This window comes from Synechococcus sp. MIT S9507, assembly GCF_047304715.1.
Classification (GTDB): domain Bacteria; phylum Cyanobacteriota; class Cyanobacteriia; order PCC-6307; family Cyanobiaceae; genus Synechococcus_C.
This window is the reverse complement of sequence record NZ_CP138970.1, coordinates 1694122-1808026: the sequence shown is the minus strand read 5'-3', so window position 1 is coordinate 1808026 and position 113905 is coordinate 1694122. Positions and strand designations below refer to the sequence as shown.

Annotated in this window: 109 protein-coding genes, 3 tRNA genes and 3 rRNA genes (1 of these 115 cut by a window edge); 59 read left to right on the top strand and 56 right to left on the bottom strand. The window is 57.1% G+C overall.

The features are described from left to right. Positions 1–1104: 1104 nt before the first annotated feature. The 3 genes from SIB83_RS09435 to SIB83_RS09425 all read right to left on the bottom strand — a co-directional run bounded on the left by SIB83_RS09435 (position 1105) and on the right by SIB83_RS09425 (position 5985). Positions 1105–1356, bottom strand: coding sequence for a hypothetical protein (locus SIB83_RS09435; RefSeq protein ID WP_413745657.1), 252 nt, complete (start codon positions 1354–1356; stop codon positions 1105–1107). Between the two features lie 220 nt (positions 1357–1576). Beyond that, positions 1577–4783: an efflux RND transporter permease subunit gene (locus SIB83_RS09430; protein ID WP_413745299.1), complete on the bottom strand. Its 3207-nt coding sequence runs from the start codon at positions 4781–4783 to the stop codon at positions 1577–1579. Between the two features lie 68 nt (positions 4784–4851). Next, positions 4852–5985 carry an efflux RND transporter periplasmic adaptor subunit gene (locus SIB83_RS09425; RefSeq protein WP_413745656.1) on the bottom strand — a complete coding sequence of 378 codons (1134 nt, stop codon included), beginning with the start codon at positions 5983–5985 and terminating at the stop codon, positions 4852–4854. A gap of 461 nt (positions 5986–6446) precedes the next feature. Here SIB83_RS09425 and sufB point away from each other — a divergent pair, with 461 nt between their 5' ends. The 5 genes from sufB to SIB83_RS09400 all read left to right on the top strand — a co-directional run bounded on the left by sufB (position 6447) and on the right by SIB83_RS09400 (position 12373). Further along, on the top strand, positions 6447–7898 hold the full coding sequence (gene sufB, locus SIB83_RS09420; RefSeq protein ID WP_413405322.1) for a Fe-S cluster assembly protein SufB: 1452 nt from the start codon (positions 6447–6449) through the stop codon (positions 7896–7898). Between the two features lie 51 nt (positions 7899–7949). Next, positions 7950–8738 (top strand): Fe-S cluster assembly ATPase SufC, encoded by a 789-nt coding sequence (gene sufC, locus SIB83_RS09415; protein ID WP_413745655.1) that lies wholly within the window; start codon positions 7950–7952, stop codon positions 8736–8738. Positions 8739–8740: 2 nt separating this feature from the next. Beyond that, a complete protein-coding gene (locus tag SIB83_RS09410; RefSeq protein ID WP_413745654.1) occupies positions 8741–9931 on the top strand; it encodes a SufB/SufD family protein in 1191 nt (396 codons plus the stop codon). 47 nt (positions 9932–9978) lie between these two features. Beyond that, the gene (locus SIB83_RS09405) at positions 9979–10353 is read left to right on the top strand and encodes a hypothetical protein (RefSeq protein WP_413745653.1); all 375 of its coding nucleotides are present in this window, start codon (positions 9979–9981) and stop codon (positions 10351–10353) included. A 361-nt stretch (positions 10354–10714) separates the two neighbouring features. Next, on the top strand, positions 10715–12373 hold the full coding sequence (locus SIB83_RS09400) for an alpha-D-glucose phosphate-specific phosphoglucomutase (protein WP_413745652.1): 1659 nt from the start codon (positions 10715–10717) through the stop codon (positions 12371–12373). A 3-nt stretch (positions 12374–12376) separates the two neighbouring features. Here SIB83_RS09400 and SIB83_RS09395 read toward each other — a convergent pair whose 3' ends face one another. The 3 genes from SIB83_RS09395 to SIB83_RS09385 are packed head-to-tail and all read right to left on the bottom strand — an operon-like array spanning position 12377 to position 17216. Then, a complete protein-coding gene (locus SIB83_RS09395; protein WP_413745651.1) occupies positions 12377–12658 on the bottom strand; it encodes a hypothetical protein in 282 nt (93 codons plus the stop codon). Next, a complete protein-coding gene (locus SIB83_RS09390) occupies positions 12655–16092 on the bottom strand; it encodes an efflux RND transporter permease subunit (RefSeq protein ID WP_413745650.1) in 3438 nt (1145 codons plus the stop codon). Before SIB83_RS09390 ends, SIB83_RS09395 begins: the two co-directional genes overlap by 4 nt. A gap of 11 nt (positions 16093–16103) precedes the next feature. Next, entirely contained in the window at positions 16104–17216 is a 1113-nt protein-coding gene (locus SIB83_RS09385; protein ID WP_413745649.1) for an efflux RND transporter periplasmic adaptor subunit, read from the bottom strand. A gap of 95 nt (positions 17217–17311) precedes the next feature. Here SIB83_RS09385 and SIB83_RS09380 point away from each other — a divergent pair, with 95 nt between their 5' ends. Continuing rightward, a complete protein-coding gene (locus SIB83_RS09380) occupies positions 17312–19516 on the top strand; it encodes an AAA family ATPase (protein WP_413747346.1) in 2205 nt (734 codons plus the stop codon). A 75-nt stretch (positions 19517–19591) separates the two neighbouring features. Here SIB83_RS09380 and SIB83_RS09375 read toward each other — a convergent pair whose 3' ends face one another. Both SIB83_RS09375 and SIB83_RS09370 read right to left on the bottom strand, forming a co-directional pair. Next, complete coding sequence (locus tag SIB83_RS09375; protein WP_413745648.1) at positions 19592–20218, bottom strand: alpha/beta hydrolase; 627 nt, start codon at positions 20216–20218, stop codon at positions 19592–19594. 434 nt (positions 20219–20652) lie between these two features. Continuing rightward, positions 20653–21321 carry a 4'-phosphopantetheinyl transferase family protein gene (locus SIB83_RS09370; protein ID WP_413745647.1) on the bottom strand — a complete coding sequence of 223 codons (669 nt, stop codon included), beginning with the start codon at positions 21319–21321 and terminating at the stop codon, positions 20653–20655. Here SIB83_RS09370 and bcp point away from each other — a divergent pair. Continuing rightward, entirely contained in the window at positions 21320–21787 is a 468-nt protein-coding gene (gene bcp / locus SIB83_RS09365; protein WP_413405302.1) for a thioredoxin-dependent thiol peroxidase, read from the top strand. The genes SIB83_RS09370 and bcp overlap by 2 nt on opposite strands. On the opposite strand, the gene SIB83_RS09360 is transcribed toward bcp, so the two are convergent. Together SIB83_RS09360 and SIB83_RS09355 are read right to left on the bottom strand one after the other, a co-directional pair. Next, a complete protein-coding gene (locus SIB83_RS09360) occupies positions 21735–22463 on the bottom strand; it encodes a type III pantothenate kinase (RefSeq protein ID WP_413745646.1) in 729 nt (242 codons plus the stop codon). The two genes, bcp and SIB83_RS09360, sit on opposite strands and share 53 nt — an antisense overlap. Positions 22464–22465: 2 nt before the next feature. Then, entirely contained in the window at positions 22466–23239 is a 774-nt protein-coding gene (locus SIB83_RS09355) for a phosphoadenylyl-sulfate reductase (protein WP_413745645.1), read from the bottom strand. A gap of 68 nt (positions 23240–23307) precedes the next feature. Between SIB83_RS09355 and SIB83_RS09350 the strand changes: the two genes are divergently transcribed. The 6 genes from SIB83_RS09350 to SIB83_RS09325 are packed head-to-tail and all read left to right on the top strand — an operon-like array spanning position 23308 to position 31323. Then, a complete protein-coding gene (locus SIB83_RS09350; RefSeq protein WP_413745644.1) occupies positions 23308–24480 on the top strand; it encodes an NAD(P)/FAD-dependent oxidoreductase in 1173 nt (390 codons plus the stop codon). Continuing rightward, the gene (gene hflX, locus SIB83_RS09345) at positions 24477–26189 is read left to right on the top strand and encodes a GTPase HflX (RefSeq protein WP_413745643.1); all 1713 of its coding nucleotides are present in this window, start codon (positions 24477–24479) and stop codon (positions 26187–26189) included. Before SIB83_RS09350 ends, hflX begins: the two co-directional genes overlap by 4 nt. Further along, positions 26182–28023, top strand: a complete 1842-nt coding sequence (locus tag SIB83_RS09340; RefSeq protein WP_413745642.1) for an SLC13 family permease — start codon at positions 26182–26184, stop codon at positions 28021–28023. Before hflX ends, SIB83_RS09340 begins: the two co-directional genes overlap by 8 nt. 4 nt (positions 28024–28027) lie before the next feature. Then, a complete protein-coding gene (locus SIB83_RS09335; RefSeq protein WP_413405290.1) occupies positions 28028–29431 on the top strand; it encodes a TrkH family potassium uptake protein in 1404 nt (467 codons plus the stop codon). Positions 29432–29455: 24 nt separating this feature from the next. After that, a complete protein-coding gene (locus SIB83_RS09330; protein WP_413745641.1) occupies positions 29456–30160 on the top strand; it encodes a potassium channel family protein in 705 nt (234 codons plus the stop codon). A gap of 8 nt (positions 30161–30168) precedes the next feature. Further along, positions 30169–31323, top strand: coding sequence for an anhydro-N-acetylmuramic acid kinase (locus tag SIB83_RS09325; protein ID WP_413405286.1), 1155 nt, complete (start codon positions 30169–30171; stop codon positions 31321–31323). 30 nt (positions 31324–31353) lie between these two features. Here SIB83_RS09325 and SIB83_RS09320 read toward each other — a convergent pair whose 3' ends face one another. Further along, positions 31354–31647, bottom strand: coding sequence for a ribbon-helix-helix domain-containing protein (locus SIB83_RS09320; RefSeq protein WP_413745640.1), 294 nt, complete (start codon positions 31645–31647; stop codon positions 31354–31356). A 141-nt stretch (positions 31648–31788) separates the two neighbouring features. On the opposite strand from SIB83_RS09320, the gene SIB83_RS09315 reads away from it, so the two are divergent. Both SIB83_RS09315 and SIB83_RS09310 read left to right on the top strand, forming a co-directional pair. Beyond that, positions 31789–32103: a hypothetical protein gene (locus SIB83_RS09315; protein WP_413405282.1), complete on the top strand. Its 315-nt coding sequence runs from the start codon at positions 31789–31791 to the stop codon at positions 32101–32103. 71 nt (positions 32104–32174) lie between these two features. Beyond that, the gene (locus SIB83_RS09310; RefSeq protein ID WP_413745639.1) at positions 32175–32402 is read left to right on the top strand and encodes a hypothetical protein; all 228 of its coding nucleotides are present in this window, start codon (positions 32175–32177) and stop codon (positions 32400–32402) included. Here SIB83_RS09310 and SIB83_RS09305 read toward each other — a convergent pair. Further along, positions 32380–32553, bottom strand: coding sequence for a hypothetical protein (locus SIB83_RS09305; RefSeq protein WP_413747406.1), 174 nt, complete (start codon positions 32551–32553; stop codon positions 32380–32382). The two genes, SIB83_RS09310 and SIB83_RS09305, sit on opposite strands and share 23 nt — an antisense overlap. Positions 32554–32627: 74 nt before the next feature. On the opposite strand from SIB83_RS09305, the gene SIB83_RS09300 reads away from it, so the two are divergent. After that, positions 32628–34352 (top strand): ABC-F family ATP-binding cassette domain-containing protein, encoded by a 1725-nt coding sequence (locus SIB83_RS09300; protein ID WP_413745638.1) that lies wholly within the window; start codon positions 32628–32630, stop codon positions 34350–34352. A 115-nt stretch (positions 34353–34467) separates the two neighbouring features. Next, complete coding sequence (locus SIB83_RS09295) at positions 34468–34659, top strand: hypothetical protein (protein ID WP_413745637.1); 192 nt, start codon at positions 34468–34470, stop codon at positions 34657–34659. Positions 34660–34666: 7 nt separating this feature from the next. On the opposite strand, the gene SIB83_RS09290 is transcribed toward SIB83_RS09295, so the two are convergent. Beyond that, a complete protein-coding gene (locus SIB83_RS09290; RefSeq protein WP_413745636.1) occupies positions 34667–35848 on the bottom strand; it encodes a trypsin-like peptidase domain-containing protein in 1182 nt (393 codons plus the stop codon). Positions 35849–36038: 190 nt separating this feature from the next. Between SIB83_RS09290 and SIB83_RS09285 the strand changes: the two genes are divergently transcribed. The 8 genes from SIB83_RS09285 (at position 36039) to SIB83_RS09250 (ending at position 41866) form a co-directional block, all read left to right on the top strand. Then, positions 36039–36302, top strand: coding sequence for a DUF2973 domain-containing protein (locus tag SIB83_RS09285; protein WP_413406266.1), 264 nt, complete (start codon positions 36039–36041; stop codon positions 36300–36302). Between the two features lie 56 nt (positions 36303–36358). Next, on the top strand, positions 36359–36742 hold the full coding sequence (locus tag SIB83_RS09280) for a hypothetical protein (RefSeq protein WP_066911878.1): 384 nt from the start codon (positions 36359–36361) through the stop codon (positions 36740–36742). Between the two features lie 243 nt (positions 36743–36985). Further along, positions 36986–39523, top strand: coding sequence for an ATP-dependent helicase HrpB (gene hrpB, locus SIB83_RS09275; protein ID WP_413745635.1), 2538 nt, complete (start codon positions 36986–36988; stop codon positions 39521–39523). 69 nt (positions 39524–39592) lie between these two features. After that, on the top strand, positions 39593–39736 hold the full coding sequence (locus SIB83_RS09270) for a chlorophyll a/b-binding protein (protein WP_066911871.1): 144 nt from the start codon (positions 39593–39595) through the stop codon (positions 39734–39736). A gap of 114 nt (positions 39737–39850) precedes the next feature. After that, on the top strand, positions 39851–40027 hold the full coding sequence (locus tag SIB83_RS09265; protein WP_170953712.1) for a hypothetical protein: 177 nt from the start codon (positions 39851–39853) through the stop codon (positions 40025–40027). Then, positions 40017–41174, top strand: coding sequence for an exodeoxyribonuclease VII large subunit (gene xseA / locus SIB83_RS09260; protein WP_413405271.1), 1158 nt, complete (start codon positions 40017–40019; stop codon positions 41172–41174). The genes SIB83_RS09265 and xseA overlap by 11 nt, the downstream gene beginning before the upstream one ends. 46 nt (positions 41175–41220) lie before the next feature. Then, a complete protein-coding gene (gene xseB / locus SIB83_RS09255) occupies positions 41221–41502 on the top strand; it encodes an exodeoxyribonuclease VII small subunit (RefSeq protein WP_413405269.1) in 282 nt (93 codons plus the stop codon). Beyond that, a complete protein-coding gene (locus SIB83_RS09250; RefSeq protein ID WP_413406265.1) occupies positions 41495–41866 on the top strand; it encodes a DUF2834 domain-containing protein in 372 nt (123 codons plus the stop codon). Before xseB ends, SIB83_RS09250 begins: the two co-directional genes overlap by 8 nt. Before the next feature lie 20 nt (positions 41867–41886). Here SIB83_RS09250 and SIB83_RS09245 read toward each other — a convergent pair whose 3' ends face one another. The 11 genes from SIB83_RS09245 to SIB83_RS09195 form a co-directional block, all read right to left on the bottom strand. Beyond that, positions 41887–42237 (bottom strand): hypothetical protein, encoded by a 351-nt coding sequence (locus SIB83_RS09245; RefSeq protein ID WP_413745634.1) that lies wholly within the window; start codon positions 42235–42237, stop codon positions 41887–41889. 49 nt (positions 42238–42286) lie between these two features. Next, positions 42287–43222 (bottom strand): YihY/virulence factor BrkB family protein, encoded by a 936-nt coding sequence (locus SIB83_RS09240; protein WP_413745633.1) that lies wholly within the window; start codon positions 43220–43222, stop codon positions 42287–42289. 105 nt (positions 43223–43327) lie between these two features. Further along, a 5S ribosomal RNA gene (gene rrf / locus SIB83_RS09235) occupies positions 43328–43444 on the bottom strand. 116 nt (positions 43445–43560) lie between these two features. Beyond that, a 23S ribosomal RNA gene (locus SIB83_RS09230) occupies positions 43561–46426 on the bottom strand. Positions 46427–46818: 392 nt separating this feature from the next. After that, a tRNA-Ala gene (locus tag SIB83_RS09225) sits at positions 46819–46891 on the bottom strand. A 9-nt stretch (positions 46892–46900) separates the two neighbouring features. Beyond that, a tRNA-Ile gene (locus SIB83_RS09220) sits at positions 46901–46974 on the bottom strand. 183 nt (positions 46975–47157) lie between these two features. Then, positions 47158–48642, bottom strand: a 16S ribosomal RNA gene (locus SIB83_RS09215). Together the 16S, 23S and 5S rRNA genes with 2 tRNA genes alongside form the textbook arrangement of a ribosomal RNA operon. A gap of 600 nt (positions 48643–49242) precedes the next feature. Further along, complete coding sequence (locus SIB83_RS09210; protein WP_413745632.1) at positions 49243–50046, bottom strand: inositol monophosphatase family protein; 804 nt, start codon at positions 50044–50046, stop codon at positions 49243–49245. Positions 50047–50062: 16 nt separating this feature from the next. After that, positions 50063–51793 carry a TolC family protein gene (locus tag SIB83_RS09205; RefSeq protein ID WP_413745631.1) on the bottom strand — a complete coding sequence of 577 codons (1731 nt, stop codon included), beginning with the start codon at positions 51791–51793 and terminating at the stop codon, positions 50063–50065. A 63-nt stretch (positions 51794–51856) separates the two neighbouring features. Further along, the gene (locus tag SIB83_RS09200; RefSeq protein ID WP_413747345.1) at positions 51857–53254 is read right to left on the bottom strand and encodes a TIGR03279 family radical SAM protein; all 1398 of its coding nucleotides are present in this window, start codon (positions 53252–53254) and stop codon (positions 51857–51859) included. Between the two features lie 19 nt (positions 53255–53273). After that, positions 53274–54182: an undecaprenyl-diphosphate phosphatase gene (locus SIB83_RS09195; RefSeq protein ID WP_413745630.1), complete on the bottom strand. Its 909-nt coding sequence runs from the start codon at positions 54180–54182 to the stop codon at positions 53274–53276. An 83-nt stretch (positions 54183–54265) separates the two neighbouring features. Here SIB83_RS09195 and SIB83_RS09190 point away from each other — a divergent pair, with 83 nt between their 5' ends. The 3 genes from SIB83_RS09190 (at position 54266) to nadB (ending at position 57266) form a co-directional block, all read left to right on the top strand. Beyond that, positions 54266–54997 (top strand): DUF3120 domain-containing protein, encoded by a 732-nt coding sequence (locus SIB83_RS09190; protein ID WP_413745629.1) that lies wholly within the window; start codon positions 54266–54268, stop codon positions 54995–54997. A gap of 117 nt (positions 54998–55114) precedes the next feature. Further along, the gene (gene psbU, locus SIB83_RS09185; protein WP_413405255.1) at positions 55115–55492 is read left to right on the top strand and encodes a photosystem II complex extrinsic protein PsbU; all 378 of its coding nucleotides are present in this window, start codon (positions 55115–55117) and stop codon (positions 55490–55492) included. A 91-nt stretch (positions 55493–55583) separates the two neighbouring features. Beyond that, the gene (nadB, locus tag SIB83_RS09180) at positions 55584–57266 is read left to right on the top strand and encodes an L-aspartate oxidase (protein ID WP_413745628.1); all 1683 of its coding nucleotides are present in this window, start codon (positions 55584–55586) and stop codon (positions 57264–57266) included. Positions 57267–57318: 52 nt separating this feature from the next. Here the strand turns inward: nadB and SIB83_RS09175 are convergent, their stop codons facing one another. Continuing rightward, on the bottom strand, positions 57319–58260 hold the full coding sequence (locus SIB83_RS09175; RefSeq protein WP_413745627.1) for a vitamin K epoxide reductase family protein: 942 nt from the start codon (positions 58258–58260) through the stop codon (positions 57319–57321). 75 nt (positions 58261–58335) lie between these two features. Here SIB83_RS09175 and rimO point away from each other — a divergent pair, with 75 nt between their 5' ends. Beyond that, positions 58336–59736, top strand: coding sequence for a 30S ribosomal protein S12 methylthiotransferase RimO (gene rimO / locus SIB83_RS09170; protein WP_413745626.1), 1401 nt, complete (start codon positions 58336–58338; stop codon positions 59734–59736). Next, positions 59733–60959, top strand: a complete 1227-nt coding sequence (locus tag SIB83_RS09165) for an MFS transporter (protein WP_413745625.1) — start codon at positions 59733–59735, stop codon at positions 60957–60959. The genes rimO and SIB83_RS09165 overlap by 4 nt, the downstream gene beginning before the upstream one ends. On the opposite strand, the gene SIB83_RS09160 is transcribed toward SIB83_RS09165, so the two are convergent. Then, entirely contained in the window at positions 60946–61038 is a 93-nt protein-coding gene (locus SIB83_RS09160; RefSeq protein WP_413745624.1) for a cytochrome B6, read from the bottom strand. The two genes, SIB83_RS09165 and SIB83_RS09160, sit on opposite strands and share 14 nt — an antisense overlap. A gap of 157 nt (positions 61039–61195) precedes the next feature. Between SIB83_RS09160 and SIB83_RS09155 the strand changes: the two genes are divergently transcribed. Then, positions 61196–62770, top strand: a complete 1575-nt coding sequence (locus SIB83_RS09155; protein ID WP_413405243.1) for a B12-binding domain-containing radical SAM protein — start codon at positions 61196–61198, stop codon at positions 62768–62770. Between the two features lie 6 nt (positions 62771–62776). Here the strand turns inward: SIB83_RS09155 and SIB83_RS09150 are convergent, their stop codons facing one another. Next, entirely contained in the window at positions 62777–63151 is a 375-nt protein-coding gene (locus SIB83_RS09150; protein WP_413745623.1) for a DUF4346 domain-containing protein, read from the bottom strand. Positions 63152–63175: 24 nt separating this feature from the next. Beyond that, positions 63176–64357, bottom strand: a complete 1182-nt coding sequence (locus tag SIB83_RS09145; RefSeq protein ID WP_413745622.1) for a GNAT family N-acetyltransferase — start codon at positions 64355–64357, stop codon at positions 63176–63178. A gap of 85 nt (positions 64358–64442) precedes the next feature. Between SIB83_RS09145 and SIB83_RS09140 the strand changes: the two genes are divergently transcribed. Then, positions 64443–64907, top strand: a complete 465-nt coding sequence (locus SIB83_RS09140; protein WP_413745621.1) for a hypothetical protein — start codon at positions 64443–64445, stop codon at positions 64905–64907. Here the strand turns inward: SIB83_RS09140 and SIB83_RS09135 are convergent. Further along, positions 64877–65557 carry a RibD family protein gene (locus SIB83_RS09135; RefSeq protein ID WP_413405235.1) on the bottom strand — a complete coding sequence of 227 codons (681 nt, stop codon included), beginning with the start codon at positions 65555–65557 and terminating at the stop codon, positions 64877–64879. The genes SIB83_RS09140 and SIB83_RS09135 overlap by 31 nt on opposite strands. A 1-nt stretch (position 65558) precedes the next feature. Beyond that, positions 65559–66479, bottom strand: coding sequence for a 6-pyruvoyl trahydropterin synthase family protein (locus SIB83_RS09130; protein ID WP_413745620.1), 921 nt, complete (start codon positions 66477–66479; stop codon positions 65559–65561). A 27-nt stretch (positions 66480–66506) separates the two neighbouring features. Between SIB83_RS09130 and SIB83_RS09125 the strand changes: the two genes are divergently transcribed. Next, entirely contained in the window at positions 66507–67106 is a 600-nt protein-coding gene (locus SIB83_RS09125; RefSeq protein ID WP_413745619.1) for a shikimate kinase, read from the top strand. A 3-nt stretch (positions 67107–67109) separates the two neighbouring features. Here the strand turns inward: SIB83_RS09125 and SIB83_RS09120 are convergent, their stop codons facing one another. After that, positions 67110–67373: a chlororespiratory reduction protein 7 gene (locus SIB83_RS09120; RefSeq protein WP_413745618.1), complete on the bottom strand. Its 264-nt coding sequence runs from the start codon at positions 67371–67373 to the stop codon at positions 67110–67112. Here SIB83_RS09120 and SIB83_RS09115 point away from each other — a divergent pair. Then, on the top strand, positions 67372–68082 hold the full coding sequence (locus SIB83_RS09115) for a DUF6816 family protein (RefSeq protein WP_413405227.1): 711 nt from the start codon (positions 67372–67374) through the stop codon (positions 68080–68082). The genes SIB83_RS09120 and SIB83_RS09115 overlap by 2 nt on opposite strands. Here the strand turns inward: SIB83_RS09115 and SIB83_RS09110 are convergent. From SIB83_RS09110 to SIB83_RS09100, 3 genes are all read right to left on the bottom strand, one after another. After that, entirely contained in the window at positions 68054–68782 is a 729-nt protein-coding gene (locus SIB83_RS09110) for a glutathione S-transferase family protein (protein WP_413745617.1), read from the bottom strand. The two genes, SIB83_RS09115 and SIB83_RS09110, sit on opposite strands and share 29 nt — an antisense overlap. Before the next feature lie 94 nt (positions 68783–68876). Further along, positions 68877–69629 (bottom strand): putative 2OG-Fe(II) oxygenase, encoded by a 753-nt coding sequence (locus SIB83_RS09105; protein WP_413747344.1) that lies wholly within the window; start codon positions 69627–69629, stop codon positions 68877–68879. Between the two features lie 150 nt (positions 69630–69779). Next, a complete protein-coding gene (locus tag SIB83_RS09100) occupies positions 69780–69995 on the bottom strand; it encodes a hypothetical protein (protein WP_413745616.1) in 216 nt (71 codons plus the stop codon). A 455-nt stretch (positions 69996–70450) separates the two neighbouring features. Here SIB83_RS09100 and SIB83_RS09095 point away from each other — a divergent pair, with 455 nt between their 5' ends. From SIB83_RS09095 to SIB83_RS09075, 5 genes are all read left to right on the top strand, one after another. Then, positions 70451–70657 carry a DUF751 family protein gene (locus SIB83_RS09095; RefSeq protein WP_066911775.1) on the top strand — a complete coding sequence of 69 codons (207 nt, stop codon included), beginning with the start codon at positions 70451–70453 and terminating at the stop codon, positions 70655–70657. Between the two features lies 1 nt (position 70658). Continuing rightward, on the top strand, positions 70659–71075 hold the full coding sequence (gene rbfA, locus SIB83_RS09090) for a 30S ribosome-binding factor RbfA (protein WP_413405220.1): 417 nt from the start codon (positions 70659–70661) through the stop codon (positions 71073–71075). Further along, a complete protein-coding gene (locus SIB83_RS09085) occupies positions 71068–72684 on the top strand; it encodes a glycoside hydrolase family 3 N-terminal domain-containing protein (protein WP_413745615.1) in 1617 nt (538 codons plus the stop codon). Before rbfA ends, SIB83_RS09085 begins: the two co-directional genes overlap by 8 nt. A 69-nt stretch (positions 72685–72753) precedes the next feature. Beyond that, positions 72754–73965 (top strand): glycosyltransferase, encoded by a 1212-nt coding sequence (locus SIB83_RS09080; protein ID WP_413747343.1) that lies wholly within the window; start codon positions 72754–72756, stop codon positions 73963–73965. Continuing rightward, positions 73962–74774 (top strand): uroporphyrinogen-III synthase, encoded by an 813-nt coding sequence (locus tag SIB83_RS09075; protein WP_413745614.1) that lies wholly within the window; start codon positions 73962–73964, stop codon positions 74772–74774. Before SIB83_RS09080 ends, SIB83_RS09075 begins: the two co-directional genes overlap by 4 nt. Here SIB83_RS09075 and SIB83_RS09070 read toward each other — a convergent pair. From SIB83_RS09070 to zds, 3 genes are read right to left on the bottom strand one after another with little or no spacing between them, the layout of a single operon-like run. After that, complete coding sequence (locus SIB83_RS09070; RefSeq protein WP_413745613.1) at positions 74750–75337, bottom strand: hypothetical protein; 588 nt, start codon at positions 75335–75337, stop codon at positions 74750–74752. The genes SIB83_RS09075 and SIB83_RS09070 overlap by 25 nt on opposite strands. Further along, positions 75288–75737 (bottom strand): SRPBCC family protein, encoded by a 450-nt coding sequence (locus tag SIB83_RS09065; protein ID WP_413405211.1) that lies wholly within the window; start codon positions 75735–75737, stop codon positions 75288–75290. Before SIB83_RS09065 ends, SIB83_RS09070 begins: the two co-directional genes overlap by 50 nt. A 4-nt stretch (positions 75738–75741) precedes the next feature. Continuing rightward, positions 75742–77208 (bottom strand): 9,9'-di-cis-zeta-carotene desaturase, encoded by a 1467-nt coding sequence (gene zds / locus SIB83_RS09060; protein WP_413405209.1) that lies wholly within the window; start codon positions 77206–77208, stop codon positions 75742–75744. Positions 77209–77319: 111 nt separating this feature from the next. Here zds and SIB83_RS09055 point away from each other — a divergent pair, with 111 nt between their 5' ends. The 4 genes from SIB83_RS09055 (at position 77320) to SIB83_RS09040 (ending at position 79692) form a co-directional block, all read left to right on the top strand. Further along, positions 77320–77730, top strand: a complete 411-nt coding sequence (locus SIB83_RS09055) for a HesB/IscA family protein (RefSeq protein WP_413405207.1) — start codon at positions 77320–77322, stop codon at positions 77728–77730. 63 nt (positions 77731–77793) lie between these two features. Continuing rightward, entirely contained in the window at positions 77794–78213 is a 420-nt protein-coding gene (locus SIB83_RS09050) for a tetratricopeptide repeat protein (protein ID WP_413405205.1), read from the top strand. A 1-nt stretch (position 78214) separates the two neighbouring features. After that, complete coding sequence (locus SIB83_RS09045) at positions 78215–79420, top strand: lipid-A-disaccharide synthase-related protein (protein ID WP_413745612.1); 1206 nt, start codon at positions 78215–78217, stop codon at positions 79418–79420. Beyond that, positions 79417–79692, top strand: coding sequence for a hypothetical protein (locus SIB83_RS09040; protein ID WP_413405203.1), 276 nt, complete (start codon positions 79417–79419; stop codon positions 79690–79692). The genes SIB83_RS09045 and SIB83_RS09040 overlap by 4 nt, the downstream gene beginning before the upstream one ends. Here SIB83_RS09040 and SIB83_RS09035 read toward each other — a convergent pair. Continuing rightward, the gene (locus tag SIB83_RS09035; protein ID WP_413405201.1) at positions 79628–80572 is read right to left on the bottom strand and encodes a TIGR01777 family oxidoreductase; all 945 of its coding nucleotides are present in this window, start codon (positions 80570–80572) and stop codon (positions 79628–79630) included. The genes SIB83_RS09040 and SIB83_RS09035 overlap by 65 nt on opposite strands. A 27-nt stretch (positions 80573–80599) precedes the next feature. Continuing rightward, positions 80600–81856, bottom strand: a complete 1257-nt coding sequence (locus tag SIB83_RS09030; protein WP_413745611.1) for a cation:proton antiporter — start codon at positions 81854–81856, stop codon at positions 80600–80602. 58 nt (positions 81857–81914) lie between these two features. Here SIB83_RS09030 and ndhO point away from each other — a divergent pair, with 58 nt between their 5' ends. Further along, positions 81915–82172 carry an NAD(P)H-quinone oxidoreductase subunit O gene (gene ndhO, locus SIB83_RS09025; protein ID WP_413405197.1) on the top strand — a complete coding sequence of 86 codons (258 nt, stop codon included), beginning with the start codon at positions 81915–81917 and terminating at the stop codon, positions 82170–82172. Here ndhO and SIB83_RS09020 read toward each other — a convergent pair. From SIB83_RS09020 to SIB83_RS09000, 5 genes are all read right to left on the bottom strand, one after another. After that, a complete protein-coding gene (locus SIB83_RS09020) occupies positions 82151–84247 on the bottom strand; it encodes a 4-amino-4-deoxy-L-arabinose transferase (protein ID WP_413745610.1) in 2097 nt (698 codons plus the stop codon). The genes ndhO and SIB83_RS09020 overlap by 22 nt on opposite strands. After that, the gene (locus tag SIB83_RS09015; RefSeq protein WP_413405193.1) at positions 84247–84975 is read right to left on the bottom strand and encodes a J domain-containing protein; all 729 of its coding nucleotides are present in this window, start codon (positions 84973–84975) and stop codon (positions 84247–84249) included. The genes SIB83_RS09020 and SIB83_RS09015 overlap by 1 nt, the downstream gene beginning before the upstream one ends. Then, positions 84972–85940: a cysteine synthase A gene (gene cysK / locus SIB83_RS09010; RefSeq protein WP_413745609.1), complete on the bottom strand. Its 969-nt coding sequence runs from the start codon at positions 85938–85940 to the stop codon at positions 84972–84974. The genes SIB83_RS09015 and cysK overlap by 4 nt, the downstream gene beginning before the upstream one ends. Before the next feature lie 164 nt (positions 85941–86104). Beyond that, positions 86105–87790, bottom strand: coding sequence for an iron uptake porin (locus SIB83_RS09005; protein ID WP_413745608.1), 1686 nt, complete (start codon positions 87788–87790; stop codon positions 86105–86107). Between the two features lie 295 nt (positions 87791–88085). Next, entirely contained in the window at positions 88086–88220 is a 135-nt protein-coding gene (locus SIB83_RS09000) for a hypothetical protein (RefSeq protein WP_413405188.1), read from the bottom strand. A gap of 58 nt (positions 88221–88278) precedes the next feature. On the opposite strand from SIB83_RS09000, the gene SIB83_RS08995 reads away from it, so the two are divergent. The 3 genes from SIB83_RS08995 (at position 88279) to SIB83_RS08985 (ending at position 92551) form a co-directional block, all read left to right on the top strand. Next, on the top strand, positions 88279–89868 hold the full coding sequence (locus SIB83_RS08995; RefSeq protein ID WP_413745607.1) for a 4-amino-4-deoxy-L-arabinose transferase: 1590 nt from the start codon (positions 88279–88281) through the stop codon (positions 89866–89868). Between the two features lie 4 nt (positions 89869–89872). After that, positions 89873–90994 carry a glycosyltransferase gene (locus tag SIB83_RS08990; protein WP_413745606.1) on the top strand — a complete coding sequence of 374 codons (1122 nt, stop codon included), beginning with the start codon at positions 89873–89875 and terminating at the stop codon, positions 90992–90994. A gap of 114 nt (positions 90995–91108) precedes the next feature. Continuing rightward, positions 91109–92551: an ArnT family glycosyltransferase gene (locus SIB83_RS08985; RefSeq protein WP_413745605.1), complete on the top strand. Its 1443-nt coding sequence runs from the start codon at positions 91109–91111 to the stop codon at positions 92549–92551. A 19-nt stretch (positions 92552–92570) separates the two neighbouring features. Here the strand turns inward: SIB83_RS08985 and SIB83_RS08980 are convergent, their stop codons facing one another. From SIB83_RS08980 to psbD, 3 genes are all read right to left on the bottom strand, one after another. Continuing rightward, complete coding sequence (locus SIB83_RS08980) at positions 92571–94199, bottom strand: DUF2079 domain-containing protein (protein ID WP_413745604.1); 1629 nt, start codon at positions 94197–94199, stop codon at positions 92571–92573. Between the two features lie 44 nt (positions 94200–94243). After that, positions 94244–95200, bottom strand: coding sequence for a pectate lyase (locus SIB83_RS08975; protein WP_413405178.1), 957 nt, complete (start codon positions 95198–95200; stop codon positions 94244–94246). An 86-nt stretch (positions 95201–95286) separates the two neighbouring features. Further along, positions 95287–96342, bottom strand: coding sequence for a photosystem II D2 protein (photosystem q(a) protein) (gene psbD / locus SIB83_RS08970; RefSeq protein ID WP_006041823.1), 1056 nt, complete (start codon positions 96340–96342; stop codon positions 95287–95289). A 156-nt stretch (positions 96343–96498) separates the two neighbouring features. On the opposite strand from psbD, the gene SIB83_RS08965 reads away from it, so the two are divergent. The 4 genes from SIB83_RS08965 to SIB83_RS08950 all read left to right on the top strand — a co-directional run bounded on the left by SIB83_RS08965 (position 96499) and on the right by SIB83_RS08950 (position 98724). After that, positions 96499–96762, top strand: a complete 264-nt coding sequence (locus tag SIB83_RS08965; RefSeq protein ID WP_413405176.1) for a hypothetical protein — start codon at positions 96499–96501, stop codon at positions 96760–96762. 6 nt (positions 96763–96768) lie between these two features. Continuing rightward, positions 96769–97467 (top strand): ABC transporter ATP-binding protein, encoded by a 699-nt coding sequence (locus SIB83_RS08960; protein ID WP_413405174.1) that lies wholly within the window; start codon positions 96769–96771, stop codon positions 97465–97467. A 23-nt stretch (positions 97468–97490) separates the two neighbouring features. Further along, positions 97491–97562, top strand: a tRNA-Asn gene (locus SIB83_RS08955). Positions 97563–97926: 364 nt separating this feature from the next. Next, complete coding sequence (locus SIB83_RS08950) at positions 97927–98724, top strand: response regulator transcription factor (RefSeq protein ID WP_413405173.1); 798 nt, start codon at positions 97927–97929, stop codon at positions 98722–98724. An 11-nt stretch (positions 98725–98735) separates the two neighbouring features. Here SIB83_RS08950 and SIB83_RS08945 read toward each other — a convergent pair whose 3' ends face one another. The 3 genes from SIB83_RS08945 to SIB83_RS08935 are packed head-to-tail and all read right to left on the bottom strand — an operon-like array spanning position 98736 to position 102666. Continuing rightward, entirely contained in the window at positions 98736–99734 is a 999-nt protein-coding gene (locus SIB83_RS08945; protein WP_413745603.1) for a DNA polymerase III subunit delta', read from the bottom strand. Further along, positions 99698–100339 carry a dTMP kinase gene (tmk, locus tag SIB83_RS08940; RefSeq protein WP_413405169.1) on the bottom strand — a complete coding sequence of 214 codons (642 nt, stop codon included), beginning with the start codon at positions 100337–100339 and terminating at the stop codon, positions 99698–99700. Before tmk ends, SIB83_RS08945 begins: the two co-directional genes overlap by 37 nt. 2 nt (positions 100340–100341) lie before the next feature. After that, positions 100342–102666 carry a heavy metal translocating P-type ATPase gene (locus SIB83_RS08935; protein ID WP_413405167.1) on the bottom strand — a complete coding sequence of 775 codons (2325 nt, stop codon included), beginning with the start codon at positions 102664–102666 and terminating at the stop codon, positions 100342–100344. Positions 102667–102820: 154 nt separating this feature from the next. On the opposite strand from SIB83_RS08935, the gene SIB83_RS08930 reads away from it, so the two are divergent. Next, the gene (locus tag SIB83_RS08930; protein WP_413747342.1) at positions 102821–103291 is read left to right on the top strand and encodes a photosystem I assembly protein Ycf3; all 471 of its coding nucleotides are present in this window, start codon (positions 102821–102823) and stop codon (positions 103289–103291) included. Positions 103292–103303: 12 nt separating this feature from the next. Here the strand turns inward: SIB83_RS08930 and radA are convergent, their stop codons facing one another. Next, the gene (gene radA / locus SIB83_RS08925) at positions 103304–104701 is read right to left on the bottom strand and encodes a DNA repair protein RadA (protein WP_413405163.1); all 1398 of its coding nucleotides are present in this window, start codon (positions 104699–104701) and stop codon (positions 103304–103306) included. A 90-nt stretch (positions 104702–104791) separates the two neighbouring features. Here radA and rpaB point away from each other — a divergent pair, with 90 nt between their 5' ends. The 5 genes from rpaB (at position 104792) to SIB83_RS08900 (ending at position 109592) form a co-directional block, all read left to right on the top strand. Continuing rightward, positions 104792–105538: a response regulator transcription factor gene (gene rpaB / locus SIB83_RS08920; RefSeq protein WP_413405161.1), complete on the top strand. Its 747-nt coding sequence runs from the start codon at positions 104792–104794 to the stop codon at positions 105536–105538. After that, positions 105519–106859: a phosphate acyltransferase PlsX gene (gene plsX / locus SIB83_RS08915; protein WP_413745602.1), complete on the top strand. Its 1341-nt coding sequence runs from the start codon at positions 105519–105521 to the stop codon at positions 106857–106859. Before rpaB ends, plsX begins: the two co-directional genes overlap by 20 nt. A 115-nt stretch (positions 106860–106974) precedes the next feature. Further along, on the top strand, positions 106975–107988 hold the full coding sequence (locus SIB83_RS08910; RefSeq protein ID WP_413747341.1) for a beta-ketoacyl-ACP synthase III: 1014 nt from the start codon (positions 106975–106977) through the stop codon (positions 107986–107988). Between the two features lie 27 nt (positions 107989–108015). After that, positions 108016–108912: an ACP S-malonyltransferase gene (gene fabD / locus SIB83_RS08905; RefSeq protein ID WP_413745601.1), complete on the top strand. Its 897-nt coding sequence runs from the start codon at positions 108016–108018 to the stop codon at positions 108910–108912. 2 nt (positions 108913–108914) lie between these two features. Continuing rightward, positions 108915–109592: a lysophospholipid acyltransferase family protein gene (locus SIB83_RS08900; protein ID WP_413405155.1), complete on the top strand. Its 678-nt coding sequence runs from the start codon at positions 108915–108917 to the stop codon at positions 109590–109592. Here the strand turns inward: SIB83_RS08900 and SIB83_RS08895 are convergent. From SIB83_RS08895 to SIB83_RS08885, 3 genes are read right to left on the bottom strand one after another with little or no spacing between them, the layout of a single operon-like run. After that, positions 109571–110158, bottom strand: coding sequence for a YdcF family protein (locus SIB83_RS08895; protein ID WP_413745600.1), 588 nt, complete (start codon positions 110156–110158; stop codon positions 109571–109573). The two genes, SIB83_RS08900 and SIB83_RS08895, sit on opposite strands and share 22 nt — an antisense overlap. After that, positions 110158–110775: a tRNA (adenosine(37)-N6)-threonylcarbamoyltransferase complex dimerization subunit type 1 TsaB gene (gene tsaB, locus SIB83_RS08890; protein ID WP_413405153.1), complete on the bottom strand. Its 618-nt coding sequence runs from the start codon at positions 110773–110775 to the stop codon at positions 110158–110160. Before tsaB ends, SIB83_RS08895 begins: the two co-directional genes overlap by 1 nt. Then, positions 110772–111023 carry a Ycf34 family protein gene (locus SIB83_RS08885; RefSeq protein WP_413405151.1) on the bottom strand — a complete coding sequence of 84 codons (252 nt, stop codon included), beginning with the start codon at positions 111021–111023 and terminating at the stop codon, positions 110772–110774. The genes tsaB and SIB83_RS08885 overlap by 4 nt, the downstream gene beginning before the upstream one ends. Here SIB83_RS08885 and SIB83_RS08880 point away from each other — a divergent pair. Together SIB83_RS08880 and SIB83_RS08875 are read left to right on the top strand one after the other, a co-directional pair. Continuing rightward, complete coding sequence (locus SIB83_RS08880) at positions 111022–112299, top strand: CCA tRNA nucleotidyltransferase (RefSeq protein ID WP_413745599.1); 1278 nt, start codon at positions 111022–111024, stop codon at positions 112297–112299. The genes SIB83_RS08885 and SIB83_RS08880 overlap by 2 nt on opposite strands. 64 nt (positions 112300–112363) lie before the next feature. Further along, positions 112364–112798 (top strand): RNA recognition motif domain-containing protein, encoded by a 435-nt coding sequence (locus SIB83_RS08875; RefSeq protein WP_413405148.1) that lies wholly within the window; start codon positions 112364–112366, stop codon positions 112796–112798. Positions 112799–112863: 65 nt separating this feature from the next. Here the strand turns inward: SIB83_RS08875 and SIB83_RS08870 are convergent, their stop codons facing one another. Next, entirely contained in the window at positions 112864–113772 is a 909-nt protein-coding gene (locus SIB83_RS08870; protein ID WP_413405146.1) for a phytoene synthase, read from the bottom strand. Between the two features lie 3 nt (positions 113773–113775). Further along, positions 113776–113905: the 3' portion of a 15-cis-phytoene desaturase gene (gene pds, locus SIB83_RS08865; protein WP_413745598.1), read on the bottom strand. 1289 nt of this gene lie beyond the right edge of the window; 130 of the gene's 1419 nt are visible here — the last part of the coding sequence; the start codon falls outside the window, past its right edge; the stop codon is at positions 113776–113778.

Below are 113905 nucleotides of genomic sequence, written 5' to 3'. Positions count from 1 at the left end.
ATCCTATCAATAAACAATTCCAATGCAAAAGGAGGGAGTCAAACCAATAATCCCATGAATAATTCTTCGACCTTTTACCCTAGATCACTTTATGCCGCCGAGCTAAATATAGAGGACTCACAGCTGAATGGTTAAGGACATTCGATACATAAGTATCTTCATTCCACGCCGTTCTCAATACCAACGATGCCTAACAGATACTCATGAGCAACTCCGAGTATTCACCTAAACCTTTTCCTATTCTCCGAAACAAAAAAACATTGGCATTGCCTCATTGGCAATTAAATCTGCTGATCCATAGCGAGAGTTCTTTCTCAGCATCTGCTTGAAAAGAGCCTCACTCTTCTTGTCTAACTTGATATTCATTGTCTTGGGAAATGATTGAAGTACAAATCTTCCATTGCCACTTTGTAACAACCAGACCTTGTCAATCTGTTCTTATGCATCAAGGCTCTTTCTTCATCTGACGAAAAGCATTTACTTCTCGTCGATTAAAGGAGACATTCGCAGAAGTGGTCTTAGTGATATACATAGTTTTTGGATAGAAAAGATAGCGATGTCAATTGATCAAGAATCAAACTAAACTCAAGAGGATGAGGCCTCAGGCAACAAGCTCACTTGACTTCTAGACAGCAATTGAATCTATTTATTCGATTTCAACCTTAAAACCAATCACTTTTAAATAAAGAAGTACTCCAAAGAGGGCTCAAGCGCACTTAAAGCGGAAGCAGTACGGGATCAAAGCTCAATAGCCATGATCCGATCGATTCATACTCAAAGGAGTCTTGAATCTGAATTTCCTATACCTTCATCACTACGTATAAGAGTTTCCAGCCAGAAACAGTTATGCATAGCCTGCAGTCATATTCAACTGAGGTTTATTTCAAGGGAATAAGGACTAATGATGCTCATCACTAAGGATCCTTCAATTACCCCTATTGAGATGTCTCGGGAGATGACGTGACCTCCAGAGGGCATCAGAGATGCCCTTCTGAGTTGGAAGACGAGTAAAACTCTTCTCATCACCACAACCATCAACAGCCTCTCGTGAGGGCACCTCAAAGTCCTTTGGTGAAGGCAGCAGCAGGTGGGCTGCATGCTCCCTCACGAAATCCAGCGAGGTCGTTGCCATGCCCCAGCGATGGCACTTAAACCTCCATCAATCTGTAGATCCTTTCTCGGGATGGAGATAACCCCTATGGACGTACCTAGGGGCATGACTGTCACGTTGGCAGTAGGGGCATCGAGCAAATCCTGATCTCGACCCTCCACCAATGGGCGGTATCGATTCAGGGAGAGGTCCGAATCCCCCTGCTGGGCATCCCGCCAGATCTCCACGCAGATGGCTTGTGCCATGGCTTGGGCGAACGGATACAACACAAGCTGAATCGGCAGCCATCCAGATGCGGGAGCGGGGTCAGCTGAGATTATTTTTGGAAAATAATATTAGCGGTATTGCATTAACCCTTCATGGCAATACTCTGATCAAACTATCCACAGAGGCTTGCTTAAGAGCCAGAAAACTGCTGGAAGATTCACAATTTCAAGCAATCAACCGAGAGCAGCAAATCAACTATCAAGAAAGACTGGCCTTTGAACTTCGCGAAAAAATTCTATTTTCCAGATTTTTAATCAACACATAAACAGAAGGTACAACCAGCAACGACAATGTGGTTCCCATCAAAAGGCCTCCAAAAACAACCGTACCAATTGACTGCTGAGTATTTGCGCCAGCATTTTGCGCAATCACAAGTGGGAAAAAGCCAGCAAGAGACGCAACGGATGTCATCAAGATAGGCTGAAGCCTTTCCTTTCCAGCTTCTGCGGCAGCTACAACAATATCGACTCCTTTAGAAACTCGTTGATCTGCCGCTTCGACAACCAGAATTGAGTTTTTAGCGGCAAGTCCTATTAACATAAGAAATCCTATTTGAGCAAAAATATTAATCTCCATTGATCGCAATTTAAGGAATACAAGACTGCCCAGTATGGCTATTGGGACTGTAATCATGATGACAGTTGAAGTAATGTAGCTTTCATACAACGCAGAAAGAACCAAGAAAACAGCCAATGCTGCCATCAAGAACAAGAAAACAATTGCAGAGCCTGAATTATTTTGGACTCTAGAAAGACCTGTAAACTCATAACCTATATCATTAAAATCAAGGGTTTCAAAAACATTTTTAATGTCATTGATAACCTGGCCTGTAGTATATCCAGGGGCAGGAACGACTTTATACTCAATTGAGCGTTGAAAATTAAAATGATTTATCTGTACTGGACTTGTTAGCAATTTATATGAAGCCACTTCTTTTAATTTTACAAAATCTCCTTTAGAGGTTTGTAGTGGGAAATTCATTATGTCATCTATAGTACTTCTATCCTGAGGTTGACTGATGATGTTGACATCTTTTGGACCTCCCTCTAATGATGTTTGAGTAACACGTGTACTGGTTGCGAAAGTACTAATCGTGTTTACAACTTCATCGTAGGTAAGATTAAGGGACCCGAGCAATGACCGGTCTATTTTCAGCTCATAGGTTGGGTTATCAGGAGAAAACTGGGTTGAGATGTTCTGGATTGACGATTGCTGAGATGATTTGTCTGAAAATTTCTGGGCTAAATCAAAGAACTCATTAATTGAATAACGGCCACTACTTTTGTCGATCAAAGATACAGTTGTAGAGTTATCCTCACCAAATCCTTGAATCATCGGATCTTCCAATACCGGTGGGAAAACCCTTGTTGGTAAAGGTGCTAGCTTTGTTGCAATGTTAGCTTTAATACTCTCAATACTCTGATCTTTTTTGCGACGCTGATCTAGCGGAGTTAAACTCATATATAGAAATATTAGGGCGTCATTCCTACTGTCGACAGCAACAAAATCAAGAAGGCCAGACTCTTTGTCTTCTTTTATACCATTTAATATTTTTCTTGCCTGGTTGCTAACAGGTTGAGCTGCTGTTAGCGATATTCCAGGATTGAGCAATAACAAACTACTTAAATTACCCATGTCTTCATTCGGGATTAAACCAGTAGGAATAATCCTAAATAAATACAGAGTTACTAACGCAAGTGGCAATAAAGACGCACAAACCAACTTGCTTCTCTTCAAAAAACGGCGCAAAAGATTCTCGTAAGTATTCTCAGTTTTTAAATAAAAACGATTGAAAGTTTGATAAACGTTCTCAATCTTAAATCCAATGATGGAAAATATAGCAATGCTAATCGGAATAGCAAAATTTCCAAAACTAGCTTTAGTGAAAAACCCCATCAAAAGACCTACAGCAGCTCCTAAGAATGCGGTAATCCACGGTCGCGTAGGTTTAGTCGGCTCTGAACTTAATAGCAGAGCAGACATCATTGGTGAAAATGTGAGCGCATTAAAAGTTGATATCGCAATGGAGCTTATGATTGTTATTGCAAACTGAATGTAGATGTTGCCAATAGGACCACTAACCAATGTCACAGGCAGAAACAAGGCTATCAGCACTAAAGAAGTGGATATAATCGCCCCTGACAAATCGTTCATTGACGCAAATGCTGCATCAACTGGATTCATTCCCTTTTTAATATTGGATGACACTTGCTGAACTACAAGAATTGCATCGTCAACCACCAGCCCTGTCGCCAACACCAGTGCCGTCATTGTGAGAAAATTTAGCGTAAAGTCAAAAAGCCTAAGAAATGAGAATGTACCAATAATTGAAATGGGTATGGCTAAGCCAGGGATTAAAATTGTACGCCAATTTTGCAAAAACAATAATAAAATAAGAACAACCAGAACTATTGCTAAGCCAAGTGCATCTTTGACATTAGCTATGGAATCCAATATAAATGCCTTGCGATCCCTGATTCGCACAACTTTGATTCCGGAAGGTGCAGCAGTTTTGAACTCCTCAATCACCTGGCCGACATTCTCACCTACCTCAACAGCATTACTGCCTGACTTAAGATTTACTGAAATAAATACACCAGGATAACCATTGCTAGATTTAATATCATGGTCAGCACTAGATGTATATTTGACATCGCCAATGTCTTTGACTCTTAAGACAGCTCCAGACTCTAATCGTTTTACAACAATGTTCTTGAAATCTGAAATCGATTGAATATATCCACTATTCTCAATCATTACTGAATAAAAATAGGTCTCTTTTTCGCCAACCCGTTGAGCACCAACAGATCCACCAGATGCGGGAGTATTCTGCGAATTAATACTCTGCTTTACATCCTCAGCACTTAATCCGTATGTACGCAACAAATTAGAATCTACTGAAATTTCGAAGAGAGGTCTTTGTGGGAAAATATCTAGTCTTCCAACTCCTGAAATCATTTGAATTTGCTTGTACAACTGATTTTTGACCAGGGTTGTTAAGTAAGCACTGTCATGTTGCCCTTTAGTTGAAGTGATTAAATAGTTAGCAATTGGCGTATCTGTAGTCTGCGAAATGTTAATCCCCCTAGTTTGAGTAATCTGAGGAAGAGATGACTTTGCTTGTTGGACACGATTTTGAACATCTAATGAAGCAGTGTCAGCCGAGGTATCAGGCTCTAAATGCAAAGTAATAGAGGTTGTATTAGATTTTGATGAAGAGGTAAAATACTCTACTCCTGGCGTATCTGATAAAATATCTTCTAATTGGTCTGTGATAGATAGTTCGACAAATGATGCATTTCCACCTGGGTATTCGGCAGTGACAGTGATTGTGGGCTGAGCAATATCAGGAAGAAACTCAATCGGCAAACTTTCGAAAGAAAGCCATCCGAGGATAAAGATCACCAGACTGCAAACACTGGTAAGAACTGGTCTATTGATGAAACGGTTAGATAATGACACTTATTAGTACTTTATTTAGAAGATTTAATTGAAACTGGAGTGCCATTGGCAAGCATACCTGAACCACTTATTGCAATCAAATCACCGGTATTTAAACCACCTAGAATACGAAAATAATCATCCTGCAATGTACCGAGCTTTAGGGGTGTGTCAATTGCAATTAAAGTACTTGCGGGCAACTTTGACATAGATTTTTTTTGATCAGGCGTGATATCTGAATCCTTTAGAAAAGTCTTAATTGGAATTAGTTTGTAAGTATACGGTTGCTGCGCTTTAAACAATGCCGCTGTAGCTGGCAAACCAGGAAGTTGTTCATCACCGATAATAATGCTTGATCGGATTAGCTGATTAGGCCGAAAGCCTGTTCCGTTAACAAAAACTGCTCTCACCTTCAAAGTGTTAGATGGCTGATAATTACTAATGTCACCGTCTAAATCAAAGTATGGAGGTATAAATGAAATCCTGCCCTCGCCTATTACATTGCTATTTGATACATCATACATTTTAACCTTCTGGTTCAACTTAATTTGCCCTGCTTGAAGAGCGGGAATAGAAATGTCAATTGAAAGATTTTCGTTATTGACAACAACAAAATTATTCTGGCCTTGCTCCAGACCTGTCTGCAAGTATTGCCCAGGGCTAATACCAGAAAGATCTCCTACAATCCCATCTATAGGAGAACGCATTGATCTTTTCGAAAGAGCTTCCTGCTTAGAAACGACATTACTCTGGGCTTCAATTGCTTTTATTTGTTTTTCTTCAGCTTGTTCCTTTTCTACACCGCCAACTAATGCTAATTTTTTATATCTATTTGCTTGTACAAGCGCTTCTTTCAGCTGCGCTTGCGCTGTTTTGAGATCTGCCCGTTCTTCTGCATCATCCAAAACAACCAATATTTGACCAGTTCGAACAGGGTCACCTTCTTTAACGAGTACTTGGGTTATCAATCCACTAGTTTGCGGTTTCAGTTGAATATATCCAGGATCAGTCAAAGTACCCTCTGCTTGAATGACATTGTCAAAATCACGCATTTGAATCCTCGTCGCATCAACCGGAATAAGCTGAGGGGTGGCGACTTTGCTTTGACAAGCTGCGACGATGGTGCAAAGACCATACACGAGGCCAACTTTAATCGCTAATCGCATTTTGGAGCAGACGTGCGAAGGCAAAATTGGGTCACTAAATTTGCCTAAGCCTAGCTCTTGAATCTGCTCTCATGTAATTCGTCAACAAGTATTTCACAGCGTTAGCACTTGCCAACAAAAAGGAACAACATCACTATTAACTAGGTCTTTATTTAAACATCGGATAGATAATTTTTAACTATCTGCTCCTGACACTGAAGAATTTCATGGATTGCAGTATCAATTCTAAAAGTTCATTCTGCAGAATCTGTCCAAGCAAACCGTACATGCCCGAATGATGCACAAGCGCGTATCAGTTGCAGGCTGACCATTGACTCATCATTGATTAGTTTACAAGGGAATCACAATTTGCATGCTGCTTACGGTCACAAGGCTGTTAGCTTTTTAATTAAAAGAACAAGCCCTCTCATCTTAATCTCATTCAACTCTCATTCAAAAATACCCGGACAAGGCATTGATTTATGAAAAACACTCCCAATGAATCCTCAGCCGAAGAGCTGGTCGATCAGCCTTATAAATATGGATTCGTCACGGAGATTGAAGAAGAAAAAATTCCCAAAGGCATCAATGAGGAGGTGATTCGTCTGATCTCTGCCAAAAAAGAGGAGCCCGATTTCATGCTCGAATTCAGGCTGAAGGCTTATCAAAATTGGCTGACACAGGATGAACCCAACTGGGCCAAACTTGGCTATCCAGCAATCGACTATCAGGATATCATTTACTATGCGGCGCCTAAAACGAAAGAAAAGAAACGAAGTCTTGAGGAGGTTGACCCAGAGCTTCTCGACACGTTCAGCAGACTTGGTATTCCTTTAAATGAGCAAAAAAGACTCGGCAACGTTGCCGTTGACGCCGTCTTCGACAGTGTTTCGATTGCGACAACTTTCAAAGAAAAGCTTGCAGAATTTGGAGTGATTTTCTGCGGCTTTGCGGAAGCGGTCAAGGAGCATCCTGAACTGATCAAAAAATATCTTGGGACTGTTATTCCCAGCAACGATAATTTCTTTGCGGCATTGAATGCATCCGTTTTCAGCGACGGCACATTCGTGTATATCCCCAAGGGAGTTGAATGTCCGATGGAGCTGTCCTCCTACTTTCGGATCAACTCCGGAGATGCAGGACAATTCGAGCGCACCCTGATCGTGGCGGAGGAAGGTGCTTCCGTGAGCTATCTCGAGGGCTGCACGGCTCCGATGTTCGACACCAACCAGTTGCACGCTGCCGTGGTCGAACTGATTGCGCTTGATGATGCATCGATCAAGTATTCCACTGTGCAGAACTGGTACCCAGGCGATGAGAACGGCGTTGGCGGTATCTACAACTTTGTCACCAAGCGTGGCCAGTGCCGCGGCGCCCGCAGCTGCATCAGCTGGACCCAGGTGGAGACCGGATCGGCAATCACCTGGAAATATCCCAGCTGCGTTTTAATTGGAGAAGACTCGGTTGGTGAATTTTACTCCGTCGCTCTGACACATCATCTTCAGCAGGCAGATACCGGGACCAAAATGATTCACATCGGCCCACACACACGCTCAACCATTGTCAGCAAAGGGATCAGCGCCGGTAAATCGAGCAACAGTTATCGAGGCCTGGTTCATGTCAATCCGTCAGCAAAAGGTGCACGCAATTACAGCCAATGCGACTCAATGCTGATTGGTGATAACGCCAGTGCTAATACCTATCCCTATATTCATTGTCAACAAATGAATTCTTCTGTGGAACATGAGGCCAGCACCTGCCGTATCTCAGAAGACCAGCTCTTTTATCTGCAGAGCCGCGGCATCGGATTCGAGGAGGCGGTCTCCATGATGGTCAGCGGTTTCTGCCAGGATGTTTATAACCAATTGCCGATGGAATTCGCGGCAGAAGCTGACAAATTGCTTTCACTTCGTCTGGAGGGAGCTGTGGGCTGAATCTTCCTCATCACAAAATAGACCATCACCGATTATCAGCCTATTTATTCCATGATCAATTCCGACGCCGAACTGCTTCTCGACATCAACGATCTGCATGCATCCGTTGAAGATCAGCCCATCCTCAAAGGCGTGAATCTCCAGATCAGAGCTGGTGAAGTTCACGCGATCATGGGTCGCAACGGCAGTGGCAAGAGCACCCTCTCGAAGGTTCTGGCCGGCCATCCCGCTTATCAGGTCACCGGTGGCAGTGTTCGCTATCGCGGTGAAGATCTCTTTGAACTGGAGGCGGAGGAGCGTGCACGCCTCGGTGTGTTCCTCAGCTTCCAGTATCCGGTTGAGATCCCCGGCGTCAGCAATCTGGAATTTCTGCGCGTGTCCACCAATGCTCGGCGTGAGAAGCGGGGCCAGGAAGAACTCGACACCTTTGACTTTGAAGACCACGTGCGCGAGAAGCTCAAGGTGGTGCAGATGGATCCTGCGTTCCTCGAACGCAGCGTCAACCAGGGCTTCTCCGGTGGCGAGAAGAAGCGCAATGAAATCCTGCAGATGGCCTTGCTGGAGCCGGTCGTGGCGATTCTTGATGAAACCGATTCCGGTCTTGATATCGACGCCCTGCGCATCGTGGCCGGCGGCGTGAATCAGCTTTCCGGTCCGCAGAACGCAACGATCCTGATCACGCATTACCAGCGGTTGCTCGATGAAATCACTCCCGACTACGTGCATGTGATGGCTGCGGGCCGCATCCTGCGCACCGGTGGGCGTGATCTGGCAATCGAGCTGGAGAAAACCGGCTACGACTGGGTTGATAAGCAGCTCGCTGCCGAGGGAGTGGCCTGATCATGGTGAGCAACGTACTGGCACCGGTGCAGCAGCGAGGACGTGAAGCCCTCCAGCGTCTTGGCTTGCCCACCCGTAAACAGGAAGCCTGGAGACTCACCGATCTCAAACGACTTGGGGCGGTTCATGACCTGCCGCTCATTGGCGCTGATGCGCGCACTGATCTGCCGGAGCCGCCACAGGGCGGGCTTCGCTTGCTGCTCGGTGATGAAGAACAGAATCCCTTGGAGGGGGTGACACTCCCCAGCGGCATCAAAGCCCTGCACAGGGATGAGATCGAGAGTCTCCTCGGTCGTGCAACAGATCACTGCGGATGCTCTGAAGACTGGACGGTGGAGCTCAACAAGTCCTCCAGCCGACACATCCTGGCGCTGCAGATCAGTGGCAAGGTTCCTCCGCTGGAACTCGTGATTGATGCCCGTGGCTCCGGCTTGATGGCGACACGTGTGTTGCTGATTCTTGATGAGAATGCCGAACTTGAGCTGCTTGAAGTCTTTCGAGCAGAGAGCGGAGTTGCCCATAGCCATCTCTGCGAAGTTCTGCTCGCTGAAGAATCACATCTTCAACATGGTTTGCTCTCGATTGGTGATGGCTCCAGCTCAATTCTGACAACACTTGCCATACAGCAGGAGCCGCGAAGCCACTATGCATTGTCTTCCTTTGTACAGGGTTCGATTTTTGCTCGAATTGAACCGAAAATCGTGCAACTGAGAGGCCAGGCATTCACATCACTGATGGGATTGGCTGTTGCGACCGATGAACAGCAGATCGGAGTGCACTCCTTCATGCGATTTGACGGGCCCGAGGGCGAACTTGATCAGTTGCAAAAAAGCCTGGTTTCAGGGAGATCACACACGATTTTCAATGGCTCAATACAAGTACCCAAGGAAGCGCAACAAACCAATGCCGCTCAATTGAGTCGTAATCTGATGCTGTCGAGTCGAGCACGCGTTGATACAAAACCGGAGCTTGAAATCATCGCTGATGATGTGAAATGCGCACACGGAGCCACGGTCAGCCAGCTGCAGGAAGATGAACTCTTTTATCTCCGCAGCCGCGGAATCACCGAAGTGGAAGCAACAGCATTATTGCTCAATGGGTATTGCCAGGAGGTGATTGATCACTTACCCGCAGGAGCTGAACGATGGCAGCTTTCCGAACGCATCCACAACGTGTTGATCACATCCGGTTGAGGCTGAGGAACTCAGGCCAGAATGCCGCCACGTTCTGAAACCACCCCATGAGACTTCCATCACTCCTTTTGGGGTTCGCCTTGATGCTCCCCGCAGGGGTTGAGGCCAAGATCAAAAAGGTTCCATTCCCGACCAGGGATGAACTGCGTTCACTCCAGCTGCTGGCTTACAGCTGCTCACGTGCGAACGATCAGGACAGCTGCCGGAAGACTCGCACGCTTGCAGATCCACTTATGGATCACCCCAGACTTTCGGCGGCATGCAAGGACACCGTCTGGGAACTTGTACAGGCCTCACAGGTGGTCACCACCAACAGTTTTCAGCGTCGTGACAGCATTGACCGGCCTGCACGCCGACTCACGTTGGTCTGCACGGAGCCTGAAAAACCCAAGCAGGAAGCACCCTCACCGACACAAACCTGAACCCTCAACGGTTCAATCCCATTCGAGGTTCGAGCGTGACAACAAACGGCAGCGTCAGTTCACTCCCGACTTCGAGCCAAATCTGACTTGATTCAGCGGATCGAAGCGAAGCTCACAGATTCGTTGTTGACAATCACCCTGATCGAGTTTTTTTGCCTGAACACGATGGTTGCAAGGGGTGCCTGAAGTGTCACCAACACGGTTCATTGCGGCTCAAAGAGAGCATCAGCAATCAGATGGTTAGCGCCCAAACTGCTTCAGAGACCATGGTGTCGTCGAGGTAGCTGCGACAAGTGGTCGCGCCGACAACCCTGAGAAGCCTCTGACATGTAAGGGTTCTAAGTATCTGCTCCCGTCAGGGATGACCGCCTCCCCCTCGGCCGAACCCGCTCAGATCGTTGTGCGGCTCGAAGCCCCCTTCACCGACCAGAAGCCGGGCACCTCCGGATTGCGCAAGAGCAGCCGGCAATTCGAGCAACCGCACTACCTCGAAAGCTTTGTTGAGGCAGTGTTTCGCACCCTTCCAGGTGTTCAGGGAGGCACATTGGTGCTCGGAGGCGATGGCCGTTACGGCAATCTGCGCGCTATCAATGTGATTCTGCGCATGGGCGCAGCCCATGGCCTGAACAAGGTGATCCTCACCACCAATGGCATTCTCTCCACACCGGCCGCGTCCAACCTGATCCGCAAACGCAACGCCATTGGCGGAATCATTCTTTCAGCCAGCCACAATCCAGGCGGACCGGATGGTGATTTCGGAGTGAAGGTGAATGGCTCTAATGGAGGCCCCACACCAGGCTCCTTCACCGATGCGGTATTCGAGTGCACCAAGTCACTGGAGCAGTACGCCACGGTTGAAGCCCCCGAGCTGACTCTCGTAACTCCAGGAACACACAACATCGGTGGTCTGGAGGTTGAAATTATCGACGGTGTCGATGACTGTGTGGCATTGATGCAGCAACTGTTCGATTTCGATCAGATCAGTGCTCTCCTGCGCAGCGATTTTCCACTGGCCTTTGACGCCATGCACGCCGTCACGGGGCCTTATGCCAAACGTGTTTTCGAAGATCTGCTGGGAGCAGCAGCAGGAAGCGTACGCAATGGAATTCCACTCGAGGATTTCGGCGGCGGACATCCGGATCCCAACCTCACGTACGCACATGAATTGGCCGATCTTCTCCTCAAGGGAGACGACTACCGCTTCGGTGCAGCCTGTGACGGCGACGGCGACCGCAACATGATCCTCGGCAACCGTTGTTTTGTGAATCCGAGCGACAGCCTTGCCGTGCTGACCGCCAACGCCACGCTTGTACCGGCCTACGCCTCAGGCCTTACAGGCGTGGCGCGCTCCATGCCGACCAGCTCCGCCGTTGACGTTGTCGCGAAGACGCTGGGTATTGAATGCTTCGAGACGCCAACCGGCTGGAAATTCTTTGGAAATCTCCTGGATGCCGGACGCATCACACTCTGCGGCGAAGAAAGTTTCGGCACCGGCAGCAACCACGTGCGTGAAAAAGACGGCCTGTGGGCCGTGCTGTTCTGGTTGCAGATCCTCGCGGCACGGCGTTGCAGCGTGGCGGACATCATGAGCAGCCACTGGCAGCGCTTTGGGCGGCACTACTACTCACGTCATGACTACGAGGCAGTGCCCAGCGACGCCGCCCATGGCTTGTATGACCGTCTCGAAGGCCTATTGCCTGGTCTGGTCGGCCAATCCTTCGCCAATCGCAACATCACTGGAGCCGACAATTTCAGTTACACCGACCCTGTGGATCAGTCGGTCACCAAGGGCCAGGGCTTACGCATCCTTTTGGAGGACGGCAGCCGCATTGTTGTACGCCTCTCTGGCACCGGCACCAAGGGGGCGACCATCCGGGTCTATCTGGAGAGCTATGTCCCGAGCACCGGTGATCTCCATCAGGATCCCCAGATCGCTTTGGCAGAGATGATCAGCAGCATCAACTCACTGGCGGAGATTCAGCAGCGGACAGGAATGGACCGCCCCACCGTGATCACCTGAGCGTCAGCGACGCCGCTGCTGACGCTCAGTTGTCTTTTGAGAGCGATACTCCTGCTCAGGCGCACTCTCCTGGAGCTGACGGATGCTCTCGACCGATGAGCCAAACAGCATCGCGGAGGCGATCACGACGCCTCGCAGATAAATCAATCTGGTGCGAGGAATCTCCGCCGGTGTATTGCGAACGAATGTGCCAAGAAAAATCGTGAGGATGATGCCGATGCAGGCACCGATGAGAGCAGCCCAGAGAACTTTGAAACCGTTGAATCCACTTGGTGCATACTTCATGAGCTGATCAGTGGAGAGCCGTCATCAGCGCTTGACGGGGATCCCTCAGATGCACCACCCGCCTGCCCAAGCAGAGACTTGAGAACGACATAAAACACCGGGATAACAATGAGCGACAGAACGGTGGCAATCAACAGACCACCGAACACAACAGCTCCGAGAGACGTCTGACTGCGAGCGCCTGCACCGCTGGCGAAGACCAGCGGCATGAAACCAAAGAGCGAGGAAATCGCCGTCATCAAGATCGGCCTGAGGCGGGAACCTGCTGCAAAACGTGCAGCCTCCAGTGCATTCGCACCAGCCTGCATCCGCTGGTTAGCCATATCCACAATCAGGATTCCATTGCCAGCCGCCAGGCCGATCAACATCACCAGACCCACCTGTGCGTAGACATTAAGCACCTCACCCCGCAAGGCCAGGAAGGCGAGTGCGCCGAGCATGGCTGTCGGTACCGTCATCAGAATGATCAGCGGATCGGAATAACTTTCGTATTGCGCCGACAGCACCAGATACACCGCGAGGATGCCGAGCGCAAAGATCACCACTGCCAGGGCACCGGCCTTCACTTCCTCACGGGAAATTCCAGTCCAGTCGAAACTGAGGCCCTGCGGACTGAAGGTCTCAAAGATGCCCTTCATTGCCGTGATCGCCTGACCAGAGCTCTTTCCGGCCGCAGGCGCTCCTTCGATTTTGATGGCCCTGTAGAGATTGAAGTGAGGTACCACCGTGGGGCCGAGTGTTTCACGCACGCTGAAAAACTCCGCGAGCGAAATCAGATCACCGTTGGAGCTTTTGACGTAAAGAGCTGAAAGGCGCTCAGGGGTCGCACGGCTCTCAGCATCAGCCTGCACATAAACCCGACGCACCTTGCCCTCCTGGAAGGTGTCGTTCACGTAGAGGCCGCCGAAGTTGATGCTGAAGGTCTTCATCGCAGCTCCGAAGTCAACGTCAACGGCGGCCATGCGATCACGATCCACCTGAATCTCGATCTGTGGCGATTCAGGAGCGAACAGCGTGTAGACACGATTGAGATCAGGGTCTGCGTTACCCGCCTGGATCAGGCGCCCTGCCGTGCTGTAGAAATCAGCCAGGCTGTAGGCCCCACCACTCTGATCGAGAAGCTGAAACTCGAATCCACCTCCGGTGCCATAACCAGGAATGGCCGGAGGTTCAACGACGAACACCCTGGCACCATCCACCGACCGGGCCAGCTTTTGATTGAGCCTTCCGACGATCGCCCCCACGGTCTGGTCCCGCTGCTTTCGCTCAGACCAATTGCTGGTGCCGAAGAAGAACAGGCCCTTGTTGGGACTGTTGCCATCCAGGCTTGCACCGCTGAACACGGACGCCGCAGTGATGTTCTTTTCCGTGCGCAGTACGGCAGCCACCTGCTGGTTAATCGCTTCAGTGACCTGTGTGGAGACGCCCTCCGGCGCCTGCACCACGCCAATCGCATAACCCTGATCTTCAATCGGCACAAACCCACCGGGAATGGCCCGGAAGGCAACGGCCGTGAGCAGGATGCCGATGCCGAGGATGCTCATCACCAGTCGACGTCGACCGAGAGCCCACTCCAAAGCGGCGGCGTAGCGGCTCTCCATCACGGCATACCCGCTATTGAATTGGCAGAAAATGATTGGCGTGAACCAACCCAGAGTCAGTCCCAGAGCTGGATAGAGCATCACGGGGATGACCCGACTGACTCCAACAAGAATCAAGCCGGTAATGGCTCCACCGATGGTGAAGGGCAGTGTGACCGGTCGATCGATCAGGCGGCCAAGCAGCAGACCAATCAAGGCACCAACAGCCATCGGGATCATCACCAGAGGCGCCCCAGCACCAACCACCAGCAACCCATACACAAAACCGATCACCATGCCTGCGATGGCATAGCTCCGACGTCCGGGATCCTTTGATTCACGCGCCAGCAGCAGTGCTGACAACATCGGCGAGAAGGTAAGAGCGTTGAAAGTGGAAATGGCGATCGAGAAGATCACCGTGGCCGCGAACTGTTTGTAGATCGTTCCTGTCGCACCAGGGAAAAACAGAACTGGCAGGAACACTGCGAACTTCACCAGCGAGGTGGCGATGATCGCTGAGAACAGCTCATCCATGGTGGCTTTCGCTGCCTCCAGGGCCGTCATCCCCTCCACTTTTTTGGTGGAAGTGTCCTCGATCACGGTGATCGCATCGTCGACCACGAGACCCGTGGCCAGCACCAGACCGAACAGCGTCAGCTGATTCAGGGAAAAGCCGAAGCCCAGGACCAGGCCAAAGGTGCCGATCAATGCCACAGGGATGGCGATCCCCGGAACAAGAGTGGCCTTCCAGTTCTGAAGAAACAGGAAAAGAATCAGAACCACAAGCACCACGGCATCCCGCAGGGAATTCACCACGCCCTGGATGGAGGCACTGATGAAGTCGGTGTTGTCGTAGATCTTCTCCATCTTCATGCCCACAGGCATGGTCATCTCAAAGTCAGCGAGCACCTGCTTCACACCGTCCGACACCTCGAGAGCGTTACTGCCTGAGAGCTGATAAACAGCCAAACCAACAGACGGAACCCCCTGAAGGTCGGTGGCGCTGACGGCATAGGACTCACCACCAAGCTGAACGCTGCCCACATCCCGGAGGCGTACCAGACCACCCTCCTCAGCGGCTCGCACCACCATCTGCTCGAAGTCCTCAACGCTGCGTAGGCGGCCCTGCAGCTGCACAGTGAAGGTGAATTGCTGCCCCTTCGGTGAGGGCTCACCGCCGACCTGACCAGCAGGAACAAGACGATTCTGGCTGGACAGCTGATTGACCACATCACTGGAGGTGAGGCCAAAACTGGCGAGCTTGTCGGGGTCAAGCCACAGCCGAAACGCCAGTTTTCGATTACCGAAGTAGGTGAGATCCCCGACACCGCTCACCCGCTTGATGGCATCGGTCAGATTCAGATCCAGCAGTCCACTGATCGTCTCAGCGCTGTAGGTGATCTGGTCAGGATCCGCGCTGCCGAAGTTGTAAACGAGCAGAATCGAATTGGACGCTTTGTTGACGCTCACGCCGGCCTGACGTACCTCCTCAGGGAGTTGCGGTTCGGCCAGAGCCACACGATTCTGAACATTGACCTGGTTGATGTCACCGTTGGTGCCGCTGGCGAAAGCCACATCAATGGAGCTGACCCCGTCCGCGGAACTGTTGGACCTGATGAAGTCCATGTTCTCGACACCGTTGATCTGCTGCTCAAGAACACTGGTGACACCCTCCTCAACAGAAACGGCATCGGCACCGGTGTAGTTGGCCCTCACCTTGACGGTGGGAGGAGCAATGTCCGGGAGGTTTTCGATTGGAAGGATCGGAATCGCAATCAATCCCACGATCACGATCAGAATGCTGCAGACCGTTGTAAGAACGGGTCTGGTGATGAAATTATTCGAGGCGGACATGACTCAGTCGCTCAGTTCTTCACCTTCACCGGCACACCGTGACGCAGGCTGAGCAGATTGCTGGTGATCACGTTCTGCCCCAGCTTCAAGCCTTTGATGACGGGATAGCGATTGTTCTGCAGGGCACCAAGATTGACCGGCGTTTGCAGCGCAAACAGAGTGCCGGGAGAAATCACGCCGCGATCAATTCCCCGTTTGATCCTGTCCAGGTCAGCCTTGCCAGGCTGTGCTTCAAGCTCCTTGAGCGTTCCAACACGGAACACAAAGCTCTGGCCGGACGTCTGCGTTACGGCAGCAAATGGAACGGAAGGCTGCTGGCGGGAGTCCAGCTGAACCCTGGTGCGCAACCTCTGACCGTTACGCAGCTTGCCATCTGGATTGGGGAACTGCGCCATCACCAGAAGCGCCTGTGTTCCAGAGTTGATTCCGGGGTCAACCGACATTACCGAGCTCCTGGCCATCACCTCGTTCCGGCCAGGAAGACTGAGCAACACCGGCAGTCCAATCCTGATGCGGTCGGCATAGGTTGAAGGCACCTCCACCCTGGCCTTGAGGGAGTTGTTGCGAATCAACTTGGTGAATGGGTCGCCATTTCTCACCACATCCCCGACCTGCACAGAGATGTCTGCGACTGTTCCAGCGATCGGTGACTGCAGATTGCTGTAGGCCAGGGTGGCCTCCTGAGCTTTGACCTCTTCTCTAGAGGCGATGTAGATCGCACGCCGTTGATCACGCTCTGACGCTTCCGCAGCACCCAGAGGCACCAGGAATTCATAGCGTTTCAGCTCTAGCAGATCCTTTTGCTCTTTGGCTTTCAGTCCGGCCAGCTTGGCCTGCTCCTGAGCCTGATCAAGGGTCATGAGCAACTGCCCCGGGATCACCCGATCTCCCTGGGTGATCTTCAGTTCAATGATCCGGCCTGATGCCTGGGCAGCAAGCTGAACCAGATCGCTGGCTTCGAGGGTGCTGACCGTATCGACGTCATCGGTGAATGCAGACTCGGTGACTGCAGCCTGCTGCACCTCTGGCAGGGGTCTTTTCGGGTCACCACCTTTTCCGCAGGCACCGAGGATGAACAGCGTCAGTGCGAAAGGTAGGAAGGGTCGGGTGAGACGCACAGCCATGACTCAATCGGCCGCATTATGACGGCGTTCTCGATGTCAAAGGCTCAACTTGAGCAAGAATCATCCGATCGGGAGTCAATGCCGTGGGCGGACCTTTGAAACAGGATCTGTTCAGCCATCACGGAGAAGCTGCTCGGCTGAGGCAGGCACCCCTCGCCGATCGGCTGCGACCCCGCACTCTCGATGAATTTGTGGGGCAGGGAGCGATCCTGGCGGAGGGTCGCTTACTGCGGCGAGCCATCTCAGCTGACCGTGTCGGAAATCTGATTCTGCATGGCCCACCAGGGGTCGGAAAGACCACCCTGGCGCGGATCATCGCCAATCACACAAGAGCCCATTTCAGTTCTCTCAATGCCGTGCTCGCCGGCGTCAAGGACCTGCGCTCTGAAGTGAACGATGCCGGTCAACGGCTCGAACGCCATGGGCTGCGCACCATCCTGTTCATCGATGAGGTGCATCGTTTCAACAGCGCCCAGCAGGATGCTCTGCTGCCCTGGGTGGAGAACGGCACGCTCACCCTGATCGGTGCCACCACTGAGAACCCTTTCTTCGAAGTCAACAAGGCGCTCGTCAGTCGCTCCAGGCTGTTTCGTCTGCAGAGCCTGGGTCCGGAAGACCTGAATCGTTTGCTGCAGACAGCACTCCACGACAAGGAGCGTGGCTACGGCGAACGCCATGTGGAGATCAGCGCTGAGGCCTCTGACCACCTCGTCAATGTGGCGGGAGGTGATGCGCGCAGCCTGCTCAATGCGCTCGAGCTCGCCGTGGAAAGCACCCCTGAAAATCAGCAGGGCGTGATCGCCATCGACCTTGGCATTGCGGAGGAATCCATTCAGCAGCGCGCCGTGCTCTATGACAAGCAGGGTGATGCGCACTTCGACACGATCAGTGCCTTCATCAAATCCCTGCGGGGCTCGGATGCCGACGCTGCACTGTTCTGGCTGGCACGGATGATCGAAGCCGGTGAAAACCCTCGCTTCATTTTCCGGCGCATGCTGATCTCTGCCGGCGAGGACGTGGGCCTTGCGGACCCGCAGGCGGTGGTGGTGGTCGAAGCCTGTGCCGCGGCCTTTGAGCGCATCGGCCTGCCGGAAGGACTGTATCCACTGGCCCAGGCAGCTCTGTACCTGGCATGCACCGAAAAAAGCAACAGCACCAGCGGCATGTTCGAAGCGCTGCGTCAGGTGCGTGAAGCACAGGGACAGGATGTGCCTCCTCACCTGCGCGACGCCAACCGCGATGGCGATGCCTTCGGTGACGGCAAGGGCTATCGCTACCCCCATGCCTTTCGTGAACACTGGGTGGCACAGCAGTACCTGCCCAGCGCTCTGCAGGGTGAGGCCTTCTGGTCACCAAGTCGCCAGGGATGGGAGGGACAACGTCGCGAACGGATGCTGGAACGGCGTGCCGCTCAGCTGGCGGCATCAGCCGAGGCGGTCGACGAATATCCGCTGTTGGTGAGCAGCGGACCGGAGCAACCCCAGCTGGAGCGTTGGCTGCAACGTCAATTGTCCGTGGATGGCGAACGTCTGCAGGAGCTGCGTCAGAGATTGTGGTCCGATCTTTGCTGGCAACGCACAGATCGCGTACTGATCATTGGAGGACGTTCACTGCTCTGGTCGCTTGATCCCCTCGGATCCGTGGCCGAGGGCGGGCTCACCATTCTCTGTTCGTCCTCAACGGAACAGCTCCGGCTGGAAGCGCAATTGCAGTTGCTTGATCCTCTCCATCAACCAGCTGTCCTTGCCGATGGTGCGGCACTGGAGCAACTGAGCCCTGACCACCTGTTTGAAGTGGTGGGCGGGCGACTGAATCAGGAGGATCTCAGATCTCCTGACCTTGAGATTTTTTGGACTCAGTTGAGCTCGCGTTCGACACGCGGCGCTCAGTTGAGGTTGTTGCTGAGTGAACCCCAACTGGGGCCGGCGGGAGGGTTGCTGGAGCTTGATGCGCGCGCTGGAGAGACAAGCAGTTCTCAGTCATCGCTGAAGACCCTGGCCTCACTGGAATCGATCTGGCTGAATCAGGCGGAACAGCGCCGGTTGCTGCTGAATCAGCTGGAGCGGTGCGGTTGGGTGACGAATCAAAGCAGCTGGGAGGAATCGCTCAAGCTCTCTATTGAGCCAAGCCTGATCGAACGCTGGCTCGGAGCAAACCGCCCATACCGAAGAGCGCTTGAAGGAACCGGTGAAGTCAGTGAAGCCGCACTGTCTGAACTGCGTCGCGGGCTTTTGCGGCAACGGGGCAGAGCTCTGCCCCAGAGTCTTCGTCACTGGCGTATCGAAGGCCGACTGGACTGAACGCCTACAAAAAAAGCTCCGGCAGTGCCGGAGCTTGCAAGACGCATTTGAAGAAACCGGAAGGGTTTCCAGCGATCACCAGAGGCCGCGAACGGGAGCTGCAGGTGCTGGCTCCTCAGCGGGGAGAATCTGATTGGCCTGCACACATGCGGGCAGGAACACGTACCAGGACAGCAGTGAAGTGGACTGAGGCTCGTCAAGACCTTCCTTACAGACGTTCTGAGCGCCATCAGAAAGGCCGTTGTCGTTCAGACGGAAGTCGACGGGAAGCTCTCTCATGATGCCTGCGGAGGAAATTTCTCCATCAGCAGCATCGAGAATGATGGCGGAGCGAAGGGCTACCACTGCAGTCTTCTTCTTCTGCCAGTAGGGGAAGTAGCTGCGGGTCTGGTCATCCAGAAACGCCACGCCATCGGCGGAGTACAGGAAGCGAGACACACCAACAAGATCCACGTCGTAGGTCTTGGTCATGCCCTCTTGAATTTCTTCAGCAGTCCAACCGGAGTTGTTGATACCTGCTTGAAGAGCACGGTCAGTGATTTCGCCATCGTTGAAGAACTTGGCGAAAGCTGATGCTTTGGTGGTCCAGACAGCGCCACCGGACACCCAGCGCACAGGGCGCTTGGTGCCAGCTTCAGCGGCGACAGCCAGAGTGGAAATGGAAGCGGCGGCGAGAGCGCCGGCTGCAAAACGGGTGAACACGGACGGCGAGAAAAGACGTCTTTTTAATCATATCCGTAGGAAAAAGAGTTGCCAACAAAACGGGGGCTAAAAACGCAAATGAGGACAAATTCGCCTCAAAAGGACCACTCAAACAAGACTCATGAATCTCAATGGATGCATGGATCTCGGAGTGAAGCGTCTCGATTGATTCGCGCGTTACGTGAAGTCCGTCCCGAGAAGCATCGGTTTCACTTGAATCCAAAGTTATCTGATTTGAACGAGTCAATCGCCTTATCAGGAAACTGATGCTGTTTCAGGTTGCATCCAGCAGCAGAAGCTCAAACAGTCAGACCTGAAGTTGACACTGACCACGATCCAGATACTCCTGATACTTGGGCTGTGCTCAAGCCTGTACTTCCGGGAGGGTGGATGACAGCGAAAACAAGCGGTGGGGGTTTCGAAAAAACGACTGTTCACGCAATGCAGAGAAGACAGTTCTGCAGAAAAATCTTTTTGGAGACGACAACTCCAAAGCGCCATGCCCCCTGAGATCTCAACTGAGCAGCAACCTCCAGATCAAGATTGCGATGCATGGCACTGCGAAGTGTGGAGCTCACCTCCCAGAAACCCAGGTCTTCTGCGATGGAGCCTTGCTGCCACTTGATTGCAGCCTCCTTGACCAGCCATCGATCAAGAACCTGTTGTCGCAGCTGATCCCCTTCCAATTCAATCAACTCACTCTGCTCAGACTCAGTGAAGAATCGGCGCACCAAGGCCTTTGCAGCCTGAAGTTTCCTGTCCCCACGCTCCAGATCCACACCGATGGGTTGCTGAGACCAACCCAACAGACAAGCATCAGCGCAATGACTGAGACTTACATATCCCCACCCGTCGCGAAGACGCGGTGGCGCAGATGGAGGTGCCTGCAACGGCACCTGGAGAGGTGAAGAGCCATGCAGCGTGGCCAGACAATTTCGCATCCAGCTTCGCGATGCCAGGAACAGCTGGGCACGGGTCCCTGGAATTCCTGAGGCCCAGTCACGCTCCTGCTGGCTCACCGCAAGCACTTCAGTCGGAGCATCAGGCCTGATCTGCTGCATCCACAACGCGGTTACGCTTCCGCCGACAGTGCGGCTACTCATGACTCTGCAGATCGGCGATCCCGCCCCTGACTTCACACTTCCCGATGAAAACGGCACGCCCATCACACTTTCGTCTCTGAAAGGACAACGCGTGGTGATCTATTTCTATCCGAAAGACGCGACTCCCGGCTGCACAAAGGAAGCGTGCAATTTCCGCGACCGCTGGAGCGACCTCAAGGCCCATGGCATCAAGGTGCTGGGCATCAGCAAAGACAACGCCGCATCCCATGCGCGCTTCATCGCCAAACAGGAGCTTCCCTTCACCCTGCTGACCGACGCGGAGCCCTGCGCAGTGGCCAGCAGCTATGAGAGCTATGGCCTGAAGAAATTCATGGGTCGTGAGTTCATGGGAATGATGCGTCACACCTTTGTGGTGGATGCGGAGGGAAAGCTTGAACTGATCTACAGAAAGGTCAAAGCCGATTCAATGGCTGATCAAGTGCTGAGCGATCTTGGACTGGGCTGACCAGCTTGACCATCGTCTGCATTACAAGATCAGGGGCATGATTCAGAGCAAGCCCCTGATTTCGTAAAGATTGCACTAGTAAAGGAGCATCACCCCCGCACAGCCAGAGCGAAGAGGGATCGAGTTCCTGAGCTCTGACGATCAGACCGGCGAGACTTTCGAGCACGCCCCGGCGCATCGCCGAACATGGAGTTCTTGGGAATGACATCCCATCGCAGAGGTCCTCATTCCATTCGTCAGGAACTGACAGCGCTTCGGTTCCTTCTGCCATAGCCAGCAACTGCAGCCTGAATCCGGCAGCAAGCCAGCCACCATGGAATCCGCCATCGCCTGTCACGCGCGTGAGGCTGAGAACGGTTCCTGCATCAACAACCATCAGCGGACCAGTTCCTGCAGATAGATCCCAGGCACCCCATGCCGCCAGCGCCCTGTCAATGCCAAGCCATGGCGGCATATCCCTGAGCGGAATTGCATCAAGGCAGAGACGGCTGTCTGGGCTGAGGACCGAATCGTCAGGCACGCGTCCTACAGCCGCCCAAGAACACAGCGAAGCAGAATCAGTCAGCAGTGAAGGCTCCGGCTGGGAGTGGCTGTAGCTCCATGAGCCGCTCCGGGATCGCTCAGCCCAGTGCCAGCGACTGTTTCCAATCAGCAGACAGCGCTGCTCAGACCGCATGGTCAGATGCCATCGCCCATGACTCCAGGCACATGGATTCCGCACTCCTGACGCTGGCCGCCGAAGCGAGTGCTGCGGCCATCGGACTCAAGACCGTCAGGCGCACTGGAATGCCAGTCTCCGACTGTGGAGTAGCCCTGATCAAAAAGAGGATGCTGCGGCAGATCATGCTCCTGCATGTAATAGAAAACATCTCGCTTGGTCCAGCTCAACAAAGGGCGCAGAGACAGGCGATCGCGGATCGGATCAATCACAGTCATGGTCTTGCGCAGTTCGGTCTGGCCGTGCCGGACTCCACTGGCCCAGCACGACACTCCCCGTTCGGTGAGCGCGACCTCGAGCGGCTCCACCTTGCGTAGCTGCAGATACAGATCCAGGTCCTGCTCTCTGCCGGTCTCCCAGAGCTTGCCGTGCAGTGCCTCCATACGGGCGGGAGACATGGAGGACTGCGCCACCACGAGCTCATGACCCAGTCGTTCACAGAGAGTGGTGGCGTAGCGGTAGGTCTCCGCAGGCAGATATCCCGTATCAACCCAGATCACAGGCACGTTCTCCGCTCCGGAGAGGCAGCTGAGCATGTGCAGCAGCACCGACGATTGGATGCCGAAACTGGTTGTGACCGCGAAACCGCCACCGAATCGATTCAGCGCCCACTGCAGACGTTGCAGAGGATTCATCGGATCCAACTCTGCTCGCATGGTTTCAAGCCCGTCAGACGCCGTCCCCGAATTCACACCATCAGCGGTGCTGATCATGTCTGTGGTGCTCTGGCTCATGCACCCATCCTCCAATGCCGAGGTGACCACAGGTCTGCCTATGGTTTCAACACGCTCAACAGAATGCCTTGGCTTCTTCTGCAACCGGTCAAGTGAAACCGATTGTGGTGATCGGCGGTGGATTCGCCGGATTAACAACAGCACTCGAGTTCAGTCGTCTGCATCCTCGACCAGCGGTCGTGCTGATCGAACCCCGTGACCGCTTCGTGTTCGTGCCTCTGCTTTACGAGCTGATGAGCGGAGAGCTCAAGGGATGGGAGGTTGCTCCTGATTATGCGTCCCTTCTCCAGGGGCGTGGGATCAGTCATCTGCAGGATCGAGTGAGTTCCATCGACCTGGATTCCAGAAGCGTCACCACTGCCTCTGGACAATCGCTGCACTACAGCCAGCTGGTGATGGCCACAGGTGCTCAACCCGACGATTTCGGGATTCCGGGAGTGCGCGAGAACGCACTGCAATTCCACACGCTGACCGATCTGCAACCTCTTCAGGAAAAACTCCAGCAGCTGCGACGGCGACCATCCGGCACAGGATCACTGATCATTGCCGGCGCCGGCGCCACAGGGGTCGAACTGGCGTGCAAGGTCGTGGACATTCTCAATGGGGCTGCCAGTGTGCAACTCATTGAGCTGGGCAATCAGATCCTGCCGAGATCCAAAGCCTTCAACAGGGAGCAGGCCGAAAAAGCACTGCACAAACGGGGGGTCACCATCCAGCTCAACACCAGAGTTGAGTCGGTTTCAGCAACATCCGTAACGCTGAGCGGACAAGAGGGCACCCGTGAGTTGCTCCATGACGGACTGGTCTGGACTGCGGGCAGCCGCCCCACGCTTCCTGATCTCTCCCCGAGCATGGAGCTCCACAGAGGACGGGTGCCCGTGACAGAGGGGCTGCGTCTGCCGGCCTATCCGGATGTTCTCGTGCTTGGTGACATCGCTGTTGATCCCGATCGGGATGAGCTGAACAGCTGGCCTCATTCCGCGCAGGCAGCAATTCAGCAGGGGCAGTTTGCTGCCAGAGGACTGCAGGCGAAGCTCCGGAACGAGGATGACAGTGCTTTTTCCTTCAAGGATCTCGGCGAAATGCTCAGCCTTGGTGTGGGCGATGCCACCGTCACCGGTCTGGGACTGACCCTGGCGGGCCCTCTGGCTTTCAAGCTGCGCAGGCTCACCTACCTGACGCGACTTCCTGGGCTCTCGCTTGGTCTTCGTGCAGCCGGAGCCTGGCTGATCAGTCCTTGAGACAGGCTCATCTGGCAGGGAGAACCAGGGGACTGCGTCCATCGCAGCTCAAGCAGCTGGAGCGCCTCAGCCACCGTCGCCACCCCGATGATTCCGGTGCTGACATTTTCACGCTGGAACGGCTTGCCGAACTGGCTTTGAAACTTGAGGAAACGCTGCATCTGCTGATCGACAACCGCGGTGTCTGCCGCCTGCTCTGGATTGGGCCACTCGGAGAATCCGATCGACTGGACCGTCATCTTCCAGGCGGCTCCAGGCGCCGTTCAAGGGAATGGCGCCTGATCAGCGCATTGCATGGACGCCGTTCACCGGATCTGGTGCCGGATGGCCGCGATGCGGTGATCGCCCTGGATGTTCAGCCCGAGTCATGGCTGCGCTACCAGGCCGTGACCTCTCGAGGTGGAACTCGCAGCGGGTCACTTTGGGTTCCAGAGCCCATGGCGGACTGCGGCTGGACCTGCAGTGAAACTGGCGATCTGCCGATGTTGTGCAGCTGCCAAAGCCATGGAAGCCATGCCGATCCGGTTGGCGAACCTTTTGAGGCAATGCAGCAGCACCCCACAACAGTGGAGCAGGTGCTGCTGCTCACTCTCACCGGCACAGACCAGGCAAGGAACGAGCGTGAACTGGCCGAACTTGAAGGACTGACGCGCAGTGCCGGTGCCAGAACGGTTGCCGTCTGCCGACAGCGTCAGGGACAGATCAATCCTCAGACACTCTGGGGCACCGGCAAGCTGCAGGAAGCGGCCTTGGACATCCGCAAGCACGGTGCAACGCTGGTCATCACCGACAGAGAACTGACACCTGTTCAGGCGAGAAACCTGGAGAGACTGCTGGACTGCCCGGTGATGGATCGGAGTGAGCTGATCCTCGACATCTTTGCCCAGAGAGCCTCCAGTGCTGCTGGACGCCTTCAGGTCGAACTGGCCCTGCTTCGCTACAGACTGCCGAGGCTTGCGGGGCGCGGATTGAGCCTGTCTCGGCAGGGGGGTGGCATTGGCACCCGCGGACCAGGTGAAACCCAGCTTGAGAAAGACAGGCGTGCCATCAGCAGACGCATCGACCACCTGGACAGGGAATTGGGCCAGCTGGGAGCACACCGAGCCCGGCTAAGGGAGCGACGCCAGGACATTCCCGGTGTCGCGCTTGTCGGCTACACGAATGCCGGCAAGTCATCACTGCTCAATGCGCTCTGTGATCGCACGCCGGGAGGAGCTGTGCAGGCAGAAAACATTCTGTTTGCGACCCTCGATCCCACCACACGTCGACTCTGCCTGCCGAGGGCCGGCGCCGCACCCCGCGAGCTGTTGATCACCGACACAGTGGGATTCATCCGTGAACTGCCGGCCCCTCTGATGCAGGCCTTCATGGCCACATTGGAGGAAACGCGCAATGCGAACCAGCTGCTGCTGGTGGTGGATCTCGGAGATCCCGACTGGCAGGGCCAGCTCAAGGCCGTTCACTCAATCCTCGATGGTCTTGGCTGTGAACAGCCAAGACAGGTGGTGGCGAACCAGATCGACCGATGCCTCGCAGGAGCCCTGGAACGGATCCGTGAACTGGAGCCTGAAGCCCTGTATGTCTCCGCCACCCTTGGGACAGGCCTGAAGGGTCTGCGATCATGGCTGGAACAGACGTTCTGGGAGTCCACACCAGAAGCAGTCAGCCCACCCCTTCCGGAGCCGACAGGCGCGCCCCCCAATGGTTGAGCTCGTTGCCGCTCTGCAGAACGGAGACGCTCAGATCACTCTTGCAGTGCTGATGCTTGCGGTGGTGCTGTTCATCAACGGCGCAATGGCACCCGAGCTGGTGGGGCTGCTCAGTGTGTCCCTGCTGATGATCGGAGGAGTGCTGACCCCAATGCAGGCCCTGAGCGGGTTCGGAAGCCCGGCACTTATCACTCTGATGGGTTTGTTCGCCGTTTCCGCAGCCCTGTTCCGCAGCGGCGCACTTGATCGACTGCGGGAACTGATTGCGTCCGAACGCATTAACAGTCCCAGGCGCATAGTCGGGTTGCTGGGCCTTGTGGTGGCACCGATCTCCGGGGTGGTGCCCAACACCCCGATCGTCGCCAGCCTGCTGCCGGTGCTTGAAAGCTGGTGCCAGAAGCGAGGGATCGCGCCATCAAGGGTGCTGCTTCCTCTTTCATTCGCCACACTGCTCGGGGGAACACTCACGCTGCTCGGCAGCTCTGTGAATCTGCTGGCCAGTGACATCAGCCAGCAACTTGGCTTCGGGTCTCTGGATCTCTTCAGTTTCAGCGCTATCGGAGTGCCGGTGTGGCTGGCCGGAGCGAGCTACATGCTGTTGGCGCCTCGCGCGTTGCTTCCGGACAGGAAGACAACCGATGACCAGCTCAGCAGCAATCAGTCACTGACTGGGTACTTCACAGAAGTGACCATCCCAAGCTCGTCCTCCCTGATCGGACAGACACTCCGGCACAGCCGGCTGCAACGTCGCTTTGATGTGGACGTTCTCGAACTTCAGAGAGGTGGGGAACGAATCCTTCCTCCACTGGCCGATCGTTGCATCGAAGCCGAGGATCGCCTGCTGCTGAGGGTCACCCGCACAGATCTGCTTCGTCTGCAACAGGACCACACCATTCAGCTCGCCTCAGCCAGTGAGGCTTCCACGGATCAGCTCGCCGTTGTCAACACCGAACAAGCCGCCGGCGAAGGGGTCGTCGGTCAGAAAACGGTGGAAGTGCTGCTGCCAGCTGGATCCACGCTGGCCGGTGCCAGCCTGCGGGAACTGCGCTTTCGGCAACGACACAACGCAACGGTGCTTGCACTCCGCCGAGGTCAGCAGACGGTTCAGGAACGACTCGGTCAGGCCGTGCTGCGTGAGGGCGATGTTCTGTTGCTCCAAGCTCCGCTGGATGCCATCAGGGGGCTTCAGGCCAGTAATGATCTGCTTGTACTTGACCAGCTTGAGAACGATCTGCCCACCGTTCGGCGCAAGCCTCAAGCCGTCACGATCACGGCGCTGATGCTCTTGGTGCCCACGCTCACCGACGTTCCGCTGGTCGCAGCGGTGCTTCTGGCGGTAGTGCTGCTGGTCCTGACCGGATGCCTGAGAACGGGAGAAGTCCAACGCTCGATCAGGCTGGACGTGATTCTTCTGCTCGGATCTCTTTCCAGCTTCAGTGTGGCTCTTCAGACCAGCGGACTGGCCGACGCCATGGCATCCGCAATGGAGCGAACCCTGCTGAACTGTCCTCCTTACTGGGGTCTCCTGGTGATTTTTCTGGCGACCAACCTGATCACCAGCGTGATGAGCAACGCCGCATCGGTCGCTCTGCTGATCCCTGTGGCCACCCAGCTGGCGCCTTCTCTGAGCGTCCCACCCCAGGCTCTGTTGCTGACCGTGCTGTTCGGAGCCAGTCAATCGTTCCTGACTCCCATGGGATATCAGACCAACCTGATGGTGTTCGGACCAGGCCGTTACCGCTTTTTCGATGTGGCTCGCTACGGAGCCGGTCTCACAGTGTTGATGACCTTCCTGGTTCCAGGACTGATCCTTGCCCAGTCTGGAGGGGGCTGAGCACATGGCACTCCCTCGGGCCATTCATCGCACTCAGGCTTGGTACAGACGCCTCACCGTGCCCCAGTTCACGGTCGTGACGGGATTGCTGGTGATCACCATCGGGACAGTGCTGCTGTCCAGCCCGCTCTGCTCCAGCAAGAGTGTCGGGCTCTGGGAAGCGCTGTTCACAGCCACGTCAGCGGTCACCGTGACAGGCCTGACCGTGATCGACGTCGGTCGGGATCTCACCATCGTTGGTCAGGCCGTTCTGGCATTCATGATCCTGGTGGGAGGTCTCGGCCTGATGGCGATCACGACTTTCCTTCAGGGATTCGTGGTGCGTGGAGCCTCACTGAAGCGTCGTCTGGACCGTGGCCAGGCCCTTGATCAGTTCGGGGTGGGTGGGGTCGGAGGCACGTTCAGAAGCATCGCCCTCACTGCTGCAGTACTGATCGTCATCGGAGCTGTTGTTCTCTACACCTACGGCTTTTCAGATCTTCCTGCTGGTGGAGAAAGGCTTTGGGCAGCGCTGTTTCACAGCATCTCGGCCTACAACAACGCTGGATTCGGCCTCTGGAACGACAGCCTTGAGAGCTACCGGACGAATCGGGTGGTGAATGCTGTGATCATGCTGCTGATCGTTCTGGGAGGACTCGGCTGGCGTGTGACCAGTGATCTCTGGAGCAATCGGCAACGTCTCAAGCGCCGCAATCTCAGTCTTCACACACGCCTGGTGCTGAGAACATCCATTCTCCTCATCCTGATCGGGACCTTCGGACTGCTGCTGACCGAATCCTTATCCAAGGGGCACATCCTCACGACAATGGGGTGGCCAGAACGACTGATGAGCGCCTTGTTCGAATCAGTGAGCGCCAGAACAGCCGGCTTCACCACAGTTCCGCTCTCTGAGCACAGTGTTTCCGACTCAGGGTTGTTACTGCTGATGGCCCTGATGTTCATCGGCGCCAGCCCAGGAGGGACTGGAGGGGGCATCAAAACAACCACGGTTGCAGCACTGATGGCAGCCACCCGATCCACACTTCGCGGTCAGGACGATGTCGTCATCCGTCACCGTCAGATTTCAGACAAGGTCGTGCTGAGGGCCGTAAGCATCGTGATGGCCTCTTTGATGTTTGTGCTCGTGATGGCGCTGCTCCTGGCCCTCACCATCAATCAGAACAGCGAAGATCCGGTCACCTTCCTGGAACTTCTGTTCACCTGCATCTCGGCCTTCGCGACCGTGGGAATGGACCTCGGCGTGACCGAACATCTGGGGCGGTTCGGGCAACTGATTCTGGTGGTGGGAATGTTTGTTGGCCGTCTTGGAATACTGCTGCTGCTGAGTGCCATCTGGGAGAGCTTCGACCGCAACCAGCTGCAGCGCCAGAATCGGATCGGTTATCCCCGTGAGGATCTCTATGTCTGAACGAAGCTCGATGGGACTGATGGCATGAGGGAGTGGTGGCACTGGTCGCCTGCTGAAGACGGCGACCCCCGCAGCTTCGGAATCGTGGGCGTGGGTCGCTTTGGCAGTGCTGTTTGCCGCCAGCTGATGCAGAGCGGCGCTGACGTGCTTGCCGTGGATCGTTCCTCGAAAGCGATCGAGGAGCTCAGGCAGCTTGAGCCCTCCATCGAAGCAAGGGTTCTGGACTGCACCGACGAGGAATCACTCAGGGAAGCCGGAATCCTCGACATGGACACCGTTGTCGTGGCCATCAGCGAACCGATCGAAGCCAGCATCACAGCCACCCTGATTGCCAAAGACAGCGAGGGCACTCGCGTGCGTCGGGTGATTGCGCGCGCGACGAGCGATCTGCACGAGAAGATGCTGAAACGTGTTGGTGCCGACCGCGTGGTGTTTCCCTCGCGGATGCAGGGAGAGCGACTTGGTCTTGAGCTGGTTCGCCCCAATCTGATGGAACGACTGGAGCTTGACGAGCTCAATTCGATCGAGGAGATCAAGGTGCCGGAGCGCTTTGTGGGTCTATCACTGCGCGATCTCAATCTGCGCAAGAACTACCGGGTCAATGTGCTGGCAGCGGGACCCGCTGCAGACCTGATGGTCAATCCACCCGCATCACACGTTCTGAATGAAGGCCACGTTCTTGTGGTGATGGGCTTGACCGATGACCTTCAGAACCTTCCCAAGACCTGAGCGGAATCATGCGCGTTCTCGGGTTGATGAGCGGCACAAGCGCCGATGGAGTGGATGCGGTTCTTGCTGAGTTCAGCGGGCCATCGACAACCCCACGCTGGAGCCTGATCCACAACGTCTCATGCCCTTATCCCTCAGACCTGCGCAGGCGAATGCTCGCGATGGCCCAGGGGGAGGCCACGCCTGCAGCGGCCATTCTGGAACTCGCTGAAGCGATCACGGAACAGCAGGCAGACGCTGCAGAAGCCTGTGACCCTGATCGTTCAGCCAGCCTCGTCGGCTGTCACGGTCAGACGATCTGGCACCGCCCTCCTGAAAGCGACGCAACAGGAAGGCTCCGACGTGGGTGCAGCTGGCAGATGCTTCAGGGGCCTCTGCTCGCACAGATGCTGGAGCGACCTGTCATTCACGATTTCCGTGCCGCCGACCTCGCACTGGGAGGTCAGGGGGCACCTCTGGTGCCCATGGCGGATGCTGCTCTCATGGGCAGGATCGACGGCTGGCGCGCTCTGCTGAACCTTGGAGGCATCGCCAACATCACGTTGATTCCCCCATCGCGGGGGCCCGATCGGAAGCGACCTGTGCTCGGCTGGGACTGCGGCCCAGCCAACAGCCTGATCGACCTGGCGATGGAAGCTTTCAGCGATGGGCGGGAGCGCTGCGACAGGGACGGACGTATGGCGGAACTTGGGCGGGTGATGGATGAGCCTCTGGCGAACTGGCTGCGTGAGCCTTATTTCCTCCAGAGAGCACCGAAGTCAACCGGACGGGAGTTGTTTGGGCGAAAGGATCTGGAACGGAGACTCAGTGAACTTCAACCGGCCTGCCGCGAAGACCAGATGGCCACACTCACAGCTTTCACAGCCGCTGTGGTGGCGAGGGATCTGCAGCAGCTAAGCCATTTCAACCTTCCACTGCCGGTGGAAATGGTGGTGGCGGGAGGAGGCCGACGCAACAAAACTCTGATGCGGGAACTGCAGTCGCGTTGCCTTGGCCTGAGAGTGCTCCCCAGCGACAACCTGAATCTTCCCTGCGAGTCGCGCGAAGCTCTGGTGTTTGCACTGCTGGCCTGGTGGCATCACCGCCGGCATCCCGGCAATGCACCCTCAATCACAGGGGCTGAACACAGCTGTGTTCTTGGAGTTCGTGCCGAACCGGCTTAAACAGTCTCAGCCAAGTCCCAATCGAAAGGATCAGCCTGGACGATGCAGTCTCAATCTCCTGGGAGCTCCCCGGAGTCGACGAGGCTGCTGAGCCTCCAGTGCTGAGCGCAGTCGCTCAGTAGAAGTAGGAGCTGGCGCCATTGAGGAACCGGTCTGTTCCAGGCGCTGGACGCCTTGCTGAATCAAAACCTTGGCCATGTTGCTGACGGTTCTGCACTCCTGTTCGGCCAAGGCCGTAAGCCGATGACAGAGCTCTTCAGGCAAGACCACCTGAATCCGCGGCGATTTCGGCTTCCCGCTGGATGAGGTTTGGCGGGTCGCCACGAACCATGAGGCAGAGGTACCTAAAAGTGTACAGAGATGCGCAAGGGTAGTATCCAGCACTATGATGTGCTCATCGAATCATTTCCAGACGCTCGGCTCATCACCCCAGGACTGCTCATCAACGATTCCGCCAGGACTGCCATGCCCCGTACAACCAGCCAGGCCTCCAGCACACGCCCGGCAGCCCCACGTAACCGCAGGGCTGCAGCTTCACGTCGATCCAGACGTGCCGCTGAAAACAGCGACGTGCTCGTGTCGGCTGTGATCAGCTCCTATCTGCTGACCCACCTGCACCATGTGCTGCAGCGAGCCGAATACGGCGCAGTCCAGGAGGGGAGGATGTCCCAGGCAGCCAACTATGCCCAGCTGCGCAAAGTTCTCTGCATGGATGCTCGCAGCATGCAGGACGCCTCGGCATCAGGCCTCAAGGAAGCCGATCTCGACCAGGCCGCCTAAAAAACAGAAGCAGAGAGCCCATGGGCACGCGACGAAGGCATGGATAGGGTTTGCACAGATGTCGGTGCGTCATGAGCAATGCAGCAGAGCTGTACGCGAAGATCGAACAGGACCGGGATCTGACACGTGCCCTGTTCAGACAGGCTTTACAGAACCCAGATGGAGCCATTCAGGCCATCTGTCAGATGGGAGAGAAGATGAACCTTCCAGTGACAGAAAGCGAGGTCAAGACATACATCAATGGTCTGGATGACGAACTCAGCAAACAGTGGCTGATCAAAGCGAGGGGCGGTCTTTGATCATTTGGCTGGACTTAGTGGGTGAAGTCGGCACAGGCTGACGTTCCCTGCTGCCACCTCCTCCGGCCCAGCTGAAGAACAACCAGTAACTCACCAGAGCCAGCCCTGCGGCCACCACCAGGGCGGCGACCTGCTCCAGCCTTCGCATCAACGCAGCTTCTCTCTGTCAACACAGTCTGCCCACACCCCGACGCGAGATGATGGAGTTTCTCCGCGTCTTGGCCGGTGCTGCGACTTGAGCACGTCAGCAAGATCTATCCCACAGGGGAAGTGCTCAGGGACGTTACCTGGGAGATCAAACCTGGGGATCGCATTGGCCTGGTCGGTGTCAACGGCGCCGGCAAATCCACTCAGATGCGACTGATCGCCGGCCACGAAGACCCGACCAGCGGCTCGGTTGTCCGCCAGGGGGAACCTCGCATCGCTTTCCTGCAGCAGGAGTTTGATGTGGACCCTGGCCGTTCAGTTCGACAGGAGCTCTTTCAGGCCTTCGGGGAAGCTGCCACGGTGCTTAACCGTCAGCGCGAAGTGGAGGATGCAATGAGCTCTGACCGCGCAGCTGAAGATCCGGACCACCTTGACAAGCTGATTCACGAGCTGGGACAACTGCAGAACCGGTTCGAGGCCCTGCACGGCTATGAACTGGACGCGCGCATTGACAAGCTGCTACCCACCATCGGCTTCACTTCGGACAGTGCGGAGTGCCTTGTTGGGGACTATTCAGGCGGATGGCAGATGCGCATCGCGCTTGGAAAGATTCTTCTGCAGGACCCGGATCTGTTGCTGCTCGACGAGCCGACCAACCATCTTGATGTGGAAACCATTCAATGGCTCGAGGGTTATCTGCAGGAGCAGACGGCAGCACTTGTGGTGATCAGTCACGATCGAACCTTTCTCGATCGCGTCTGCAACCAGATCGTGTCCACTGAAAGGGGTATTTCCAGAAGTTATCTCGGCAACTACACGGCACATCTCGAACAAAAGAGGCTGGAGCAGGAAGCGACGCAGGCGGCCTTCGAGCGTCAGCAGAAAGAGATCGCCAGTCAGCAGGCCTATATCGACCGATTCAGGGCCAGTGCCACACGAAGCACCCAGGCCAAGAGCCGGGAGAAGCAGCTGGAGAAGGTGGAACTGGTCGACGCTCCGATCGAAAGCGTCGCCGGGCCGAGTTTCCGTTTCCCTGAAGCACCCCGCTCCGGTGCTCAGGTTGCTCTGATGGAAAACCTCACTCACAGTTACGGCGATCAGATCCTCTTTCTTGGAGCGGAACTGGAAGTGGAACGGGGAGATCGAATTGCTTTTGTCGGGCCGAATGGAGCTGGAAAGTCCACGCTTCTACGGCTGATCATGGGCATTGAGTCACCGGACGAAGGCTCGGCTCGCCTGGGTGAACACAACGTGATCGCGCGTTATTTCGAACAGAACCAGGCGGAAGCTCTCGATCTGAGCAAAACCGTGATCGACACCATGTTTGAAGCAGTCCCTGACTGGACACAGACCCAGGTGCGCTCGCTGCTGGGAAGCTTCTGCTTCAGCAATGACACAGTCTTCAAGGAGGTCGGCAAGCTCAGCGGTGGCGAAAAGGCTCGGCTCGCATTGGCTCTGATGCTGCTCACACCTTGCAATCTCCTGGTGTTGGACGAGCCCACCAATCATCTCGACATCCCCGCAAAACAGATGCTGGAAGACGCTCTTTGCGCCTACGAGGGAGCAGCTCTGCTTGTGTCTCACGACCGTTACTTCATCTCACGTGTCGCCAACCGCATCGTCGAACTTCGCGATGGCGAACTTGTGCTCTACCGAGGGGATTATTCCTACTACGTTGAAAAGAAAGCCGAAGAGAAACAAGCCGCCGAAGCCGCCCTCCGACAGGCGCAACAGGACGCAAAGAGAAAGGCCAAACGCGAGAAGCAGAAAGAGCGGGACGCGAAACGTAAAAGTGCTGCTTGAATCCAACCTGACGGCATGGAAGACGAAACTTCATGAACCGTTAGGCAGGAAGACTTATTTCCCTTTACCCGCTGTGAACGTGTGCATAAGCTGACATCACTGATCTCGGCACTTGATGAGAAACACAGAAACTCAGCCAGCCGGATTCAGTGAAGTCAACGGATCAAGCCCCAATCAAACAGGCGAACACGAACAGACATGGGATGCCGTTGAAACCTACTTCGAGTGCATCACCACCTGCTCCCTGGATGATGGGGAATGCATCACACGTTGCGTGGAGCAACTCAAGGATTCGGATGATTCTTGACAGTTGATCAGGGCGTTTTCAAAGCACTCATTTCAACCGGTCTCACCGTGACTGGAATTTGCTGTCCCTGCCGTTTCACGCTGAGGATCAGTTCCTGACCAACAGCACTGCGATCGATGGCAGTGACCACTTCAGCAGGATTCCGAACGGGCTTTCCTGCCACTGAAACAATGACATCGTTCACCTGAAGGCCGGCGAGGGCACCTGGGCCTCCAGGCATCACCGAGCGGACAACCGCACCTCGAGGGGCAGTGCCTCCAGGCGTTGGCGCAGGCACTGTCGAGAGACCGATACCGACCATCGGATGACTGGCCCTGCCCTGAGTCACAAGCTGCTCGGCGATGGTTCTCGCCCTGTTGATCGGGATCGCAAATCCCAGACCGGCGCCGGGACCCGAACGCACCAGTGTGTTGATCCCCACCACCTCACCGGCGGCATTGAGAAGCGGACCACCTGAGTTCCCCGGATTGATGGCGGCGTCGGTCTGAATCAGATCAAGACGTTTGCCCTGGATTCCGAGCTGGGACACGTTGCGGTTGAGGTTGCTCACAATGCCGAGCGTCACGGTGTTCTCCAATCCGAAAGGATTGCCGACAGCGATGGCCCAGTCACCTACTCGCAACCGATCCGAATTACCGAGGGAGGCCGTTGGCCAGAGGCCGCCCCCCTTGAGCTTCACGACCGCGAGGTCAGTCACCGTGTCCTGACCAACAACTTCGCCGGACACTCGTCTGCCGTCAGGCAGACCCACCATCACCCGATCCATATTCTCAACCACGTGCGCATTGGTCAGGACCAGACCCTGGGCATCGAAGATCACACCGCTGCCCTGTCCACGTTCGACGCGAGCCCGTGGAGACGGTGATCCCTGCAAACCGAAGAATCGCTGAAAGAAGGGATCGATCAACAGTCCCTGTGGTAATCCTGCGCCACCGGCGGCTCTCACGGTTCGCTGCGTTTCCAGAGTGACCACAGCGGAACCGCTTCGGGCCACAGCCGCGGCGACAAATGACTGTGCCGTCAAACCGGAGGAAGCTGCGAGCGCCGCTGAGGCATGCCCTTCCCGCAGTGGCATGGCCAGCTCGGCAGGGCCGATCAGTGACAGCCCAACGATCAAAGGCAGACACCGGCGGCGAACATGCATCACCGGAGCGGACTTCAAATCACAAACGAATGGTGCCACAGCCATGGAGAGGGCATCGACGAATTTCGAGAATCTGACGTTAATGAGCGCAATCCTCCGTGGACAGGGGGAAGCACCCCTGATTCCATGACCAGATGCAACCAACAGTGCTCCATGAACAAGCACAACTGGGCGGGAAATGGCGATGATGGTGTGCAGAGAGGGTGTGTCCCAGTACGACAACCGCCGACATCCCATGATCAGCAGTCTTTTCCCCCTGATTTACGGACTGGTTTTCCTTGCCCTGCTGTGGCAAGCCTTCCGGGTGATGGGGCGAGGGTTCAGCGCAGCAGTGCGTTCTCCAGGGACGACTGACACCCCTGTGGACCGAACCGGCAAGGTGACCATTCATCCGGAGCTGCTTGATGGAGATGGTCGATTGACGGAAGAAGATCTGCTCACCGTCCGCTTCAGTGGCGAGGACGAAACTGGAGAACCTGGGGTGCGCTCCAGTGAATAGGTTGGGTAAGACAGCTGCGCGGCAGCTCGACTCGGACTCGTAGGGGGAACCTCCTGGTGGATCAAAGAACACGGATCGTTGCCGCGGTGATCAAATCCGTGAAACTCCCTCCCCGCTTTCGCCTGCGTTTGCTCAAGGAGGATCCGGTGCGTCTGGAACTCAGCCTCACTCCGGCTTACGGCAAGGATCCGATCCAGGTGGGTCTGGTGGAGTCACTCGATCTGGTTGCACGACGCGACCGTGAAGGTCGCATCCCAAGAGATCTTCAGGGAACCTGGGACTGGACAGTCAGGCATGGCCAGGTGAGTACCGGTGGCTGGAACCCCTACCTCAAAGAAGCCCTGCAGACGATGTTCGAAACCGGACTTCCCGCAATTGTCTACGAGGAACTAACTGGAGAGGATTACCACCCGGTTGATGGTGCTCGCCACGTGCGCTAACCCCCGCATTCGAAAGCCCCCCGCGCTCTGCACCTTTCTGCGTGTAACGCCGTGCCAGCGGATACAGCCAAGCTGCCCGACAAAGGGCTAAATAACTCTGGCCAGGCCTTAAAGGATTTCTTCATGGCCACGCTGAAACATCGCAGTGCCCCGCTCATCCGTTTGCTCACCGCAATGGGAGCTTTGACCAGCATTCTGCTGCTTGGGATCCTCAACTTCGTCCGCTGACGCCGATCGTCGACCTTGGGTTCCTTCCCCATTGATGCACTTCTGCACGAGCTGTGCGCTCGCCTTCACAGGTCAGGAACACTGATCCTCAAGGCACCACCGGGGGCAGGCAAAACCACCCGAGTTCCTCTGGCATTGATTGGGGAACTGGTCAATGCACCGCGTGTCGAAGGCCGACTCCTGTTGATTGAGCCGCGACGACTGGCAACGAAGGCGGCAGCGACACGACTTGCTGCATCGATCTGCGAACCCGTGGGACAGCGAGTGGGCTACTCCGTTCGCAACGAGCAAAAGCGATCAGACGCCACGACCATCGAAGTCATCACTGACGGGTTGTTCCTCCGGCGTCTTCAGTCTCAGCCCGACCTGCCCGGAGTGGACATCGTGATCTTCGATGAATTCCACGAGCGCCGACGGGACAGTGACGTCGCCCTTGCACTTCTTCGGGAAGCACGACGCCTGCTCAGGCCTGATCTGAAGCTGCTGCTGATGTCTGCAACTCTGGAGCTGGAGGAGCTGAGTGCTCAGTTCGATGCAGCAGACACGCTCACCAGTGAGGGAAGAGCCTTCCCGGTGGAAACCTGCCACTGCCCTGCTCGCGACAAAGAGCCCCTCGAAGCTCATGTGTTGCGCGTGCTCGAACAGGAATTGATCGAGCTCGAACGCAGTCACTATGAAGGCGGAAGTCCCCCCGGTGTGCTCGTTTTTCTACCCGGCGTGCGAGAGATTGAACGATGCCGACAGAGGCTGAACAGGGAGCAGCGGCTGGAGAACTGGCAGGTGCTGGCGCTGCATGGTCAGCTGTCTCTCAAACTGCAGTCCGAAGCACTCAAAGCCTGCAACAAACGCTGGAACGGACGCATCGTTCTGGCCACATCGATTGCGGAAAGTTCACTCACGCTGGATGGCATACGTCTCGTTGTGGATGCAGGGCTGAATCGCCACACGCGTTTTGATCCAGGCACCGGGATGGAAGGGTTGGTGACCGTACCAGCCAGCATGGCCAGCGCAGATCAGAGGCGGGGACGAGCGGGTCGACAGAGACCCGGCCGCTGTGTACGCCTTTGGTCAGCGGCTGAAGAGCAACGCCGACCAGCGCAAGACCTTCCGGAGCTGCAACGGGCAGATCCACAACCCACCTTGCTTGACCTGGCGCAGTGGGGAGCTGGCCTGGGTGAAGAGCTCGACTGGCTGGAACCTCCCCCCCGACCACTGTTCCAGGAAGGGCAACAACAGCTGAAGCAGCTGAAACTGCTGACCGATCAGGGGCACATCACAGCGATGGGCCGACAAGTGGCAGCCTTCGGCATGCACCCAAGACTGGGACTGATGCTGATCCAGGCAAGGAATTGGGGACTGGAGGAGATGGCCTGCGATCTGGCTGCGTTGCTGAGTGAAAGGGATCTCCCCGGGGTCCGCGATCTCGGGTGTGACATCGGCCTCCGCCTCCAGCGTCTCAGAGATACAGAGCGATCAGATCATCACGATGTCCAGGATCTGCTGTTGCGGCAGAGCCGAAAGTGGCAAAGACAGTTGCGGACTGTCGAACCACAGGGGAGGCAGATGTTCTCGAGCGAAACCGAGGACTTCTGCGTCGCAAAGTTAATCGCCACGGCATTCCCCGAATGGTTGGCCCTGGCACGACCGGGGCGTGCAGGTTCGTTCCTTCTGCGCCAGGGGCGCGGGGCGGTTCTACCCAAGTCCGATCCGCTGAGCGGCGCCGAAGCCCTGGCCATCGCCCGGCTCGACCTCAAAGATCGAGATGCATGCATCCGCCTGGCGGTACCCATCAGCAGGCAGCATCTCGAGGATATGGCGAAAGAACAGGGGGAATGGAACGATCACGTTGTCTGGAACGACAGCCAGCAACGGATCAGCGGCGAGCGAGTGCTGAGCCTTGGTGCGATCGAATTGCAACGCCAGCAACTGCCACGCCCTTCAGCTGATCTGGTGAGCCATGCCTTGCTGCAGCGACTTCAGAACCATGGTCTCAATCTTCTGCCCTGGAATGAACGCTGCGAACAGCTGCGTCGGCGCCTTCAGATTGCCCACATTCATCTTGGAGCCCCATGGCCCAATCGCACACTTCAGGAACTGCAGAAAAGACCCGAACTTTGGATCAAGGAGGCCAGTCTGAACTGCAGCAGCTGGCAGGACCTGGACAGCCGGGAGCTGATTGAAGCGTTGTGGAATGATCTCCCCTGGGAAAGGCGCCGGGAGCTGGACAGATTGCTTCCTGAGCGGTTGAAGATTCCGAGCGGCAGAGAAGCCAGAGTGATTTACGGAGATGACGACGCAGTGCTCTCGGTGAAGCTGCAGGAGATGTTCGGCAGCAGCCAAGGACCGATCCTTCTCAACGGGGCACTGCCGGTAACCCTTGAACTGCTCTCCCCAGCTGGTCGTCCCCTCCAGCGCACCAGGGATCTTGCCGGCTTCTGGGCGGGCAGCTATCACGATGTGCGTCGTGAGATGCGCGGCCGCTACCCGAAACACCCCTGGCCGGAATCACCGATGACAGCCTTTCCGACTAGCAAGTCGAAGAAAAGGCCGTAATGTCGCATTCACGACAGGCAACAAAACTCCATTGTTTGTTACATTGGTTGAAGTCAAGGAACACGACCCATGTCTGACAACGCATCCCGCTTCGGCTTCGTCAACTTCGCTGAAACCTGGAATGGCCGGCTGGCCATGATGGGCTTCGTGATCGGCCTGGGTACCGAACTGCTCACCGGCCAGGGCATCCTGTCCCAGATTGGCCTCGGCTGACAGCGATAGAGGGCACTGCAAGCCCTGCATCCATCCAAACCCCATCGGCCTGCCGATGGGGTTTTTTAATGTCCGCCGTCACTGCGAGAGAGTACTTGAAGTTGTTCTCTGCCCTTGCCCCGTTTCTTCGCCGGCAACCGCCGCGATGGTGCCAGGTTGCTGAGCAGTGCACTGGTGTTTCTATCGATCGGGCTGACCCAGCTGGACCATCAGTGGGGGCGGATCCTCAGTGTCATTGCTGGTGCTGTCTGCATCTACTGGGGTTTCGCCTATCGCCGCCTTGATCGATAACGCCATCCCCAGCTACTCCGTCAAGGAGCTCAACAACGCAGTCGGCTCCCTGCTCGAGCGCGGTTTCGCCCCCCGTTTTCTGGTCCAGGGCAGTGCGTCCCGCCCCCAGATCAAAAAAGGACACCTCTGGGTGAACCTCACCGACGGGGAAGCAACCATCACGGTGGTCTGCTGGGCCTCACGGTTGAATCAGCTCGATTACGTCCCTGCAGACGGGGACGGCATCACGGTGATCGGAAAGCTGAATTTCTGGGCGGCTCGGGCCAGTCTCGCCGTACAGGCCATTGACATCCGCCCGAGTCTCTCCACCGTTGATCGACGCTTTGAAGCGGTTAAAGCACTGCTGTCATCAGAAGGGTTGATTGATCCAGCAGCGCGAAAAAGCCTGCCGTTGATCCCTACCCGCATTGCGCTGTTGACGAGCGTGCCCAGTTCAGCCCTGGCGGACATGCTGAGAACCGCAAGCGAGCGATGGCCACTGGCTGAGCTACTTGTTGTTCCGATCCCTGTTCAGGGAGCAGTAGCTCAACAGATCAGTGCAGTGTTGGAACAAATCAACAAGGCTCAACCTCAGTTGAAGCTTGATGCTCTTGTGCTGGCCAGGGGGGGAGGCAGCCGTGAAGATCTTATGGTGTTTGACGACGAACAGGTCTGTCGAGCCATTGCCGCAATCTGCTTTCCGGTCGTGACAGGTCTGGGGCACGAAGACGACCTCACGGTGGCCGATCTTGTAGCTGATCACAGGGCTGCCACTCCCACAGCGGCAATCGTCAGCCTTTTTCCGAGTCGAGTCACAGCGTTGCAGACAGTCCGTCAGCAACGCTTGCAGCTGGTTCAACAACAACAGTGGCGTTTCAGACGAGAACAGGAACGGCTGAAGCAGAAGCAGCTACAGCTGCAAAGTGTTCATCCAGAAACCGTGCTGCAGCGCACCCGTCATCAGTTGCGCCAACGACAGCAACTACTCACGGCCCTCTCACCGGATCGATGGTTGAGCAGAGGTTTCGCCAGAGTGATGCAAGTGGACGGCACTGTGCTGGAGTCAGTGAAGGAAGCCAGGCCCAGCGACAATCTTGAGATTCATCTTCGAGACGGGCAGATCGGCGTGACTGTTCAAACCGTTCAGAACACTCTTGGACACACCTGACTCCGGACGAAAACCTCTGATTTGAAGCCAACGTCATCCTTTTTTCATGCCGAAAAAACCCCAAACGGTCAAGACCGAGTCACAGGAGACTTGGCGCAAGCAAGCAGAAACACTGAACTATGAAGAGGCGCTTCAGGCACTCGACCTCCTCTTGGCCAGGCTTCAGGACGAAGCTCTACCGTTATCCGAACTCCAGAACAGTTATCAACGGGCGGAGATTTACTTGAGTCGATGTGAACAACTTCTCAGCGAAACAGAACAGAATGTTCTTCAACTTAACCCCGATACATTGACCACAGAGACCTTCAAGCAGCGGAATGATGCGTAACATTCTGATCTGGAGCTACTTGCTTCTGGCCCTGCTCGGTGCCGTATTGCCCTGGCAAGCCAATCTGGAATTCATGCAGACGGGAACGGGCTCAGGCTTCGACCTCAGTGGCTTTATCAGGGATGCCAATCTGAATGCAGCATCACGATCCCTCAGCCGCGATCTGATCATCGGCGCCACTGCGTTCACCATCTGGATCGCCATTGAGGGTCGCCGTTTGCAGGTCAAGGGCTGGTGGATCACCCTGGTGTTGTGCGTGACCGTGTCGTTTGCCTGCGGCGGCCCCTTTTTCCTGCATTTGCGTGAACGCCGACTTGTGGAGCTTGAAAAGGAGGATCAACCGATCAATCCAGATAATGGATAAGCAGCTGAATCAGATCTAGCTCAGATTTCTACATCCTCTGCAGTGACGTCAATCGTGGCGGAACTTGCAGGAATCGAATCATCTTTAAATTGCGAAGTGGAGGTCTGCGATGTATCCACATTTGAGAAAGCAGATCCGCAGACAGCACAAACCGGGTTGGCCTGCAGGGAAGCCGAGCCGCAGTTGGGACAAACCTGCATTCGGCTTTGCAACACCCTCCAACCAATCCAACCAAGACCAGCCAGGAGCAGAGGAAGGGCGAGCAGAACAAGGGCTACTCCTCCGAGCACATCGATCACAGCTCTGCCTACCGGTGTCGGCAACAACAGCAACAGGGCCATGAGCCAGACCAAAGGGGGCAGTCGACCCATATCACTCGGGACCCGGTGAATGAAGGATCTCCATAATCACTGATTAACGTCAGTCTTGGGCAAGCTGAATGAACGGATCACCGCTCTTCTTAATACGCATATTGGCCAACTCCACACTCCAGCACTGACCGAAATAAATCACTACACCGACCATCCAGATCCATAATGTCAGCACAAGAACCCCGCCGATAACGCCATAAGCCTGAAAGCGAGATCCGAGTGAAAAAATGCTTCGACTGACCGCAAGATTTAAAATTGTTAGCAAAAAGCCGATCAACAAGGAACCTGGGATCAGTGGCAAAAAAGGAACTTTCCTGCTGGGAAGCAGGAACTGCAACAACAAAGCCATTGCGGAAAATCCAAGAAAGGGAATCAACAAACGTCCAAATTGAAGCACTGGCAAATCCAGAAAAACATCAGCCAGCCATGGCACAGAGCGGAAAAATTCATCAAGAAAAGCTGCCGGAACCATTCGCAGATTGGCACTGATTTGATCAACAACGACGAGAAGACCAATCAGAATCACGACAAAAAAAGCTTCAACCCGCACCCGCACAAAACGATAAGCCTGCACTCCGAACGGCAATGCATCAGGCAAAGGCTGCAAAACATCACGCCATAAACGATCGGCTCCTCGCTGCAGAGTTAGATAAACATTCCCAGCAGTGACAAGCAAAACAACGGCGCCCAGAAGGCCAGCTCCGAATCCCTGAGAAACAAGTTGCTGGAGAGTCTGACGGATAATTTCAATGGCTGGAGATGGCAGCACACCACTGGCGTAGGCCAGTATTTGTTCGTCAAGATTCTGCTGCCTGCCTAAAAACCAGGAGGCAACTGATAATGAGATCACCAGAATCGGAAAGATTGACTGAAGCGTGTAGTAAGCAAAAGCAGCACTGAGATCTACGCAATCCGAAGAAACCCAACGCAAATAAGCCCTCCAAAGAGAGCGGCAAATTTGACGAATCGACAGCCCTTGTGCCATGAAATCCGCCAGTGTTATGAATCCAAACTAGCGCGTCAGGGTACAAAAAAAGCCACCCTCTCCGGGGTGGCTTTCTTCGTATCACTGATGTGATTGGAATGTTTTACCTGGCATCGAGCTATTTTCTCAGGGGGCTACCCCCCAAATATCGTCGCCGCTGCTGCGTTTCACAACCGAGTTCGAGATGGATCGGAGTGGTTCCACAACGCTATGGACACCAGGATAGAAAACATTCCCAAGGTTGAACCCTGAGAACTGCATAGGACATCACCAATGATTTTCATCATCAATGATGCGTCTGTTTTGAATAAAACGTCGCCTCAGGCAAGAACCAAATCATGGTCAAGCCCTCGGTCTATTAGTACTCCTCCGCTGCATCCATTACTGGACTTCCACGTAGAGCCTATCAACGGGTGTTCTTCCCGTGACCTTACTGGGTTACCCCATGGGAATACTCATCTTGAGGTGGGCTTCCCACTTAGATGCTTTCAGCGGTTATCCACTCCGCACATGGCTACCCAGCGTTTACCGTTGGCACGATAACTGGTACACCAGAGGTGCGTTCCTCCCGGTCCTCTCGTACTAGGGAGAAATCCTCTCAATATTCCTACGCATACACCGGATATGGACCGAACTGTCTCACGACGTTCTGAACCCAGCTCGCGTACCGCTTTAATGGGCGAACAGCCCAACCCTTGGGACCGACTTCAGCCCCAGGTTGCGATGAGCCGACATCGAGGTGCCAAACCTCCCCGTCGATGTGAACTCTTGGGGGAGATCAGCCTGTTATCCCTAGAGTAACTTTTATCCGTTGAGCGACGGCCCTTCCACTCAGAACCGTCGGATCACTAAAACCGACTTTCGTCCCTGTTCGACTTGTAGGTCTCACAGTCAAGCTTCCTTCTGCTTTTGCACTCGTCAGCTGATTTCCAACCAGCCTGAGGAAACCTTTGTGCGCCTCCGTTACCTTTTAGGAGGCGACCGCCCCAGTCAAACTGCCCACCTGATACTGTCCGCTCCCCGGATAACGGGTGAACGTTAGAACCCTAGCTCTGAAAGAGTGGTATCTCACCATTGACTCCCTAGTACCCACAAGCACTAGATCAACGTCTCCCACCTATCCTGCGCATTCAGAGCCCGGGCACAATACCAAGCTACAGTAAAGCTTCATAGGGTCTTTCTGTCCGGGTGTATGTAGTCCGCATCTTCACAGACAATTCTATTTCGCCGAGCCTCTCTCCGAGACAGCGCCCTGATCGTTACGCCTTTCGTGCGGGTCGGAACTTACCCGACAAGGAATTTCGCTACCTTAGGACCGTTATAGTTACGGCCGCCGTTCACCGGGGCTTCAGTCGCCAGCTTCGCTTACGCTGACCGGCTTCCTTAACCTTCCGGCACTGGGCAGGCGTCAGCCCCCATACATCGTCTTGCGACTTAGCGGAGACCTGTGTTTTTGGTAAACAGTCGCCAGGGCCTTTTCACTGCGACCACCTTGCGGTGGCACCCCTTCTCCCGAAGTTACGGGGCTAATTTGCCGAGTTCCTTAGAGAGAGTTACCTCGCGCACCTCGGTATTCTCTACCACCCCACCTGTGTCGGTTTCGGGTACTGGCAGTTATGCCTTAACGGGTATAGAGCTTTTCTTGGAAGCATGACATCACCGACTTCGCTGCCGTAGCAGCTCGTACTCACGCCTCAGCTCGGAGCGTTTTCGCCGCTCCTCATAGCCTCGAACGCTTGAACCAGTAACCAACGTCTGGCTCGGCTAGCCTTCTCCGTCCCTCTTCCCAAAACATAACCGGTACAGGAATGTTGACCTGTTATCCATCGACTACGCCTTTCGGCCTGACCTTAGGACCAGACTAACCCTCCGCGGACGAGCCTGCCGGAGGAACCCTTAGGGTTTCGGTGCATGGGATTCTCACCCATGTTTTCGCTACTCAAGCCGACATTCTCACTTCTATGCAGTCCACGCCCGCTCACGCTAACGCTTCGCCCCACATAGAACGCTCCCCTACCATAAATCCGCAGCTTCGGTACAACGCTTAGCCCCATTCATTTTCGGCGCAGGATCGCTCGACCAGTGAGCTATTACGCACTCCTTTGAGGATGGCTGCTTCTAGGCAAACCTCCTGGTTGTCTGGGCAATCCCACCTCCTTTATCACTTAGCGTTGATTTGGGGACCTTAGCTGGCGGTCTGGGCTGTTTCCCTCTCGACCATGGAGCTTATCCCCCACAGTCTGACTGCCTCGCTACACACAGGGTATTCAGAGTTCATCTCGATTTGGTACCGCTCTCGCAGCCCGCACCGAAATGGTGGCTTTACCCCCCTGCTGGAGCACGAGACGCTACGCCTCAACGTATTTCGGGGAGAACCAGCTAGCTCCGGGTTCGATTGGCATTTCACCGCTAACCACAGCTCATCCAGTGACTTTTCAACGTCAGTTGGTTGGGACCTCCACTTGGTATCACCCAAGCTTCATCCTGGCCATGGTTAGATCACCCGGGTTCGGGTCTATAAACACTGACAAACGCCCTATTCAGACTCGCTTTCGCTGTGGCTCCACCATTTCCGGTTTAACCCGCCAGTGCCTATAAGTCGCCGGCTCATTCTTCAACAGGCACACGGTCACCCGATAAGTCGGGCTCCCATTGCTTGTAAGCTCACGGTTTCATGTTCTATTTCACTCCCCTCCCGGGGTTCTTTTCACCTTTCCCTCGCGGTACTGTTTCGCTATCGGTCACACAGTAGTACTTAGCCTTACGAGGTGGTCCTCGCGGATTCACACGGAATTTCACGTGCTCCGTGCTACTCGGGATACAGCTAGGTCAGTTCAGTTTTCGTGTACGGGGCTTTCACCCTCTTTGGCGTGTCTTTCAAACACTTCCACTAACATCCCTTTTCCACATTGCTGTCCCACAACCCCGATGGTCGAAACCATCGGTTTAGGCTCTTCCCCGTTCGCTCGCCGCTACTCAGGGAGTCGTTTTTACTTTCCTTTCCTCCAGCTACTAAGATGTTTCAGTTCGCTGGGTTGGCTCGTGCCAGCCTATGGATTCAGCTGGCCGTTCTAAGGGTTGCCCCATTCGGAAATTCCCGGATCAAAGCGTGTTTCCAGCTCCCCGAGACTTATCGCAGGTAACCACGTCCTTCATCGCCTCTGTGTGCCAAGGTATCCGCCGTGAGCTCTTTGTAGCTTGACCATTCATCTCCAAAACGCTTGCTGTTGTTGAAACAGATTCTGAATAATTCATGACTGAATCATTCATCAAACTCCTGATTGCTCGACACAATCAGAAGAACGTCATGGAGTCTCGGCTCTTGCTCAAGAATTGACATCATCCTAAAAAAGAATGATGCATCCATGAGAGATGCTTTATTCTTACAGACTTTTTCCTATGCAGTTGTCAAGGTTCTGCTAGACATCAAACTGATCAATCAGTTCGAGCCCAGCATCTTATCAACCAAAACATCGTGATAATTCACGTCATTTCGGAATGACAGGAAGCTGGGGTCATGCCAGCGGACACATCTAAATCACATCTCCTCGAGTTCACCTTCCATCTTTCAGACGATGGAGATTGAGTTCGATCAGTGGAGGTTAGGAGACTCGAACTCCTGACATCCTGCTTGCAAAGCAGGCGCTCTACCAACTGAGCTAAACCCCCAACACCGAATGGGCCATCCTGGACTTGAACCAGGGACCTCACCCTTATCAGGGGTGCGCTCTAACCACCTGAGCTAATGGCCCAGGAAGACTCAACCCTTGTGGGATGTGACCTAGACAAAGTTTAGGAACTGAAAATCTCCATCAAGCAATTCATATCGCTATGCATTCTTGATTTCAAAATTGAGGTACCGATCGACCTAAGGTGACAGGATTTCGGCCTAAGAATTAAGTACTCAGACATCAAAATCAATGTTTGTCTCCCTGTTAGGAGGTGATCCAGCCGCACCTTCCGGTACGGCTACCTTGTTACGACTTCACCCCAGTCATCAGCCCCACCTTCGACGTCCTCCTCCACAAGGGTTGGAGTAACGGCTTCGGGCGTGGCCAACTTCCATGGTGTGACGGGCGGTGTGTACAAGGCCCGGGAACGTATTCACCGCAGTATGCTGACCTGCGATTACTAGCGATTCCTCCTTCACGTAGGCGAGTTGCAGCCTACGATCTGAACTGAGCCACGGTTTATGAGATTTGCTTGTCCTCGCGAACTTGCTGCTCTTTGTCCGTAGCATTGTAGTACGTGTGTAGCCCAGGATGTAAGGGGCATGATGACTTGACGTCATCCACACCTTCCTCCGGTTTATCACCGGCGGTCTCTCTAGAGTGCCCAACTAAATGCTGGCAACTAAAGACGTGGGTTGCGCTCGTTGCGGGACTTAACCCAACATCTCACGACACGAGCTGACGACAGCCATGCACCACCTGTCACTGCGTTCCCGAGGGCACTCTCTCGTTTCCAAGAGATTCGCAGGATGTCAAACCCTGGTAAGGTTCTTCGCGTTGCATCGAATTAAACCACATACTCCACCGCTTGTGCGGGCCCCCGTCAATTCCTTTGAGTTTCACACTTGCGTGCGTACTCCCCAGGCGGAACACTTAACGCGTTGGCTACGACACCGAGGGGGTCGATTCCCCCGACACCTAGTGTTCATCGTTTACGGCCAGGACTACAGGGGTATCTAATCCCTTTCGCTCCCCTGGCTTTCGTCCATGAGCGTCAGTTATGGCCCAGCAGAGCGCCTTCGCCACTGGTGTTCTTCCCGATATCTACGCATTTCACCGCTACACCGGGAATTCCCTCTGCCCCTACCACACTCAAGCCCAACAGTTTCCACTGCCATGATGGAGTTAAGCTCCACGTTTTAACAGCAGACTTGAAAGGCCGCCTGCGGACGCTTTACGCCCAATAATTCCGGATAACGCTTGCCACTCCCGTATTACCGCGGCTGCTGGCACGGAATTAGCCGTGGCTTATTCCTCAAGTACCGTCAGATCTTCTTCCTTGAGAAAAGAGGTTTACAGCCCAGAGGCCTTCATCCCTCACGCGGCGTTGCTCCGTCAGGCTTTCGCCCATTGCGGAAAATTCCCCACTGCTGCCTCCCGTAGGAGTCTGGGCCGTGTCTCAGTCCCAGTGTGGCTGATCATCCTCTCAGACCAGCTACTGATCGATGCCTTGGTGAGCTCTTACCTCACCAACTAGCTAATCAGACGCGGGCTCATCCTCAGGCGAAATTCGTTTCACCTCTCGGCATATGGGGTATTAGCGGCCGTTTCCAGCCGTTATCCCCCTCCTGAGGGCAGATTCCCACGCGTTACTCACCCGTCCGCCACTAACCCGAAGGTTCGTTCGACTTGCATGTGTTAAGCACGCCGCCAGCGTTCATCCTGAGCCAGGATCAAACTCTCCGTTGTAGATCAAGTCCTCTCGAAAATTTTCATTTCCTCAACCTGATTTGCTTTTCCCGCTCACTCAGCACTGGCGCACTGGTTGCAGTAAAAACCACCTTCCTCTGACAGAAGGGTTCATAAGAGTGCACTAAGAATCTCTCCTTCGTGACTTTCCAGGATCTCAGATCCGGTTGTTGCTCCACAACATGCACACCGACAAATTCAAAAGCTCGTGAAAACTTTCAACTCTGTAAGCACGTTGCTTCTTTGCAACTAAAATTGTTGACGGGACCTCACACTTACATCGCATTATCATCAAGCTCAATTACTCAACTTTGCAGCTCAGTAATCAAAACTCGACGCGATGAAAGCGTCAGTTCCTAAACTTTTCGATTGTCCAGGTTCTGCCGACGCGTTCCCTCTCAGGAGCGGTTGGCGGTGCGGCCTCGCGACCGCTTGTGAAACTTACAACACCGTGGGATCTCTCCCTCCCGGCCTCGTAAGCACCCCCAAACATTACAAGCTCGCGCTCTTCATGTTCAGAAGCTGCGCTCCAGGCTTCCGCCTGCCGCGCAGTCCAAAAACATAGCTCACTAATGCCCCAATACGCAACTGGTCAGCCAGTCAGGGAAGCAGCAAAGACTCTCCCCAGGGCCTGAGACGGTCAAGTTCAGCCTGCGAGCTCGCTGCGAGCACTGGAAAGCTGACCTCGGAAAGATCCTGTCCAGGAGTCAGCATCGCCGGATCCTGGTCAAGCCACTGCAAAGAACAGTTCAGTTCGGAGAGAACGAGCCAGGCAGCTGCAAGATCCCAGATCTTTGGTGTTGCTTCCAGCGCTGCGACGGTCTGCCCCATGGCCACGCTGACCAGGTTCACACTGGCAACACCAAGCAGGCGGATTTTGCCTGGGAAAGGATCCTGATGACGGCGCTGCAGCACTCTGATCGCACGACTGCAGAGCGACACGCAGGCACTGCCTGACTGCAGACGGGTCTGTGGAGTCAGAGGTTTGCCATTGCGCCATGCTCCTTGACCACGGATCGCCACGATGCGTTGATTCAGGGGTGGAATATCGAGAAAAGCCTCAGTGGGCTGGCCATCGACAAAACGTGCCACTGAAATCGCCCAGTAAGGAATTCCGGCAGCGAAGTTGGTGGTGCCGTCAAGGGGATCGACAACCCAGAAGCCCGAAGAGGTAGGACAGCGCTTCTCCCCTTCCTCGCTGAGAGTGAATTCACCGGGAGCAAGCTTGGAGAGCCCTTCCACCAGAACCTGATCACTCCAGCGGTCACAAGCGGTGATCAAGGACCCATCCTCCTTGATATCAGAAACGATGTGACCGAAATCCTGTCTCTGCCGTTCCGCAACCCTGTCGAGTAGCTGATGGACGGCGCGCAACTGCTGAGGGTTCAGGAATCTCGAAGTCAACGTCTAGCCGTCATGATCAGGATCCCAGCAGGGAGGCTTCACAAGCTGGGAAGTTGGGTTCAGGAACGATCGGAACAACTTCGGAAGCTGATGGTTGAGGCTTGTCCCCAGGCAGATTCAAAGGTGGGCAGGACGCAACCTGATCAAGGCCTGTGAATCGCCTTAGTTTGGCTACAGAAACGTTGTAGTCAGCAATCGCGCTGACATAGCGAACCTGCGCGTTGGTGACATCCCTTTGAGTTTCAACCACTTCACGCTGTGTAGTCACACCCGCCTGGAAGCGCAACCTGGCCAGGCGCAGCGCTTCTTGAGAAGAGAGCACTTCTCTGGCAGTGGTACGAATCGAAGCTTGTCTGTCACGCAGATTGAAGAAGCTTTGCTCCACTTCAAAACGAATTTCACCTCTGCGAGTAGCAAAGTCATAAGTACTGGCTTCAGCTTTCTGCTTGTTGCGCCTGTATTCGGCACGAGCGCGACCACCATCGAAAACATTCCAACGTGCTGAAAGCCCAACGGCATTGTCGAAACTCCAGCCATAAGCATCGGTATTTACAGGTGGTTCTGATGTCCCCCCCTTGAAACGCCTGGTCTGAAAATCGTTGTAAATGCTGAGAACAGGCTGCACTGCAGCAAGAGCACGATTGGCATTGCTGTTATTGATCGAGATATCAAGTATGAGTTGATCAAGCTCTTCCCTGAACGCATAGGCAGCGATGATGCTCTCCTGAAGGGAAGGCTCCCAGACACCCAAAACCCTTGCAGGCGTGGCGGCGGTGGGAGTCACATCTTGAGGGAGATCAATAATCTTTGCCAATTCTCTGCGAGCACGGGACTGAAAATTTAATTCTCGAGTCAACAGGTCTCTGTCTCGAGCAAGTTGAGTTTCCGCCTCCAACACTTCAAGCTTGGTGGCAACACCCGCCTGAAAACGAGCCCGTGCGTCTCGCAGGCTGACCAGTGAAGCAGCAACTGACTGCTTGCCAACGTTGACAGTTTCATCGCGTTCCTGCAGTCGGATATACGCTTCGGCTGTTTGAAGACGAAGATCTCTTAAGGAAATCAAATACGAATCACGAGCCCTTTCAAAGAGATCGCGAGCCGCGGCTATTTCAGGCACACGGCCTGGATCAATCAATTTCCAATTAAGTTGCGCTGAAAAATTGGCGGAAGTGATCTCAGTTCTGGTGAAGCGTCCATCTTCAACCTCAAGATCGGTGAAGGGGTTCACAAAATCTGATTGATTGGAACCTGATTGATTGGAACCTGATTGATTGGAAAGTGATCTCTGTAAATCAGATCGACTGGAGTTAAACCTCTGTGATTCACCCGCCAGATACTGGGGGAGACCATTGGCACTGAGATTGAGATTGGGATACCAACTTGAAATTGCCGCTCGCAGGCTCGACTTGGCCTGCTGCACTTCGAGAGCGACAGCTTTCAGATTGGGATTATTGACTTCAGCAAGTCGTTCGACTTCAGCCAGTGTGAGCGGTCTGAGCTCACGAATTCGAACCTGATCAGGCTGATTGGGCAAGGCAAGACTCGGCGGCGCCTGGAGCCCATCGAGCGTTTCGGGCAAGGTTGTTGCCGCTGGGGGAAGCAGGGAAGGATCCGCCTGTGGCCTGGATCCTTTCAGATCAATGGCATTGGGGAGGGTGTTCTGATCAATCAGCGACGAGCCATTGTCTGCGGAGTCATCAGAAGGCTCCTGAGCTAGAGCACTTGCTGCGATGTCGACGGGCACCATGCCTGCAATCAGAAGAAGGCTTGCAGCAGTCCGACGCACATCAAATACCGAGCTTGGCGGAGTTTAGGTGGTTTTCTCCGGATCTCCGAGCACAGCAGCCACGATGTCAGCTGCTCCATGCACGATTCGAATGGGGACAGGAAGCTGTGCCTGAACCTGATCCAAGGTCATGTCATCCAGAAACACAGGCTGCCCCTGCCGCAACATCACCGATGGCAAAAGCAACTGATCACCCAGGTCCTGATCCTTGAGGCCATCCAGCAGATCCTGGCCAGTCAGCAGCCCGGTGACCACCTGATCCTGCCCCCAGTAGGGACTGGGTAGACCATGCATTCGCAAGCTGACGCCTTCAATCCTGTTCAAACGTTTGGTCACCGTCTCCAGAGCACGGTCCACAAGTCTCCCGACAACCCAGCTGCTGCGCAGCGGCTCAGCGACACGCTCAGGAAGTGATTCGGTGGCCTCATCCAGGGATTCGAGAAACGCTCGAATCGTTCCCACACCATTTTCCTGCTGAGGAAGATCCTCGTAGCTGACACGGGGCGGTAACGGACGACCCGCAATCAAGTACCACTCATCCGACAACCAGACAAATCGACTGCCGAAGCGCTCCTGGAATTCAGCCTGGAGAGGTTCCACCGCATCAATCACCCGCTCGGCATCCTCCGGAGTGACCGCTCGCAATCCATCGCCCGGAGGTCGGAAACGTGTCAGGCCCACCGGTACAACGGCAGCTGATAGCACGGCAGGCCACTCAACACCTGCAAACCCGGCAAGATCCCGAAGAGTGTTCAGCAGTGCATCGCCATCGTTGAGTCCTGGACACACCACAACCTGGGCATGGATCTGCAGATCCCTCTGAGCGAACCACTTCAGCTGCTCCAACAGCCTCCCGGCTCTTGGATTCTCGAGAAGAGTGGAGCGCAGATCGGGATCGGTGGCATGCACCGAAACGAACAGCGGTGTCAGCCTTTGCTGCTCAATCCGGTCCCAGTCGGAATCACTGAGGTTGGTGAGAGTGAGATAGGAGCCGTAGAGAAAACTGAGCCGATAGTCATCGTCCTTGAGATAGAGACTGTCGCGATGACCCGGTGGCTGTTGATCAATGAAACAGAAAGGGCAGCGGTTGGTGCACTGGCGAAGGCCATCAAACAGGGCTTCCGTAAAAGCAAGACCGAGCCCGTCATCGGCATCTTTTTCCAGCTCCACGCAGTGCAGCTCACCGGCGCTGTCACGAACTTCGAGCGTCAGCTCCTCATCACCGATGAGATATCGGTAATCAATGAGATCGCGAGGACGCACACCATTAATGCTCAGCAGTTGATCCCCGGGCTCGAATCCCAGTTCCTCTCCGATTGAACCTGCCTCGACGGAAGCCACCACCGCAGGCTCTGGCTGCCGAGAAGGACTCGCGGGATCCAGAGCTGTGACAGCAACCCCTGCGGAGGGCTCATTCCACACAGCGAGCAGTCGACTGTTATCAGTTTGAGCCTGCGCCGGACCACCACACCAGCAGCAACACGCCAAACAGGAGTCGATAGATCACAAAAATCCAGGTGCTGTGACGCTGCAGGTACTTCAGCAGCCAGTCGATGGCCAGCCAGGAGACCACTGCAGCGGAGAGGATTCCGAGCAACAGCGGCAACGCGCCGCCTGGGCTGGGCTGGCTGAAGGCGTCCTTCAGTTGCACGAACCCCGCCAGGGTGATGGCTGGGATGCCCAGCAGAAAGGAGAAACGGGCTGCATCCGGTCGCTTCCAACCATCAAATAATGATGCGGTGAGCGTGCTTCCAGACCGGGACACTCCAGGAATCAGTGCAAGCACCTGAGCGAGACCGACCACAAGACCATCACGCCCCTGAACCTGGTCAAGCCGTTTGAGACGCGGGCCCAGCTGCTCGGCCAGGGCCAGCAGCAACGCCATCACGATCGACACAACTGCGATTACCGGTTCGCTGCGCAGTGGCGACGTTTCGTAGCCGGGCCAGAACATCTTGATGCCAAGCCCCACCACCAGGATCGGCAGGGTGCCAATGGCCATGGCAATCCCGAGGCGGGCTTCCGGTTCTCGCCACTGACCTCTCGTGAGTGCACCGCTGATTCCCCTCCAGACCTCCAGGAGGTCGTCGCGGAAATAGCCAATGACAGCGACGATGCTGCCCAGCTGGATCACTGCAGTGGCGGACACGCCCGGGTCCTCCCAACCGGCGAGTGCGGGCACCACCTTCAGATGAGCCGTGCTGCTGATGGGCAGAAACTCAGTGAGCCCCTGCACAACACCCAACACGACATTTCTCCAGATGGCCTCGAAAAGCCCGGGATCTGACACCTCTGACGTCCTGAACGAAGGCTCCAGGACGCTATCGCCGGATCCAACATCCAATGACATCAGCGACCTCACAAAAACCCTCAACCAGGCGGAAATCTTCTAAGGTCACAGTCCTTTCTTCACATTCGGGTGGGAGTGGATCGTTGTTCAGTGGGCTGATACGCAACCAGGCCTTCGCTGAGCCGGTTCAGCCGCTCTCCCTGGGGCGCATAGGTCTGCCCTTCTGGGCATCGGCATTGGTCGTGCTGCCAGTGTTCGTTCAGGCTCCATGGGTTCGCATTCAACCGTTCACCTCCTGCCTATTCGGCCTGGTGCTCCTCGGTGTGGGAGTGATCACCAATGCGATCGCACCCAGGAAAGGTCAGGACTTCGGGGCACTGCTGGTCGGATTCAGTGGCAGCTGGTTGGCCGGCAGCCTTTTCTGGGGATGGTTGGCGAGTCATCCACTGCTGCATGTTCCGGTTGAGGCCTTCGCACTGCCTCTGGCAATCACCGGTCTGCAGACGCGCTGGCGGCTTGGCTGTGCCTTTTATCTCGCATCTTTACTGGGAACGGCCTTCACCGACCTGGCCATGGCACTCACTGGCGTCATGGGGCTCTGGCCTGCAGTGATTGCTGCTTCCCCCACAGAAGCAACTGTTCTCCTGCAGGATGCTGCCGTCTGTGTGCTGAGGCCAAGTTCTCTCTTAACGGTCTCTGCTGCAGGTTTGATCATTCTTCAGCTGGTTCAGTACTGCAGACATCGCAGCACTCTTTCTGTTTCGACTGACAAGGCCTGGAGTATTGCTGCAGCGGTGTTATTCACAACTCTTTTAATCGACGGCTTATTCCTGTCGTTGTCGTTGTTCGCGCCGGAACTGAGCGGACTGGTCTGAAACGAACTGCAAAAAACTGCGACTGCTCGCAACAGTTCCGGGCGATGGCACTTGTAAGGTTTGCAGATCGGCATCGCCGGTAATCATCCCGTTCCGATCCTCAAGACGGAGAGTTCCATGAAGCGTCTGCTGTCCTGGCTGACAGGCATTCTTGTGATGGCAGGTCTGCTGATGGGCCTGTTACTACCCGCGAGCGTTCAGGCTGCTGACATCCGCAACGTGGCCGACGACAAGATCGCCGAGCGTGGCGAAAAGGTGGATCTGAACAATTCCTCTGTGCGTCGGTTTCAGCAGTTCCCTGGTATGTATCCCACCCTCGCCGGCAAAATCGTGCTGGGTGGCCCCTACGAGAGTGTTGATGACGTTCTCTCCCTGGATCTGACCGACCGCCAGAAAGAGCTATTCGACAAATACCGTGAGAACTTCACCGTTACGGAACCGTCGATAGCTCTCAACGAAGGATTCGACCGGATCAACGATGGGCAGTACCGCTGAGGCAGTTTTCTGAAAACGCCGATCTCCACTGATTGGAATGCCTGGATTGCGGTGAAACCGCCGGATAACCCGGCGGTTTTTTGGTGGTGAAATGAAACCCTCTGACCCTGGCAGCGAACCCATTCCCTCAGGTCCTTGGGACGTGGTGGTGGTAGGCGCCGGGGCCGCAGGCCTGATGACCTGTCTTGAACTGCCCGCCGGACTTCGAGTGCTGCTGGTCAATCGCAACACCAGCAGGCGTTCATCGAGCCGATGGGCTCAGGGCGGAATCGCTTCAGTGACGCGTCGGGATGACAACAGCGACAGCCATGCGACAGACACCATCCACGCCGGTGCCGGCCTCTGCGACGGTGATTCTGTTCGCTTTCTTGTTGAACAGGCACCGCAGTGCGTCGACAGGCTGCTCGAGCTGGGGATGGATTTCGACCGGAACAGCGACGGGAGTCTGGCCACCACACTCGAGGCTGCCCACAGCCACCATCGCGTGCTGCATGTCCAGGACCGAACCGGCCATGCGCTGGTCGATGTGCTGCGACAGCGCGCCGAGCAAAGACCTGGGTTACTGCATCGCAGGGGTGTTCGCGTCAGCCAGCTCTGGGTGGAGAACGGACGGTGCTGCGGTGTGCAGGTTCTGGATGGGTTCAGGCTGCAATGGATCCGAGCCAGAGCAGTGATCCTGGCCACCGGAGGCGGGGGTCACCTTTACACCAACACCACCAATCCCGCCCAAGCCGCGGGGGAGGGAATCGCCCTGGCCTGGGCTGCCGGGGCCGCGGTTGAAGATCTCGAGTTTGTCCAGTTTCATCCCACTGCACTGAAGCTTCCTGGAGCTCCCTGTTTTCTGATCTCAGAAGCAGTTCGCGGAGAAGGAGCAAGACTTGTGGACGCAGCCGGGAACAGTCCGGTCAATCAACTTCCAGGAGCTGATCTTGCGCCCAGAGACCAGGTCAGTCGTGCACTGTTGAAATGCATGCGCCTCCAGGGCGTCGACCACGTCGGTCTGGACCTTTCAGGAATTCCTCGCGACCAGGCTGAGCGCCGATTCCCAACCATTCTGGAGCGATGCCGCAACCACAATCTCAATCCTCTTGAGCAACCAATTCCAGTGGCTCCTGCAGCCCATTACTGGATGGGAGGCGTGGCAACCGATCTCAATGCCGCCACATCACTGCCAGGCCTTTACGCAGTGGGAGAGGTGGCCTGCACCGGTCTGCACGGTGCCAATCGTCTGGCCAGCAACTCACTGATGGAATGCCTGGTTTTTGCTCGCCAACTGGGAGCGATCGACCTGCCAGCTGTTTCAGCTGCCGACAAGCACTGGAAAACTCGGGGACACAGCATCAGCACCACTCAGACCAATGCCCGCAGCAACACCGGTATGGGCGAATTAACGCGCAAAATCGCGAATTTGAGAGAACAGTGCTGGGACGTGGCTGGGGTCAATCGCTCCAGAGTCGGGATGCAGACACTGCTGAAGTTGACCACAAAAGCAATGAACCCTCTGGAGCAGGAGGAGCTCCTGTGCATGGTCAACCAACAGTCCCATCAGCAACTTCTGGAGCTTGAGGAGCCCAGCCGCCAGGAGCTGAACCTCTTGCTTGATCTTGCCCATCGCCAGCGCACCACTGCACTGCTTCTGGAAGCCTGTCTGTTCAGAACCGAAAGTCGCGGAGGGCACTTCCGCAGTGATGCTCCCAGTTGCCTTCCCCAATGGCGTCGACACAGTCGGCAGCTCAGAGGAGAAGGAATCAAGACCCGCTGCGTCACTGAATAACCAGCACGCTGTGCGGACAAACTGTGCAGAAGCAGACGGCGGATGAAGGCACTCAGAAGTTGTTGTCTCCCTTGAAGCCGGAGAGATCAGCCAGTGTTTTCAGATCCTTCACACCCGAATCAAGCTTGCCGTTGATCTCCCAGGTGGGAAAACCTTCAATCTTTTTGCTCTGGCAGAGGGCGCGTTGGCTGTTTTGACCATCCTCCGCACATTCAATGACGGTGAGCTTGCTGGAAGCCTCCTGACCGAAGTCCTCCTTCTGCTCATGACAATGAGGGCACCAGTAGGCGCTGTACATGACAGCTCCCGTTGCGGTGAGATGTTCTGCAAGAGCAACTTTCGCCGGTGAGCTTGCTGTGGTGACCACAGGAGGCGCACCGGAACCGGGCATGGCCGCTTCCGGCCGTTCAGGGTCAAGAACCGAAGCCCAGATGAGACTGCCCAGCAGCACAGCCAGCGCCAGCAGAACGCCACGGAACACAAGCTGGGAGAAGTCGTCCCATCCACCACCGATCACGGCAAGGATCAGCAGCAGAACCGACAACACTGCCGACAGCACGCAGAAAAAACAGAAGGCCTGGATCTTGAAGACCATCAGGCCCAGCAACACCATGCTGAAAACAGCCATTCCGAGGGACACGGTGAAGAGCCCCCACCAGCTCCGGCGGGAGAGATCGTTGCGATTGTCCGCCAGGCCGGCAAGCAACGGCACGAGGGCCATCACCAGAACGGCGAGATAGGCCAGCAAACCGACGAAGGAGAGCGGAATGCTGAAGGCATTTGTCAGAGAAAGGGTGCCCCAGGGGCTATTGAGGACCTTGTCACACCCGTCAGCGCCCACCGGGCAGGTGAGATTGCCGATCATCCCCCAGCGTTCAAGGGTGATCGAACCGGTGTCGATCACCCCCACGGTCGCCAGCACCGCCATGCTGATACGCGCCCATTTGAAACCCTGGTCCTGACGACGTCGGCTGGTGAGTCGGGTGGTGCCCATGCGCACTGAACTGATTTCTGAAATTTTGGCAGGCATCAGCACGAGATTTATGGTGATGATTGATCCGCAGTGCCCATGTCCCCGGACCAACTTCCCGGCAGCGGCATGGCCAGCACGAGGCCGACCGTTGCTTTCGCCCATCTGGGATGCGAAAAGAACCGGGTTGATACCGAACACATGCTCGGCCTGCTGACACGAGCCGGCTATGGCGTCAGCAGCGATGAAAGCGACGCCAACGTGGTGGTGGTCAACACCTGCAGCTTCATCCAGGAAGCGCGTGAGGAATCGGTCCGCACACTCGTTGGCTTAGCGGAACAAGGCAAGGAACTGATCATCGCCGGCTGCCTGGCACAGCATTTTCAGGAGGAGCTGCTCGATTCCCTGCCCGAAGCCAAAGCCATCGTGGGGACAGGCGATTACCAGCACATTGTGGAGGTGCTGGAACGGGTTGAAGCCGGAGAACGCGTCAATCGAGTCAGCAAGAACCCGACGTTTGTCGGCGACGAAACACTGCCGAGATACCGCACCACTGGAGAAGCGGTTGCCTATCTCAAAGTGGCTGAAGGCTGTGACTATCGCTGCGCGTTCTGCATCATTCCGCATCTGCGCGGCAATCAGCGATCAAGGACGATCGAATCGATCGTTGCAGAAGCCCATCAACTGGCTGAGCAGGGTGTTCAGGAACTGATTCTGATCAGCCAGATCACCACCAATTACGGGCTGGACATCTACGGGCGCCCTCGCCTTGCAGACCTGCTCAGGGCCCTGGGTGAGGTGGAGATTCCCTGGATCCGGGTGCATTACGCCTACCCGACAGGCCTGACCGCTGACGTGATCTCGGCTTACAGGGATGTCCCCAATGTTCTTCCATACCTCGACCTGCCCCTCCAGCACAGCCATCCCAAAGTGCTGAGAGCCATGAATCGTCCCTGGCAGGCGGATGTGAACGAACGACTGATGCATCAGTTAAGGGAGCAGTTACCGGATGCCGTGATGCGCACCACGCTGATCGTGGGCTTTCCCGGTGAAACGGAAGAGCAGTTCGAGCACCTGGCTGGGTTCCTTGAGAGTCAGCGCTTCGATCATGTAGGGGTTTTCACTTACTCAGCGGAGGAGGGAACCGCCGCGGCCAAGCTCCCGAATCCGGTGCCAGCTGAGATTGCCACCGCCAGAAAAGATCGGCTGATGACGCTGCAACAACCGATCTCTGCCGAAGCCAACACCCGCTGGGTGGGGCGAACCGTTGATGTGCTGATCGAACAACACAACCCACGAACCGGAGCCATGATTGGGCGCTGTGCCCGATTCGCTCCTGAAGTCGATGGCGAAGTGCAGGTGCAGCCCCGCGCGGATGGCCTGCAAGCCGGGCCGGGGACCATGGTGCCGGTTCGGATCAATGGAGCAGACATCTATGACCTGAGAGGCGAAATCGTGGGTGCCACCGAAATGGTGGCTTCCGCTCGCACCAGCCAGTGAGCAACACGTCATCGCATGAGCGCCAACGTCTCATCTTCCTGATCGCTTCAGGGTTGAGCACTGCCGGTTCCTTTGCAGGTCTCACCGCCAAGGGCTGGATCCTGATGGATGAAACCAAGGAACCCATGGTGCTGGCTCTGCATTTCGCCGCACTTTCACTGCCAACCATGCTGGTGAGCGGACCAGCCGGCGTAAGGACCGATCGTGTTGGCTGCGAGCGGGTGTTGATCCAGGCACAGTGGGCACTTCTTGGAGCCGGCCTGTTGGGGGCTTTCTCCATTCCAGTGCTTGATGGACAGCCACAGGTCCTGATGCTGCTGGCCAGCACCTTGCTGGTGGGAATCGCCGGGGCCTATGAACTCACTGCTCGCAATAAATACTGCGCTCTGCTGGTCGATGACAACTCCGAACTGGCCCCTTTTCTGACGAGCTTCTCGGTGGTCTTCAACGTCGGGAAACTGGTGGGACCACTCCTGGGGGGTTTACTGATCACACTCACAGGACCGGCCACGGCACTCACTCTGGATGCGGCGACTTATCTGATGCCGATCGCCAGTGTGATCTGGTTGCTGCATCCGAGAACGGAACTGGAAATGCGCAGTGCTCCCGGCGAAAAGGCATCGCTGCGGGTGGCCTGGCGGGAATGCGGCAGCAACTTGCGACACGCGCTGATGTTCACAGGCCTGATGTGCGTGGTTGGTTTCTTCCACCCGGGACTCGGCCCTTTGATCGCCGCCCGAGAGCTGGGTGATGCGCCGATGGACCTTGCAATATTCACAAGCGTTCTGGCCCTTGGAAGCATCGCTGGGGGACTGCTTCTGCAACGCAACAGCCATCGGTTCTGCAGAAGGCCCTCACTGACTCTGGCCGGTTTTGCGCTGGTGACTGCCGTGGCTCAGCTCGGCATGGCGATTGGAGGAGATGCCCCCTTCTTGCTCACGATGACACTGCTGATCGGTGCCGGAACCGCGGGGCTGCTGAGCAGCAGCAACCTGATCACTCAGGTTGGCTCCAGCCAGACCCTGCGTGGACGGATGGCCGGCCTTGGACAGATTGCCTTTCTTGGCGGCGGCGGCATCAGTGGTCTAATCGCCGCAGTTCTGACTGACACCATGGGGCTTCAGGCAACGTTTGCCATCAGTGGCACCCTTGGAGTTGTTCTGGCGCTGCTTGAGATCTGCCGCCGCGGTGGAACAGTCCTGAACGAAGTCAGATCAGTTTGATCCGGCGAAGCACAAAACTGATCGTCACAGCGGTGGTGAGTCCGGCTCCGACCAGACCCAGGTAGATGAGGACGCCCATGCCTGTCACAGATTGCAGCACCCATTAGATCAGAGATCTGGTCTGGAATCAGCAGATCCCCCTTAAGCTTCTGCACAACGAAATCAAATAAAAACGGAAGGTTCTGTCCGCAGGGTCGACCGCACGTCACAGATAGACCACTTTCTCGTTTCAGATCATGCGCACCTTATTCATCTATCCCCTCTTCCCGAAAACCTTCTGGAGTTACGAGAAGATTCTGGAACTGGTGAATCGCAAGGTGCTCCTGCCTCCTCTGGGGCTGGTGACTGTGGCGGCTCTGCTTCCCCAGGAATGGGACATGAAGCTTGTCGACCGCAACGTCCGGGAAATCACCGAAGACGAATGGAACTGGGCAGAGCTTGTGGTGATCTCTGGAATGATCGTCCAGAAAGATGACATGCAGGTTCAGATCGCCGAAGCCAAGCGTCGAGGACTGCCTGTAGCCGTGGGAGGTCCTTACGCCAGTTCAACGCCGGATGCTCCGGAAATCGCCCAAGCCGACTTCAAGGTGCTCGATGAGGGTGAAATCACACTGCCGATGTTCATCGAAGCGATCCAGCGCGGTGACAGTGGTGGTCGGTTTAGCGCGGAAGGTGACAAGCCAGATGTGACCTCCACTCCCATCCCCCGCTTCGATCTGCTGCAGCTCGAGGCCTACGACTCGATGAGCGTTCAGTTCTCGAGGGGATGTCCGTTCAACTGCGAGTTCTGCGACATCATCGTGCTCTACGGACGCAAGCCGCGCACGAAAAAACCGGAACAGCTGATCGCGGAGTTGCAGTATCTGCACGACCTCGGCTGGAGGCGATCGATCTTCCTCGTCGACGACAATTTCATCGGCAATAAGCGCAACGCCAAGCAGCTACTCCCCCAGATCAGAGAGTTCCAGGAAGAGCGCGGGTATCCCTTCAGTTTTGCCACTGAAGCTTCAGTGGACTTGGCCGACGACGAAGAGATGATGCGCATGATGCACGAAGCGCGTTTTGAGAGTGTTTTCCTAGGCATCGAGACCCCTGATGAGGCGAGTCTCGAAACCTCTCGAAAACTTCAGAACACGCGCAATCCTCTCGATGCGGCAGTTGACAGGATCACCGCCAATGGGATTCGGGTGATGGCAGGTTTCATCATCGGTTTCGACGGTGAAAAAGATGGCGCCGGTCGACGCATCGTTGAGTTCGTGACCAGAACCGGAATCCCCGCAGCCATGATGGGCATGTTGCAGGCGCTCCCCAATACAGCGCTCTGGCATCGCCTTGAGAAAGAGGGCCGACTGATTCAGGACGAGTCTGCAGCCAAGGGTGTAAACCAGACCAACCTGCTCAATTTCAAACCCACACGCCCAATTCGGGACATAGCCAACGAATACGTTGAAGCGTTCTGTGCTCTCTACGAACCCAACGCGTACATGGATCGGGTCTATTCCTACTACCTGAAGATGGGCGCACCCCGCTGGAAGGGCACATCAAAACTGCCCACGTGGACTGATATCAGAGCGTTGTCAATCGTGGTCTGGAGGCAGGGAATCAAACGGAACACCCGCAGTCGCTTCTGGCGTTACATGCTGAGCATGGCTCGACGCAATCCAGCGATGCTGGAACAGTTCCTAGTGGTGCTGGCCCACAACGAGCACTTCCTTGAATACCGCGCGATCGTGCAACGCGAAATCCGTGAACAGCTGGAATCACTGCCTCCAGAAGAACCCAGCACATCACGAGAGCTGCTGACAGCCTGATCTGATTCAGTCCTGCCTGTAAGGCACTCCGGCTTTCAGGCAGGCTTCAGCTTTCTGGAGCTCTCTACCTAAATAGAGAGCATGGTCGAGACGGCTGAGGGGCACAGACCCGTTGACTTCGGTCAGAGCGATTCCAAGCTCCTTGGCTGTTCTGCCGCGGAAGCATGTGGTGGGCAAACGTGGACCGCCGCCACGGCATGACAGAACTTCCCCAGTTTCCGGATCAGTGGCACGACCTCGTTCATCCACATCATTGCTGTAATGCTCAGCCACGAGTTCGCCAGCTTCAGCATCCAGCTTGATCAGGAAATAACCAGACGGATCAAGCTCGATGAAACGCTGCGAAAGCTGGTCATCGAGTGGAGAAGTGCCTTCTGTCATCAGAACACCTTACAAATGATCGCCTCAGACCATCAATTCGGGCGGCTTGGTGCGGAAGGGAAGTTCGGCGTTGATGGCCACAATCTCCTCCTCCATCAGACCATTCGCTCTCGGCAGCCAGGAACGGATCAGTCCATCCATGCGAGGGTCATACCAGCGATGCAGGCTGGTCCGAGGTTGAGCTACAAAGCCACGTCTTCGTTTGTGACTGCCACCAGCCCCTGGATCAAAGCTGTGCAGGCCCTGATGCAACGCCCATTCGATTGGCGCGTAGTAACAGACCTCAAAATGAAGACAATCAATCTCTTCCTCACTGCCCCAGTAGCGCCCCCAGAGACGGGAATCATCCTGGACACAAAGAGACATCGCCACCGGTTGCAAAGGATCTCCGCGGTGGGCACTGAACAGCACCACATGCTCAGCCAATCCTGGAGTACTCAGTTGATCAAAAAATGAACCCTGGAGATATTTGCTTCCCCACGGACCCCAGCGAGCGCAATGTTGCTCATAAAAGCGATGCATTCGAACCAGAAGCTCTGAGGTGAGTTCTGAACCTGTCAGAGGCGTAACCACCAGTCCGGCCTCTGCCACGGCCTTGCGTTCCCGCTTGATGTTGCGCCTCTGATTGGCATTGAAGCCAGCAAGATAGTCTCTGAAATCTTTCTGACCTTCTGCAGACCAGAGGCTCTGGTGATTCACCCAGCCCGCACAACCCGCCTCCTCCGCCAAGGGCTGCCAGAGAGGATCCACATAGAGAAAATTGCAGCTGAGAATGTTATTGCGATCGGCAAACTCGTCGATCAGTCGAAGCATCGTGACGGTGATGTCCTGCTCATCTTCATTCGAATGGATATAAAAGCGATAACCCTCAACAGGGCTTACAGGGCTCATTCCAATCAGTTTTGGGTAGTAACGAAGTCCCAGATCACCCGCCAAACGTGCGAATGACTGATCAAAGATGAATTCGCCGTAGCTGTGACCCTTGAGATAAAGAGGGGCGACTGCAATCAGGGTTTCTTCGCCTCTCCAGAGCGAAAGGTGCAGTGGCTGCCAGCCCTGATCTGGAGCAACGCTGCCCGAAGTTTCCAGAGCCTCCAGCCAGGACCATCGATAAAAAGGGCTGGCCTGCCCAGCGAGCAACTCCTCCCATTGCGATTGAGGAATCTCATGGATGCTTCGATGCCAACGAGCCGTGAGCGATGCCATCCAGGGCCAATTGAAACGCCTCGGCAACGACATTAACCAGCGAAACTTCAAGGGGAGACAATGAAAATGCGTTTGGGCCCAAGTCATGCCCAGATCGTCTCGGCACAACCTGGGATGGATCACAGCTCTGTTGCTCTCTCCGTGGCTAATGGAGGTGGGCCCAATGCATCAAACCGCCATGGCAGGGCTGTTCCAGCCGTTGATTCAGCTGCTGCAACCACGGATCGAACGTCAGCTTGTGAGCCAGTGTCGTCAGCTGGCTGAACAGGCTCTGGATGGCGTTGCTGACGAGATCGCTCCGAAAAGCTGGCTGAACAGCGCCGTTGAGCAGCCCTGCCGGACACTGGCCCGCCCTGTGAGCGAGTGTCTGATCAGGGAAACCAGCCGCAGTGGCAGGGAACTCGGAGTGCTGACGGAACTGCTGAGGGGGAAGGTCGGTGACGATGCGGCTGTGGTAATTCAACGTTGCCTGGCATCACTGACCGGCCTGCCCCAATCAAGCCTGAAGCAGATACCCGTTCAGGAACTGATGGAGCGATTGCGGCAGTAATGCACAAGGAGTTCGTTGTCTCCGAGGGAACGGGCATCGATGAGAGTCCATGCCTGAGAGGACGCCAGTGGTGGAGGGAGTGGCGTGTCCGACTGCAGCAACCAATGGAAGGATCCGCCGAGGATCCTGGGGCAGAGAGTCAGTTGCAGCTCATCAACCGCATCCTGAGCGAGCAAGGAGTGCGTCAGGACAGCTCCACCCAGCAGAGCCAGACGAACCCAGCCTTTGGAGACCAGTTGCTTCAGCGTTTCGCCCCAGCTGGATGCCAATCGAAACGATGACTTGAATCCAGGAACAGCCCCGTTGCCTGCTGACAACACATGTCGTTCGAAAGGTTGCTGAAAAAAAGGCCACTCCAGAGGAAATCCAGCATCTCGACTGACAACCAGTGCTGCCGGCTGAGGCGAGCGACCCTCGACCTGGCGTTGGTTCAGCAGGTCCCGATCACGGATCAGACAGCTGGAGCGATGGGCTCTGAGTGTTCCTGCTCCGATCAGGACAGCATCACTCCAGGCGAGCGCTTCCTCAAGAACACGACGATCTCCTGATCCACCCAGCTGAGCAGCTCCACCTCCCGATGGAGCCAGTCGTCCATCGAGACTGACGGCCAGCACCAGACGCACCGTGGGCTGCTGAGGAAATGAAGGCAATTCAGACAGGAACGGCTGCCTCAAGAGCCGAAGGAGTCATCTCAAGCTGAGGTACTTCTGCGTAGACCTCAGCCGCGTTGTTGGGACTTTCCTGCAGGCGCACCTTGTGAAGGCTGGCACCAATCGCCTTGATCGGGGAGGACAGTCGGTCCGCGATATGCAGCGCGATGTTCTCTGCTGTGGGAACACATTCAGCGAAGAAAGGCACATCCTTGTTGAGAAATGTGTGGTCAAAGGGCTCGACCACAAGATCGTCGACAAGGCGTTGCAGCGCAGAGAGATCGCAGACCATGCCAGACCTTGGATCGATGGGACCGCGCACCGTGACATCCACCAGATAATTGTGGCCATGACCATGTGGACGGGCGCACTTGCCGTAGATGCGCTCGTTTTCCTCTTGGCTGAGCTCAGGTCTTGCCAGACGATGAGCAGCGGCGAAGTGGGTGCGAATCGTGAGGAAGGCGTCCATGGGATCTCCGAGATAGTCGGCCCAGAGGCCTGGTTGTTCGTAAAGGCGCAATGCCGTGATGGGCAGATGCGGACTCAACCGAGCCCAGATCTGCCGGACGATGGCCTCCGTGGTGGGCAGGCAGCCCTCCGGCTTCGACACATCAAATTCGGGCCAGGCGTCGTTGAGAAAGCGAAAGTCGAGCTGACCAGTCACTTCGCTGCGAATGGCGTGCTTCACCTCAGAGAGATTGAGCACCATGCCGTGAGCATCAAGACCACCAGCCATTGACACGATCAGCTCGTAGTTGTGACCATGACCTGGAGCCAGCGCACAGGGCCCGAAACGGGCGGCGTTGTCATCTGCGGACAACTCAGGCAACCAGTAACGGTGACTTGCGCTGAAACAGGCGCGTCGAGTGATGACGCAGCCACGTCCCCGGCCATGACGTGCAGGTGACTTCATTTCAGTCATGTGACGGTCCGGCCAGAAGGCATCCTAATGAGCTACCGGCGATTCCGAGTCATGGCGGAGACCACTCCAACTCTGCGGCAGCGTCTGGGGGGACGCAGTCTGTATCTGGTGGGCATGATGGGCAGCGGCAAAACCAGCACAGGCAGGCCTCTGGCAGAAAGGCTGGGATACGGATTCGTCGACGCGGATGCCGTCATCGAACAGGTGGCCGGCTGCACCATCCCCGAGATCTTTGAACGTGATGGTGAAGAGAACTTCCGCACCCTTGAAACTCAGGTGCTGAGGTCCATCAGCGAACGTCATTCCCTTGTCGTGGCCACCGGTGGGGGGGTTGTCACCCGCACCGAAAACTGGGGAATGATGCACCAGGGCATTGTGATCTGGCTGGACGTCGAGCGCGGTCAGCTGCTGCAGCGTCTTCGCAACGACTCCACTCAGCGGCCGCTGCTGATGAAGGCAGACCCCGCCGAAACACTTGATCAGATCCTGGAGCAGCGTCGCCCCCTGTACGACGAGGCCGATCTCACAGTGGTCATTGAGTCAGAGTCACCGGCCGTTGTTGCGGACGGAATCCTTCAACTGCTGCCGAAGCTGATCAAGGATCCACCGAAAGAGCGCCCGGAATGAGTGTTAGGCGCCGGGTGGGTCAAGGCGCACCGCGTACCACTGCAGAGAGATTCCAGGCGAAATCTCCAGTTCACAGGCTGTATCCATCAGGCGAAGTGCCGCCTCCTCCGGGCTTGCGCAACCGCGGAGATCCGAAGGCCAGGGGGCAAGAGTCTTCAGTCTGCCTGCAAGCCATGTCAGGGTGTCTTCCGCTGTCAGCAGCTGCTCAGGCTCGCCTGGCACCAGCACCACGTAGTGATCAAGGGATCGAATCAGAGGGTCGGACATGGCAAAACCGTTGTTGACACTGCTGATCACCATGCTGCTGCAGTTTGTGGCAGTCCCGTTCGCCGCCGCGGCCAGCGATGGCGGGACCCACTATCTCGAGCAACGCCTCGCGAGCTGGCCGCAATGGTCACTGCCAGCACCTCTGCCCCGTCCACGCTCCAAGCAGGATCTGATTTATCCCGACTGGTTTTCAGGCACTTGGCAGGTCACCAGTGAGGCACTGGATGATTCAGGCCGAGCCAGACCCGATGATCCCCCTCTTGTGCACAAGGTTCGTTTTCTGCGAAACCGTCGCGGCGAACTGATCGGGGATCGGCCTTACAACGCGGCTTCTGTGGGAAAAGCTCTGCTTGGGGAGCAGTTGCTCTCCGTTGAACAGGATCCGGGGCAGGTAAACCGTCAGCTGGCAAGGTTCCGGGATGACGTGCTGCTCGAGACCACCGTGATCGGCCGCCGAGAGACAAATCCGAAAACGGCCTCTGATTTCTTCAGCGATGAATTGGTCCTGCAGATCCTGCACGGACCAGGGTCTCCTCGGCTGAGCAGGATTGAGACTCTCACGCACTACGTGCGGTGCGGGGATGGGATCTGCGCTGATCAGCGCCAGGTCAGTCATGCAGGTCCGGGGCTGGAAACAGATCAGACCCTGGAGGGGCGCCGCAGCCGCTTCCGACTGACGCTCAGGCCGCTGGAGCAGGGTCAAGATTGATAAGGCGGGTTTCGAGCTGATCGCGCCAGCGAAACAGATTCTGAAGACGGGGATGGTCACTGATGCCTGGAACCCCTCGCCCGGCGAGTGATTCTCCTGAAGAAGCAGGGAAACGCAACAGCGACAACTGGGCGGCGAGGGCAAGATCGGCAAGGCTGATGGCATGTCCAACGAGGCAGCCGTTGGGATCGAGACCATCGGCGACGGAGCACAGACTGCTGAGCATCGATGCTCTCTGCTCCTGACCAAGCAATTCGCCGAAGCTGCTGAGCCAGCCACCCGGCAGACCAGACATCAGCTGGCGCACCGGCGAAGGAACATCATCAGGCAGCAGCACCTCACGCAGCTGAGCATCATCTGCCGCAGCCTGAAGAAGAGCAGACCTGACAGCAGCGGCAAGTGTGGTGTCGGCCCAATCTTCAATCAACTGCATCTGGGCACGCTGTTTGGGATCAGCGGGAATCAACGCCGGCTCAGGTCTCATTTCCTCCAGGTATCGACAGATGGCACTGGAATCAGAGACCACGTCATCGCCATCAACAAGAACGGGGACCTGCCGCTGACCGGAAAGACGGAACAAGGAGACTTGTCCGATGCCAGGGGTGACTTCAACCTCTCGAAAACTGAGTCCCTTGGCTTGCAAGGCCATCCGCACCTTGAGACAGAAAGCCGAGTGACGAAACTGATGTAGCTCCAGCATGTCCAAGCCGGGTCAGGCGCTGGAACGGTAGCCATTCAGATCTGCACCTCGCCAGCAGCACTGGAGCAGCCTTCACGAGAGGGCCAGACCTTCCTCAAAATCCCCTCGGCATTGTTCGACCACTGGACAGCGAGACATTCGTTGGCGTTGATTGCGACCTTCGAGGCGATGCGGTTCCGAAGCGTTGCTGGGTCGAGACACCAGCGGATTGAACTGACTTGGATGCTTGCAGAGGGACAGCCAGCACGTTGAACGCAATCGACCAACGGTCTCCATCACCCCTGAAGGGAGCAACGGAGTGGGGCTGCCAGGCAGGGAAGACATAGAACTCCCCTGGCACGGGCAGCACGTAGTGAGCCATGCCAGTACGAAACGACTGCAGATGCCAATCCTCAGGGCCGTGGAAGCAGAGCTGACCGTCAAAACATTGGCCATTGATCTGTGGCGGGACTTTTAAAAAGATCACGCCTGAAAAACTGCCTCCGTGGGTATGGGTGGGGTTGTAGTCGCCAGCTCGCTGACAGTTGAGCCAAAGGTCCACCATCTGCAACTGATAGCGACCTGGCACCCACGGACCGCGGCCTTGGGGAGGCTGACGCCCCATCACATGAGCGATCCAACGGTCACAGGCCGGAAGAACATGGGTGGAACACAACTGCTGGATCGCTGGATGCCCCCCACTGAGCTCACGTTGCTGGCTGAGCTGACCAGCCAGCTTTGCTGAAGCGTCAAGACTTGCGCCAGGGTGCGCCAGCACATCGGCGCTGATGCTGAGCAGCTGATTCAAAAGCGGCTCAGGCAGTTGGCCCTTGAAAATGGATCTCGGGAAAAGATCGAGGATCTCCAAGGTTCGAGCAAAAACTGAGGCGCAGGGTGCCAGCAACAACTTGAGCTGACTGTCCACAGCGATGAAAACTGCCTGATTGATGATTCAGCGCCTGATGTTGTTCACCACCCAGGTCGGGGCATTGATGGAAAGCCTGAAGAGGATGTGGCTTCACTCCCAGATCACAGTGCAGCGATATCTAGGATCCAGGCGGACCTGAATGGTGGTGCAGGAGGTGTCGGTCACCTTTTTCCCTTGAGGCACTTTGCTCTGAGCCTGATTAATGGTGATCTCTCGATCCATGCCCTCAACCGTGACTGATCCGGCATAGGAGCCACCGCAGAACCCGAGCAGGAGCATGGCCGTGAAAAGGAAGGAAGCTTTCATTTCCAAGCTCAACAACATCGAATCCCTCCTTAGCAATCACGCCGCCTGCTGAAACTGAAGCTGTTCAACCCAATACCGAAGGACCTCATCAAGCGGAGATGCTTAGAGCCCGTGTATTGCTCAAAAAAAGAAGACTCGCTGCCGAGTCCCCCAATCTTGGTGTGATTCAGAGGCCATCAACCTCCCCTTAATTGGATCAACAAAAACCACTAGCCGCTGCAACAAACGACTCATTTGCTTTCCGCAGTGTTCCTGGGCCCCAGGTCACCTGAGCGAAAAGGCCCTGGGCCAGAAGACCGTTCTTGATCTGTATTTGCTCCAGATAGACTCAATTGTGTCAATAAGATGCTCTTATTGAGAACTGGCTGCTTGTCGTTGAGTGCCCTCTCACCTGCAGCATGCGTCAGTCATTCCGGAGCCACCGGAATTCCCAAGACACCCTGCGATAACTGGCCATGAAAGAATTTTTCATCAACGTGACGCGCTATCCGCGCTACCTGATCGCTTTCAGCCTGGGTGTGATCAATTCGGTCGCAGAACCACTCGCACGTCGCCGCAGCAATCCGGTCACTGCTGTCGCCCTGATCGGGGCTCTGATCAGTGGATTCCTCAGTCTGAGCTTTGTCCTGCGTGCCATGGTGTCTTCAGCACCGCAGAGCTGACATGGCCCCGGGACGTCGGGTTGAACGCGTGGCAGCCCTCATCCGGCGAGAGATCAGCGAACTGCTGATCAATGGAATCCGCGATGAGCGCGTGCATCAGGGCATGGTGAGCATCACAAACGTCGAGGTCAGTGGCGACCTTCAGCACTGCAAGATTTTTGTCAGCGTCCTGGCAGACGACGAAGCTCGCAGAGAAGTCATGAATGGTCTCCAGGCCGCCAGTGGCTACCTGAGAGGGGAACTGGGTCGACGGCTGCAGATGAGACGAGCCCCTGAGGTGGTGTTTCAGCTCGACCGTGGTCTTGAGAAGGGAACCTCCGTTCTGCATCTGCTCGGAGAGCTGGAGCGAGAACGCGAGGTGAAGGGCAGCATCCCTTCCGGCAGCGACGACAGCGAAACTCCCGGCTTCAATGACTGAAGCAGAGCGTCGCAGGGCCGTTGCCCGGCTTCTGGTCATCCGTGCCAGCGGCCATGCCGAAGACCGGCAACGTCAGTACCCGCGTTGGGAGCACTGCAATCGTGAGCTGCAGAGGCTATTGCAATCAGGGGTTGGCGGGATAATCCTGCTGGGCGGCACAGCCACGGAACTGCAGCAACGATGCCGCATGCTCCGCAGCTGGAGCGACAGCGAAGACCTGCTGCTCTGCGCTGACGTGGAGGAAGGCATTGGCCAGAGATTCTCAGGTGCCACCTGGTTGGCGCCACCGATGGCCCTGGGAAGGCTGCATCAAACCAACCCGAAACAGGCTCTGAAACTGGCAGAGCGTTACGGCCGCACAACCGGGGATCAGGCACAACGATGCGGCCTCAACTGGGTGTTGGCTCCGGTCTGCGATGTGAATAGCAACCCTGAGAACCCTGTCATCAACGTGCGGGCATGGGGAGATCAGCCTGAATCCGTTGCGGATCTGGTGGCAGCGTTTCAACGGGGCCTCAACGCCGCTGGCGTGCTGGGCTGCGCCAAGCATTTCCCCGGTCACGGCGACACGGACCAGGATTCCCATCTTGAACTGCCTCTGATCAACCACGCTCACAGCCGGCTCGACCAGGTGGAACTGGTGCCGTTCCGGCGACTGATCGACTCAGGAATCGACAGTGTGATGACAGCACATCTGCTGATTCCGGCCCTGGACGACACGCAGCCGGCGACTTTGTCGCGAGCGGTGCTGACAGATCTGCTGCGAACAGAGCTTGGTTTCACGGGCCTCGTCGTCACCGACGCCCTGGTGATGGAGGCGATCAGCAGCTGGGCAGGACCTGGAGAAGCCGCGGTTCAGGCCTTTGCTGCGGGAGCGGATCTGATCCTGATGCCCGCTGATGCCGATGCGGCGATTGATGCCATCTCCGCAGCACTGGCCGACGGCAGGATCCCTGAATCCCGCCTGCACGAGTCACTAAAACGACGAACAGAAGCCTTGCATCGCTGCGAAAAGCCCTGCTTCAGCGACACCGAGGTTGAGCTCGAAACAGCTCCAGACCGTGCATTCTGCATGGAGCTCATCGACAGCTCGCTGGAGGTGCAGGGCCCCCTGATTTCACAACATCTTGATCAAGATGGTGTGACCTTGATCCGGGTGGATGGCGTTCTCCCCTGCCCATTTCTGCACGGCGGTGCTGCGGCGATCACCACTCCCGAATGCCATGGATACAAAGCTCTGATCTGCCACGACAGGGGGATTGAGCCCTGGAGCAGCGACAGAGACAGCGCGGCGCCGCTTGACCTCGAGCGACTGGGAGAGGGGCCAGTTTTCCTGCAGTTGTTTGTCCGCGGCAATCCATTCCGCGCCGGCCAGCAACGCCGGGAACCCTGGGTTGAAGCCATCCAGCAGTTGCTGGGAGTTGAGCGCCTATCGGGCTTGGCGGTCTATGGATGTCCCTACCGGTGGGACTCTCTGCGCAAACTCATCCCGGACGACATTCCTGCGGGGTACAGCCCGGGGCAGATGCCTGAAGCACAACAGCAGCTCTTGAATCGGATGTGGGGTTTGAAGGAGGAGGCGCACGAACGCCAAGACTTCACCGACTAAACAAACGAAGCCTCTCGAAACCGCACCGTTGGAAGCGCCTTAGCCTCTGCGGCAGTGCTCATCACCAACATGCTCAGCCTCTCGATGATCGTGCGCGATGAGGAAGCGCGGATCGAGGACTGCCTCAAGTCTGTCAAGGGCTTCGCGGATGAGATGGTTCTTCTCGATACTGGCTCAGTGGATGGCACCATCGCCCTCGCAGAGGCCTGCGGCGCTCGCGTGGAACGGATGGACTGGCCCGGTGACTTTGCGCCGGCACGCAATGCGGCTCTAGAGCTCGTGCAGGGTGACTGGGTGCTGGTGCTCGATGCCGACGAAGAGCTCCGCTCAGAAGCAATCCCGCAGCTCAAAGCCTTGATGGCACAACCGGATGTGCTGGTGATCAACCTGCTGCGACACGAACTGGGAGCAGCAATGGCTCCTTACTCCAACGTGAGCCGCCTGTTTCGCCGACATCCACGACTCCGATGGAGCAAGCCCTACCACTCGATGATCGACGAGAGCGTGGATGCGCTGCTCAAGGAGGAGCCTGGCTGGCGGATTGCCAACTGCACCGAACCAGCACTGCTGCATGAGGGTTATCGACCGGATCTGCTGGCTGGATCGGATAAGGCGGACAGGCTGCGTCAATCGATGGAGAGCTGGTTGAAAGACCAGCCCAATGACCCCTATGCCTGCGCCAAGCTCGGTGCTCTGGAGGTCAGCGACGGCAATCGAGACAGGGGTCTCAGCCTTCTTCGCCACGGCCTGGAGCAGTTGCCCACGGGCGATGGCAACAGTGCTGAACGCTATGAACTGCTGCTCAATCTCGGAATCGCGCTGGCTTGCGAGGACAGCGAGGCTGCCGTGAAGTGCTACCGAGAGGCACTGGAACAACCGCTGGAGACCCGTCTGAGCCTGGGTGCGCGTCTCAACCTGGCGGCCTTGCTGATGCAGCGCAACGAACTGGAGGAAGCCATTCAGCTCACCACAACTGCCTGTCAACGGGCGCCCGAAGTGGCACTCGCCTGGTACAACCTGGGGCTGATGGAGCGCCGTCGTGGCGATCTGCTTGCTGCGATCAAGGCTTACGAGCGATCCCTGAGCGTGAATCCCTCCCACGCGGAAAGCCATCAGAACCTGGCCGTGGCCAAGCTGATGGGGGGGGATATCGATGGTGCGCGCACAGGCTTCCGTCAAGCCATCGCGCTGCTGCGCGCACAGGAGCGGCAGGGAGAAGCCACCGCCTTGCATGCCCAGGTCCATGGACTGGTGAAGCTGGACGATGAGGCCAGCGCATGAGTGCTGATCAGACCCAGCCTTTATTGGGAACCACGGTGGTGATCACTCGCTCCCGTGAACAGCAGAGCGAAGGCCGCAGGCTGCTGGAATCACTTGGCGCCAGGGTTCTCGACCTACCGGCTCTGGAAATCGGCCCGCCTGACAGCTGGGCTCCTCTCGACGATGCTCTCGCCGACCTGGAGAACTTTCACTGGATGATTGTCTCCAGTGCCAACGGTGTGGAAGCGGTGGAGTCACGGCTTCAACTCAGGGGAATGGGGCTGATGCAACGCCCCGAGAGTCTCAAGATTGCAGCCGTGGGACGGAAGACGGCTCAGTGTTTGGAAGAACTGGGGGCACCGGCTGATTTCGTGCCACCCACATTCGTGGCCGACAGCCTGATTGACCATTTCCCTGTGTCTGGCTGGGGATTGAGAATCCTGTTGCCGCGGGTGCAAAGCGGCGGACGGACTCTTCTGGCCGAAGCCTTCGGAGAAGCCGGCTCAAGGGTGGTGGAGGTAGCGGCCTACGAATCCCGCTGCCCAACATCCATGCCGGCAGACACCTTGAAAGCACTGGAGAATAGAGAGGTCGATGTGGTCAGCTTCAGCAGCGGCAAAACCGTGACCCACACCGTGCAGCTGCTGGAGAACGCACTCGGGAGTTCAGAGACTGAACAACTGTTCAGAAAGCCTGCTGTGGTTTCCATCGGTCCACAGACCAGCAAACGCTGCAGGGAACTGCTCGGCAGAGTGGATCAGGAGGCCACCCCTCACGACCTGGAAGGACTGGTCAAAGCCTGCGTTCAGGCGATGCAACGGGGGGGCTGAGACTCTCCAGAGATGGAAAAGCTCAGACAGCCTCGCGTGAGATCAATGCCGTTCACGGTCCAATCCTTCGGCAGCGGAGCCGCCGGATTGCCGGGGCAACGGCCGCGCTGCCCGACGCACACTGTTCCGGAGACTTGAGGGCCACTAACAAGCGCCCGAAGTTCAGACCCGACAGCCAAAACACCAATGACATCGAAATCAGGTGTGGCTGCCCCATCAGAATCGTTCTGAACGATCAAGGCCTTCGACGGGTCAATGATGGGTGCGAACGGGTCGACTCGCCCCTCCGGAACCGATGAGAGGACCTGTTCACTTGTGGGCAGGGGAATCAGTCCAGTCTCGGATGAGGAAGGTGCGGGGGGAGACACCTCAGCAACGGGGGCATCAGGCGAGGTCGGATTGACCGATCCTTGAATGTTCTCTTGCGTTCCACAGCCGCTGAGGGCTCCCCATGCAACAGCCATCAATAACGCCGCACAGGAGGCTGAGGCTGGGATGCGGGAAGCAGACACCTCAGCTCTGCGATGCGTATCCGCTTTCCACCAAGTCGCGGAATCGATCAAGGTTCGCCTGGAGTTCCTTCGTCACGATTCCACCAAGAATGCTGGGTTCCATCAAGGGAGCCAACACACCAGGAAGTTCGTAGGTCACGCTGAGTTTGACGGCAGTGAGCTGAGGTTGTTCCGCATAGAAGCGAACTCCTCCTTTGGTGGGCAAACCTCCCACCGACTCCCAGTGGAGTTGCTGGGCTTCGACCCTTTGTGTGATGCGTGCCTTCCAATGGAAGCGGAATCCCTGGGCTGCCAACGTCCAGTCGGTCAGGTCTGGATCCTCGAGCGTCTTGACGGATTCAATCCAGCGCATCCATCTGGGCATTGCTTCCAGATCGCTCCAGACCTCCCAGACCCGGTCAACGGGAGCCTTGACCTCAGTGGTTACGGAATGTTCAAGCCAGCGTCCCATGGGTTCAGGCAACTGCGTTGTTGACGGCCAGCCGGGCCGGTTGCCCCAGGATGGCGGCGGCGGCAAGGTGCCCGCTCATGGTGGCTCCTTCCATCGAGTCGATGTAATCCTGACGGGTGTAGCTTCCGGCAAGATAAAAGTTTCTGACCGGAGTGCTCTGGTCAGGCCTGTAAGGCTCCATGCCGGGAGCTTCCCTGTAGAGCGATTGAGCCAACTTCACCACGTTGCTCCAGGTGAGTGTGAGATTGGCAGCAGAGGGGAACAGCTTTCTCACCTGACGATCGGTGTGCTCAACAATGTCTTTGACCGACTTGCGCATCCAGGGGTCGCCAGGCGTGAGCACACACTGCAGCAGAGAACCTTCACCCTCCTTGCGGTAGTCCTCGGGGCTTGCCAGGGCAAGATCCGCGAAACAGCTGAAGTCGGCATCAGCTGTATAGAGGAGATTGTTGAGACCAGCGGGCTGGGTGAGGTCTGCGCGGCTTGCGGATTTTTCCTCACCGAGTTCAGTCACCCAACCGTCGTAACGCAGCTGGACGGTGGCCACTGGTACCGCTTCAAGATTATGGATGGCTTCAAATTGCGGGAAACGACGCCATTCATCCGGAAGCAGGCGCTGAATGCCCGGCACATCGCAGGCGGCCAGATAGGCATCGGCAACAACATGCTTCTCCCCATCCGGAGTCCCCAGCTTCAGTCCTGTGACCTCAGGATGATTCCCCTCGCTGAACTCCACCTGCTTGACGGGATGACGGAGGTGAAGCTTCCCACCTCGCTTCTGGATGTAATCGAGGATCGGGCCCGTTAGCCAGCGATGGGGTGACCCCTTGAGCAGGTTGAGCTTGGAAGCCTCGGTTTTGGCAGCGAACATCATGAAGATGGTCAGCATGCAACGGGCCGAGATTGTTTCGCAATCGATGAAACCAAGTGCGTAAGCGATCGGATTCCACATCCTGCGAATGCTCTCCGGGCTGCCGCCATGGCCCACGAACCAGTCCTTGAAGCTGACTGAATCCAGGGCTCGGATGGTGCGCATCGCGCCTTCGTAATCCACCAGCCCTCGCACAATCGGACTTGTGCCGAGGGCTAGAGCATTGCGCAACTTGTCAATCCAGCCCAGCTGAGGAGTGGTGAAGAACGCTTTGAGACCGTTGAAGGGCGCACCGACAGGGAATCGGAAATCAAGTTCCCGCAGGTCACCTCCCTCATTCACAAACAAGTGGGTGTGATCCTTGGGAAGCAGGTTGTCGAACGCGCCCACTTTGCGCATCAACGCGAACAGGTTTGCGTAATTGAAGAAGAAAACATGCAATCCCATCTCGATGTGATTGCCGTCGGGATCAACCCAGCTGCCCACCTTGCCGCCCATGAAGGGGCGCGCCTCATAGAGATTCACCTCATGACCAGCATCAACAAGATCCACTGCGGCGGAGAGGCCAGCCAGCCCGGAACCCACAATCGCGACCCGCACCGTCCGTCGTGCAACTGGGGCGACTCTATGAATTGGACAGACTGAACTGCTTTAGGCAGAAGCGGGGACAGGTCCATAAAGTGAAAAGAAGGACCAGCACTACTGCCTCCGATGTCCAAACCCGACACCACTGCAGAGACCGCGACAGCAGGCCCGTCGCACACCGCCAAAGACGGTAAGGGGATTCTGATCACAGCCCCCGCCATGCAGCAGCTGGCGAGGCTCTGCACTGACCAGGGGACCAACCAGGTGCTGAGAGTGGGAGTGCGCTCCGGTGGCTGCAGCGGTATGAGTTACACGATGGATTTCGTGTCCGCAGCAGAGATTCAACAGGACGATGAGCGTTATCAATACGAAGCTCCGGACGGGGCCTCGTTCGAAGTGATCTGTGACCCCAAGAGCCTGCTCTACATCTACGGGATGCAACTGGACTTCAGCACTGCACTGATCGGTGGAGGGTTCAATTTCACCAACCCCAACGCCACACAGACCTGCGGCTGCGGCAGCTCCTTCGCCGTCTGATCCAGCGGCGACCATGTGGTTGCTGTGGGAATCTGAAGTCCTTGCCCGACCGATCAGCGCTCCATGGAGTCCAGCCAGGAAAGTCTTTTCCAGCAAGCGATGAGCCGTTACCAGCAGGGTGCACCGGCCCAGGAATTGCTGGCGGATTTTGAGACCATCACCGCAGCGGCGCCACGCCAGTCAGCGGGTTGGACATGTCTGGCCTGGCTCCAGTTGCTTTGCGATCAATCCGAGGAGGCCCTGCGTTCCGCACGACTGGCGGTCAAGCTGAACAATCAGGATCCGCAGGCACGCATCAATCTGTGTCTGGCGATGCTGGAGACCAAAGCCAAGGGCGTGAGAGATCAGATTGAAGTGATTCAGAAGGTTCTTGCTCTCGCCCCTGAAATGGGAGACGAGCTGAGGGAGTCCATTGAGGACGGTCTCAAACGGCGGCCGGAGTGGCCGGCTCTTCTCAAGGTGAAGGCCTGGCTGGAGCTCTGACGTGGGCCGACTGCTGCTGCTCAGCAACGGCCACGGAGAGGATCTTTCCGGCGCCCTGCTGGGTCAGGCACTTCAGTCTGAAGGCCATGCGGTGGACGCTCTTCCCCTCGTCGGCAAAGGACAGCCTTATCAGGATGCAGGCATCGCCCTGATCGGAACCACACAGGAATTCAGCACGGGGGGGCTCGGTTACACGAGCCTGCATGGCCGTTTGACCGAGCTGTTGCAGGGACAAGTCGTCTATCTGCTGCGACGCCTGATGAGATTGCTGCGCATCGCCAGGCGTTACGACCAGGTGGTGGTGATCGGCGATGTGATTCCGGTGATGGCTGCCTGGCTCTGCAGACGGCCCGTGACCACCTACCTCGTGGCGTACTCAAGTCACTATGAGGGAAAGCTGCGCCTGCCCTGGCCATGCGCTGAGTGCTTGCGCAGCCCTCGCTTTCAGGCCGTGTTCAGCCGCGACCAGCTCAGCGCGGACGATCTGAGTGCACAGCTCCGCAAGCCGGTCTCGTTTCTGGGCAATCCGTTCATGGATCCGATTCTGAAAGACGATCGACGCCTGCCTCAGGCACGCCGTCGACTGGGACTGCTGCCAGGGAGCCGACGGCCTGAGCTGGAGCAGAACCTGGTCCTGCTGCTGGGAGTTGTTGAACAACTGCCGGCACCGTTACTGAGCAGTGGAGAGCTGCAGCTTGAGCTGGCACTGGTGTCCGCCCTACCCAATGCTGCACTCTCGGCGGTGCTTGGACCAATCGGCTGGAGCCTTAAAACCGCTGACAACGGGCAATCAACCCTGCTCTATCGAGACGCTCATCGGGTGCAGATCCACCGTGGTGGCTTCGGAGCAGTCCTGCACAGTTCCGATCTGCTGTTGTGCATGGCAGGAACGGCAGCGGAACAGGCCGTCGGGCTGGCCAGGCCGGTCCTGCAGCTGGCGGGTAGGGGACCTCAGTTCACACCAGGGTTTGCAGAGGCCCAGCGCCGTCTGCTGGGCCCGACGGTGTTCTGCGTGGATGGCGAGGCGGGCGCAGCAACAACGCTCAAAAGCACAGCCGCGCTAGCCCTCGAGCTTCTGGAACGCAGCCACCTTGATCTCCAGCTGCAGAGCCTCTGTCAGGACATCGCACTGAAGCGCCTCGGCGAGGCCGGCGGCGGCGCCAGGATGGCGAAATCGATCTCGCGATTGCTGCGGGCTTCCGAATGAGCAAACCGAACAACGAACCCATCTGGAAGCGCTGGCTCGATCGCATCCTTGTTCTGAATGTCTTCCTGGTTATCGCTGGAGCTGGTTGGTTCGCAGCAGCGGTTATCGGAAGCAGTCAGGGATTTGAAACGCCGATGCGGGTTTTCATGCGTCTGTGGGAACCCCTGTTCACTCCTGCCATCGGCCTGCTGATGGGCGCTGCCCTGCTCAGCGGCTGCTGGAGCTGGTGGCAACGTCGAGTGCAACGGGCAAGGTCGGACAACGGAACTTGAAGCCCAGTTCTTCGAGTCGACTCGAATTCACGAACTGCCCCTCCAGAACCACCTTCGATCCATCACCCAGCAGCAGCTGAAGCATCGGGCCCGGCACCGCCAGCAGACTGGGTCTACCCAGACAACGGCCGAGACTTCCCGCAAAAACGGTCATGGTCACAGGGTCAGGGGCCACCGCGTTGATGACTCCTGACCAGGATTCAGATTCCAGGGAGCTCTGAATGATGCGGCACAGATCACCGCGTTCAATCCAGCTCATCCACTGCTGTCCTGAACCGATCGGGCCACCGAATCCCGCGCGGAACACGGGCAGCATCTTGGCGAGCGCTCCACCCTCCGAGGACAGCACGATGCCGATTCGCAGTACCACGAGCCGAGTTGCTGAAGGCTTCTCTTCTGCAGCCTGCTCCCACTTCTGACAAAGGCGCGCCAGAAAATCCTGGCCTGCGGGACTGCTCTCTTCAAATCGACCATCAAGACTGGTGCCGAAGTAACCAACAGCCGAGGCATTCACCAGCACAGACGGAGGCTTGGCGAGGGTGGCCAGGGCACTCACCAGATGTCGGGTTGTGCCGAGACGGCTGGCCTCCAGTGTTTCAAGGTGCTGAGTTGTCCAGCGCTGTTCAGCAATTGGTTCGCCGGCGAGATTGACGACACCGTCACTGACGGCGAGTGCATCGTGCAGTGGCGTTGCAGGAGCCCAGCTCGACGCCGCACCGGGATCTGCCTGAATCCACTGAAGCGATTTCGCCAGCTCATCTGGAAAGGCAGCCGGCGAGGGCCGGCGACTGACAAGAGTCAGCCGATGACCGGCTGCCTGCAGAACGGGAACCAGGCCACGGCCCACCAGACCAGAGCATCCGATCAACAGAAGGCGCATGGGAATGGCGACATCAAGTCGTCGACGTTAGGAAGCGACAGAGGGATCGGTGTCCTCGAAAGGCAAGGTGAGATTCATCTTGCGAGCCATGGGCACCAGAGCAAAGCCCTGGATGAAGAGGCCATAGAGAACCACGGCCAGAGCAAGCGGAGGCATGGCCACACCCCAGCTCACTCCTGGGGTCGACCAGGCCTGGATAGCCATCGCAATGGGCACTGCACCACGCAGGCCCGCCCAGCACACAAAGATCCGTTCGCCATGACTGAAGGTTGTGCGCCAGAGAAGAATCTGCACCATCAGCAGACGCACCAGCTGCATCACCAGAAACAGCACGAAGGCGAGAACGGCGGAATGAACGACATCCTGAGGGTTCACCACGAGCCCCATGCAGAGAAACAGCAGGAGCTCGGCCATTTTTGCGTAGCTGGAATGGGCCTCCTCCAGGCCGTTCTGGTCCAGGTCGGCACTGTTACCGAGGACCAGACCTGCCACATATGCGGCAAGCAAGGAGCTGCCGCCCAGCAGAGACGTGCCACCGCTCAGCACCATCAGCAAGGCGAGGCTGACCACCGGCAGCATTGCGGTCTGGTTCAGCCCCATGCGTGTTCCAAGCAGCTGCACCGTGAGGCTGCCGCCGAGGAAGCCAATCAGAATCCCAAGCAGGAACTGGCGCACCAGATCGGTCACCAGCACCCCGGCGCCGACACCCTCACCACCGGCCAGTGCCAGAGCCAGTCCGGCAAGGACAACGGCAATCGGATCATTGAACCCCGACTCACACTCGATCAGATCCGTTAGCGGTTTGGGCAGACGGCCCTGGAGAGGTCGCAGCAGAGCCAGAACAGCCGAGGCGTCTGTGCTCGCAACCATGGCGCCAACAAAAAGACTGCGGGGGAGCAGAACGGCGATCGACTCCGTGCCTTGCGACAGGCCGAAACCGAAAATCACCAGCGTGATCAGAGCAGCCGTGATCAAGACGCCGATGGTGGCCAGGCGGGCTGCTGGCGATATCACACCTCGAACCTGTTGCCAGTTGGTGGTGAGACCTCCGAAAAACAGAACCAGCACCAGAGCCGCCTGGGTGATCTGCTTGGCATGCTCAATACTCAGCAGGGTGATTTCACGGCTTCCGACAACGTCCACGTGATTTTCAATCAGCAGACCGAGCAGCAGCACCATGAGGATTCCAGGAACCCTCACCTTTGCCGCCAGGTCATCGAGCAGAACTGCAACCAGCAGCAAACCACCGAATGCGACCAGATAAAGCGAAAGGCCGTTGTCCAAACCAGCGATGGATGTGGTCCTGAAGGGTTCTAGCCTGGCCGGAGAATAACGACCCGTGATGGCAGAGACAGAGTCGAACCCTGCACCAGCTGCCAAGCCACCCGCACCACTGAAGAAAGGTGCGCTGGTGCGGGTCAACCGTTCGGCCTACTCCGGCAGTGTGGAGGCCGGAGCGAGCGATCCTTATCCACCGGCCTACATCTTTGATGGCCCGGGGGAACTGCTTGTTATTAAGGGCGAGTATGGCCAGGTGCGTTGGCGACGTCCGGTACCTGATGTGTGGTTACGCATCGATCAGCTCGAACCCTTCACCTGAGAATTCAGCGACCTCTCAACTGTCGAGACTGCGGCAGGCAACGACTGAACAGCTTCAGGAACTCTCCAGACGGCGCCGCCAAGCACTGCTGAGAGCGATTCCATGCTCACAAGAATTGGATGCCGCTTGTGGCGCCCAAGTGCCGCTGAAGCCACCGAAGCAGCAGACCAGGGATTCCAGCCCGCGAGCAGCACCACGCTGCGATAAGCGCTGGGCCAGGGATTGTCAGGGAGGGAGTTCTCCAACAACTCGAAATGATGAGCGGCCTCAGCCGGCCTGTTGGTCAGGACAGCCAGCAGGGCCAGAGTCCACCGCGCGGAGACATCAGATGGGTCCTGCCTCAGCTGTTCGAGCGCCTCACGCCGCAATGGTGTCCTGTAGCCGAAATGGCCGTCAAGCATGTGTTCGATCGCCACGCTGCTGAAGACGGGATCGAGACCTGCAGGCCCCTCTGCAAGCCCTGTGGCAAGTGCAGGGAAGCGCTGTTCAAATCCAATTGGCGAGGCGGCATCGGACCGTCGCTTCCAGAGCGAGTAGCTGCCTCCCTTGGAACGGGGAAAGACTTCGACCTCCTCAAAGACTCCGCTCTCACGCACGGCCTGATCCAGGGAGCGCGCAGACTTGCGCACAGAACCCTGGTCACCTTCGGCCAGCAGGACCCAGCTGGCATGGTCCAACACCGGCTGGATGTGATCACGGCTGCCACCGAGCTGGCGACCCACCAGCCGGCCACCGTTGCGGCGGCCGTAATAGCTCACATTGTGCTGATTGAGGTCCGGCGTGCTGGGAACAACGATCAACGTGGTTTCATCAGCGGCGGGATCTGCACCACCCGCCCTCGCAACGATCGCTCGCAGCGGATTGCGATCCTTGGGTTGCAGACGTGCGAACTGGGCTGTCCAAGCCGGTGCGATCGCGACCAGCGTCCCGGCGGTCAGAGCCAATCCAGGCAGCCAGGCTGACCGTTCCGGCCAGCGTTGATGAATCCACAAACCCCACTGCCACCATCCACGGCTCAGCACGATCAGCAACGAAGGCAGCAAGGGAGCGATGTAGCGAGCGTCTTTGTTGGGGCTGAGGTTGGTGACAATCCAGCCGAGAACCAGCGTGCCCAGCAACCAGGTCCAGGTCTCACCTCGATCCTGTTGGTTGCTGAGCGTTGCCATCTTTCCCCTGACGCGCATCACGATCAGCAACACAAGACCAGACAGACCGATCCACAGGAGTGCCGAGCCGATCTGCAGGGGAACCTGACGCAGATACCAGAACCAGCCCGAGAGGCTGAAGACCCCTGGATCCCCCTCTCGGGCCGCTGATTCGATCACAGCGCGATTCGTGCCGCCCAGGGTCGTGATCCAGTTGTGCCGCAACCAGGGAAACATTGAAATCAGAACCAGCATCAGTCCTGCCAGCGCCTGTAGGCGACGGCCTTGCCCGATGCGTTGAGCCGCAACCAGTGACCAGGCGAGAGCGGGAAGCAACACCAGCAGAGCGCTCTGTTTCACCAGCAGTGAGAGCGTCACAGCAAGGGCCGCGAGAAACGCCTGCCACCAACGGCCGCCACTGCCAGGACTCCACCAGGAACCCAGACGCCAGAGCGCCAGGCTGACCAGAGCGGCCAAGGGCAGCTCAAGCACGTAGTCGGTCCTGAGTTCCAGCAGCATCGGTGCCAGGGCCACGGCCGCTGCAGCCACCAGTGCGAAACCCCTGGCTGTTGCTCTCGGGCGCAGGAGCTGGAGTGCCCAACCGGCAGTGGAGATCAGCAGCAACGCATTCCAGAGACTCAGGGTCCATGCCGCCTCAGACGGAGCATCGCCCGCCACGGCCATGACCGTGCCATTCACCAAAGACGCCAGAGGAGGAATTTTGGGGGAAAGGTCGAGAAGAGCATTCCACCCTTGCCAACCGCCTCCAGCCAGAACGCCCAGGGCACGACCATGGTCAAGCGCACTGTTGAGGTAATCCGCCTGATCCCAGGATGGCAAGCCAGCATGATGCCCCCACCAAAGACGATCTGCAGCGGTCGCGAAGAGCCAGATCAGAATCAGGCCAACACGGAACGGTCCAGCCCCCATCAACTGATCTCCAGCCGACGCCGTTCCTGATGCAGTCGCTGACGCCGTTGACGGGCCTCACGCAGCATCTCGCGACCGTCATGGAGATAGCTGTCGACGTAACCCATCGTGTAACGCTCAAGCTCCGCAACGGCATCCTCCACCTGAGAGAGGCAGTGATAGAGGCTTAAGCCAAAGCCCCTGGCCGAAGGCGGGGTCGGAAGCGACTGAAAAACACTCTTGATCTTGTCGAGACGTTTTCGGCTCTGATCGAGATAGGTGCAAAACGCCTCCATCAGTTCGTCGTCATATGGATCTGCCGACAGAGCTTTCACCTCTGCAGCGAAAGGATTGATCACCTGACCCAGCATTCGATCAATCGGGGCGTAAACCTTCTGAAGCCAGGAGGACAGCGCCTGGTCCTCGCTGGCTCCCCGGCCTGATGCACGCCGCGCCGCCTGGCTGGCTCGGGCGTTGCGGGCTCCGCGGGCCCGCGCTTCCTCACGGGCGAACTCGGAGGTTCCATGCTCACGATCAAAGCAACGCCTTGTCTCCGGATCACCGAGCTGCTCCCAGGCCGCGTTCAGCGCCAGAATGTGCTCTTCATCACCACCAGCATCAGGATGATGCTGCTTCACCAGGCGTCGATAGGCAGCTTTCAGCTCAGACTGCGTGGCACTGGATGTCACCTCAAGCACTTCATAGGGATCCCTGGAGTGATCCGAGCGATTGGAGAACGCAGGGCTCAAAGCTGACCATCCCGGCGCGCAGGCAGAACCGCTGCAGCACTGAACATCGGAGTGGAGAGATAACGCTCGCCGAAGCTGGCAAGAATCACCACGATCCTGCGACCGGCCATCGCTGGACGCTGGCCCAGCTTCAACGCTGCTGCAACCGCTGCTCCGCTGCTCACCCCGCAGAGCAGTCCTTCCTCCCTGGCCAGACGCCTCCCCAGTTCCATGGCCTCCTCATCGGTCACAGCGATGACCTCATCAATCAGTTCCTGCTGCAACACCGGAGGGACAAAACCTGCCCCGATGCCCTGAATGCGATGCGAACCCGCCGCTCCGCCTGACAGCACAGCACTGGCGGCAGGTTCCACTGCAATCACTTGAAGATCCTTCTGCCGACTGCGGAGCACACGCGCACAGCCCGTGATCGTTCCTCCTGTCCCAACCCCCGCCACCAAAGCATCCAGTTGCCCATCGGTGTCCTGCCAGATTTCCTCTGCTGTGGACACCGCATGGACGGTGGGATTGGCGGGGTTATCGAACTGCTGAAGCAGATAGGCGCCTGGAATCTCTGCCACCAGCTCCCTTGCGAGAGCAATGGCGCCAGGCATTCCTTCATTGCCGGGAGTGAGCTGTAATTCTGCGCCATAGGCACGAAGCATGGATCTCCGCTCCGTGCTCATGGTGTCGGGCATCGTGAGAATGAGGCGATACCCCCGCGCTGCAGCAACCATTGCCAGCGCGATGCCGGTGTTGCCGCTGGTGGGTTCAACCAGCACGGTGCTTCCGGGCACGATGGTGCCGCTCTGTTCAGCAGCCTCAACCATCGCTCCCGCGATGCGGTCTTTCACCGAAGCTGTGGGGTTGAAACTCTCAAGCTTGGCAATGATTTCAGCCTGGCAACCAAAACCCTGCGGCAGACGATTGAGCCGCACAAGTGGTGTACGACCCACCAACGCTGTGATGTCGGGAGCGATCTGCATGCGCGTCGGATGAATGTCGCTGAAACCAGGTCCATCCAATCATCACAGGCACAGACAAAGCACTGCGATTGAGGCTGTGTCCGACTCAGCCAAACTTCAAACCAAAAAAAAAGCCCCCTGAAGAAGGGGGCGAAGTGAATAGGAAACCGTTTCAGAAATCAGGTTCAGAAGCGGAAGGTTGTCTTCACAAGAGCACCAAAGTTGTTGAAGGTGTCGTCGTCGTCGGAAACAGCCAAACCACTGGTGGTGTATCCCAGAGGGCGGCTTAAGTAGAAGATGGCCGGAGTGACTGAAATGTTGTCAGTCACCTGGAACATGTACCACCATTCCCAGGCGTAATTGCCATCAGCAACGAAATCGCTTCCATCATTGATGTCTGAATTGTTGTCCCAGCTGGTCACAAACGTGGGCTGACCAACAGCCATACCCGCTGCATTCCCTTTCAGGAATACATCAGCCCACTGAAGTCCTACGTACCAGGATTGAGAGGTCGCTCCATCAATGGAACCGTCACCATCAACGAGATTGGCATTTGTGATGTCAACCGAGTTGTAGCCCCAGCCGGTGCTGATGCTGGGGAACCAGCCTGCATTTTCAGGTGTCCACCAGGCACTCACACCCACAGAGTTCGTGGTGCCCAGGCCGCTGAACAAGTTGGCAAGCGGAGTGCCGTTACCGGCATAAATGCCAGCTCCGTTGTCACCCGATGCGTAGTTGTATGCAGCAGCGATGCCCCAGTTGTCGGGGGCATAGGCAATCTGAACAGTGCCGCTGCTGGAGGAGCAATCAGTGCCGATTCCGCCGCAGTCCTCAGTCGATCTCAGGAACGCATTGTCGGCGTTGGTGACCTGAGGGTTGCCGTTTTTGCCGTTACCACTCACGTAGTTGACGCTGATGCTGAAGTCATTGTCAGACCACCAGATGCCAGCTCCTGCGCCGAGCTGCAGGTTGTAGGTCTGAGGAGCACCGGCGTAGGTGAAGAAGTCGAGAACGGTATCTGCTGGATAAGCACTCGGCCATACAGCCAGCATGTCGTCCTGACGGACGCGGCCACCCACTGTGGCGGTGAAGCTTGATCCGATCGGGAACTGATACCAGATTCGGTTGACGTTGATCTGATCAGGACTGCCTTCCTCATAGGCGGTTTCCATCGTGGTCAAGCCTGAATAAGGGCTGTTACCACCGAAAGCAGAGGAGGCGAAGTTGCCTGCACGCAGCATGGTGCGCAGCAGATCCTTACCGGTGAAGCTGGTGTCGAGGAAAAGGCGCGTGTCGTAGTTGAACGTGGTTGCGCCGGATGCAGCAGCTGCCAGATCTGCAACCTTCTCTCCGCCGATTTCAGCACTGCCGCCGTAGCTGTTGGCACCGATCACGAAGGTGGTCTGACCTTTCAGCTTGGTGGTGGTGGAGAACTGGGTTGCTTCCAGTTCACCGACGCGGGCCTCCAGGCCGTCAACACGGCCCTTGACGATGGCGAGCTCCTTCTCGAACTCCTTCATCAGACGCTTGAGCTCGTCGGTCACTTCAGTGACGCGGTCGAGACAGGCGTTGAGCAGCGCGGCCGCTTCAAAGCGTGTCATCGCACGGTTGCCGCGGTAGGTGCCGTTGGGATAACCGGCCACACAGCCGTAGCGCTCAATCAGGTTGCTGAGTGCCTGATAGGCCCAGTCAGTCGGATAGACATCGGAGAACTGGGTGATGCTGGTGACCTGATCCACAGCAACCGCGTCCTGGGACACGGAGGCATAGTCGGAGACACCGGCAACATTGACTTCAGTTGCGCCAGCAGCCACAGGAGCCAGCAGGCCCAGGGCAGCGGGGGCAACAAGCAGTTGCTTGAACAATTTCATGAGAAGAGGGTCCTCACACAGAACCGGCGTATAAAACGCCACATCTAATTTGCGCGTGAGAGCCCATCGCCAAGACGTTCGATGTGACAGACCGACGCTTGACCTGTAGCAACGGTTACCGGATCAAGAAATTGGTGTGGCAACGACGACCAATTGCTGGTCACGCGCCGATCCAGGAGACGATCGCGAGTGACAGCGCCCCTTCAAAACGATGCCCCCGATCGGTGACCGATCGGGGGCTCTCGCCGGGTCCACTCTGGCGCGGAACCGGATGATCACTCAGAGGAAGGTGCCGTCAGCCGGCATTCTCCGCGATCAGCAGACCCTGAATCAAAGAACTGGAACTCATGGACACCTCCTCCTGAAGGATTGTGAATGCCGGCGGCGCATCCGAATCAGACGTTCCCCCGAAGAGAAAGTGCCGATTCACGACGCTGCATCCTGTACCTCAGGACCATACTCAGTTTCATCCGTGCTGTGGAGCATCCATGGGCTCCAACCCCGTGAAATCAAGGCCTCCCTGGCGGATACTTCTCGCTCTCTGGGGCATCGCAGCTTGTCTCGCCGTGATCGGCCTGGGTGATGTGCCGCTGAGGGATTTTGACGAAGCCACGGTGGCGAGAGTCGCCTTCGAGCTACACCAGGGGAAAGGTGAAGCGGCACTGCTGCCGACACTCTGGGGAAATCCTTACCTCAACAAAGCGCCTGGACTTCATCTGATTATCGCTGCTGTGATCGGAATCACACCATCTTCAGGATTGCCTGATGAATGGACGATCCGAATCGCCCCGGCTCTTCTGTCCACACTGGTCGTACCGCTGGGGGGACTGCTGCAGTGGACGCTCAGACCAGGAGACCGCACAAGCACTCTCTGCATGAGCGCCATTCTGATGACGCTTCTGCCGGTCGCTCGCCATGGACGAATGGCCATGCTCGATGGGACTCAGCTCACAGTCATGGCTGTGCTTTGGCTGGGACTGATCCAGCTGAGCTCAACGCATCAACCACGGCGTGCCGGACTCATGACCGGCTTAGCCGCAAGCGCGATGTTGCTGCTGAAAGCCCCTTTGCTGATACCCGCCATCGCTGCAGGGACTGTTGCCATCGCCTGGGGGAAGGAATGGCGGCACTGGCAGCTGCCACAGGCCTGCTCCGGCATGGCACTGGGCTTACTGCCTGGCCTTGGGTGGCATGGATGGCACGCTCTGGTGCGCGGACAATCTGCTCTGTGGCTCTGGGCGGGAGATGGTGCCGGACGCGTTCTTCTGGACGCAGGCGAGGGAAGCGACCTGGGCTGGCGAGTTCCGTTGATCGAAGTGCTTGAAGGTGGCTGGCCCTGGCTCGCCCTCTTTCCACTTGCGGTGCTCTGGGCCTGGCAGCTCAGAGTCACACGCTGGGGGCGATGGAGCCTGAGCCTTCTGGCCGTCATGGGTGCGTCAATCCTGCCTCTGCGCACTCAGCTTCCCTGGTACAGCCATCCTCTGTGGGTGCCGGTGGCCCTGATTTGTGCTCCACTGTTGGCCTGGGTCGTCAGCCGAAGCGAAACACCTGAAACAGCGGTGCCGTTCCGGGGCGTTCTGAGCAGAATTCCACTGTTCTGGATGCTGATCGGCCTGCTGCTGCTCATCGTCGCGGGAGTGAGCATGACCCCACTCGGATCAGCGCTCAGCGACTATCAAAGCCCAGCCCTGGCCCTGGGACTCGGCTGGAGCGCAGGTGGATACCTGCTGACGGCCAGCAGCATCCGCCGACGCAGGCTGGGAGCGATGAGTCTTGTCTGCGGAAACCTGGGCGCTCTTGCACTGATCTTCAGCACACCTCTCTGGCACTGGGAGCTCAATGAAACTTGGCCGGTGCAACCGATTGCTGATCTGACAAGAGAAGGACGTGGGCATCAGATCACCATCGAAGGGCACGACGAAAGACCCAGCCTGAATTGGTATGCACAGCAGAGGATTCCTCGAAATCAATCAGCCACGGGCCTGCGCCTTAGCGACAAACAGCAACACTGTGAAGTCGTGGCCAGACATCAACAATGGACCTTGAGCGATTGCGATAAAGTCCATCACAAAGATTAGAGACGTGCCTAACACAACCGAGCCAGAAAATATCAAACATCAGGGATTATCAATCATTTTACCGACATTTAATGAAGCAGGATCCATCTCAAAAATGGTGTCTTCACTTCTTGAACTCACCAGCGACTGGAGAACAGAGATATTAATAGTCGACGACGATTCTCAGGACGGAACATCAGACATTGTGCGCACAATGGCAAGACAGGACCAACGAATCAAACTGATTCAACGTGTGGGCCGTTCAGGCCTGGCAAGCGCCATCAAGGAAGGCCTCATCGCTGCTCTTTATCCATTTGCCGTCGCCATGGACAGTGACGGACAGCATGAACCCCCCGCCGTCCTGGCGGCTGTTGAACAGCTCGATAACGGAGCTGATCTTGTGATTGGCAGTCGTTTTCTTGTCAACTCTGCAATCCACGGACTGAGTGAACGACGTACCGAGGGATCCAATCTGGCCAACCGTTTAGCTCGATGGAGCCTGCCCAAAAACTATTGCCACCTGACTGATTACATGAGTGGCTTCTTTGCGATGGACCTCAGACGCTGCAATCAGCTCGTCAGGAAGGTGGATGTCAACGGATTTAAATTCCTGTATGAGCTGCTAGCGATCAGCAAAGGCAGATTGAATACCATTGAAATCCCATTGAATTTTCAACCACGACTGCATGGGAGTTCCAAGCTGGACTATGCCGTGCTGTGGGACTTTCTCATTTCACTGATCCACACTGCCCTGTTCAGGTTGCTTCCACGAAGAGCTATTAGCTTTGGCCTTGTTGGACTTTCTGGAGTTTTTGTTCAACTCATCATTACGTCGTTGGTGATGTCACTTGGCCCAAGTTTTCAACAAGCCCTTCCTCTTGCTGTTGTCTCTGCAGCAAGCTCAAATTATCTGATTAACAACACTCTCACATTCAAAGACAAGCGTCAGCACGGGCGGCAACTGCTTAAAGGCCTACTCAAATTTCTACTTGTCGCATCTCTACCTTCACTCGCCAACATTGGGCTGGCAACCGTTTTTTACAATCTTGTTCAGACTAATGCAATCGTCGCACAACTATCAGGAATCATTGTGGTCTACATCTGGAATTATGCGGCATCATCCAGATTTGTCTGGAACGCACCTTGAGACGGCGCTTCAATGATGAAGGAGTCCTTTGATAACCAGAAACAAAGTCGCTCCGAAACATCAATCTTGTTTCCAATCTGTCTGGGGATCATTCTTCGAGGTGTTCAGGCGTGGATGCCCATCGTTGGAATTCACAGCTGGCGACAGGCTGACACAGCCGCAATGGCTCGACATTTTTATCTCTCAAGAGCTCCAATCTGGCTTCCACAGATCGACTGGGGAGGTGCATCCGCTGGCTATGTGGAATCAGAGTTCCCGGTTTTCCCCTATCTAACAAGTCAGCTTTATCAATTGTTCGGCGTTCACGAATGGCTGGGGCGCTTTCTCTCCATTCTCTTCAGCGGGTTGACGATCTGGCTGATCATTCGGCTTGGTCGACGATGGTTCAATCCTGCCGCTGGGTGGTGGGGAGGAATGGCAATGGCTGTTGCTCCATTGGGCGTCTATTACGGCCGAGGCTTTCAAGCAGAAGCACTGATGTTGCTCTGTGCTGCTGCTGCACTCGAATGCCATGGCTTTTGGAGCAGGCACAGATCCAAATGGGGGCTGATTCTGAGTTGGCTGTTTTTCACAACCGCCGCACTGATCAAAGTCATCCCATTGCTTTGGCTGGGACTTCCTTTGCTGCTGGTACATCTCACTCCAGATCCCCGGGAGCAGGCGGAATCGCTCCAATCCATCACTCAGCAGTTGCTCAAGCTGTTGCGATCTCCAGGATTTTGGATCTACAGCGGAGCATCGATCGCAGTTGTTTCAGTCTGGTATTTCCACGCCTACCAGCTTGGTGAAGTCAGTGGTTTGAGCTTTGGGTTCTGGGGGGAAGACAGCGATCGCAGCAATGTGGGGCTGATTCTGAATCTTTCCAGCTGGCTGAACCTGACCCTCCGAACCGGCATCAGGCTGTTGAGTGTGATTGGCATCCCATTTCTGATTTTGGGTGGGATTCGCAGCTGGTCCACAGGCGGAGGACGCATCGCGATCGGAGGACTGATTGGGTTGCTGCTGTGCACAATCGCCACCATGCAATCCAGCACCGTTCATGAGTATTACCAGCTGCCGCTGCTGTTGTTCACATCACCGTTGATTGGACTCGGCTGGGTCTCCTGGCAAAAGAAGACAAGCCGAAAGTTGATACGGGCATTCCTGACCCTTTGGATCATGATCAGCTTGGTTGTGCTTTCGCTTGATTATTGGGCTGTTGAGAGACGCCAGAGCGGAATCTGGATGCCACTTGCAAAAAACATCCGCAGCGAGCTCCCTGCTGAGGCCCTCATCATCACTGTGAGCGGACCTGACCCGACGCTTCTCAACCTGGCACGTCGCCAGGGTTGGCTGATCTCCAGCGAAAAAATCACACCGTCGCGAATCGCTGAACTGAAGCAAGCGGGAGCCAGTCATCTGGCAGGAAGCTTTCTCTGGGAAGAGACTTATCAGTCAATGCCTGAAGTCCACCGGAAGAAACTTCATCACATTGCGTCATCGAGCAATGACGCCTGGATTCACGAAGACAGCCAAACTTATCTTGTTCCGATCAAGGCTCTGCCAAACAACTTTTAAGGTATCAATCCAGATGTCATCAGTTCAGCCATGGACAAATCCTGGCTGAACCGGCTCTGTTCAATGTTGAGGCAGGATCATCGACTTTTCGCTGCAATACAACGGTTCCTTGACGACAGTGGACCAACTGATAGTCACCGGATTCACTGAGCTTTTTCAATTCACGTCGAATCGATCGCTGCATGTTGTGCTCAAGATCAAACACAGGCGCGAGAGGTGAATAAAACCCTGGGAATGCCACCACCCAGTCAACACTCTGAGGTTCGCCATCTCGATCGCGGTACTGGATATGTTTCGGAAAACGAACAGCCACATCCCGTTGAGCCAGAAGCGGTAGAAGCGGCGTATCAGCGGAAACGGAAGCCTGATTTGGAACCATCGCCACGGCCTCGAGCGCAGCGGCCCTGCGATCGAGCATGTCGGCAGGCGGCACATGCACCCATGGGGAGAAGCTGTCTGGAACCAGGGCAGAAAGACTGCGATGGGGATTGCCCACCAGTGTGAGCAGAAGTCCGAGAGTTAGAGCTCCTGTCCAGCATCGACGAATCCAGCGCCTGGACCAGACAGTGGGATGGGCCTGCCACCAGAGGACAGCCCCCAGGTACAGGCCAGGGACCAGTGCCAGGACATAACGCAGGGTGACTGATAGTGCTGAGCGTCCTTGAGAAACGAGGGCGATGAACAGCGGCACAGCCATGAGCAGCAGCGCATCAACCGAAAGCATCGGAATGAACAGCAACGGCAAACTCAGGGCGAGCAGGAACCCCAGCGTGCTGCCGGGTGGCGACACAATCGCCTGAAGCAGCGCCAGAGGTTGGCTGAGCATGCTGAGCATCAGCGCAAAGGTGCCACCAGAAGCGCCCTTGATGAGATGTCCGAACTTCTCCTGAAGGAAGCGATCAGAGAGTGAGGAATCAACCGCCGGCTGAATCCAGCCCGTGATCAGCAGCACCCAGCAAAAGGCCATGAGCATTAAGCCAGCAGACATCCAGCGCACATCCGGCCTCCGCACGAGCCCCCATAGCCCAAGCGAAAACAAGACAAGACCACTGTCTTCACGCACGAGCAACAGCAACAGCGCGGCAATGATCAACTGGCGCCGACGGTTTTCGAGAAGTGCCTCAACGACAAGGAAGCCGAGCAGCGGCAACCAGATGAGGTCGTGAAAATTCTCAAGCGCAGGCCCGATCACCGCCCCGCTCAGGTAGTAGGCGGCAGTGATCCTTGTCGCAAGCGACTCCGGAAGACGCCTTGAAGCCACCCTCCACAACACGAGGCCAGCTGCCGTCAGCGCGGAAACCTGCACCAGCGGCAATGCCCAGCTGCCGAAGAGAAACAGCAGAGGAGCGACTGACAGCGTGAGTGCATTGGCATGCTGACCAAGGTGGAGATAGTCAATGCGGGGCAGTTCACCACCCACCTTCACAGGACCCGACAAGACAGAGGAGAGGCTGCTTTCAAAAGGCCTCCCCTGAGCAGTGGACCAGAGCTCCTGCAGAAACAAAGCCTGGTCATAGGTTGCACTCAGGCTGACCAGCCGCCAGATCTGCACGATCAGGCACAGAACAAAAAAACCTCCGGCCAGAGCGATCACGGAACGGGGCAAGGTCCAGCGGGATGAAAGACCGGTTGCGGAGGGGTCGCTCATGCCGACCTGATTTGATGTGCGAGCAGGTTAAGGATCACCTGGGCTCAAGGTTGGGTGGATTGCAGCTCTGAGCCACCAAGAAGGACTCGGGTTCTGAGCAGCAACAACAGTCCAGATGCATAGAGGACGAGCTCACCCCACTCCTGGTCCCGGTTGTGAACGAAGTGCGACAAGGATTCTGTGGCGACGCAATAAGCAAGAGCAGCCACCAGCAGAAACAGCGGCCAGCTGTATTGAGCGGGCATCAATGCCTGCAGAAGTGCGCGCCGTTGTGGGGAAGACGATCGACGCAGGGCTTTTCTGCAGATCCAAGGAACCAGAACAACCATTGCCAGAAAAGCCACAGTTGCCAGAAACGTGAACAGGTCGAGTCGATCCTGAAACCATCCGATGTTATGGAGGGTGGTTTCCTGCTGGGCATTGATGGATCGGATGGACTCCGGCGTCTGCCAGCCAAAAATCACCTGCCCCCAGGCCAGTTCCTCCAACAGCAAGAAACCCAGGAGCACGGTGAAACCTCTGGCCAAAAGACAGGGTGCCGGGTGAGGGAGCTGACGCCTGAGGTCATCCCCAATCAGCCATGACACTCGACAGGCAGCAATCAGGACAAGCACCTGGCTCCACTCCACCAGCCCCCCCTCCCCAAAGACGAGCCTTTTGTAGGCATCCATGTCTGCAGAGCTGATTTTCAACGCGGCAACCAGCAGGATCACAGCCGCTGTCAGAAGCCAGACGACCACGGCACGGGCATGGTGAGCTGTGGAGTCAGCATCCGCCAGCAGTCGTGTCAGCCATTGAGATGAGCGTCCCCACAGCGTGAGGCAAGCCAGCACAAGAGCAAGCAGGAACCAACCTGGATCGACTGTGGTTTCACCACCCAGACCGAAAAGGACAACCTGAGCCAGACCGATGAACGTGGCGAGAACGGCCGCGGTTCCAAGACCGACAGTCAACCAATGCGTCAGACGCACGCCCCTGGGATAGCGCATTGATGACCGCATTTCCTCGACGTTAGGAGCAAGCTTTTCTGCACAGGCAATAAAAAAGGGCCCCTTGAGGACCCTTGGGATGGATGGTTTGCAATGAATCAGAGAGCGTTACCGCGTGGCAGAACCTCTTCAGGGAAGACGAAGTTTTCGTGCGGCTGGTCAGCCGGTGCCATCCAGGCACGCAGACCTTCATTCAGAAGGATGTTTTTGGTGTAGAAGGTCTCGAATTCGGGATCTTCTGCTGCGCGGATCTCCTGTGACACGAAGTCATAGGCACGCAGGTTGAGGGCCAGACCGATGATGCCGATGGAACTGGTCCACAGGCCCATCACAGGCACGAACAGCATGAAGAAGTGCAGCCAGCGCTTGTTGGAGAAAGCGATACCGAAGATCTGGCTCCAGAAGCGGTTGGCGGTGACCATGGAATAGGTCTCTTCTTCCTGGGTGGGCTCGAACGCCTTGAAGGTGTTGGCCTGCTCACCATCCTCAAACAGAGTGTTCTCCACGGTGGCGCCGTGAATGGCGCAGAGCAGTGCACCGCCGAGGATGCCGGCGACACCCATCATGTGGAAGGGATTCAGGGTCCAGTTGTGGAAACCCTGGAGAAAGAGGAGGAAGCGGAAGATCGCTGCCACTCCGAAGGAGGGCGCGAAGAACCAGCTGCTCTGGCCGAGGGGGTACATCAGGAAGACACTGACGAAGACCGCGATCGGACCTGAGAAGGCGATGGCGTTGTAAGGGCGGATGCCGACCAGACGGGCGATCTCGAACTGACGCAGCATGAAGCCGATCAGGGCGAAGGCACCGTGCAGGGCAACGAAGGCCCAGAGGCCACCGAGCTGACACCAGCGAACGAAGTCACCCTGGGCTTCAGGGCCCCAGAGCAAAAGGAGGCTGTGACCCATCGCATCAGCGGGGGTGGACACAGCAGCAGTCAGGAAGTTGCAACCTTCCAGGTACGAGGAGGCAATGCCGTGGGTGTACCAGGAGGTGACAAAGGTGGTGCCTGTAAGCCAGCCACCGATGGCCAGATAGGCCGTTGGGAAGAGAAGAATGCCGGACCAGCCGACAAAAACGAAGCGGTCGCGCTTGAGCCAGTCATCGAGGACGTCAAACCATCCCCGCTGTGGCGCGCGTCCTACAGCGATCGTCATGAGAGAGCTTCATGAAGCTTTACGTGCAGAGCCTAGTTGGAGCAAGCGATTCTGTGGGCACCGATTCAGGATTTAATAACGACATGAGTAGAAATGCCCACGGATCCACGCCTGTCTTCTCATTCGCGAAGATGGACTCAGTGAAAAGTTCCGACCGTGTACGTGATTGAGCTGGCTCTGCGTATGAGCCCCATGCCCGTGTCGGTGCAGCGCAAGGAGCAAAACGCCGCTGAGGAGGTTTACCAGCAGGTGAGGACGGCTCTTGAGCAGGGGCAGCCCCGCCTGCTGGAGCTCACCTGCGAAAAGGTTGATGGCAAACGCCTGAGTGTTCTCACCAGCGATCTTCTGGCTGTTCAGATCTACGAAAAAACAGCGGCTTCGAGTGGGAGCAAGCGTCCGGGGTTTTCACTGGATGGCTGAAACTGCATGAGCCTGGATCCGCAGACCGCGCAGGCAGGGCTGAGGTGCGAGCGCGTCAGCTACAGCTGGCCCTGCGGCACTAAAGCTTTGGACCGTTGCAGCTTTCAGATTCCCGGGCCGGGACTGTGGATGCTTGTGGGCAGCAATGGCAGCGGCAAAAGCACGTTGTTCAGAATCATCAGCGGCCTGATCAGACCTCAATCAGGCCTGATGAGTCATGCACTGAGGCCGGCTCTTGTCTTCCAGAACCCTGATCATCAGCTCTTACTACCCAGCTGCGGCAGCGAGCTTCTGCTCAATCTCCCCTCCGGATTGAGCCGCAGTGAACAGCGACAAAGAATCCATCACCTCATGGAGCAGGTCGGACTTGCAGGGTTGGCAGGCCGTCCGATTCACACGCTCAGTGGTGGCCAGAAGCAACGCCTGGCAATCGCCGGAGCTCTTGCCAGCGAAGCAACGCTTCTGCTTCTGGACGAACCCACCGCACTGCTGGATCCAACCAGTCAGTCAGCCATCCTGAGCACGGTCCAGCAGCTGTGCCATCGCTCCAGGGCTCCCTTGACGGCGATCTGGATCACCCACCGACTGGGCGAGCTGGACCATGCCGACGGAGCCGCCCGGATGGAGCATGGACGGGTCGGCGCCTGGCAAAACGGGCCAGCGCTGCGACGTCGACTTGAACCCCTTGCGGGGCGGCAGGGCTGAGGGGTAGGTTCTCCACGTCGCATTCCTCGGTAGCTCAGCGGTAGAGCGGTCGACTGTTAATCGATTGGTCGCAGGTTCGAATCCCGCCCGGGGAGTTTTGATCATTGTCATCACCATGACCCAAACGGTTGTGGTGATTTTTTTTGATCAAAAATGTTCTCCTCTTTTTCCAGGCGGCTGAATTGAACGCTCCGGTGAAGGGACTCAGTCACCGAAAATGCTTTGAAAAACGGAATTTCCTTAACAGTTGCCCCCCGAAACCGAAGACTTTCTGTAGAGGCCGCGACGTCAAGACGGACCGAAGAGGCCAAAAACCCCAGTAACAGGAAGAGTTCTTGCCCAAGTGTTCCTGTCCAATCCATTGAAGGGCATCACTGCAAGCAACAAAGAACCTTGAGAGAATCTGTCAAGCAATGACGCGGCACACCCTCGTCCAACTTTTCCTCCGCTGTCCTGTCGATGAAGCCCTGCATCCTGCTAATCGAAGACGACCGGGACATGCGTGAACTGGTGAGCGGTCACCTTGAGCACAGTGGCTTTGACGTTCAGAGCGCTGACGATGGGATCAAAGGTCAGGCGCTTGCACTGCAGTACAGCCCTGATCTGATCCTGCTGGATCTGATGCTTCCGAAGGTGGATGGTTTAACCCTCTGCCAGCGTCTTCGTCGCGATGAGCGAACTTCAGCCATCCCGATCCTGATGCTCACGGCCCTGGGAGGGACCAAAGACAAAGTCAGCGGATTCAACTCCGGAGCTGATGACTATCTGACCAAACCCTTTGATCTTGAGGAGCTGCAGGTGAGGGTCAAGGCCCTGTTGCGCCGCAGCGATCGCGCACCGGTTGGCACGACAAGCAACCATCACGAAATTCTCAGTTACGGTCCGCTCACCCTGGTGCCAGAGAGATTTGAAGCGGTCTGGTTTGACCGCCCTGTACGCCTCACACATCTGGAATTTGAGTTGTTGCACTGTCTGCTGCAACGCCATGGTCAGACCGTGGCACCCTCACTCATCCTCAAGGAGGTCTGGGGATATGAGCCTGATGACGATATCGAAACCATCAGGGTGCATGTGCGTCATCTGCGCACCAAACTTGAACCTGATCCCCGCAAACCCCGATTCATCAAAACGGTTTACGGAGCAGGATATTGCCTTGAGCTTCCAACCGGGGCTCAGCTTGAGGGAATGCAGGATGTTCTGGCTCAGGCACGCCAGGACCGCGAACAGAAAGATCAGCAGAGCAGAGCTAGCGCCTGAATCAAAGCTGATCAAGCTCCGATGAGATTGAGTAAGGCCACTTCCCAGGCCAGTCTGGGTTGTACGAAGCTGAGCAGATGCTGACGCAGGCGATCGAGTCTCTTCAGGTGTTGAGGCTGAGTCGATGCATTCCAGAGATTCTGTTGCCACCAGTTGATGACCCAGAGCTGCTGATCCCCTTCCAGCTGCTCTGAGACATCACGCGCCAGAGCGAGAGCCTGCAATGGCGTGGTGGGGAGGGTTTGCAATCTTTGCCTCAATTCTTCAGGAACGCTGTTCCACAACCGCACATGCTCCATCAGGGCTCCCGGCGATCCATCAGCGAGGGCGAGAAGTTCTGAATGTCGAGCTGCCAGGTCGAGTGCCTGGTCGCCCTGCTCATCCGGCAATTGCGAGAGCACTGAGCGCATGCACTCCTGGCTGAGACGCGTGAAACGGACCTGCTGACATCTCGATCGGATGGTGGTCAGAAGTCTTTCCGGCGCAGCGGAGAGCAGGATCAACAGACCATGACCAGGTTCCTCAAGAGTCTTCAGCAGCGCGTTGGCCGCTCCCTCGGCCATGGCCTCGGGTTGTTCGAGAATCACCAAGCCTCGTGGCGACTGCAGCGGCTGACGGGCAAGAAATCTGCTCAACTCGCGAATCTGCTCCAATCGCACCTGCGGTGGTGTCCGCTTGCTGACCCCGATGGACTCGGCTTCCGATCGTGGGATCAGCCGACCTTGATGGTTGTAGGTGGGCTCAACCCAGAGCAGATCAGGATGGTTGCGCTCTTCAAGGCGTCGGCGATCACGCGGGGCAGCGTGACCACCTCCAAGCAGACCCTCCAGAAAACGGAGCGCTGCAAGACGTCGTCCCACACCATCCGGACCACTGAACAGGTAAGCGGGCGCAAGTCGGTCATTCGCAAGAGCTGCAACGAGCAAACATTGCGCCAGGGGCTGCCCCTGCAACTCGCTGAACAGCCCCTCAGTCACTGCGATGCCTTTGCAAGCCAATCCCTCAAACATCGGCGAATGAGCTGCTGCACCTGATCAGCGCTCTGATCCGCAGCAACCGGAGTCCAGTCCCGCTCGGCAGAAAGGCGCTGAAAGCCTGCAGACACTCGGGCCAGAAAGGCTTCCCCTTCGGCTTCAATCCGATCTTCGCTGCGGGCCCCGCGCCGTTTCAGGCTCTCATGCAAGGGCAAATCGAGCCAGAACGTGAGATCTGGATGGACACCAGCGGTGGCGATCCGTTCCAGATCAAGGATGGTCTGAAGGTTCAGACCACGACCATCACCTTGATAGGCAATGGTGGAGCCGCTGAAACGGTCGCTGAGAACCCAGTCCCCGCGCTTCAGGGCAGGGCGGATCAAGCGTTCAACATGCTGAGCGCGATCTGCCGCGTAAAGCAGCAATTCAGCTGTGGGGCCTGGAGATGACTCGTCCGGCGGATTAAGCAGCAGCTCACGCAAGGCCAGGCCAAGGGGCGTGCCGCCAGGTTCGCGCGTGAGATGCAGCGTTGCGCCTGCCGGCATCAGACCACTCCCTGGAAGCCAGTCGGCCAGTTGCCGAAGCTGCGTGGTCTTGCCACAGCCATCGATACCCTCAAGCACCAGAAAACATCCGGTCATGATCAGCGGATACTCAGGCTGAGGGCATTCAGAACCACCGAAACGGAGCTGAGCGCCATGAGCAGCGCCGCCAGAGGAGGAGACAGGAGCAGATTGAAACCTGGCAACAGGGCCCCTGCAGCGACAGGCAAAGCAATCATGTTGTATCCGAAGGCCCAGAACAGGTTCTGTCGGATCTTGGCCATTGTGCGTCTTGCCAGAGTCAGGGCTTCGGGCAAGGCCTCGAGCCGATCGCCGAGCAACACCAGATCGGCTGTGTCCTGGGCGATCTGCGTACCGGTCCCCACAGCGATCCCCAGATCAGCCGCGGCCAGTGCAGGAGCATCATTGATGCCGTCTCCAACCATTCCCACAGACTCTTTTGAGCGCCACTGCTCGAGGCGCTCAAGCTTCTGACCAGGAAGAAGCTGCCAGGCCAGTTCTTCATCAGCGAAGCCGAGCATCTGGGCGATTTTTTCAACCGCCTGACGGCGATCACCGCTGAGCATCCCCAGTGTCAGCCCCTGATCTCTGAGGCGCTGCAGTGCAACAGGTGCATCAGGCCTGAGACGGTCATCAATCGCCACCACCCCAAGGAGTTCGGCATCAAGACCCACTGCAACGAGCGTCTGTCCACGCTGCATGGCTTCCTCAACCACCAGCCGTTGCGTTTCAGTCCACACCACGCCCTCCTGACGCAACCATTCCGGTGAGCCCACGCGCAGTTGTCCCTTCAGAGACTCGAGTGTGCCCTCCATGCCGAAACCAGGCAGGGTCCGACTGGCGACAACAGGCAACAGCATGAGATTGAGACGCTGAGCCTCCTGCAGAAGAGCATGGGCCAGAGGATGACGGCTCGTCTGTTCAAGGCTCGCTGCCAGCTGGATGGTGCGGGAGGGATCCTCAGTCGCCATCACCGCATCCACAAGCGGACGTCCGAGCGTGAGCGTTCCCGTCTTGTCAAAGACCATTCGCTGAATGGACGCGGACTGCTCAATCACATCTCCACCTCTGAACAGCCAGCCCTGACGGGCGGCAAGTCCGGAGGAGACGGTGATCACCGTGGGGGTTGCCAGGCCGAGAGCGCAGGGGCAGGCCACCACAAGCACGGCAATCGCCAGCTGAAGTCCAAGACCGAAAGGTGTCTGAGCTCCAGCGCCGAGGGCGCCATGAAGCGCAGCGTCATGACCATGATCCATCAGCACCACAGGAATCTCAAGGACCTGCGGCCAGAGACGACTGCCCAGCTGCCACCAGAACAGGAAGGTGGCCACCGCCAGGCTGACGACGCCATAGCAAAAACGGCCTGCGACCCTGTCCGCCAGTCCCTGAATCGGCGCACGCCTGGCCTGAGCCTCCTCAACAAGGGTAATGATCCTGGCCAGGGCCGTGTCACTGCCAACACGTTGAATCTCCAGTTCCAGACTGGCCTCAAGGTTGAGGCAACCGGAACTCAGCTCGGTACCGGGCTTGGCTTCAAGCGGCAGCGGCTCTCCTGTGAGACTCGACAGATCCACGGCAGAGCAGCCGTTGCGCACGACCCCATCCACAGGGATCCTGTCTCCGGCAAGCAGCTGAATCCGTTCACCTGGTCGAAGCATCGCAACAGGAATCTCGCGAACCGTGCCGTCGGCCATGAACAGGCGAGCACTGTCCGGCTGCAGAGCAGCAAGCTCCTGCAGGGCTCTGCCCGTACGCCGGCGGGCTCTCTCCTCAAGGAATCGACCCAGCAGCACAAAGCCGAGCAGCATCACGGGCTCATTGAAAAAGCAAGGCCACCCCACCGAAGGCCAGATCAGCGCCACCACACTTGCCAGGTAGGCACTGCCAACGCCCAGACTGACCAGGGTGTCCATGCTGGGCACTCCATGGCGAACCGCTGACCAGCCGTTGATCAAGATCGGGCGACCAGGCCCGAGCAGCGCAACCGTGGCAAGTGCCGCATGGAAGCTGAGTGTGCCGATCAGCGGCAATGCGAATGTTCCTGCCTCGGCAAGATGACCAAGCACTGACAGCAAAAGCAGAACAAGAGCGACCATCAGCTGTCGCCACTGCTGCCACCACCCCCTGGTCCGGTCGGACTCCATGTCTTGTGAGAGCAATCCGCTCTGACGGGGCTTCGCTGAAAAACCACGGCCATCGAGAGCCGCCAGCACCTCATCCAGCAACGGCTTCGACGCCGAGGTCGACCCACTGTCCAGTCGCAGCCAGGCGCTGCGGGTCACGAGATTGACACTGGCCTCCTGCACACCTGGCTGAGCGAGCAACGTGCGTTCCACCGCACGTACGCAGGCGCCACATTTCATTCCCTCCACGTCCAGAACCACAGCGTGGGACTGGGCGGTCATTTCATGGATATGGGAAGACGCTGCTGACACTTCAACGGTTCACACCACTCCACGCTAGGCAGCACCTGTTGGGTTCAGGATGGTTTGATCCGTCCGGCTTTCCGTGCCACGCAGCAACCGCAACGACAACTTCATCGACAAGAGCTTCACGGTCATGGCCGACCTGATCGTGAAGTTGCTGCCGATCAATGCCCGGGCCAAGGAGGCCTACGTCTACTACCGCGACGGATTGTCCGCACAGAACGACGGGGATTACGCCGAAGCCCTCGAGAACTACGAGGAGAGTCTGAAGCTCGAGGAGAACCCGATCGACCGTGGGGAGACCCTCAAGAACATGGCGATTATCTACATGAGCAACGGTGAGGAGGACAGGGCGATTGAGACCTATCAACAGGCTCTTGATGAAAATCCCAAGCAGCCTTCCTGCCTGAAGAACATGGGGTTGATCTACGAAAAACGGGGACGGATCGCCGAAGAGGAGGGTCGACGAGATGAAGCAGACGTCTGGCTTGACAAAGCGGCTGAGGCCTGGACACAGGCCGTGCGACTCAACCCAGGTGGATACCTGGACATTGAAAACTGGCTCAAATCCAGCGGCCGCAGCAACGTGGATGTTTACTTCTGATGGCTGAGTGAATCAGGTCGCGTCGTCCTCCGGGTTCACCCCAAGCCCAAGCACGAGGGCTTCGGTGATGGATCCCGCTTCCAGCAGTTCCAGCTCGAGACCCGATGCCAGTGGACCCAGGCCACTTCCGCCTGGCACGACGGCACGCCTGAACCCCAGCCGAACAGCCTCCTGCAGCCTCAGCTCCAGCTGCCCCACCGGTCGCAGTTGACCTCCCAGACCGAGTTCCCCGAGCAGAACCGTTCCAGCGGGCAGAGTCAGATCACGGAAACTGGCCACAACCGCTGCTGCCACTCCCAGGTCCGCCGCGGGCTCCTCCACATCCAGACCACCGGCCACCGCCAGATAACAATCGAAGCGGGACAGCGGCAAACCCATGTGCTTCTCGAGCACCGCCAGAATCTGATGCAGCCTGTTCACAGCGATGCCGGTGGCTGTTCGCCGCGGGCTGGCGTAACTGGTTGAGCTCACCAACGCTTGCAGATCAACCACCAGTGGCCTGGTGCCTTCACAGGCCACGATCGTTGCCACCCCATTGGCACGCTCGCCACTGAGAAACAGTTCGCTTGGATTGTCGACCTCCTCGAGGCCCTGACCGCGCATTTCAAACACCCCAAGCTCGTGGGTGGCCCCGAAACGGTTCTTGACAGCCCGAAGCAGGCGATGGCTGGCGAAGCGGTCTCCCTCGAAAGTGAGCACCGCATCCACCAGATGTTCAAGCACCTTGGGACCCGCAAGCGCGCCCTCCTTGGTGACATGGCCCACCAGCAGCAGGGCAGTGTTCTGACGCTTCGCCAGTCTCTGCAGAGCAGCCGCACATTCCCTGACCTGAGCGACGGAACCAGGTGCACTGGCGAGTTCGGCATCATGCAACGCCTGGATACTGTCAATGACCGCCACCTCTGGCCTCAGAGCCTCCAGTTCCTGAAGAACCAGTTCAAGGTCTGTCTCCGCCAGCAGCTGCAGATCGCCACGGTCGACTGTTAACCGCTGCCAACGGAGCTTGACTTGCTGGGCCGATTCCTCAGCGCTCACGTAGAGCACCGAACGTTCTCTGGCGATGGCCGATGCGCTCTGAAGAAGCAGGGTGCTTTTGCCAATCCCTGGATCCCCGCCCACCAGCACGAGTGATCCAGGCACCAGCCCACCGCCGAGAACCCGGTTGAGTTCCTCGTAACCACAGGCAATGCGCTCTAGCGGTTGATCGCCCAGTGAGGCCATTGACCTGGAGCGTCGTGCTTTGGGCGCAGCTGCAGGGTCGGCACCGGTGCGACGCCTACGGCCGTCATCCTTGGGCACCGATTGCTCAACCAGAGAATTCCAGCTTCCACAGCTGCTGCATCGCCCAAAGAACTGCCGCGTCTGCGCACCGCAGCTCTGACAGACGTAGAGATTGGCTGATCGGGGCACGTCGAATGATGAAGAAAGTTGGCGCTACGTGAACGACTGAACCCGCTGATCACCTATTTGTGAGCACTATCTTTGCTCCTTGCCGGCGATATGACGGCCTCAGCACCCTCCAAGGAAACCATCCTCGTGGTGGATGACGAGGCCAGCATCCGCAGGATCCTGGAAACCCGGCTTTCGATGATCGGGTACAACGTGGTCACTGCCTGTGATGGAACGGAAGCCCTGGAGAGTTTCCAGGAGTGCAATCCGGATCTGGTGGTCCTGGACGTGATGATGCCGAAGCTTGATGGCTACGGGGTCTGCCAGGAACTTCGCAAGGAGTCGGATGTTCCGATCGTGATGCTCACAGCTCTCGGTGATGTCGCCGACAGGATCACCGGACTGGAGCTTGGAGCGGATGACTACGTGATCAAACCCTTCAGCCCGAAGGAACTGGAGGCTCGAATTCGCTGCGTTCTGCGCCGTGTTGAAAAAGAGCATGCTGCGGGAATCCCCAACTCGGGCGTGATCCAGGTTTCGGATCTGAAGATCGACACCAACAAACGGCAGGTGTTCCGCAATGACGAGCGCATCCGACTCACCGGAATGGAATTCAGCCTGCTCGAGCTGCTGGTGAGCCGCTCGGGAGAACCGTTCAGCCGTGGTGAGATCCTGAAGGAGGTTTGGGGCTACACCCCTGAACGTCATGTCGACACCCGGGTGGTGGATGTTCACATCTCACGTCTTCGTTCCAAACTCGAAGATGACCCGGCCAACCCCGAGCTGATCCTCACCGCTCGCGGAACCGGCTATCTGTTCCAGCGCATCATCGATTCCGTTGCCTCCGAAGGATCCTGATCTCACCCCGGACGCTGCGCCGAGGATCAAAGCCCGACGCTCAAAGGCCGTTCGTCGTCTTGTGATCTGGTATCGGCGCAATGCGGCAGTGACGACACTTGTGGACACTGCAACCACATCAGCAAGTGCAGCCGGCAACGTGGCAGGTTCCGTCACCTCCATGGCAGGCACGGTGGTCAACAACGCCGGAAACATGGCCGGTTCAGTGTTGCAACCGGTGATGGATCCCTTGAGACGCCTGCAGGGGGGAATCCCTGGTGAGGAGCTCGAGATCAACGACGACGAGCGCATCTGGATGGCCGTGGATGGCATGGGTGGCGACAACGCTCCCGCTGCGATTCTTGAGGGATGTCTGCAGGCCATCGAGAGACTGGCGGTAAAAATCCGCTTCGTCGGCGAAACGGACCGGGTGATTGAAGCCGCCGCCGCGGCCGGACTAGGAGAGTCGATGAATGCGGCGATCGATGCAGGACTGCTGGAGCTGATCACCAGCGGGCCCTCGGTGGAGATGCATGAGGAGGCAACAGTGGTGCGACGCAAGCGTGATGCCAGCATCAACGTGGCCATGGACCTGGTGAAGCGGGGGGAGGCCCAGGCGGTGTATTCCGCGGGTAACTCCGGAGCCGTGATGGCCTCCGCCATCTTCCGGCTGGGACGACTGGCAGGGATCGAAAGACCCGCCATCGGCGCCCTGTTTCCAACGAAGGATCCAGGTCAGCCAGTTCTGGTGCTCGATGTGGGGGCCAACATGGATTGCAAACCCTCCTACCTGCACCAGTTCGCTCTGCTCGGAGACATCTACAGCAGAGATGTGCTTCAGGTGAGCAAACCCAGAATCGGCCTGCTCAACATCGGGGAGGAGGAGTGCAAGGGCAACGATCTCTCCGTGCGCACCCATGAACTGCTGATCGGGGAATCACGTCTGCACTTCGCCGGCAACTGTGAGGGCCGCGATGTGTTGTCCGGCGAGTTCGATGTTGTGGTCTGTGACGGCTTCACCGGCAACGTTCTGCTGAAGTTCCTGGAGTCGGTCGGAAGTGTGCTGCTCGGCGTGCTCAGAGCCGAACTGCCACGGGGGCGACGAGGCAAGGTTGGTTCCGCCTTCCTGCGCACCAACCTCAAGCGCATCAAGAAAAGGCTGGATCATGCCGAACACGGCGGAGCGCTGCTTCTGGGTGTCAACGGCATCTGCGTGATCGGCCATGGCAGCAGCAAGGCACTGTCGGTTGTCAGTGCCCTGCGTCTGGCCCATTCCGCCGCCAGCCATGGCGTGATGGACCACCTTGCCCAGCTGGGAGCGAAGGTCACCTCAAAGACCTGAAACGCAGGCCGACATAGAGATCATCAGATCTCGGCTGGCAGCCTGAGCAACCCTTTGGCCTGACAGGGGGTTCTGATGGACTGTGATTGACTGACGCCACCGCTTGGACCCTCTTTTGGCTGGAGCATCACCGCACTCCCGGGGCGTCGCTCTCATCGGCAGCGGCAGCGCTCAGGCAGCCCAGGTGCTCAGCAACAACCAGCTGGGGCTGCGGGTGGACACCAGTGACGAGTGGATCCAGAGCCGCACAGGGATCTCCACACGACGGGTGAGCAGTCCTGATCAACGCCTGAGCGACCTCGCGGCAGACGCGGGAAGGTCTGCTCTGGCCATGGCCGGCTGGTCCCCCAAAAGCCTCGATCTGGTGCTGCTGGCCACCTCCACTCCTGATGATCTGTTCGGAACCGCTCCGGCGGTGCAGGCCGCTCTTGGAGCCACCAACGCGGTGGCCTTTGATCTCACCGCCGCCTGCAGTGGCTTTCTGTTTTCGCTGGTGACGGCAGCGCAATTCCTGCGCACAGGCAGCATGCGTCGGGCCCTGGTGATCGGCGCCGACCAGTTGAGCCGTTTTGTGGACTGGGATGACCGCCGCAGCTGTGTGCTGTTCGGCGATGGAGCCGGAGCCGTCGCCATCGAAGCCGCCGATGAAGACGGGCTGCTCGGATTTCTGTTGCGCAGCGATGGCTCTCGCGGCGGAGTGCTGAACCTGCCTGCTCTCGACAGCAATGAAGTCCTGGCAGCGGATGCCCGGCATCGTCAGGGCGGGTACCGCCCGATCGAGATGAATGGTCAGGAGGTGTACAAGTTCGCCATCAGGGAAGTGCCTGCCGTTCTGCAATGCCTGCTTGAGCGCTGTGCAGTTGGCGCTGAGAGCCTCGACTGGCTGCTTCTGCATCAAGCCAATCAGCGCATCCTCGACGCGGTTGCCGATCGCTTCGCGATTCCCAGGCCGAAGGTGCTGAGCAACCTGGCGCACTACGGCAACACATCGGCGGCCACCATTCCGCTGGTTCTCGATGAAGCCGTGCGTGATGGACGCGTCCGGTCGGGGCACCTGCTGGCCAGCAGCGGCTTCGGCGCAGGCCTGAGCTGGGGTGCTGCTCTGTTCCGCTGGCAGGGTCCCGCTTAGGCTCCCAAGACCTTTGCACCACTGTGAATGTCGATCGCCTGGGTGTTCCCCGGACAGGGGTCTCAGAAAGCCGGCATGGCCGATCCCGTCCTCACCCTGCCTGGTGCACAGGAACGCTTTGACCTGGCCTCGGAACTACTCGGCAGAGATCTGCTCGCGATCTGCAGGGGGGAGGTCTCAGGTTCCGCTGACCCCTCCGATCTGAACGACACCCGGAACACTCAGCCGGCTCTGTTCGTTGTGGAATCGCTGATTGTGGACGAGCTGCTGCGCCAGAGCAGGGAACCCGACCTGGTGGCCGGACACAGCCTTGGGGAGCTCGTGGCTCTTTATGCAGCGGGTGTGTTTGATGCAGCCACCGGGCTGGCGCTGATGCAACGCCGCTCGGAGCTGATGGCGAACGCCCACGGTGGAGCGATGACAGCGGTGATCGGTTTCGATCGCAGCGAACTGGAGGAGGTTGTGAGTGCAACGGAGGGGGTGGTGATTGCCAATGACAACAGCGATGCCCAGGTGGTGCTGTCTGGGAGCCCGGCTGCGGTGAACTCCGTCAGTGAGACCGTCAGCTGCAAGCGCGCGATTCCCCTGGTCGTTTCCGGGGCCTTCCATTCCCCCTTCATGGCCAAGGCAGCGGATGCCTTCGCCACCCATCTGGATGGTCTCAGCTTCCAGGACGCGCGCTTTCCCGTGCTGAGCAACACCGACCCCACACCCAGCCTCGATTCCGCAGAGCTGAAGCAGCGACTGCGCCGCCAGATGACCACAGGTGTGCGCTGGCGCGAAACGATGACTGGGATGACATCCGCCGGGGTGGACACCCTGGTCGAAATCGGACCGGGGAACGTGCTCAGCGGACTGGCCAAACGCGCAATGAAAGGTGTCACCACCTCACAGCTGGCGAGTGCCGGCGACCTGGGCCTTTGACCATGAGCAGCAACCCTGAGGCCGACTCCACCGACCTGCAGACCTTCAAGGCGCCGCGGCCGAGTCTGGCCTACAGACTGGTCAGCGGCCTGCTGGTGTTTCCGGTTTTCAGGATTCTGTTCCGAGGACGCACCCGCGGCAACGGCAACGTCCCGATGGACGGGCCTCTGGTTGTCGTGGCCAACCACGGGTCCCATCTCGATCCACCGCTGCTTGGCCATGCCCTTGGCCGCCCGGTGGCGTTCATGGCCAAAGCCGAGCTGTTCAGCATCCCTCTTCTGGGAAGAGTGATCCGGGCCTGTGGCGCCTATCCGGTGAAGCGTGGCGCCAGCGACCGCGAAGCCATCCGCACAGCCACAGCAAGACTCCAGGAGGGCTGGGCGATCGGCGTCTTTCTTGATGGAACCCGCCAGGAGAACGGTCGTGTGAATCAGCCCATGCCAGGTGCAGCTCTCCTGGCGGCGAGATCAGGAGCAGCTCTTCTGCCCGTGGCCATTCTCAACAGCCACAGAGCACTCGGAGTGGGTCGCAGCCGACCACGGCTGGTGAGGCTGGAAATGCGGATCGGAATTCCTGTGCCCGCACCGAGCAGCCGGCGCAAACCGGAGCTGGAAGCGACCACACGCGAACTCCAGCAACGCATCAATGCTCTGCTTGATCAGGGAGCAGTGAACAGCTGAGGCCATTGTCTGCGGGCCCAGGGCTTGAGATCCCGACCTGTGATCACCCAGGCAACGGCACGCATTCCATCTCCGAAACGCTTGCCCAGGCCCTCATCACGGCATCTGGACCGGCAGCTGACGGGAACGCCCGTGAGCCGGATTCCACGGCTTCCGGCAACGATGCCACCCACTGCCATCGCCCGCGGCAGATGATCTTCACTGGTGACCAGCAGCAGATGGTGCACCCCATCGCGCTGCAGTTCATCCACCAGCGACGTGAAATTTCCAAGGGTGTCCTTGGCCCGGTAATCCAGCCGAACCCTGTCCGGCTCCAGACCGGCATCCCGCATCAACCACCGTGCATATTCGGGATTGGTCCCACCGCTGACCACCAGAGGAAGGTTCATCCGACGGGCCAGGTTCAGTCCCATGCGCTCACGATCGGCATCACCTCCGAGCACCAGAATGCGCTGCGGCTGATGATTGGTGAGGGCGGCCTCAACGAAAGGGCGCAAGGGGCCGGCGACGCCGGCACCGGCCAGCACCGCCGCACAAAGCAGCAGCGAACGACAACCAAGACCCATCAGACCGGCCCCACAGGCGATGTGGGGTAGATCGGCAGGACCGGATCCCAGGGACCAGGGAGATCGCGGACATGAAAGTCCCTGCAGCACTTCAGAAGCTCGAGCACATCTGCAGGAACATCAACGTCCATCGGAACGGTCGGAGCAGGTTGATCACGATCGTTGAGCAGGCGAGGGGATTCCAGCTCCTCGACCACGGTGTCCGCGATCCGATAGCGACCGGCCACCTTTCCTCGTCGGGGCAGCGTCTGCACAATCGAGAACGGCTGCTGCTGCTGCTGCTGCGGCAGCTGATTGCGCAGTCTGGGAGCCATCAGGGCGAAGCTGCTCACACCGTGCAGGGGCACTCCCAGCTGCTGAGCCAGCGTCCTCGCCAGCACAACGGTCAGACGCGTCCCAGTGAATCCGCCCGGTCCGGTGGCCACCGCCAGCCTCCTGATGCCGGTCCACTGATCCGCGGGCAGAAGCTGCTGCAGCGAAATCACCAGTTCATTGGTGAGAGCCCGTCCAAGCGAGCGACACAGCACACGGGCTTCCTGCAGGGGCGCTTCCGCGCCAACCAGTGCGATCCCGAGAGTTTCAGTGGAGCTGTGCAGAGCGAGCAGCCAGCCGCTCATGTAGGCACCTCCTCACCGGGCCTGAGTCTGCTCCAACGCCCCCGCTCCAGCTGAAACGATCCACAGCCCCTCACATCCCATTCGACACCAACCTGTCCAGCAGGCAGATCCATCACACTGATGTGAATTCGGGGATCTGACGGCTTGAGATCAGGCGTTTCAGCGAGATGTGGAGCACCGTGCTGCCGCTCCACAGCGTGATAGGCCTGACAACGGTCTACCCAGCGGCAGTCAACACAGATGCACATGCCCCCCCGCTGTGGTTCTCCTCCCATTCTGGCGGGAGATCGGGACAAGCTGGCTGAAATCAGTTTGCAGCGTCTGAAACCGGCAAAATGGCCGGTGTCACCGGCGCAGCTGCCGACAGGGGCGGTGCTGGTGGGGGGAGCGGTGCGTGACGCCCTCCTGGACCGACTCACGGACACCCCTGATCTCGACCTAGTGGTGCCTGGGAATGCCCTCGAAAGCACCCGGCAGCTGGCGCAGAAGCATGGAGGCGCCTGCGTTGTGCTGGATGAAGCACGCGACATGGCCCGCTTGGTGCTCAGGGGGTGGACGATCGATCTGGCCAGGCAGGACGGCGTAACGCTGGAGGACGATCTCAACCGTCGTGACTATCGGCTCAATGCCATTGCCCTGAGCTTCGATGGCGCCCCACGACTGATTGATCCGACAGGTGGCCTGGAGGATCTTCAGTCCAGCACGATCGTTGCAGTGGAGGAGGCCAATCTTCAGGACGACCCACTGCGCCTGCTTCGCGGCCTGCGTCTCATGGCGGAGCTCGAGATGCGCATGGCCCCGCTCACGCTGTCGATGTTGCGCCGCAACCGTGACCTGCTGCCGAAGGCCGCCCCCGAACGCATTCAGGCGGAACTGTTGCGGCTGACCGCCGCACCGGCCGCAGACCTCGCAATTGAGACCCTTCTCGATCTGGAGCTGCTGAAGCCCTGGACAAAGCAGAACAACACATCAGGTGATCAGAAGATTGCCGGGACCGTGAAGAACGCTGATCTGCTGACAGACAGCGAACGACTGCAGGCTCTCCCCCTTACGAGGCTCACCCAGCTGCTGCCTGATGAAGGGCTGAAAGAGCTCCGCTTCAGTCGCCGTCAGCTGAAGCGTTGTGAACGGCTGCGTCATTGGATCGAGCGTTCGACAGCTGAGCAGGGGGATCCGTGCCTTGAACAGCTCTCGGAACAGGAACGTTTGCAGCTTCACAAGGATCTTGAAATGGATCTGCCTGCGCTGATCGTGACCTGGCCCAAAGCACTGCAGCAGCCATGGCTGGAGCGCTGGAGAGACCCCCAGGACCCCCTTTTCCACCCTTACCCCCCTGTGAATGGAACGACCCTTCTGAATGCACTCCCCATCGCGGCGGGCCCCGCTCTGGGGGAACTGATTCAACACCTGTGCCTCGAGCGTGCGTATGGTCGGATCTCGACCGGCGAACAGGCGCTCAATGCAGCGCGATCCTGGTTGTCCCATCGAGCGGTTCAGGCAGACCCGAATGGGTCCTGTGATTAACTGCCCTAGCAGTGACGACAACGATCGGCCTGACACGCAGTCTTCCGTTTCCCTTCCCCGTTTCATGAGCGTGCGTCTTTACATCGGCAATCTGCCGCAGAATTTTGAAAGCAAGGAGCTTGAGGCTCAGCTCACCAGCGTGGGGGAGGGGATTCGCTTCAAGGCCGTTCTCGACCGCGAGACAGGTGCCTGCCGCGGCTTCGGCTTCGCCAATGTCGACGACGAGAAAGTCGCAGATGCCCTGATCGAGCAGTTCAACGGCAAGGAGTTCGGTGGAAACGCACTTCGTGTCGAACGCTCTGAACGACGTGACAGCAACGCAGGCGGTGGTGGTCGTCGCGGACAGGCAGGAGGTGGCCATGCCCCCGGTTCAGCCCGCAAAGCAGTGAATAAAGTTGTTCACAGTGACGCCAAGGCTGAAGAAGCTCCCGATCCTCGCTGGGCCGGTGAGCTCTCCAAGTTGAAGGACCTGCTGGCCAACCAGAAAACGGCTGTCTGAGACGACCGCATCAAGATCAAAAACCGGCCATCTGAAATCGCCGGTTTTTGATCGACAGCGAAGAGTTAGCGAGATTGTGCGAGCACGAAGGAGCGGGGAAGATCAAGCAGTTTGTTGAGTTTCCCGACATAGGCACGTTTGTTGAAAACGTCATAATCGTGGCGCTCAATCACGTCGAGAATTCCCCTGTAAAGACGCAGTGAGGTCCAGACAGGCCACCGGGCGTCACGTGAGAGCCAGCGCACGCCTGCCTCGGAACGATCAAACCACTCGCGGGCGCGACGCAGTTGAAACGCCATCAGATCCTTCCAGGCCTGATTGAGCCGTCCTGCCATCAGGTCGTCCTCGGAGTATCCGAAATGCTCGAGATCCTCCTGAGGAAGATAGATCCGGCCACGACCGCGATCTTCTCCGACATCACGAAGAATGTTGGTGAGTTGGTTGGCAATCCCCAGAGCGACCGCAGCATCCGATGTATCAGGGCTGTCACTCCAGGGTGCGGAGCTGTAGGCCTGATCCAGCCCCATCACCCCCTGTGTCATCAGACCGACGGTGCCTGCGACTCTGTAGCAGTAGAGCTTGAGGTCTTCGAAGCGGGGGTAGCGGGTCCAGGTGAGATCCATACGCTGCCCCTCGATCATGTCGAGATAAGGCTGAATGCTCTGAGGGAACCTCTCCAGCGTGTCAACCATGACCGCATCGAGTTCATCATCAACATGTCCCCTGAACAGATCACGGGTCTTCAGCTCCCAGCGATTCAGACGATCGGCCAGCTCAGCCTGAGGGCGCTCCTGAGCCTCAGGACTATCCATGAGCTCATCGGTCCGCCTGCACCAGACATAGATGGCCCAGATGGCCCTTCGCTTTTCATAGGGCAGCAGCAGCGTTCCGAGATAGAACGTTTTGGCCCACTCGGCGGTCTCCCGACGACAGGCCTCGAAGGCCGCGTCGAGATCCGATGCTGCGAGAGGCATGACTCAGGCCGAGACCGGCTCGCTGACAGGTGACGATGATGCCAGCTGATCGCTCTTGCGGTCCACCGCGCCAGCGCAGAGCTTGCCGCTCAGAACCGCACCTTCCATGGATGCGAGGTAGCGCTGCATTGTG

What these genes read in the sequence shown, in the direction of transcription:
- SIB83_RS09435 (WP_413745657.1), bottom strand. Translation starts at nt 1,356, where the DNA reads ATGGCACAAGCCATCTGCGTGGAGATCTGGCGGGATGCCCAGCAGGGG.
- SIB83_RS09425 (WP_413745656.1), bottom strand. Translation starts at nt 5,985, where the DNA reads ATGCGATTAGCGATTAAAGTTGGCCTCGTGTATGGTCTTTGCACCATC.
- sufB (WP_413405322.1), top strand. Translation starts at nt 6,447, where the DNA reads ATGAAAAACACTCCCAATGAATCCTCAGCCGAAGAGCTGGTCGATCAG.
- sufC (WP_413745655.1), top strand. Translation starts at nt 7,950, where the DNA reads ATGATCAATTCCGACGCCGAACTGCTTCTCGACATCAACGATCTGCAT.
- SIB83_RS09410 (WP_413745654.1), top strand. Translation starts at nt 8,741, where the DNA reads ATGGTGAGCAACGTACTGGCACCGGTGCAGCAGCGAGGACGTGAAGCC.
- SIB83_RS09405 (WP_413745653.1), top strand. Translation starts at nt 9,979, where the DNA reads ATGAGACTTCCATCACTCCTTTTGGGGTTCGCCTTGATGCTCCCCGCA.
- SIB83_RS09400 (WP_413745652.1), top strand. Translation starts at nt 10,715, where the DNA reads ATGACCGCCTCCCCCTCGGCCGAACCCGCTCAGATCGTTGTGCGGCTC.
- SIB83_RS09395 (WP_413745651.1), bottom strand. Translation starts at nt 12,658, where the DNA reads ATGAAGTATGCACCAAGTGGATTCAACGGTTTCAAAGTTCTCTGGGCT.
- SIB83_RS09390 (WP_413745650.1), bottom strand. Translation starts at nt 16,092, where the DNA reads ATGTCCGCCTCGAATAATTTCATCACCAGACCCGTTCTTACAACGGTC.
- SIB83_RS09385 (WP_413745649.1), bottom strand. Translation starts at nt 17,216, where the DNA reads ATGGCTGTGCGTCTCACCCGACCCTTCCTACCTTTCGCACTGACGCTG.
- bcp (WP_413405302.1), top strand. Translation starts at nt 21,320, where the DNA reads ATGACTCTGCAGATCGGCGATCCCGCCCCTGACTTCACACTTCCCGAT.
- SIB83_RS09370 (WP_413745647.1), bottom strand. Translation starts at nt 21,321, where the DNA reads ATGAGTAGCCGCACTGTCGGCGGAAGCGTAACCGCGTTGTGGATGCAG.
- SIB83_RS09360 (WP_413745646.1), bottom strand. Translation starts at nt 22,463, where the DNA reads ATGCGGTCTGAGCAGCGCTGTCTGCTGATTGGAAACAGTCGCTGGCAC.
- SIB83_RS09355 (WP_413745645.1), bottom strand. Translation starts at nt 23,239, where the DNA reads ATGAGCCAGAGCACCACAGACATGATCAGCACCGCTGATGGTGTGAAT.
- SIB83_RS09340 (WP_413745642.1), top strand. Translation starts at nt 26,182, where the DNA reads ATGGTTGAGCTCGTTGCCGCTCTGCAGAACGGAGACGCTCAGATCACT.
- SIB83_RS09335 (WP_413405290.1), top strand. Translation starts at nt 28,028, where the DNA reads ATGGCACTCCCTCGGGCCATTCATCGCACTCAGGCTTGGTACAGACGC.
- SIB83_RS09330 (WP_413745641.1), top strand. Translation starts at nt 29,456, where the DNA reads ATGAGGGAGTGGTGGCACTGGTCGCCTGCTGAAGACGGCGACCCCCGC.
- SIB83_RS09325 (WP_413405286.1), top strand. Translation starts at nt 30,169, where the DNA reads ATGCGCGTTCTCGGGTTGATGAGCGGCACAAGCGCCGATGGAGTGGAT.
- SIB83_RS09315 (WP_413405282.1), top strand. Translation starts at nt 31,789, where the DNA reads ATGCCCCGTACAACCAGCCAGGCCTCCAGCACACGCCCGGCAGCCCCA.
- SIB83_RS09310 (WP_413745639.1), top strand. Translation starts at nt 32,175, where the DNA reads ATGAGCAATGCAGCAGAGCTGTACGCGAAGATCGAACAGGACCGGGAT.
- SIB83_RS09295 (WP_413745637.1), top strand. Translation starts at nt 34,468, where the DNA reads ATGAGAAACACAGAAACTCAGCCAGCCGGATTCAGTGAAGTCAACGGA.
- SIB83_RS09290 (WP_413745636.1), bottom strand. Translation starts at nt 35,848, where the DNA reads ATGGCTGTGGCACCATTCGTTTGTGATTTGAAGTCCGCTCCGGTGATG.
- SIB83_RS09285 (WP_413406266.1), top strand. Translation starts at nt 36,039, where the DNA reads ATGATCAGCAGTCTTTTCCCCCTGATTTACGGACTGGTTTTCCTTGCC.
- SIB83_RS09270 (WP_066911871.1), top strand. Translation starts at nt 39,593, where the DNA reads ATGTCTGACAACGCATCCCGCTTCGGCTTCGTCAACTTCGCTGAAACC.
- xseB (WP_413405269.1), top strand. Translation starts at nt 41,221, where the DNA reads ATGCCGAAAAAACCCCAAACGGTCAAGACCGAGTCACAGGAGACTTGG.
- SIB83_RS09250 (WP_413406265.1), top strand. Translation starts at nt 41,495, where the DNA reads ATGCGTAACATTCTGATCTGGAGCTACTTGCTTCTGGCCCTGCTCGGT.
- SIB83_RS09245 (WP_413745634.1), bottom strand. Translation starts at nt 42,237, where the DNA reads ATGGGTCGACTGCCCCCTTTGGTCTGGCTCATGGCCCTGTTGCTGTTG.
- SIB83_RS09240 (WP_413745633.1), bottom strand. Translation starts at nt 43,222, where the DNA reads ATGGCACAAGGGCTGTCGATTCGTCAAATTTGCCGCTCTCTTTGGAGG.
- SIB83_RS09205 (WP_413745631.1), bottom strand. Translation starts at nt 51,793, where the DNA reads ATGGTGCCCGTCGACATCGCAGCAAGTGCTCTAGCTCAGGAGCCTTCT.
- SIB83_RS09195 (WP_413745630.1), bottom strand. Translation starts at nt 54,182, where the DNA reads ATGTCATTGGATGTTGGATCCGGCGATAGCGTCCTGGAGCCTTCGTTC.
- psbU (WP_413405255.1), top strand. Translation starts at nt 55,115, where the DNA reads ATGAAGCGTCTGCTGTCCTGGCTGACAGGCATTCTTGTGATGGCAGGT.
- nadB (WP_413745628.1), top strand. Translation starts at nt 55,584, where the DNA reads ATGAAACCCTCTGACCCTGGCAGCGAACCCATTCCCTCAGGTCCTTGG.
- SIB83_RS09175 (WP_413745627.1), bottom strand. Translation starts at nt 58,260, where the DNA reads ATGGGCACCACCCGACTCACCAGCCGACGTCGTCAGGACCAGGGTTTC.
- rimO (WP_413745626.1), top strand. Translation starts at nt 58,336, where the DNA reads ATGTCCCCGGACCAACTTCCCGGCAGCGGCATGGCCAGCACGAGGCCG.
- SIB83_RS09160 (WP_413745624.1), bottom strand. Translation starts at nt 61,038, where the DNA reads ATGGGCGTCCTCATCTACCTGGGTCTGGTCGGAGCCGGACTCACCACC.
- SIB83_RS09155 (WP_413405243.1), top strand. Translation starts at nt 61,196, where the DNA reads ATGCGCACCTTATTCATCTATCCCCTCTTCCCGAAAACCTTCTGGAGT.
- SIB83_RS09150 (WP_413745623.1), bottom strand. Translation starts at nt 63,151, where the DNA reads ATGACAGAAGGCACTTCTCCACTCGATGACCAGCTTTCGCAGCGTTTC.
- SIB83_RS09145 (WP_413745622.1), bottom strand. Translation starts at nt 64,357, where the DNA reads ATGGCATCGCTCACGGCTCGTTGGCATCGAAGCATCCATGAGATTCCT.
- SIB83_RS09140 (WP_413745621.1), top strand. Translation starts at nt 64,443, where the DNA reads ATGCCCAGATCGTCTCGGCACAACCTGGGATGGATCACAGCTCTGTTG.
- SIB83_RS09130 (WP_413745620.1), bottom strand. Translation starts at nt 66,479, where the DNA reads ATGACTGAAATGAAGTCACCTGCACGTCATGGCCGGGGACGTGGCTGC.
- SIB83_RS09125 (WP_413745619.1), top strand. Translation starts at nt 66,507, where the DNA reads ATGAGCTACCGGCGATTCCGAGTCATGGCGGAGACCACTCCAACTCTG.
- SIB83_RS09115 (WP_413405227.1), top strand. Translation starts at nt 67,372, where the DNA reads ATGGCAAAACCGTTGTTGACACTGCTGATCACCATGCTGCTGCAGTTT.
- SIB83_RS09120 (WP_413745618.1), bottom strand. Translation starts at nt 67,373, where the DNA reads ATGTCCGACCCTCTGATTCGATCCCTTGATCACTACGTGGTGCTGGTG.
- SIB83_RS09110 (WP_413745617.1), bottom strand. Translation starts at nt 68,782, where the DNA reads ATGCTGGAGCTACATCAGTTTCGTCACTCGGCTTTCTGTCTCAAGGTG.
- SIB83_RS09100 (WP_413745616.1), bottom strand. Translation starts at nt 69,995, where the DNA reads ATGAAAGCTTCCTTCCTTTTCACGGCCATGCTCCTGCTCGGGTTCTGC.
- SIB83_RS09095 (WP_066911775.1), top strand. Translation starts at nt 70,451, where the DNA reads ATGAAAGAATTTTTCATCAACGTGACGCGCTATCCGCGCTACCTGATC.
- rbfA (WP_413405220.1), top strand. Translation starts at nt 70,659, where the DNA reads ATGGCCCCGGGACGTCGGGTTGAACGCGTGGCAGCCCTCATCCGGCGA.
- SIB83_RS09085 (WP_413745615.1), top strand. Translation starts at nt 71,068, where the DNA reads ATGACTGAAGCAGAGCGTCGCAGGGCCGTTGCCCGGCTTCTGGTCATC.
- SIB83_RS09080 (WP_413747343.1), top strand. Translation starts at nt 72,754, where the DNA reads ATGCTCAGCCTCTCGATGATCGTGCGCGATGAGGAAGCGCGGATCGAG.
- SIB83_RS09075 (WP_413745614.1), top strand. Translation starts at nt 73,962, where the DNA reads ATGAGTGCTGATCAGACCCAGCCTTTATTGGGAACCACGGTGGTGATC.
- SIB83_RS09065 (WP_413405211.1), bottom strand. Translation starts at nt 75,737, where the DNA reads ATGGGACGCTGGCTTGAACATTCCGTAACCACTGAGGTCAAGGCTCCC.
- SIB83_RS09055 (WP_413405207.1), top strand. Translation starts at nt 77,320, where the DNA reads ATGTCCAAACCCGACACCACTGCAGAGACCGCGACAGCAGGCCCGTCG.
- SIB83_RS09050 (WP_413405205.1), top strand. Translation starts at nt 77,794, where the DNA reads ATGGAGTCCAGCCAGGAAAGTCTTTTCCAGCAAGCGATGAGCCGTTAC.
- SIB83_RS09040 (WP_413405203.1), top strand. Translation starts at nt 79,417, where the DNA reads ATGAGCAAACCGAACAACGAACCCATCTGGAAGCGCTGGCTCGATCGC.
- SIB83_RS09035 (WP_413405201.1), bottom strand. Translation starts at nt 80,572, where the DNA reads ATGCGCCTTCTGTTGATCGGATGCTCTGGTCTGGTGGGCCGTGGCCTG.
- ndhO (WP_413405197.1), top strand. Translation starts at nt 81,915, where the DNA reads ATGGCAGAGACAGAGTCGAACCCTGCACCAGCTGCCAAGCCACCCGCA.
- SIB83_RS09020 (WP_413745610.1), bottom strand. Translation starts at nt 84,247, where the DNA reads ATGGGGGCTGGACCGTTCCGTGTTGGCCTGATTCTGATCTGGCTCTTC.
- cysK (WP_413745609.1), bottom strand. Translation starts at nt 85,940, where the DNA reads ATGCAGATCGCTCCCGACATCACAGCGTTGGTGGGTCGTACACCACTT.
- SIB83_RS09005 (WP_413745608.1), bottom strand. Translation starts at nt 87,790, where the DNA reads ATGAAATTGTTCAAGCAACTGCTTGTTGCCCCCGCTGCCCTGGGCCTG.
- SIB83_RS08995 (WP_413745607.1), top strand. Translation starts at nt 88,279, where the DNA reads ATGGGCTCCAACCCCGTGAAATCAAGGCCTCCCTGGCGGATACTTCTC.
- SIB83_RS08985 (WP_413745605.1), top strand. Translation starts at nt 91,109, where the DNA reads ATGCCCATCGTTGGAATTCACAGCTGGCGACAGGCTGACACAGCCGCA.
- SIB83_RS08980 (WP_413745604.1), bottom strand. Translation starts at nt 94,199, where the DNA reads ATGAGCGACCCCTCCGCAACCGGTCTTTCATCCCGCTGGACCTTGCCC.
- SIB83_RS08975 (WP_413405178.1), bottom strand. Translation starts at nt 95,200, where the DNA reads ATGCGGTCATCAATGCGCTATCCCAGGGGCGTGCGTCTGACGCATTGG.
- psbD (WP_006041823.1), bottom strand. Translation starts at nt 96,342, where the DNA reads ATGACGATCGCTGTAGGACGCGCGCCACAGCGGGGATGGTTTGACGTC.
- SIB83_RS08960 (WP_413405174.1), top strand. Translation starts at nt 96,769, where the DNA reads ATGAGCCTGGATCCGCAGACCGCGCAGGCAGGGCTGAGGTGCGAGCGC.
- SIB83_RS08950 (WP_413405173.1), top strand. Translation starts at nt 97,927, where the DNA reads ATGAAGCCCTGCATCCTGCTAATCGAAGACGACCGGGACATGCGTGAA.
- SIB83_RS08945 (WP_413745603.1), bottom strand. Translation starts at nt 99,734, where the DNA reads ATGTTTGAGGGATTGGCTTGCAAAGGCATCGCAGTGACTGAGGGGCTG.
- tmk (WP_413405169.1), bottom strand. Translation starts at nt 100,339, where the DNA reads ATGACCGGATGTTTTCTGGTGCTTGAGGGTATCGATGGCTGTGGCAAG.
- SIB83_RS08935 (WP_413405167.1), bottom strand. Translation starts at nt 102,666, where the DNA reads ATGACCGCCCAGTCCCACGCTGTGGTTCTGGACGTGGAGGGAATGAAA.
- SIB83_RS08930 (WP_413747342.1), top strand. Translation starts at nt 102,821, where the DNA reads ATGGCCGACCTGATCGTGAAGTTGCTGCCGATCAATGCCCGGGCCAAG.
- rpaB (WP_413405161.1), top strand. Translation starts at nt 104,792, where the DNA reads ATGACGGCCTCAGCACCCTCCAAGGAAACCATCCTCGTGGTGGATGAC.
- fabD (WP_413745601.1), top strand. Translation starts at nt 108,016, where the DNA reads ATGTCGATCGCCTGGGTGTTCCCCGGACAGGGGTCTCAGAAAGCCGGC.
- SIB83_RS08900 (WP_413405155.1), top strand. Translation starts at nt 108,915, where the DNA reads ATGAGCAGCAACCCTGAGGCCGACTCCACCGACCTGCAGACCTTCAAG.
- SIB83_RS08895 (WP_413745600.1), bottom strand. Translation starts at nt 110,158, where the DNA reads ATGGGTCTTGGTTGTCGTTCGCTGCTGCTTTGTGCGGCGGTGCTGGCC.
- tsaB (WP_413405153.1), bottom strand. Translation starts at nt 110,775, where the DNA reads ATGAGCGGCTGGCTGCTCGCTCTGCACAGCTCCACTGAAACTCTCGGG.
- SIB83_RS08880 (WP_413745599.1), top strand. Translation starts at nt 111,022, where the DNA reads ATGCCCCCCCGCTGTGGTTCTCCTCCCATTCTGGCGGGAGATCGGGAC.
- SIB83_RS08885 (WP_413405151.1), bottom strand. Translation starts at nt 111,023, where the DNA reads ATGTGCATCTGTGTTGACTGCCGCTGGGTAGACCGTTGTCAGGCCTAT.
- SIB83_RS08875 (WP_413405148.1), top strand. Translation starts at nt 112,364, where the DNA reads ATGAGCGTGCGTCTTTACATCGGCAATCTGCCGCAGAATTTTGAAAGC.
- SIB83_RS08870 (WP_413405146.1), bottom strand. Translation starts at nt 113,772, where the DNA reads ATGCCTCTCGCAGCATCGGATCTCGACGCGGCCTTCGAGGCCTGTCGT.